The 115,343-nt window shown below is 39.7% G+C and carries 103 protein-coding genes, 1 pseudogene and 2 riboswitches (1 of these 106 running past the window's edge); of the genes and pseudogenes, 29 read left to right on the forward strand and 75 right to left on the reverse strand.

What is annotated here, in order from left to right; all coding sequences use genetic code 11:
• Window positions 1-438: 438 nt before the first annotated feature.
• From BTHG_RS13340 to BTHG_RS13355, 4 genes are all read right to left on the reverse strand, one after another.
• On the reverse strand, window positions 439-1,572 hold the full coding sequence (locus tag BTHG_RS13340; RefSeq protein WP_010677232.1) for an acyl-CoA dehydrogenase: 1,134 nt from the start codon (window positions 1,570-1,572) through the stop codon (window positions 439-441).
• A 69-nt stretch (window positions 1,573-1,641) separates the two neighbouring features.
• Complete coding sequence (locus tag BTHG_RS13345) at window positions 1,642-2,496, reverse strand: 3-hydroxybutyryl-CoA dehydrogenase (RefSeq protein WP_010677233.1); 855 nt, start codon at window positions 2,494-2,496, stop codon at window positions 1,642-1,644.
• Window positions 2,497-2,808: 312 nt separating this feature from the next.
• On the reverse strand, window positions 2,809-3,987 hold the full coding sequence (locus tag BTHG_RS13350; protein ID WP_010677234.1) for an acetyl-CoA C-acetyltransferase: 1,179 nt from the start codon (window positions 3,985-3,987) through the stop codon (window positions 2,809-2,811).
• 209 nt (window positions 3,988-4,196) lie between these two features.
• Complete coding sequence (locus BTHG_RS13355) at window positions 4,197-6,317, reverse strand: (Fe-S)-binding protein (RefSeq protein ID WP_010677235.1); 2,121 nt, start codon at window positions 6,315-6,317, stop codon at window positions 4,197-4,199.
• A 188-nt stretch (window positions 6,318-6,505) separates the two neighbouring features.
• Between BTHG_RS13355 and cls the strand changes: the two genes are divergently transcribed.
• Window positions 6,506-7,711, forward strand: a complete 1,206-nt coding sequence (gene cls, locus BTHG_RS13360; RefSeq protein ID WP_010677236.1) for a cardiolipin synthase — start codon at window positions 6,506-6,508, stop codon at window positions 7,709-7,711.
• A gap of 245 nt (window positions 7,712-7,956) precedes the next feature.
• On the opposite strand, the gene BTHG_RS13365 is transcribed toward cls, so the two are convergent.
• The 6 genes from BTHG_RS13365 to speE form a co-directional block, all read right to left on the reverse strand.
• Window positions 7,957-8,136 (reverse strand): XapX domain-containing protein, encoded by a 180-nt coding sequence (locus BTHG_RS13365; protein ID WP_010677237.1) that lies wholly within the window; start codon window positions 8,134-8,136, stop codon window positions 7,957-7,959.
• 75 nt (window positions 8,137-8,211) lie between these two features.
• Window positions 8,212-9,882, reverse strand: a complete 1,671-nt coding sequence (argS, locus tag BTHG_RS13370; RefSeq protein ID WP_010677238.1) for an arginine--tRNA ligase — start codon at window positions 9,880-9,882, stop codon at window positions 8,212-8,214.
• Window positions 9,883-10,314: a DUF1934 domain-containing protein gene (locus BTHG_RS13375; RefSeq protein WP_010677239.1), complete on the reverse strand. Its 432-nt coding sequence runs from the start codon at window positions 10,312-10,314 to the stop codon at window positions 9,883-9,885.
• A 145-nt stretch (window positions 10,315-10,459) separates the two neighbouring features.
• Window positions 10,460-10,837, reverse strand: coding sequence for a hypothetical protein (locus BTHG_RS13380; RefSeq protein ID WP_010677240.1), 378 nt, complete (start codon window positions 10,835-10,837; stop codon window positions 10,460-10,462).
• Window positions 10,838-11,724: 887 nt separating this feature from the next.
• Window positions 11,725-12,603 (reverse strand): agmatinase, encoded by an 879-nt coding sequence (gene speB / locus BTHG_RS13390; RefSeq protein WP_010677242.1) that lies wholly within the window; start codon window positions 12,601-12,603, stop codon window positions 11,725-11,727.
• 131 nt (window positions 12,604-12,734) lie between these two features.
• Window positions 12,735-13,559 (reverse strand): spermidine synthase, encoded by an 825-nt coding sequence (gene speE, locus BTHG_RS13395; protein WP_010677243.1) that lies wholly within the window; start codon window positions 13,557-13,559, stop codon window positions 12,735-12,737.
• 326 nt (window positions 13,560-13,885) lie between these two features.
• On the opposite strand from speE, the gene BTHG_RS13405 reads away from it, so the two are divergent.
• Window positions 13,886-15,955 (forward strand): transglycosylase domain-containing protein, encoded by a 2,070-nt coding sequence (locus BTHG_RS13405; RefSeq protein WP_010677244.1) that lies wholly within the window; start codon window positions 13,886-13,888, stop codon window positions 15,953-15,955.
• A gap of 278 nt (window positions 15,956-16,233) precedes the next feature.
• Here the strand turns inward: BTHG_RS13405 and BTHG_RS13410 are convergent, their stop codons facing one another.
• Window positions 16,234-16,746, reverse strand: a complete 513-nt coding sequence (locus BTHG_RS13410; RefSeq protein WP_026021814.1) for a YwhD family protein — start codon at window positions 16,744-16,746, stop codon at window positions 16,234-16,236.
• A 57-nt stretch (window positions 16,747-16,803) separates the two neighbouring features.
• On the reverse strand, window positions 16,804-17,484 hold the full coding sequence (locus BTHG_RS13415; RefSeq protein WP_010677246.1) for a site-2 protease family protein: 681 nt from the start codon (window positions 17,482-17,484) through the stop codon (window positions 16,804-16,806).
• Between the two features lie 363 nt (window positions 17,485-17,847).
• Here BTHG_RS13415 and BTHG_RS13420 point away from each other — a divergent pair, with 363 nt between their 5' ends.
• Both BTHG_RS13420 and BTHG_RS13425 read left to right on the forward strand, forming a co-directional pair.
• Window positions 17,848-18,036, forward strand: coding sequence for a 2-hydroxymuconate tautomerase (locus BTHG_RS13420; protein WP_010677247.1), 189 nt, complete (start codon window positions 17,848-17,850; stop codon window positions 18,034-18,036).
• 386 nt (window positions 18,037-18,422) lie between these two features.
• Window positions 18,423-19,724, forward strand: coding sequence for an NCS2 family permease (locus BTHG_RS13425; RefSeq protein ID WP_010677248.1), 1,302 nt, complete (start codon window positions 18,423-18,425; stop codon window positions 19,722-19,724).
• A gap of 38 nt (window positions 19,725-19,762) precedes the next feature.
• Here the strand turns inward: BTHG_RS13425 and BTHG_RS13430 are convergent, their stop codons facing one another.
• The 3 genes from BTHG_RS13430 to BTHG_RS13440 all read right to left on the reverse strand — a co-directional run bounded on the left by BTHG_RS13430 (window position 19,763) and on the right by BTHG_RS13440 (window position 22,032).
• Window positions 19,763-20,269 (reverse strand): YwgA family protein, encoded by a 507-nt coding sequence (locus BTHG_RS13430; protein ID WP_010677249.1) that lies wholly within the window; start codon window positions 20,267-20,269, stop codon window positions 19,763-19,765.
• 25 nt (window positions 20,270-20,294) lie between these two features.
• A complete protein-coding gene (locus BTHG_RS13435; RefSeq protein WP_010677250.1) occupies window positions 20,295-21,593 on the reverse strand; it encodes an HD domain-containing protein in 1,299 nt (432 codons plus the stop codon).
• Window positions 21,594-21,804: 211 nt separating this feature from the next.
• Window positions 21,805-22,032: a DUF1450 domain-containing protein gene (locus tag BTHG_RS13440; protein WP_010677251.1), complete on the reverse strand. Its 228-nt coding sequence runs from the start codon at window positions 22,030-22,032 to the stop codon at window positions 21,805-21,807.
• Between the two features lie 300 nt (window positions 22,033-22,332).
• On the opposite strand from BTHG_RS13440, the gene BTHG_RS13445 reads away from it, so the two are divergent.
• Window positions 22,333-23,025, forward strand: a complete 693-nt coding sequence (locus BTHG_RS13445) for an RsfA family transcriptional regulator (protein ID WP_010677252.1) — start codon at window positions 22,333-22,335, stop codon at window positions 23,023-23,025.
• Window positions 23,026-23,093: 68 nt separating this feature from the next.
• Here BTHG_RS13445 and BTHG_RS13450 read toward each other — a convergent pair whose 3' ends face one another.
• The 4 genes from BTHG_RS13450 to BTHG_RS13465 all read right to left on the reverse strand — a co-directional run bounded on the left by BTHG_RS13450 (window position 23,094) and on the right by BTHG_RS13465 (window position 27,508).
• Complete coding sequence (locus tag BTHG_RS13450; protein WP_010677253.1) at window positions 23,094-24,653, reverse strand: ABC transporter permease subunit; 1,560 nt, start codon at window positions 24,651-24,653, stop codon at window positions 23,094-23,096.
• A 15-nt stretch (window positions 24,654-24,668) separates the two neighbouring features.
• Window positions 24,669-25,688, reverse strand: a complete 1,020-nt coding sequence (locus tag BTHG_RS24990) for an ABC transporter permease subunit (RefSeq protein WP_010677254.1) — start codon at window positions 25,686-25,688, stop codon at window positions 24,669-24,671.
• A gap of 361 nt (window positions 25,689-26,049) precedes the next feature.
• Entirely contained in the window at window positions 26,050-26,883 is an 834-nt protein-coding gene (locus BTHG_RS13460; RefSeq protein ID WP_187370785.1) for a lipoate--protein ligase family protein, read from the reverse strand.
• A gap of 85 nt (window positions 26,884-26,968) precedes the next feature.
• Complete coding sequence (locus BTHG_RS13465; protein WP_010677256.1) at window positions 26,969-27,508, reverse strand: CarD family transcriptional regulator; 540 nt, start codon at window positions 27,506-27,508, stop codon at window positions 26,969-26,971.
• 140 nt (window positions 27,509-27,648) lie between these two features.
• On the opposite strand from BTHG_RS13465, the gene BTHG_RS13470 reads away from it, so the two are divergent.
• Window positions 27,649-28,077, forward strand: coding sequence for a MarR family winged helix-turn-helix transcriptional regulator (locus tag BTHG_RS13470; protein WP_010677257.1), 429 nt, complete (start codon window positions 27,649-27,651; stop codon window positions 28,075-28,077).
• A 135-nt stretch (window positions 28,078-28,212) separates the two neighbouring features.
• Here BTHG_RS13470 and pta read toward each other — a convergent pair whose 3' ends face one another.
• Window positions 28,213-29,184: a phosphate acetyltransferase gene (pta, locus tag BTHG_RS13475; RefSeq protein WP_010677258.1), complete on the reverse strand. Its 972-nt coding sequence runs from the start codon at window positions 29,182-29,184 to the stop codon at window positions 28,213-28,215.
• A gap of 299 nt (window positions 29,185-29,483) precedes the next feature.
• Here pta and hemQ point away from each other — a divergent pair, with 299 nt between their 5' ends.
• The 3 genes from hemQ to gerQ all read left to right on the forward strand — a co-directional run bounded on the left by hemQ (window position 29,484) and on the right by gerQ (window position 31,505).
• Window positions 29,484-30,236: a hydrogen peroxide-dependent heme synthase gene (gene hemQ / locus BTHG_RS13480; protein ID WP_010677259.1), complete on the forward strand. Its 753-nt coding sequence runs from the start codon at window positions 29,484-29,486 to the stop codon at window positions 30,234-30,236.
• Between the two features lie 308 nt (window positions 30,237-30,544).
• The gene (locus tag BTHG_RS13485) at window positions 30,545-30,967 is read left to right on the forward strand and encodes a cell wall hydrolase (RefSeq protein ID WP_010677260.1); all 423 of its coding nucleotides are present in this window, start codon (window positions 30,545-30,547) and stop codon (window positions 30,965-30,967) included.
• Between the two features lie 52 nt (window positions 30,968-31,019).
• Entirely contained in the window at window positions 31,020-31,505 is a 486-nt protein-coding gene (gerQ, locus tag BTHG_RS13490; RefSeq protein ID WP_010677261.1) for a spore coat protein GerQ, read from the forward strand.
• A gap of 39 nt (window positions 31,506-31,544) precedes the next feature.
• On the opposite strand, the gene BTHG_RS13495 is transcribed toward gerQ, so the two are convergent.
• On the reverse strand, window positions 31,545-31,916 hold the full coding sequence (locus BTHG_RS13495; protein ID WP_010677262.1) for a DUF423 domain-containing protein: 372 nt from the start codon (window positions 31,914-31,916) through the stop codon (window positions 31,545-31,547).
• 79 nt (window positions 31,917-31,995) lie between these two features.
• Here BTHG_RS13495 and pxpB point away from each other — a divergent pair, with 79 nt between their 5' ends.
• From pxpB to BTHG_RS13510, 3 genes are read left to right on the forward strand one after another with little or no spacing between them, the layout of a single operon-like run.
• Window positions 31,996-32,718: a 5-oxoprolinase subunit PxpB gene (gene pxpB, locus BTHG_RS13500; RefSeq protein ID WP_010677263.1), complete on the forward strand. Its 723-nt coding sequence runs from the start codon at window positions 31,996-31,998 to the stop codon at window positions 32,716-32,718.
• Complete coding sequence (locus tag BTHG_RS13505) at window positions 32,705-33,463, forward strand: 5-oxoprolinase subunit PxpA (protein ID WP_010677264.1); 759 nt, start codon at window positions 32,705-32,707, stop codon at window positions 33,461-33,463. Before pxpB ends, BTHG_RS13505 begins: the two co-directional genes overlap by 14 nt.
• A gap of 5 nt (window positions 33,464-33,468) precedes the next feature.
• Window positions 33,469-34,404 (forward strand): 5-oxoprolinase subunit C family protein, encoded by a 936-nt coding sequence (locus BTHG_RS13510; protein ID WP_010677265.1) that lies wholly within the window; start codon window positions 33,469-33,471, stop codon window positions 34,402-34,404.
• Between the two features lie 197 nt (window positions 34,405-34,601).
• On the opposite strand, the gene BTHG_RS13515 is transcribed toward BTHG_RS13510, so the two are convergent.
• Complete coding sequence (locus tag BTHG_RS13515) at window positions 34,602-34,895, reverse strand: YwdI family protein (RefSeq protein WP_010677266.1); 294 nt, start codon at window positions 34,893-34,895, stop codon at window positions 34,602-34,604.
• A 411-nt stretch (window positions 34,896-35,306) separates the two neighbouring features.
• Complete coding sequence (locus BTHG_RS13525) at window positions 35,307-35,585, reverse strand: HU family DNA-binding protein (RefSeq protein ID WP_010677267.1); 279 nt, start codon at window positions 35,583-35,585, stop codon at window positions 35,307-35,309.
• A gap of 266 nt (window positions 35,586-35,851) precedes the next feature.
• On the opposite strand from BTHG_RS13525, the gene BTHG_RS13530 reads away from it, so the two are divergent.
• Together BTHG_RS13530 and BTHG_RS26840 are read left to right on the forward strand one after the other, a co-directional pair.
• Window positions 35,852-36,127, forward strand: a complete 276-nt coding sequence (locus BTHG_RS13530; protein ID WP_010677268.1) for an alpha/beta-type small acid-soluble spore protein — start codon at window positions 35,852-35,854, stop codon at window positions 36,125-36,127.
• 17 nt (window positions 36,128-36,144) lie between these two features.
• Window positions 36,145-36,288, forward strand: coding sequence for a hypothetical protein (locus BTHG_RS26840; protein WP_157256210.1), 144 nt, complete (start codon window positions 36,145-36,147; stop codon window positions 36,286-36,288).
• A 49-nt stretch (window positions 36,289-36,337) separates the two neighbouring features.
• Here the strand turns inward: BTHG_RS26840 and BTHG_RS13540 are convergent, their stop codons facing one another.
• The 5 genes from BTHG_RS13540 to BTHG_RS13560 all read right to left on the reverse strand — a co-directional run bounded on the left by BTHG_RS13540 (window position 36,338) and on the right by BTHG_RS13560 (window position 42,471).
• Complete coding sequence (locus BTHG_RS13540; RefSeq protein WP_010677269.1) at window positions 36,338-37,999, reverse strand: glycoside hydrolase family 13 protein; 1,662 nt, start codon at window positions 37,997-37,999, stop codon at window positions 36,338-36,340.
• A 133-nt stretch (window positions 38,000-38,132) separates the two neighbouring features.
• Window positions 38,133-39,152: a LacI family DNA-binding transcriptional regulator gene (locus tag BTHG_RS13545; RefSeq protein ID WP_010677270.1), complete on the reverse strand. Its 1,020-nt coding sequence runs from the start codon at window positions 39,150-39,152 to the stop codon at window positions 38,133-38,135.
• Window positions 39,153-39,212: 60 nt separating this feature from the next.
• Window positions 39,213-40,034, reverse strand: a complete 822-nt coding sequence (locus BTHG_RS13550; protein WP_010677271.1) for a carbohydrate ABC transporter permease — start codon at window positions 40,032-40,034, stop codon at window positions 39,213-39,215.
• On the reverse strand, window positions 40,034-40,894 hold the full coding sequence (locus BTHG_RS13555; protein WP_010677272.1) for a carbohydrate ABC transporter permease: 861 nt from the start codon (window positions 40,892-40,894) through the stop codon (window positions 40,034-40,036). Before BTHG_RS13555 ends, BTHG_RS13550 begins: the two co-directional genes overlap by 1 nt.
• Window positions 40,895-41,169: 275 nt before the next feature.
• Window positions 41,170-42,471 (reverse strand): ABC transporter substrate-binding protein, encoded by a 1,302-nt coding sequence (locus BTHG_RS13560; RefSeq protein WP_010677273.1) that lies wholly within the window; start codon window positions 42,469-42,471, stop codon window positions 41,170-41,172.
• Between the two features lie 429 nt (window positions 42,472-42,900).
• Between BTHG_RS13560 and BTHG_RS13565 the strand changes: the two genes are divergently transcribed.
• Both BTHG_RS13565 and BTHG_RS13570 read left to right on the forward strand, forming a co-directional pair.
• Window positions 42,901-43,473, forward strand: coding sequence for a TetR/AcrR family transcriptional regulator (locus BTHG_RS13565; RefSeq protein ID WP_010677274.1), 573 nt, complete (start codon window positions 42,901-42,903; stop codon window positions 43,471-43,473).
• 95 nt (window positions 43,474-43,568) lie between these two features.
• Window positions 43,569-45,797 (forward strand): YhgE/Pip domain-containing protein, encoded by a 2,229-nt coding sequence (locus tag BTHG_RS13570; RefSeq protein WP_010677275.1) that lies wholly within the window; start codon window positions 43,569-43,571, stop codon window positions 45,795-45,797.
• A gap of 155 nt (window positions 45,798-45,952) precedes the next feature.
• On the opposite strand, the gene BTHG_RS13575 is transcribed toward BTHG_RS13570, so the two are convergent.
• Together BTHG_RS13575 and BTHG_RS13580 are read right to left on the reverse strand one after the other, a co-directional pair.
• Complete coding sequence (locus tag BTHG_RS13575; protein WP_010677276.1) at window positions 45,953-46,660, reverse strand: DNA alkylation repair protein; 708 nt, start codon at window positions 46,658-46,660, stop codon at window positions 45,953-45,955.
• A 106-nt stretch (window positions 46,661-46,766) separates the two neighbouring features.
• Window positions 46,767-47,537, reverse strand: coding sequence for a class I SAM-dependent methyltransferase (locus BTHG_RS13580; protein WP_010677277.1), 771 nt, complete (start codon window positions 47,535-47,537; stop codon window positions 46,767-46,769).
• 122 nt (window positions 47,538-47,659) lie between these two features.
• On the opposite strand from BTHG_RS13580, the gene BTHG_RS27095 reads away from it, so the two are divergent.
• A complete protein-coding gene (locus tag BTHG_RS27095; RefSeq protein WP_010677278.1) occupies window positions 47,660-47,806 on the forward strand; it encodes a hypothetical protein in 147 nt (48 codons plus the stop codon).
• A gap of 178 nt (window positions 47,807-47,984) precedes the next feature.
• Here BTHG_RS27095 and BTHG_RS13590 read toward each other — a convergent pair whose 3' ends face one another.
• A complete protein-coding gene (locus tag BTHG_RS13590; protein ID WP_010677279.1) occupies window positions 47,985-48,338 on the reverse strand; it encodes a cupin domain-containing protein in 354 nt (117 codons plus the stop codon).
• Window positions 48,339-48,591: 253 nt separating this feature from the next.
• Between BTHG_RS13590 and BTHG_RS13595 the strand changes: the two genes are divergently transcribed.
• Window positions 48,592-48,783, forward strand: a complete 192-nt coding sequence (locus BTHG_RS13595; RefSeq protein ID WP_010677280.1) for a hypothetical protein — start codon at window positions 48,592-48,594, stop codon at window positions 48,781-48,783.
• A gap of 53 nt (window positions 48,784-48,836) precedes the next feature.
• Here the strand turns inward: BTHG_RS13595 and BTHG_RS13600 are convergent, their stop codons facing one another.
• The 16 genes from BTHG_RS13600 to BTHG_RS24995 all read right to left on the reverse strand — a co-directional run bounded on the left by BTHG_RS13600 (window position 48,837) and on the right by BTHG_RS24995 (window position 67,890).
• On the reverse strand, window positions 48,837-49,796 hold the full coding sequence (locus BTHG_RS13600; RefSeq protein WP_010677281.1) for an L-threonine 3-dehydrogenase: 960 nt from the start codon (window positions 49,794-49,796) through the stop codon (window positions 48,837-48,839).
• Between the two features lie 25 nt (window positions 49,797-49,821).
• Window positions 49,822-51,009, reverse strand: a complete 1,188-nt coding sequence (locus tag BTHG_RS13605; RefSeq protein ID WP_010677282.1) for a glycine C-acetyltransferase — start codon at window positions 51,007-51,009, stop codon at window positions 49,822-49,824.
• A 291-nt stretch (window positions 51,010-51,300) separates the two neighbouring features.
• Window positions 51,301-52,137, reverse strand: coding sequence for a MurR/RpiR family transcriptional regulator (locus BTHG_RS13610; RefSeq protein ID WP_010677283.1), 837 nt, complete (start codon window positions 52,135-52,137; stop codon window positions 51,301-51,303).
• 61 nt (window positions 52,138-52,198) lie between these two features.
• Window positions 52,199-53,146 carry a GNAT family N-acetyltransferase gene (locus tag BTHG_RS13615; protein WP_010677284.1) on the reverse strand — a complete coding sequence of 316 codons (948 nt, stop codon included), beginning with the start codon at window positions 53,144-53,146 and terminating at the stop codon, window positions 52,199-52,201.
• A 17-nt stretch (window positions 53,147-53,163) separates the two neighbouring features.
• The gene (locus BTHG_RS13620) at window positions 53,164-54,315 is read right to left on the reverse strand and encodes an exo-beta-N-acetylmuramidase NamZ family protein (RefSeq protein WP_010677285.1); all 1,152 of its coding nucleotides are present in this window, start codon (window positions 54,313-54,315) and stop codon (window positions 53,164-53,166) included.
• A gap of 705 nt (window positions 54,316-55,020) precedes the next feature.
• Window positions 55,021-55,989 carry a carbohydrate ABC transporter permease gene (locus BTHG_RS13645; RefSeq protein ID WP_010677286.1) on the reverse strand — a complete coding sequence of 323 codons (969 nt, stop codon included), beginning with the start codon at window positions 55,987-55,989 and terminating at the stop codon, window positions 55,021-55,023.
• A 12-nt stretch (window positions 55,990-56,001) separates the two neighbouring features.
• On the reverse strand, window positions 56,002-56,922 hold the full coding sequence (locus BTHG_RS13650; protein WP_010677287.1) for a carbohydrate ABC transporter permease: 921 nt from the start codon (window positions 56,920-56,922) through the stop codon (window positions 56,002-56,004).
• A gap of 67 nt (window positions 56,923-56,989) precedes the next feature.
• Window positions 56,990-58,327 (reverse strand): ABC transporter substrate-binding protein, encoded by a 1,338-nt coding sequence (locus tag BTHG_RS13655; RefSeq protein WP_010677288.1) that lies wholly within the window; start codon window positions 58,325-58,327, stop codon window positions 56,990-56,992.
• A 104-nt stretch (window positions 58,328-58,431) separates the two neighbouring features.
• Window positions 58,432-59,595, reverse strand: a complete 1,164-nt coding sequence (locus BTHG_RS13660; protein WP_010677289.1) for an anhydro-N-acetylmuramic acid kinase — start codon at window positions 59,593-59,595, stop codon at window positions 58,432-58,434.
• Entirely contained in the window at window positions 59,592-61,187 is a 1,596-nt protein-coding gene (nagZ, locus tag BTHG_RS13665) for a beta-N-acetylhexosaminidase (RefSeq protein WP_010677290.1), read from the reverse strand. Before nagZ ends, BTHG_RS13660 begins: the two co-directional genes overlap by 4 nt.
• Before the next feature lie 17 nt (window positions 61,188-61,204).
• Window positions 61,205-61,921 carry a PIG-L deacetylase family protein gene (locus BTHG_RS13670; RefSeq protein ID WP_010677291.1) on the reverse strand — a complete coding sequence of 239 codons (717 nt, stop codon included), beginning with the start codon at window positions 61,919-61,921 and terminating at the stop codon, window positions 61,205-61,207.
• On the reverse strand, window positions 61,914-62,981 hold the full coding sequence (locus BTHG_RS13675; protein ID WP_010677292.1) for a serine hydrolase domain-containing protein: 1,068 nt from the start codon (window positions 62,979-62,981) through the stop codon (window positions 61,914-61,916). Before BTHG_RS13675 ends, BTHG_RS13670 begins: the two co-directional genes overlap by 8 nt.
• Before the next feature lie 5 nt (window positions 62,982-62,986).
• A complete protein-coding gene (murQ, locus tag BTHG_RS13680) occupies window positions 62,987-63,910 on the reverse strand; it encodes an N-acetylmuramic acid 6-phosphate etherase (protein WP_010677293.1) in 924 nt (307 codons plus the stop codon).
• Between the two features lie 44 nt (window positions 63,911-63,954).
• Complete coding sequence (locus BTHG_RS13685) at window positions 63,955-64,902, reverse strand: GNAT family N-acetyltransferase (protein WP_010677294.1); 948 nt, start codon at window positions 64,900-64,902, stop codon at window positions 63,955-63,957.
• Window positions 64,903-65,004: 102 nt separating this feature from the next.
• Window positions 65,005-65,979 (reverse strand): BadF/BadG/BcrA/BcrD ATPase family protein, encoded by a 975-nt coding sequence (locus BTHG_RS13690; protein ID WP_010677295.1) that lies wholly within the window; start codon window positions 65,977-65,979, stop codon window positions 65,005-65,007.
• Window positions 65,980-66,117: 138 nt separating this feature from the next.
• Window positions 66,118-67,890 carry a SpoIID/LytB domain-containing protein gene (locus BTHG_RS24995; RefSeq protein ID WP_010677296.1) on the reverse strand — a complete coding sequence of 591 codons (1,773 nt, stop codon included), beginning with the start codon at window positions 67,888-67,890 and terminating at the stop codon, window positions 66,118-66,120.
• Window positions 67,891-68,155: 265 nt separating this feature from the next.
• On the opposite strand from BTHG_RS24995, the gene BTHG_RS13700 reads away from it, so the two are divergent.
• Window positions 68,156-69,529 (forward strand): dipeptidase, encoded by a 1,374-nt coding sequence (locus BTHG_RS13700; RefSeq protein WP_010677297.1) that lies wholly within the window; start codon window positions 68,156-68,158, stop codon window positions 69,527-69,529.
• A 304-nt stretch (window positions 69,530-69,833) separates the two neighbouring features.
• Here BTHG_RS13700 and BTHG_RS13705 read toward each other — a convergent pair whose 3' ends face one another.
• The 4 genes from BTHG_RS13705 to BTHG_RS25000 form a co-directional block, all read right to left on the reverse strand.
• Window positions 69,834-70,781 (reverse strand): aminoimidazole riboside kinase, encoded by a 948-nt coding sequence (locus BTHG_RS13705; protein WP_010677298.1) that lies wholly within the window; start codon window positions 70,779-70,781, stop codon window positions 69,834-69,836.
• Window positions 70,782-70,792: 11 nt separating this feature from the next.
• Window positions 70,793-72,232 carry a glycoside hydrolase family 32 protein gene (locus tag BTHG_RS13710; RefSeq protein ID WP_010677299.1) on the reverse strand — a complete coding sequence of 480 codons (1,440 nt, stop codon included), beginning with the start codon at window positions 72,230-72,232 and terminating at the stop codon, window positions 70,793-70,795.
• Between the two features lie 170 nt (window positions 72,233-72,402).
• Window positions 72,403-73,797, reverse strand: a complete 1,395-nt coding sequence (locus BTHG_RS13715) for a sucrose-specific PTS transporter subunit IIBC (RefSeq protein ID WP_010677300.1) — start codon at window positions 73,795-73,797, stop codon at window positions 72,403-72,405.
• 156 nt (window positions 73,798-73,953) lie between these two features.
• Window positions 73,954-74,919 carry a LacI family DNA-binding transcriptional regulator gene (locus BTHG_RS25000; RefSeq protein ID WP_010677301.1) on the reverse strand — a complete coding sequence of 322 codons (966 nt, stop codon included), beginning with the start codon at window positions 74,917-74,919 and terminating at the stop codon, window positions 73,954-73,956.
• A 166-nt stretch (window positions 74,920-75,085) separates the two neighbouring features.
• Between BTHG_RS25000 and BTHG_RS25005 the strand changes: the two genes are divergently transcribed.
• On the forward strand, window positions 75,086-75,922 hold the full coding sequence (locus tag BTHG_RS25005; RefSeq protein ID WP_010677302.1) for a GNAT family N-acetyltransferase: 837 nt from the start codon (window positions 75,086-75,088) through the stop codon (window positions 75,920-75,922).
• A gap of 41 nt (window positions 75,923-75,963) precedes the next feature.
• Here the strand turns inward: BTHG_RS25005 and BTHG_RS13730 are convergent, their stop codons facing one another.
• The 4 genes from BTHG_RS13730 to BTHG_RS13745 form a co-directional block, all read right to left on the reverse strand.
• A complete protein-coding gene (locus BTHG_RS13730) occupies window positions 75,964-76,437 on the reverse strand; it encodes a GNAT family N-acetyltransferase (RefSeq protein ID WP_010677303.1) in 474 nt (157 codons plus the stop codon).
• A 17-nt stretch (window positions 76,438-76,454) separates the two neighbouring features.
• Window positions 76,455-77,276 (reverse strand): tryptophan 2,3-dioxygenase, encoded by an 822-nt coding sequence (gene kynA / locus BTHG_RS13735; protein ID WP_010677304.1) that lies wholly within the window; start codon window positions 77,274-77,276, stop codon window positions 76,455-76,457.
• A 278-nt stretch (window positions 77,277-77,554) separates the two neighbouring features.
• The gene (locus tag BTHG_RS13740; RefSeq protein ID WP_010677305.1) at window positions 77,555-77,983 is read right to left on the reverse strand and encodes a threonine/serine exporter family protein; all 429 of its coding nucleotides are present in this window, start codon (window positions 77,981-77,983) and stop codon (window positions 77,555-77,557) included.
• Between the two features lie 16 nt (window positions 77,984-77,999).
• Window positions 78,000-78,743, reverse strand: coding sequence for a threonine/serine exporter family protein (locus BTHG_RS13745; protein ID WP_010677306.1), 744 nt, complete (start codon window positions 78,741-78,743; stop codon window positions 78,000-78,002).
• A 208-nt stretch (window positions 78,744-78,951) separates the two neighbouring features.
• Between BTHG_RS13745 and BTHG_RS13750 the strand changes: the two genes are divergently transcribed.
• Entirely contained in the window at window positions 78,952-80,616 is a 1,665-nt protein-coding gene (locus tag BTHG_RS13750) for a glutamine--tRNA ligase/YqeY domain fusion protein (protein ID WP_408605275.1), read from the forward strand.
• Between the two features lie 36 nt (window positions 80,617-80,652).
• On the opposite strand, the gene BTHG_RS13755 is transcribed toward BTHG_RS13750, so the two are convergent.
• The 3 genes from BTHG_RS13755 to BTHG_RS13765 all read right to left on the reverse strand — a co-directional run bounded on the left by BTHG_RS13755 (window position 80,653) and on the right by BTHG_RS13765 (window position 84,430).
• Window positions 80,653-81,615: a SpoIID/LytB domain-containing protein gene (locus BTHG_RS13755; RefSeq protein WP_083849121.1), complete on the reverse strand. Its 963-nt coding sequence runs from the start codon at window positions 81,613-81,615 to the stop codon at window positions 80,653-80,655.
• On the reverse strand, window positions 81,534-82,226 hold the full coding sequence (locus tag BTHG_RS13760; protein ID WP_010677309.1) for an SPOR domain-containing protein: 693 nt from the start codon (window positions 82,224-82,226) through the stop codon (window positions 81,534-81,536). The genes BTHG_RS13755 and BTHG_RS13760 overlap by 82 nt, the downstream gene beginning before the upstream one ends.
• Window positions 82,227-82,711: 485 nt before the next feature.
• Entirely contained in the window at window positions 82,712-84,430 is a 1,719-nt protein-coding gene (locus BTHG_RS13765; protein ID WP_010677310.1) for an ABC transporter ATP-binding protein, read from the reverse strand.
• 218 nt (window positions 84,431-84,648) lie between these two features.
• On the opposite strand from BTHG_RS13765, the gene BTHG_RS13770 reads away from it, so the two are divergent.
• Window positions 84,649-86,754, forward strand: a complete 2,106-nt coding sequence (locus tag BTHG_RS13770) for a metallophosphoesterase family protein (protein WP_010677311.1) — start codon at window positions 84,649-84,651, stop codon at window positions 86,752-86,754.
• 17 nt (window positions 86,755-86,771) lie between these two features.
• Here BTHG_RS13770 and BTHG_RS13775 read toward each other — a convergent pair whose 3' ends face one another.
• Genes BTHG_RS13775 through BTHG_RS13785 form a run of 3 tightly spaced genes read right to left on the reverse strand, consistent with a single transcriptional unit; the run spans window position 86,772 to window position 90,328 of the window.
• Window positions 86,772-88,649 (reverse strand): PTS fructose transporter subunit IIABC, encoded by a 1,878-nt coding sequence (locus BTHG_RS13775; protein WP_010677312.1) that lies wholly within the window; start codon window positions 88,647-88,649, stop codon window positions 86,772-86,774.
• Window positions 88,650-88,664: 15 nt separating this feature from the next.
• Window positions 88,665-89,576 (reverse strand): 1-phosphofructokinase, encoded by a 912-nt coding sequence (gene pfkB, locus BTHG_RS13780; protein ID WP_010677313.1) that lies wholly within the window; start codon window positions 89,574-89,576, stop codon window positions 88,665-88,667.
• Window positions 89,573-90,328, reverse strand: a complete 756-nt coding sequence (locus BTHG_RS13785) for a DeoR/GlpR family DNA-binding transcription regulator (protein WP_010677314.1) — start codon at window positions 90,326-90,328, stop codon at window positions 89,573-89,575. Before BTHG_RS13785 ends, pfkB begins: the two co-directional genes overlap by 4 nt.
• Before the next feature lie 153 nt (window positions 90,329-90,481).
• A riboswitch (guanidine-I (ykkC/yxkD leader) is annotated at window positions 90,482-90,603 on the forward strand.
• 65 nt (window positions 90,604-90,668) lie between these two features.
• Between BTHG_RS13785 and BTHG_RS13790 the strand changes: the two genes are divergently transcribed.
• Both BTHG_RS13790 and BTHG_RS13795 read left to right on the forward strand, forming a co-directional pair.
• Window positions 90,669-91,010: a DMT family transporter gene (locus BTHG_RS13790; protein ID WP_026021818.1), complete on the forward strand. Its 342-nt coding sequence runs from the start codon at window positions 90,669-90,671 to the stop codon at window positions 91,008-91,010.
• The gene (locus tag BTHG_RS13795) at window positions 91,010-91,324 is read left to right on the forward strand and encodes a DMT family transporter (RefSeq protein ID WP_010677316.1); all 315 of its coding nucleotides are present in this window, start codon (window positions 91,010-91,012) and stop codon (window positions 91,322-91,324) included. The genes BTHG_RS13790 and BTHG_RS13795 overlap by 1 nt, the downstream gene beginning before the upstream one ends.
• Before the next feature lie 78 nt (window positions 91,325-91,402).
• On the opposite strand, the gene BTHG_RS13800 is transcribed toward BTHG_RS13795, so the two are convergent.
• Window positions 91,403-92,308: a LysR family transcriptional regulator gene (locus BTHG_RS13800; RefSeq protein ID WP_010677317.1), complete on the reverse strand. Its 906-nt coding sequence runs from the start codon at window positions 92,306-92,308 to the stop codon at window positions 91,403-91,405.
• 241 nt (window positions 92,309-92,549) lie between these two features.
• On the opposite strand from BTHG_RS13800, the gene gdhA reads away from it, so the two are divergent.
• Complete coding sequence (gene gdhA, locus BTHG_RS13805; RefSeq protein WP_408605279.1) at window positions 92,550-93,875, forward strand: NADP-specific glutamate dehydrogenase; 1,326 nt, start codon at window positions 92,550-92,552, stop codon at window positions 93,873-93,875.
• A 111-nt stretch (window positions 93,876-93,986) separates the two neighbouring features.
• Here the strand turns inward: gdhA and odhB are convergent, their stop codons facing one another.
• Window positions 93,987-95,240 carry a 2-oxoglutarate dehydrogenase complex dihydrolipoyllysine-residue succinyltransferase gene (odhB, locus tag BTHG_RS13810; RefSeq protein ID WP_010677319.1) on the reverse strand — a complete coding sequence of 418 codons (1,254 nt, stop codon included), beginning with the start codon at window positions 95,238-95,240 and terminating at the stop codon, window positions 93,987-93,989.
• The gene (locus BTHG_RS13815; RefSeq protein WP_010677320.1) at window positions 95,237-98,077 is read right to left on the reverse strand and encodes a 2-oxoglutarate dehydrogenase E1 component; all 2,841 of its coding nucleotides are present in this window, start codon (window positions 98,075-98,077) and stop codon (window positions 95,237-95,239) included. The genes odhB and BTHG_RS13815 overlap by 4 nt, the downstream gene beginning before the upstream one ends.
• Before the next feature lie 453 nt (window positions 98,078-98,530).
• Between BTHG_RS13815 and BTHG_RS13820 the strand changes: the two genes are divergently transcribed.
• Window positions 98,531-99,256 (forward strand): Crp/Fnr family transcriptional regulator, encoded by a 726-nt coding sequence (locus BTHG_RS13820; RefSeq protein ID WP_010677321.1) that lies wholly within the window; start codon window positions 98,531-98,533, stop codon window positions 99,254-99,256.
• A 178-nt stretch (window positions 99,257-99,434) separates the two neighbouring features.
• On the opposite strand, the gene BTHG_RS13825 is transcribed toward BTHG_RS13820, so the two are convergent.
• The 9 genes from BTHG_RS13825 to acsA form a co-directional block, all read right to left on the reverse strand.
• The gene (locus tag BTHG_RS13825) at window positions 99,435-100,748 is read right to left on the reverse strand and encodes a murein hydrolase activator EnvC family protein (protein WP_010677322.1); all 1,314 of its coding nucleotides are present in this window, start codon (window positions 100,746-100,748) and stop codon (window positions 99,435-99,437) included.
• A 284-nt stretch (window positions 100,749-101,032) separates the two neighbouring features.
• Entirely contained in the window at window positions 101,033-101,290 is a 258-nt protein-coding gene (locus BTHG_RS13830) for a hypothetical protein (protein WP_010677323.1), read from the reverse strand.
• Window positions 101,291-101,309: 19 nt separating this feature from the next.
• A complete protein-coding gene (gene cuyB / locus BTHG_RS13835) occupies window positions 101,310-102,017 on the reverse strand; it encodes a cysteate racemase (protein ID WP_010677324.1) in 708 nt (235 codons plus the stop codon).
• Window positions 102,018-102,041: 24 nt separating this feature from the next.
• Window positions 102,042-102,827, reverse strand: coding sequence for a C39 family peptidase (locus BTHG_RS25010; RefSeq protein WP_010677325.1), 786 nt, complete (start codon window positions 102,825-102,827; stop codon window positions 102,042-102,044).
• Window positions 102,828-102,982: 155 nt separating this feature from the next.
• A complete protein-coding gene (gene asnB / locus BTHG_RS13845; RefSeq protein WP_010677326.1) occupies window positions 102,983-104,830 on the reverse strand; it encodes an asparagine synthase (glutamine-hydrolyzing) in 1,848 nt (615 codons plus the stop codon).
• A gap of 104 nt (window positions 104,831-104,934) precedes the next feature.
• Entirely contained in the window at window positions 104,935-106,515 is a 1,581-nt protein-coding gene (locus tag BTHG_RS13850) for a Mur ligase family protein (RefSeq protein WP_010677327.1), read from the reverse strand.
• 43 nt (window positions 106,516-106,558) lie between these two features.
• Complete coding sequence (locus BTHG_RS13855) at window positions 106,559-107,731, reverse strand: carboxylate--amine ligase (RefSeq protein ID WP_010677328.1); 1,173 nt, start codon at window positions 107,729-107,731, stop codon at window positions 106,559-106,561.
• A gap of 404 nt (window positions 107,732-108,135) precedes the next feature.
• The gene (locus BTHG_RS13860) at window positions 108,136-108,891 is read right to left on the reverse strand and encodes an NRDE family protein (RefSeq protein ID WP_010677329.1); all 756 of its coding nucleotides are present in this window, start codon (window positions 108,889-108,891) and stop codon (window positions 108,136-108,138) included.
• Between the two features lie 105 nt (window positions 108,892-108,996).
• Window positions 108,997-110,703: an acetate--CoA ligase gene (gene acsA / locus BTHG_RS13865; RefSeq protein WP_010677330.1), complete on the reverse strand. Its 1,707-nt coding sequence runs from the start codon at window positions 110,701-110,703 to the stop codon at window positions 108,997-108,999.
• Between the two features lie 184 nt (window positions 110,704-110,887).
• Window positions 110,888-110,997, reverse strand: a riboswitch (SAM riboswitch).
• A gap of 351 nt (window positions 110,998-111,348) precedes the next feature.
• On the opposite strand from acsA, the gene BTHG_RS13870 reads away from it, so the two are divergent.
• Entirely contained in the window at window positions 111,349-111,855 is a 507-nt protein-coding gene (locus tag BTHG_RS13870; protein ID WP_010677331.1) for a DoxX family membrane protein, read from the forward strand.
• Window positions 111,856-111,900: 45 nt separating this feature from the next.
• Here the strand turns inward: BTHG_RS13870 and BTHG_RS27100 are convergent, their stop codons facing one another.
• A complete protein-coding gene (locus tag BTHG_RS27100) occupies window positions 111,901-112,047 on the reverse strand; it encodes a hypothetical protein (protein ID WP_187370786.1) in 147 nt (48 codons plus the stop codon).
• Window positions 112,048-112,149: 102 nt separating this feature from the next.
• Between BTHG_RS27100 and BTHG_RS13880 the strand changes: the two genes are divergently transcribed.
• Window positions 112,150-113,067: an aldo/keto reductase gene (locus BTHG_RS13880; protein ID WP_010677332.1), complete on the forward strand. Its 918-nt coding sequence runs from the start codon at window positions 112,150-112,152 to the stop codon at window positions 113,065-113,067.
• A gap of 294 nt (window positions 113,068-113,361) precedes the next feature.
• On the opposite strand, the pseudogene ftsZ reads toward BTHG_RS13880, so the two are convergent.
• A pseudogene (gene ftsZ / locus BTHG_RS25015) lies at window positions 113,362-114,312 on the reverse strand (cell division protein FtsZ); the annotation flags it as partial.
• A gap of 195 nt (window positions 114,313-114,507) precedes the next feature.
• Between ftsZ and BTHG_RS25020 the strand changes: the two are divergent.
• On the forward strand, window positions 114,508-115,343 hold the 5' portion of the coding sequence (locus BTHG_RS25020) for a LysM peptidoglycan-binding domain-containing protein (RefSeq protein WP_010677334.1). Its footprint extends 157 nt past the window's final position; 836 of the gene's 993 nt are visible here — the first part of the coding sequence; its start codon is at window positions 114,508-114,510; its stop codon lies off the right edge, out of view.

The following is a 115,343-nucleotide window of genomic DNA, read 5'->3' on the forward strand; positions in this document are numbered from 1 at the left end:
GCGTCGATATCCGCAGATTTGCGTCAACTCCCACCATTTTTGCGTCACACACCAAGGATTTGCGTCATTTTCCCGATTTTTGCGTCAATATCCGCAGTTTTGCGTCAACTCCCTGATTTTTGCGTCGCACACCAAGGTTTTGCGTCTCTTTCCCGATATTTGCGTCAATATCCGCGGATTTGCGTCAACTCCCACATTTTTGCGTCACACACCAAGGATTTGCGTCTCTTTCCCGATTTTTGCGTCGATATCCGCAGATTTGCGTCAACTCCCACCATTTTTGCGTCACACACCAAGGATTTGCGTCAACTCCCACATTTTTGCGTCACACACCAAGGATTTGCGTCAACTCCCACATTTTTGCGTCGCACACCAAGGATTTGCGTCAACTCCCACCATTTTCCCCTGGGACACGGAACCTGTCCCCATGTCCCACCTTTACAAGTGCTTGCTAACAACAATTCGCTGGATCTCGCTGGTGCCTTCATATATCTCGGTTATTTTTGCATCCCGGAAAAATCGTTCAACTGGATAGTCCTTTGTATAGCCATAGCCCCCATAAACTTGAATGGCTTCTGTTGCAACTTCCATTGCGGTTTTAGATGCAAACAGCTTTGCCATCGATGACTCCTTCACACAAGGCAAACCGTTCTCGCGTAAAAAAGCAGCTCGATAGACTAGTAGTCTTGCAGCTTCCACATTTGTCGCCATATCAGCTAGCTTAAAGCCAACACCTTGCAAGGAGGCAATTGGTTTGCCAAATTGATAGCGTCCCTTCGCATACTCCACCGCATGCTCAAGAGCAGCTTCTGCAATTCCTAGTGCCTGAGCAGCAATCCCAATGCGGCCAACAGTTAGATTGGCCATTGCAACCTTAAAGCCATCACCCTCGACACCCAGTATATTTTCAGCTGGCACCTTTACATCCTCGAGTGTGATTTGAAGGGTTCTTGATCCCAAAAGCCCCATTTTATGCTCATCTTTTCCGAACACAAAGCCCGGTGTATTTTTTTCAACAATAAATGCCGTGATTCCCTTACTACCAGCTTCGTTAGGATTCGTACGTGCAAAAACAATGTATACATCTGCTTCCCCACCATTTGTGACGAAAACCTTTGAACCATTTAATACATAATGGTCACCTTGCTTAACCGCTCTTGTTTTTAAACTTGCTGCATCTGAGCCAGCGCTCGGTTCCGTGAGACAAAAAGCCCCAAGGAATTCCCCACTTGCTAGTTTCGGAATATATTTTTGTTTTTGCTCCTCTGTTCCAAAATAAAGAATTGGATTCGTACCAACAGAGGTATGAACGGATAAAATAACCCCGATGGTTGCGCTCACCTTTGAGAGCTCATTGATTGCAATAATGTAGGACGTAAAATCCATTCCGGCTCCACCGTATTCTTCCGGAATCGTAATCCCCATTAATCCTAGTGAAGCCATCTTCGAAAGAATTTCTCTTGGAAATTCCCCATTCTCCATACGCTCGACAAATGGTGCGATTTCTTCTTTTGCAAAATCACGAACCATTTTCCGCATCATTTCTTGTTCTTCTGTAAAATGAAAATTCATGCTGTTTCCCTCCAGTGTGGGATCTTGGTGCTGTGGGTTATCTGTAAAAATTGTCAAGAAATCTCACCCCTATCCTTCGTACGTGTAGAAACCTCGACCCGATTTTTTTCCTAACCAACCAGCTTTTACGTATTTTCTGAGCAGTGGACATGGTCTGTACTTGTCATCACCAAATCCATCGTGCAGGGTTTCCATAATATAAAGACATGTATCAAGTCCGATAAAATCAGCCAGTGTCAGTGGTCCCATCGGATGATTCATTCCAAGCTTCATGACTTCATCGATTGCTTCTTTTGTGGCAACACCTTCATAAAGGGTATAAATTGCTTCGTTAATCATTGGCATTAAAATACGGTTTGACACAAATCCTGGGAAGTCATTCACTTCAACCGGAACTTTGTTTAACGTTTTGGTCATGTCTTCAATGACTTGATAGACTTCATCGGCTGTTGCTAAGCCCCGGATTATTTCAACTAATTTCATTACTGGTACTGGATTCATAAAGTGCATACCAATTACTTTTTCTGGGCGTTTCGTTGCCGCAGCAATTTCTGTAATTGGAAGAGAGGAAGTATTTGTCGCTAAAATAGCGTTCTGAGGTGCGATTTCATCTAGTTGAGAGAACAGCTTTGTTTTCACATCCATATTTTCAATGGCGGCTTCGATGACAAGGTCGACATCACTTGCATTTTGTAGATCAAGTGATGGAGTGAGCCTTTCTAAAGTAGCTGCCTTCTCTTCTTCACTCATCCGACCTTTAACTACTTGGCGAGTAAGGTTTTTCGTAATCGTTCCAAACCCACGGTCTAGATAATCCTGCTTCAAATCATGGAGCTTCACATCATACCCTGCCATTGCACAAACCTGTGCAATTCCAGAGCCCATCTGCCCCGCACCAATTACCATCACTTTTTGAACCTTCATCAAACATACCTCCTAATTTGAAATGTGCAGGCGCCCTTTAAGTGGAACATCGACTAACTACTGCCACGTCCTGTGGCAAACATCGGTGTCAGCACTTCCTCGAAAATGCCTTGCATTTTCTTCGTGCGATGATTATGCTCCCGAAGCCTTTCTTGTCCTGTGCAAGTCCGACAAGCACAAGACATGCCGGCTAGAAGGTTGCTCTTTGACCTTCATGACGGAATGAATTGTGACTTCGAGGGGCTGGGTGCCCATAGCTAGACACTGAAATCTACATACAGATTTAATTACGTTCTTACCTGTTACATAGTCTTAAACTTCCACCATGATTGCGTCGCCTTGGCCTCCACCACTACAGATGGCTGCAACACCAATGCCACCGCCACGGCGTTTTAATTCATGAATAAGTGTAATAATGATTCTTGCCCCACTTGCTCCAATTGGATGGCCAAGTGCTACCGCTCCACCGTTAACATTGACTTTTTCAGGGTCAAGATTTGCAATTTTTCCACTTGTTAACGCGACTGCTGCAAAAGCCTCATTGATCTCAAACAAATCAATTTCGTCGACTGTTTTACCTGTTTTCTTTAATAATTCGTTAATGACGAGTCCTGGCGTTTTCGGGAAATCCTTCGCTTCAACAGAAATGGCTGCATGGGCTACTATTGCCGCAAGAGGCTCTTTCCCTTCTTGCTTTGCTCTTTCCTCACTCATGAGAACTAAAGCTGCAGCTCCGTCATTGACACCAGGTGCATTTCCAGCCGTGATTGTACCGTTTGCACCAAACACAGACTTAAGCTGTGCTAGCTTTTCAATCGTTGTGTCTGCTCGAGGCGCTTCATCTTGATCCACAACTGTAACCGCGCCTTTTCGCCCTTTCACTTCTACAGCAACGATTTCCTCAGCAAACTTACCTGACTCAATTGCCGCAATCGCACGTCTATGACTGCGGAGAGCCCACTCGTCTTGTTCTTCCCGTGAAATATTGAGTTCTGTTGCTACCTCATTTCCATACGTGCCCATATGAACATCTTGGAAGCTACACGTTAGGCCATCGTGAACCATTAGGTCCTTTATACTTGCATCCCCCATACGTAACCCGAAGCGTGCTTTTGGTAAAAAGTAAGGGGCATTGCTCATTGATTCCATACCGCCCGCAACGATTACTTCTTCATCACCGGCACGTATGATTTGGTCGGCAAGTGTGACACTGCGAAGCCCTGATGCACATACTTTGTTGATGGTTTCTGTTTTTACTTTCCATGGAATTCCTGCGTTTCTTGCTGCCTGTCGGGAAGGAATTTGGCCTTGGCCACCTTGTAAAACCGTTCCAAAAATGACTTCATCCACCTTTTCCCCTTCAATGCCTGCGCGCTGTAATGCCTCTTTGATGGCAATGCCACCAAGCACAGATGCCGTTAATGAACTAAGACTCCCTCCTAATTTTCCAAATGGAGTACGAACACCACTAACAATAACTGTTTTCCCCATGCTCCAACCTCCTTGATTTTTAAAAAAATTCAACTCGTACAGTAACCGCTTACATTTATTTCTGACTGAACGCTCGCTCGGAACTTTCTGAAAGAAGGAGGCGTACAATGTACACCTCTCTTATCTGTTATTCTATTACAAGTAGATTGAATGTTTCCTATATTCCTATTTTACAACATAGTATATGGAAAATAAATTATAGATTACCATTAAGATGCAATTTGTTTTTGATCTCCAACTACGGATTTTTCAAGGATTTCGGCGATATCATATGTGCCGATTTGGTCTTCGACTTCCTTCGCCTTTGTTCCATCACTTAACATTGTTAAGCAATACGGACAACCAGAACCAATTGTGGTTGGGTTAACAGCAATCGCTTGTTCTGTTCTTGCCACATTAATACGAGTTCCTGTATCTTCTTCCATCCACATTAGACCGCCTCCAGCCCCACAGCACATTCCTTTTTCACGGTTACGTTCCATTTCAACGAGCTGCACCCCTGGAATTTGTTTTAAGATTTCACGAGGTGGATCATACACTTCATTGTAACGTCCTAAATAACAGGAATCATGCCATGTAATCACTTCATTTACTGCATGTTTAGGGACCAATTTACCTTGTTTTACAAGGTCATACAAAACTTCCGTATGGTGGAATACCTCAACACCTTCAAGGCCCATGTCCGGATATTCGTTTTTGAAAATATTGTATGCATGTGGGTCGATTGTGACAATCTTTTTCGCTTCCGCCTTTTCAAACTCTGCAATATTATTTGTCGCAAGCTCTTGGAATAAGAATTCATTTCCTAGTCGGCGTGGTGTGTCACCAGAGTTTTTCTCCTTGTTTCCTAAAATTGCGAATTTCACGCCTGCTTCGTTCATCAGTTTCGCAAATGAGAGGGCGATTTTTTGGCTTCGGTTATCAAACGCACCCATTGAACCAACCCAGAATAAGTATTCGAACTCTTCACCTGCTTTTTTCATTTCTTTTACAGTTGGCACATGAACATCTTCACGAACCTCACGCCAGTTTTCTTTTTCCTTACGGTTAAGTCCCCATGGATTTCCTTGACGTTCAATATTTGTCATCGCTCGCTGTGCATCGGCATCCATTTTTCCTTCTGTAAGGACGAGGTAACGTCGTAAATCAATAATTTTATCAACATGCTCATTCATAACTGGGCATTGATCCTCACAGTTACGGCAAGTTGTACATGCCCAAATTTCTTCTTCTGTGATAACATCCCCAATTAAGCTTGGGCTGTACGCTAACTCAGCAGTTGCTGCTGTTTCATTTGCACCCTGACTAGCTGATGCAAGTGCTAACTGATTACCTTTTGTATGATTAAAAGCAACAGCCGGAACCCAAGGCACACGTGAAGTTACTACTGCACCAGTTTCCGTTAAGTGGTCACGTAATTTTACGATCAAATCCATTGGCGACAACATTTTACCAGTGCCTGTTGCCGGACACATATTTGTACACCGTCCACATTCCACACATGCATAAAGGTCAATTAATTGTGTTTGTTTGAAGTCTTCAATTTTGCCAACTCCAAATGTTTCTTGTGTCTCATCTTCAAAATCAATTTTTTCAAGCTTTCCAGGGCTTGTTTGTCTGCTTAAATACACATTCGCTGGACCTGCAATTAAATGCGCGTGCTTTGATTGCGGCACATAGACTAAGAAGCTTAATAGGAAGAGCAAATGAATCCACCACGCGACATAAAAAATCGCAATCGCAGCAGTTTCATTAAGTCCATCTAACGCAAACGATATCAAGGATGCAATCGGCTCACTCCATGATGGGTCATGACCATGCCAAACAATCCCAGCTCCATTTCCAAGTAAAACGGAAAGCATCAACCCACCGATGAATAATAAAACAAGTCCTGATTTAAAACCTCTTTTAAGACGTACAAGCTTTTCAACATAGCGGCGGTGGAAAGCCCACACGACTGCTACTAAAATCATAAACGTGACAATTTCTTGGAAAAAGGTAAAGCCTGAATATAATGGCCCAAGTGGAAGATGGGAGCCTGGCTTCAAGCCCTTCCAAATAAAATCAATTGCACCGAATTGAACAAGAAGAAACCCATAGAAGAACATAACGTGGATGGCACCACTCTTTTTATCCTTTAAAAGCTTTTTCTGTCCAAATACATTGATCCAAATTCGCTCAAGACGTTCTTTTACTTTCCCATCAAATTCGACCTTTTTGCCAAGCTTGATATACGCAATTCTTGTCTTAATGAGATAAACAAAAAGATAAATTGCGTAAGCGGTTACAATTAAAAATGCAAGAAGGTTAACAAATAAAAGGATATTCATGGTTTAGCTCCTTTCTTACTAATTCCAGGCCTTATTGCCTGAATGAAGTTTATTTTCTGACTATATATCTCATACCTCCATTATATAATGAATGAGCATTCAGTCAACATATTTTATTATGAAATCTCAAATAAACATTCTTACTTTCGTGTAAACTAAGAAAACGCTTATCTATAGGAGGGGTAAATTTGTTCAGAACTATCTTCTGGATTGTCCTTATTATCATTATTCTATTACTGTTACTCCGCCTTGATTACAGCATGGGAAGAAAAAGTCACTTAAAAAAGCAAGTTGATGAGGCATTCCCATTACGAAACAGTAATATTTCACTTTATGCCACAGGGGATTCACTCTTCTCTGAGCTTTTTACAGACATTCAAAATGCAACCGAACACATCCATGTACAGTTTTATATTTTAAAGGACGATGACATCAGCAAGGACTTTGTTTCCCTTTTAAAGAAAAAAGCCGAGCAAGGTGTCAAAGTGCGTTTGCTTCTAGATTGGGTTGGCGCACACAATGTCACGAAGGAAATGGAAAAGGATTTAACCCGCTCAGGTGTTTCGTTTGCATATAGCAACAAACCAAACTTCCCATACTTCTTTTACAAACTCAATGAACGAAACCATCGGAAGATATCCGTAATCGATGGAAAAACGGGGTATATTGGTGGCTTTAATATTGGAAAAGAATATCTCGGCAAGGACCCGAAATTCGGATTCTGGCGTGATTACCATTTGAAATTAACCGGCGAAGGTGTGGCCGATTTACAAACCCAATTCTTAGAAGACTGGTATAACTCAACAAAGAAAGCCGTTGAAAACCGCAGTGCCTATTTCCCGCCGCTGCCAAAAGGAAAGTCACAAACAAGGTTCATCGCCACAAACGGCGCCTACCTTGAGGACGATTTTGTTAACATGATAAAGCAAGCTGAAAAAGAAATTATTATCGGCTCACCTTATTTTGTGCCGAGCGACCAAATGAAAGAAGAATTGATCAATGCTTCGAAACGGAATGTGAAGATACGTATCCTTTTACCGAAAAAACCGGATCATCCGCTTGTAAAAGAAGCAGCTATCCCCTATATGGACGAGCTCTCAAAGATTGGCATTCAATTTCATATGTATACAAGGGGTTTTTACCACGCAAAAGCGATTTGTATCGATGACAAGCTTTGCGATATCGGAACTGCCAATTTTGATAAAAGAAGTCTATATTCAAATTATGAAATTAATTGCTATATTCATGATAAAGATATGATTGAAGAAATTAAAAAAGTGGTCGAAGAGGATTTCAAGACATCAAATGAACTGACGCGTGAGCGAATTAACGAACTCAAGTCGGAGAAAAAGTTCAAAATCAAAATTGCGACGTGGCTTTCGCACTTTTTATAGGAAACTGGCTTGGAATACTATTTTTAGCAGAAAACAATAGGTGGCTTGGTGGCAGTTTACTATCACTAATTCGGAAATACTGTCTTATCTGAGATTTACTGTCACTATCTGGATTTTGCTGCCACTAATCATGATTTACTGTCACTAACAAAAATTGACGTCCGCCGGGGAGTAGATTACTGTCACTATTCGAAAAATACTGCCAGAAACATATGAGGCACCCACAGAGCATGGGTGCCTCTCTTTTATTTCGGTCCAAATTGAATAAGTGGCGCTATCCATTGGAATAATTTAAACCCTAAGTAAATCCCAATGATTCCAGTAACCCCTGCAAGCGCTGGAGGTGCCGGAATCGGCAGTTTTAATAAAGCAAATAAAAATCCAACTACTAAACCCGTTACAAGGGCCAAAATTACTTCTTTCATGTATGTACCCCCTTCGTATCTCATTATTCCCGAAAAAAGGCCCTCTACTCAACGTGAGGGCCTTAAACAAGAAGATTACATCTTTTCAGGTGCAGATACTCCGATTAGTTTTAATGAATTTTGCAGTGTGATTTGAACTGCTTTCATTAGCGCAAGACGCGCTTTCGTTTTTTCAAGATTATCTTGGTCAAGTACCTTCTCCGCATTATAAAAGCTGTGAAGAGCAGCTGCTAGCTCATTGATGTAATTTGTAATACGATGCGGAATACGTTTTTCCGCTGCTTCCGTTACAGCTGCAGGGAATTCACCTAACTTTTTCAAAAGATCAATTTCTTTTTCAGAGTTAATATGTTCAAGCGCATAGTTTCCGTCTAAGGCAATGTTCATCTCGCCGCCAGAACGTAGCATGCTGCAAATACGCGCATGTGCATATTGTGCATAATACACTGGATTTTCATTTGATTGTGACACAGCTAAATCAAGGTCAAAGTCAAGATGAGTATCTGAACTTCTCATTGCAAAGAAGTAGCGAACGGCATCTAACCCAACCTCTTCAATTAGGTCACGCATCGTTACAGCCTTCCCAGTACGCTTACTCATCTTCATTTTTTCACCATTTTTAAAGAGGTGAACAAGCTGAATAATCTCAACTTCTAATGTATCTTTCTCGTAGCCTAGCGCCTGAATGGCTGCTTTCATACGAGGAATGTATCCGTGATGGTCAGCACCCCACACATTAATTAGCTTTTCAAAACCGCGCTCAAGCTTGTCCTGATGGTACGCAATATCTGGAGTTAAATACGTATAAGACCCATCATTTTTAATTAAGACACGGTCTTTGTCATCGCCAAATGTTGTTGAACGGAACCAAGTTGCTCCGTCTTTTTCATAAATATGACCAGCGTCACGAAGCGCATTAAGAGCTCGGTCAATTTTTCCGTTATGATAAAGTGAAGTCTCAGAATACCACACATCAAAACGCACTCGATATTCTTCCAAGTCCTTTTGAAGCTTTTCCATTTCATATTTCAAACCATATTCACGGAAAAAGTCAAAGCGTTCCTTTTCATCCACATTTACATATTTATCGCCAAACTCTTCAGCTAATTGCTTTCCAATACCCACGATATCTTGGCCATGGTAGCCGTCCTCAGGCATTTCGGCATCCTTGCCAAGGGCTTGCATATAACGTGCTTCAACCGATTTCGCTAGGTTGTTAATTTGGTTTCCAGCATCATTGATATAATACTCACGAGACACATCATATCCCGCTTTGTCTAAAATATTACTTAAAGAATCACCAACCGCAGCGCCACGAGCATGTCCAAGATGTAGATCACCTGTTGGATTTGCAGAAACAAACTCCACCTGAACCTTTTGGTTGTTACCAACAGTTGTTTCTCCGTACGCCTCACCTGCTGATAAAATCGCTGGAATTAAATCCGTTAAATACGAATTGTTCATGTAAAAATTGATAAACCCTGGGCCCGCGATTTCAATTTTTTCAATGGACGCTTTTGACTTATCAAAATTAGCAACAATGTCTTCGGCAATCATACGTGGTGCTTTTTTTGCCACACGAGCTAGCTGCATCGCCATGTTTGTCGCATAGTCCCCGTGCGCCTTTTCCTTTGGCAACTCCAATACAACTTCAGGAATTTGCTCCTCTGTAGCTAGTCCAGCTTTTAACACCGCATCTTTAATTTCCGTTTTTAAACGTTCTTTTACTTGATCAACAACATTCATCTAGTTTCGCTCCTTAAATGTAATGGTAATCTTATGTAATCCTGACTTTTCACCTTGAAGGGAAAGCTCATATGCTAAAAACAACGTCCCTTTTCGAGAGTTTTTGTACCATTTGTATTCGATATTGTTCGTTTTTGTTGTGAGGTCAAAAGTACCAAGCTGATTTTGGAAGGAACCACTTATGGTTTCATTTTTTCGGTAAACTTGCCTCATTTTCACGATTCCCGAACGTAGAATAAGAACCTCTTTTTCAGATATTTTAATCACCGTTTTAACCTTACCTGCCTCTTGTTTTTCATCGAACTGCAAGTAGGTATTGTTACCCTTTATGTAGTATAGACCATTTGCGTCAAAAGCAACATTCTCTTTTCGTGGCCCATCTTTAATCTCGGTTACAAATTTGAGTGTAATAGGAGTTCCATCTTGACTCATTTTCACACATCCCTATAAATCGTTAACTTTACTAGTATACGGCATTCAGTCAAGGAATTTCAAATTAAAATGAAATTTTCGGGGACGTGTTACCATCAAAAAAACTCGGCCTGTTTGGCCGAGTTCTATAAAATGTAAAAGGGTATTATTGCTTAGTGGCTTTAACGTTCATGAAGATATTGATTGCAAAAAGGATAATGGCGAGGGTTGTAATCGTGCCACCGACTGCAATGGCTGGTTCGACCGCTGTATTGCCTAGTAATAACATCGTGAGTCCAATCATCATCACCGGCAAGCCAATGTTATGAAGCCAAAAATGTGTCTTTCCAAGCTTTGATTCTCCTGCTGCAGGGAATAAATAGTAAACAATTCCTGCAAGCCCCATAGATGCCCAGCCTAACAAGTTAATATGAACGTGGACACCAGTTAATGTGTACGAATGTGACATCGACATCCCCATCCCAATCAGTACACCAATCACAAAATAAAGTGCGGCCATTTTTAAAAAGCGAATCCCAACCATGGAACTCCTCCTTTTTTAGGTAAAAATCTAGTTCAAAGGTATTATATTCACCTAAACTAAAAGAAGTGTCATAGTTGCGAAAATATTTTAGGGTGACTCTTGAGATCAAGGACAAAAGTTTAAAGAAGTTGGTTAAAATTAATTTGGGAAACTCTTCAGATCGAGGAAAAAGATATAAAGAAGTTGGTCTCCGACGGTTTGGCTCAGAGAGAAAATGCAAGATTATGAATATCTAAATGGGTCTGATAGCTATGCTCAGAGACAAAAGCAGGATTATGAATATCGAATTGGCTCTGATAGCTTGGCTCAGAGACAAAAGTATGGTTTTGAATATCGGAAGTGGCTCTGACAACTTCTCTCAGAGACAAATAACATGGTTTTAAATATCGGAAGTGGCTCTGACAACTTCTCTCAGAGACAAATAACATGGTTTTAAATATCGGAATGTCTCTGATAGCTTGGCTCAGAGACAAAAATAAGGTTATGAATATCGATTATATCTCTGACAACCCGGCTCAGAGACACTTCGACTCTCTAATTCACTCAAATTGTCTTTGAGACCCTTCCTCACGGACAATTTGAAGCACGGAATCAATGTATTTGTCTTCGATAGCTTGCCTTAGAGACAAAAGTAAGGTTACAAAACCCAGAAGTGTCTCTGACAACTTGGCTCAGAGACATTATATCCCCTTTTCAACCCTCAATTGTCCATGACACTCGTCTCTTAGAGAATTCAACTAACGATTTTTCTAAATTGCCTTTGACAGTCTCCCTCAAAGTTGAATCTACTCTATTCCCCCCAACAATCAAAGACAGAACAATGCCTTCACTCCCCACGCCAAAACAAAAAGCCTGAACCCTAAGGCCCAGGCTTTCCACACGACTATTTATTTCTTCGGTATCCATCCTAAAATCATCTCACGAATCAGCTTACTTGCGGTATTCGCTGTTTGTTCAGAAGCATCATATATTGGTGCAACCTCAACCAAGTCTGATCCAACCACTTGCACGTCTGATTTCGCAATTTCGTGAATGGCACCTAATAATTCCTTCGATGTAATTCCGCCCGCATCAACTGTCCCTGTTCCAGGAGCATGAGCCGGATCCAATACATCAATATCAATTGTTACATATACAGGACGACCCGCTAACTTCGGAAGAACTTTTTTCAAAGGCTCAAGCACTTCAAATTTTGAAATGTGCATGCCGTTTTCCTTTGCCCATTGGAACTCTTCCTTCATTCCTGAACGAATTCCGAATGAAAACACATTCTCTGGTCCAAGCAATTCTGCGATTTTACGGATTGGGGTTGAGTGAGAAAGCGCCTCTCCCTCATAATTCTCACGCAAATCGGTATGAGCATCCATATGGATAATCGCAAGATCAGGGTACTTTTTATAAACGGCTTTCATTACCGGCCAAGATATAAGGTGCTCGCCACCCATGCCAAGTGGATATTTTCCAGCAGCCAATACCTGGTCTACAAAATCCTCAATCATATCAAGGCTGCGCTGTGGATTGCCAAATGGTAACGGAATGTCGCCCGCATCATAATACTTCACTTCTTCTAGCTCTTTATCAAGATATGGACTGTATTCTTCAAGGCCAATTGACACCTCACGAATTCGACTAGGGCCGAAACGTGAGCCTGGGCGATAGCTTACTGTCCAGTCCATTGGCATGCCATAAATGACGGCTTCGCTTTCCTCAAAATTAGGATGGCTTTTGATAAACACATTTCCTGAATAAGCTTCATCAAATCTCATCAAAAATCCCCCATTATTATAAAATCAAATACACCCTGGCGAATTTGAACCCAGATTTTTTCGAGCATGCTCGTTTCCCAAATCTGTGGCATCCGCCGAAGGCTTTTCATTTAATTCAGTAGGTTACTAAATTAAGTTAAATCGGCTACAAACTTCGGTAGCACAAACGCTGCCTTATGGATTTCTTTTGTATAATATTTTGTCTCAATTTCATGGAAGCGATCATCGCTTACTTCAAGTGGATCATACTTTTTCGAACCAATTGTGAACGTCCATAGACCACTTGGATATGTTGGGATGTTCGCAATATAAAGACGAGTGATTGGGAAAATTTCCTTCACATCACGCTGCACATTACGGATTAGGTCTGGTGTGAACCAAGGGTTGTCCGTTTGCGCGACAAATACGCCGTCTTCTTTTAAAGCCTTTGAAATACCCGCATAGAAGCCTTTTGTGAACAGATTTACCGCTGGTCCTACAGGCTCTGTGGAGTCAACTAAGATGACATCATATTCATTTTCACTTTCGGCAATATGCATAAATCCATCGCCAACCTTCACTTCCACACGTGGATCTTCAAGCTTGCCTGCAATTTCAGGTAAGTATTTCTTTGAATACTCAATTACTTTTCCGTCAATATCAACTAAAGTTGCTTTTTTCACGTATGGATGCTTTAACACTTCGCGGATTACCCCGCCGTCGCCGCCACCAACAACAAGTACGTTTTCAGGATTTGGGTGAGTAAATAATGGCACATGCGCTACCATCTCGTGATACACAAACTCGTCCACTTGGGTTGTCATAACCATACCATCAAGAACGAGCATGTTGCCGAATTCCTCAGTTTCTATCATATCGAGCTTTTGAAACTCTGTTTGTTCTGTATGTAAGGTTTGTTTAATTTTTGCCGTAATACCAAAGCTTTTTGTTTGTTTCTCCGTAAACCATAATTCCATGTTCATAACATCCTTTCGATTGAAAAATTCAGGGATACTCGCTATCCCTTTATCGTTCCCTATTCCTTCAAAAAAATTGATGTTTTTGCCTGAGTTTCCTTTTCAGGCAAGGTTGATTGGATTTGCCTTGGCGTGTGGTTCACTGCTTCCGGATTTCTCTCAACCTCAAAAAGTATAGATGAATCTAGTAAAAATGCAAGAAAATTTTTCATCTTTTAGCAAATAAATGTTTAAAACAAGCCAATTCTTTTCATACTGATTGATATATGCCTGCGATAAATAGCTCTATATGAGGCGTTTAAATAGAAAAAAGGGAGGTGAACTCTGTGGAGATAATTACAAATGATCGATTAAAGACTGCCATAAAAATCATGCGCGCCCTTTTATTCATTGGCTTAATTGGCTGTACCCTGGTAGCTGTCGGAATTCTAGGTGTGCTTGCTTATGCGAAAACACAGGGGGCACCTCCTCTTGCGGTCCCTTTGTCGACCTTGTTTTATGCAGAAGACGGCACTTTAATTGGGGAAGAACGCCATCAAGGAGAAACACGTTATTGGGTGTCCCTCGACGATATATCAGAGGACGTCATTGATGCCACTGTATCAATTGAAGACCGGGATTTTTTTGACCATCACGGGTTTGACTATAAGCGGATAGGCGGCGCAATTCTTGCGGACATAAAAGCCATGGCAAAGGTGCAAGGGGCGAGTACGATTACCCAGCAATACGCTCGGAATCTATTTTTAGAGCATGAAAAAACATGGAATCGAAAACTAACCGAAGCCCTGTATACCATTCGACTTGAACTTAATTATTCGAAAAAAGAGATTCTTGAAGGGTATTTAAACACAATCTATTACGGACATGGTGTATACGGAATTGAAGCTGCTGCGAATTACTATTTTGGAAAAAGCGCGAGTGACCTATCACTTGCAGAAGCCTCAATGCTTGCCGGCATTCCAAAAGGTCCAACACATTATTCACCATTCGTAAATGAGGAAAAAGCAAAACAGCGTCAATCTGTTGTTCTCCATTCCATGGTAGAGAATGGCGTCATCTCAAAAAAGATTGCTGAAAAAGCGCAAACTGAAGAACTCACTTTTACCGGAAACAAAATAGTTGGTCGAGAAGACTCCGCTCCATACTTTCAGGATGTTGTGAAAAAGGAACTCTACTCAAAACTAAAGCTTGATCAAAAAACAATTGAAACGGGCGGCTTACGGGTTTACACCACACTTGACCCAGAGCTTCAGAAAATTGCGGAGGAAAAAACGAATAACTTTATAAAGGAAGATTCCACCATTCAACTAGGCTTTGTCGCAATGGACCCGAAAAACGGGGAAGTTCGAGCACTAATTGGTGGACGAAATTATGAAGAAAGCCCCTATAATCGGGCAACCCAAGCAAAACGCCAACCAGGTTCAACTTTCAAACCATTTTTATATTATGCAGCGCTTGAAAAAGGCTACACGCCTTCGACACCTATTCGAAGTGAACTAACGACATTTTCGTATGACGACAATCGCTCAACATACACACCACGAAATTATAAAAATTACTATGCGAACGACTCGATTACGTTAGCTCAAGCAATTGCTTTGTCTGACAATGTGTACGCTGTAAAAACCCATCTTTTCCTAGGGGACGGTGAGCTTGTCGACACTGCGAAAAAAGTAGGTATTACGAGCAAACTAAAGGACGTTCCTTCCCTCGCATTAGGTACATCCGGTGTGAGTGTGCTAGAAATGGTCAACGCTTACGCCACGATTGATAATGGCGGAATGTATCACACGCCCATTTTTATCACGAGAGTTGAAAACTACAAGGGTGAGGTCATCTATGAAAATACCCCAAAGCCAAAAAAGGTACTTGATGAAGATCTTGCGTTTGTGACAACACAACTTATGACAGGTATGTTTGATGAAAAATTAAATGATTATACGTCTGTAACAGGAACAACAATAAGCAACAAGCTCACGCGTTTTTATGCCGGGAAGTCAGGTTCGACCGACACGGATAGCTGGATGATTGGATTTACTCCACAACTTGTCGCTGGGATTTGGACGGGTTATGACAAAAATGAACCAATAACAATTGTTGCGGAAAAACGAGTTGCAAAAAACATATGGGCCGAATTCATGGAAGAAGCACATCAGGATATTGCACCAACCCCTTTTAAACCAACTGAAGGAGTTGTTGGCGTTTATGTCAATCCTGACACAGGTTTGCTGCCAACCAAGGATTGCCCTGTTTCAAGGTTGACTTATTATAAAAAAGGAACAGAGCCAACTGAATATTGTTCAAAAAATACAGAAGACGTGAAGAAGGAAAAACCAAAGAAAGATGAAGAGAAAGAAAAGAAAGGTTTCTTTAAACGGATTTTTGACTGGTTTTAATATGAACTTACATGAAGAACGAGTGCCGTAAACCTTGATTGTGTAAATCTGCAACTATATGCATGCTTGATTTGACTTCGCATGCAAGTTGAGTTGATTTTTGTCGCGTTTGAGAAGATTACAATAAAAAAGCGAAACCCCCAGGCTGTGTAGGTCCTGGGGGTTTCTATGTCCTAGTTTCAATGTGTGTACATTGTAAATTTAGTGTACTTTATTTTATTAAAAAAGCTCAAGCTTTCCTTGCTTTGTTCACCAAAATGTCACAATTAGAACGTTTTTTACTCTACGTTTAATCCTCTTTTTAGCTCATCACTTGAATTATCCCAAATTTCCTTATTGTGATTGATTAAGAAATCGGCTAGTAGTTTTTTTGATTTGTCGTCCATAAAGTCGACCATAATATGACGCTTTAACGATTTGTCCATTTTGTTGACATGCTCTGGTAAGGATTTATAGCCACGGCGAATCGAGCGGTCAACCGTCATTTCACAAGCTGTCACACCCGCATAATAAGGTCCTTCTTCCCTGCGGTCAATCGTTACCCAAACAAGCCAATACGGTTTTCCGTTAGGTACATCCTCTTTATTCGGAAGAAATTTAATTCCTTTTTCAACGACACTTCTTGCGTGCATCGCACCGACATCAACGAACACATCTTCAGCTTCTATATCAACGAAAACAGGTGAAATGTTTTCAAGGCTGAGCGCCCCAATCCCATATCCCTTATGACCATCTGTTGGATCGTTTTTAATGATATTAAAGGCAACTTTTTTCTTATTTTGATCCACCATAAATCCACCTTTCCCTTTTCTACATTACTAATCATTTTACCACATCAATGGCCGATTTTATAATTGCAGGATTGGCCTAAAAATCGCAACCAACACTCCCGTAATCGAATAAACCCCATTATAAAGGAAAGGGTATAAAAACCGATCCCCGAGGGGTGTAATGACCAATACTAAAAAGAGCACAATTCCAAGTCCCTCATACTGGGTAAGTTTTGGTCGAACCCTTGCTGGTACAAGGTCTTCAATGATACGATACCCATCTAGCGGCGGAAACGGCAATAAGTTAAAAATGAAAAGCACAATGTTAAGCCGAACAAATAAGTTGAAGAACGTTTCAAAACCTTCACCCAAATTTCCTGGCATTGCAGCAAATACACCAACACGAATAAGGATGATATAAATGAGCAAAGCTAGTGCTGCTACAAGTAGGTTACTAAGTGGTCCTGCTACCGAAACAAGAATCCCGGCAAGCCTTGGCTTTTTAAAATGAAATCGATTCACAGGGACAGGGCGCGCCCATCCAAATCCTGCTAGGAAAATAAGAATCGTACCAAATGGATCTAAATGCGCGATTGGGTTTAACGTCAATCTTCCTTGTCGTTTCGCTGTATCATCACCAAACTTATATGCCACATAGGCATGCGCAAATTCGTGCACCGTAAACGCAACCAACAATGTGATAACCACATACGGTATTAAAGTTAAATCAAATGCTAAAAAACCACTTAATTGTTCCACCAAATTTCCCCTTTTTCTAGAAAAGTTATTATTTTCAGTATACAATACATTTAAACCATTGTTCAAAAAGAAGGTAGAAGAGGACCACGTCGACAAAACGCCAAGTCCTGTGGAATTGTCGACACTAGCTCGTCCTGTGCGTCGAAAGTTCAAGGCGGCGCAGTTTTGAGTTTGCGGAACGTATGAAGTTAATACGTGAGCACAAGCTAATGCTTCTAAGAATCGGCATCGCACGAAGGAAAAGTGTTTTCCTTTTCCGAGGAATGAAAAAGCAAGCCAACGAGAAATTCGATGTGTCATATTCACCCGAATTTTTGAACATCCTTTAAAGCTTAAGAAATTCATAGATTGGAGAGATTAATTGTGCCATACGTAACAGTAAAAATGCTAGAAGGACGCACTGAAGAACAAAAAAAGGCGCTCGTTGAAAAAGTAACAGCTGCTGTTTCCGAAACAACAGGTGCACCAGATGAGAAAATTGTAGTTTTCATTGAGGAAATGACAAAAAATCATTATGCAGTCGGTGGCAAACGTTTAAGCGACCAAGAGTAGAATGTGTGAAACCCGTGGTGAATATGCCACGGGTTTTACTATAGAAAAAACATTTCACTTTTTAGCTTTTTTCAGTTCATTCATTTGGGTGGTTCCCCAGCCCACCATTCTGAATCATAAGTTTTGCGCCTTTTAATGTCTCCTCCTAAAAATTTTATAATTTAGAATGAACGATTTAGGCTTTTCTAATACTAGTTTTGACCACATTTAAAATAACTCGTATGATACATTTTCGCATTGAATATAATACCCACAATTTTCCACCCCAATATACACCCAATTAAGGGGAAACTAACCGAAAATAAATTTAACTTGCAGCCGAAAACAAAAACGAATATTATAGAAAAGGATTTTTAAATCGTTCGCCTTTTGGAGGTACGCAAACTATGTTTAAATTATCAGAGCTTAATACGAATGTAAAAAAGGAAGTACTTGCAGGGATTACAACCTTTCTAACAATGGTGTATGTTGTCGTTGTGAACCCAGTTATTCTATCAGATGCGGGTGTTCCCTTTCAGCAAGTATTTTTAGCAACCATTATCGCAACGGTTGTTGGAACGCTTTGGATGGCGCTTTTTGCAAATTATCCAATTGCCATTGCTCCAGGAATGGGGTTAAATGCCTTTTTTGCCTATTCCGTTGTTGGTGCAAATGAAAACATCACATACGAGACTGCATTCGCCGCAGTATTTGTGGCTGGAATCATCTTTGTCATTTTATCGTTAACACCGTTTCGTGAAAAATTAATTGAGGCGATTCCACCAAACTTAAAGCATGGGATTACCGCTGGAATTGGTTTATTTATTGCATTTATTGGCTTGCGTCTTACGGGAATTATTACTGCACACCCAACAAATTTAGTGACACTTGGTAATCTCCATTCACCATCTGTACTTTTAGCACTTGTTGGGTTAGCAATCACTCTCATTCTCTTGGCACGTAATATTAATGGTGCGTTATTTTTCGGAATGATCATTACAGGCATTATCGCTTATCTCACAGGTCAACTTGAGTTTAAAGAGGGATTCGTTAATACGCCTTCTCTTCCTGAAGGTTTAATCATCGCGAATCCATTGACTGCAATAGGTGATGTGATTCAATACGGGCTGTACGCTGTTGTCTTCTCCTTTTTACTTGTTACGATATTTGATACTACCGGAACGATGATTGGGGTTGCTGAGCAAGCAGGGCTTATGAAAGGAAATGTCATGCCGCGTGCAAGACAAGCATTACTTGCTGACTCAATAGGTACAACGGTTGGAGCGATGTTTGGGACAAGTCCAACGAGTGCGTATATTGAGTCTTCAACAGGTGTTGCTGCTGGTGGCCGAACGGGTCTTACCTCAGTAACAGTATCCATTCTTTTTATTCTAGCCGCCTTTTTTGGACCATTAGTGAGTGCTGTATCTGGGATTGCAGCAATTACCGCACCAACATTAATTATTGTTGGATCCTTAATGATGGGAAGTATTAAGGATATTAGATGGAATGAAATTGATGAAGCCTTTCCTGCATTCTTAATCATCTTAAGCATGCCACTTACATCAAGTATTGCTACAGGTATTGCATTAGGTTTTATCTCATACCCGCTTATGAAGGTTGTCAGAGGGAAATGGAGAGAAGTTCATCCGCTCGTTTATCTGTTCGCAGTACTGTTTTTCTACCAACTTGCTTTTTTACCTCACTAAAAACAAAAAACTCGGCAGACAATCCTGCCGAGTTTCTTTTAATGCTTTACGAGATTGCGAAGTGAATCGATGTACTGATAAGCCTCTTCCACTTCTTCATCTGTGTAGCGTTGTTTTGCTTTTAAGGTAAATACCTTTTCTTTTACTTCTTCTTTTTCAAGTCCATCAAAGTATAAAACGGTGGACACAAGCTCTAAAAAGCGTGCACTTTGGCTATTCAAAGCTTGCATGCAATCATCTAGTGGAGGCATGTCCAACTGGTAATGACTTAAAAACTGCTCACCTTTTTCAGTAAGTGAGTAGCGATACTGGTAATATCCGCCCTTTTTCTCTTTTACCTCATCTAAAAACCCAAGATTACAAAGCTCCTCAATACGTAATGTAAGCTCCTCTGAGTATGGTCCGTAAAAATGGAAGTTGTACTTTTCGTAAAACGGATAGTCCACCTTTTTGGCGATATAAATCATTTTTTGCAGCTTTTTCCGGCCTGTAATTTCCCCTGCAGCAGCGAATGCCTTCATTACTTTTGCATGTTCTGTTAACAAAACCCCTTCATCTCCTCACCAAACTTTATATACCCAATACTTCTTTTATTTTCTGTTTCTCGTTATTTGCATCTGGTAGTTTTTCTATCATATCTTGTGGAAAATAAAGCTTATGGTCTGTTCGCCTTTTACCCGAAATCGCATCTACAATTTCAGACTGCCTGGATAACTCACGAATCTCTCCATTTGGCATTAATAGGTTAATTGGAAGTCGTTCCTCTTCTTCACCTGGCCGATAAAAATCATAAGGTAAATCAGATGATGAATCGACCACTAAATAATAATTTGGGTCAATCCCTGCTTCCTCAAAAAGCGTTCTAAGCTCCATCATTTTCATCATTTGCTCACTTGGGTCGAACTCGACATATTTAAACAAATTACGATTAAGGAAACGACGACAAAGGTCGCTTAAAATCGCATCGTCCTCGTCCTGCCAAACTTGAAAATAGAAGAAAATAATCGATTCATCAAGTTTCACATAGTCCTTCAATGTCAACTTATCTTCAAAAATGGAAACAAAATGGACAGGTTCCGTTTGAAACGAATAATTCTCCTTGTATAACTGTTTTGCGCGATGGAGGATTTTCGTTAAAATAACCTCTGAGCTCCGCGTAACAGGGTGGAAATATACCTGCCAATACATTTGGTAACGGCTCATGATATAGTCTTCAACCGCATGCATTCCACTGCTTTTAAAAACAACCTGGTCTTCCTGGGGCCTCATGACACGCAAAATCCGCTCCATGTCAAAATTTCCATAACTAACGCCTGTATAATACGCATCACGCAACAGATAGTCCATACGGTCGGCATCAATTTGACTGGAGATGAGACTGACAACTAATTTATTTTTATACGTTTTCGCAATCACTTCGGCTACCTTTTTCGGAAAGTCATTTCCGACTTGTTTTAGCACAGAATTTACTTCCGTGTCGCCGACAATAATTGCTTGTGTAAATTCTTCATGATCAAAATGGAATACTTTTTCAAATGAATGTGAAAATGGTCCGTGGCCTAGATCGTGTAGGAGTGCTGCACATAAGCACAATAAACGTTCGTCTTCATTTAAAAATGGTTTTTCCCGAAACACATCATCGATAATTCTTCGAACAATTTCATAGACGCCTAACGAATGATTAAAACGACTATGCTCCGCCCCGTGAAAGGTAATATAGGTTGTTCCTAATTGGCGGATTCGACGAAGTCTTTGAAATTCTGATGTAGCGACGAGTTCCCAAATCACTCGATCCTGGACATGTACATAACTATGTACAGGGTCTTTAAAAACCTTTTCTTCACTCAATTTCCCATTGGAATTTGTCATGTATTCAACCTCTTCCATACTGGCATGCTATTATTATATCTATTTATCTTTGACAAAAAAACCTAAAATTCTCCATAAATCTGTTTTAACTACGTCGTATCAACGGTTGGAAAATTTTTCGACATGAATGAAAGTTTCGAGGAATGATTTGGAAACTCCTGCTTGGAGACAATAAAAAATCACCTTTTCTCTTTTTGAGAGAAAGGCGATATTAGTCCTTTTTCAACTTCTTTTCAACCTTTTCAATTAATTCATCTTCTGTTGGAGCTGATACTGGACGATTGTTGACAAAAGCGAATGATTTTTTTCTTCCTGGGCCACAGTAAGATTGGCAGCCAATTTCAATTGTCGCCTCACCATCGACTTCTTTTAAGCGTGGCACTAAAGTTTTAATATTGGTTGCTTGGCAATCATCACAAATGCGAAACTCGTTTGCCATATTGCGTACAATCCCTTCTTGAAATAATCTATATCTTTTTTTATATAATTTTAAGTATATTACCGATTCCTATTAGTAAAAATCACTACAGGGTATTTTACCCCCTCCAGAATTGCTTTGCAAGGGAAAGGAATAATTTTCAAAAAATCTCCACAAGTACGAGTTTGCGATATTGAAATAGTTTTAACGTAAATAAATCTATTATCCTTTTATGATTTTGGTATAAAGTTTGAATCTATTGACCAATATATGTAATAACCTAACGCAAATTTAAACATGTATATTGGGAGATGAATAAATATGAAAGAAAGACAAGACGCTTGGACAGAGGAAAATGACCTCTTATTAGCTGAAACTGTATTAAAACACGTTAGAGAAGGAAGCACACAATTAAACGCATTTGAGGAAGTTGGTGACAGATTAAACCGCACGTCTGCTGCTTGTGGATTCCGTTGGAACGCAGTTGTTCGCCATGACTATGAAAAGGACTTACAACTCGCAAAAAAGCACCGCAAACAACGTCAGCGTGCACTCGGTAAAAATCAACCAGTGAAAAAGCAACTTTTGTATACACCACCAACTCCAAGTCTTGAAGAATTTGCAGAAGAGTTACCGCTCTTCCCATCTGAATCTACAACCGTTCGTCAAGAGGTTAGGATACCACAGTATTCTTCTGTTAGACCTACGATGACGATTGATTCTGTCATTTCTTTTCTTCAATCCATGAGCAATTCAAGTCTCGGAATTGAAACTTTGAAATCCGAGAATGAGAGATTGAAAAAAGAAAAGAATGAGATACTTCGCAAAAATGAAGAACTAGAAAAGAAAATTGCCCAGCTTGAACAAAGCTCACAAAACATCCAGGAAGACTACGAAACCTTAATGAAAATCATGAACCGTGCAAGAAAACTAGTCTTATTTGAAGAGGAAGAACGCCCAGCTACTTCTTTTAAAATGGACCGTAATGGTAATTTGGAGAAACTGGCTGAATAAAAGCCTCCTTATGAAAATAACCCCCAGTTGTCTGTTTTTCTAAAGACAATACGGGGGTTTTCGTTTTTTTACCTATGGCCTATTTCAATTCTTACTTCATCTATTTTATTTTCTAGTGTCTTTTGGAAGGTGAGCGCTATTTTCCCTATATCCATTGGTGCTACAACGGAATAACTTTCCTCCATGAGATTGCTAGAAAGATTATAGATATACCCACTGTCCGTTTGTTTTTCCTCGTTTACTGTGAAATCTACCGGCAAATGCTCCTGAAGTAATGCAAATGCCTCTTCAACTGAAGGTACAGGTTCCTTAAATGTGATTTTCGGTTGTTCACAGCGCTCCGCACCTATCGACCTGCAAAATAGTATGAGACTATCTGTTTCATATTCCCGGTCTGAGATTTTTGTCATGTGTTGCTCGAGAAATGAAAGCTCGTCATAATGGCCACCCTTATGTGTTGTCGCTACTGTTGTAGGCACAAACTTTCCATCGACACTTTCATACCTTCCATCTACAACAAAGTCAGGAAGTTCAATCTCCGGAACCTCATCCTCAACAGGATCTGCTACATCTGTTGCTTTCTTTTCAATGCCATTTATACTAACCACACCAACTATAACCACAAACACAACTAGTGTCATAGCTCCCACCTTTTTGCTAGCTATAAACACTTCTCCTACCCGTTCAACAATACTAAGCACACCCCTACTTTTCCCACTCGATATACGTCTTTCAAATAACTTCCTAAACCCTTCGCTTAACAATTGGAATGTTAGCAAAAGCAATGTAAGAGCAATCGCTGGGAACAACGGAATCCACACTGCTTTCATAACCTCAAAACGTGCAGCAGACAATAATCCAGGCCAGTCAAAAAGTCCAGTTTCTGAAAAATAGCCAGATTCGTCCTGGAAGACCCCTCCTCCAGGTATATAGTCAATCGCATGCTCAATAAAGTATTGAAACAAAGCAAGCTGCCCAAGAAGTAATGTTACACGGGCTAAATCATTAAAAAACTGCACAACTAAGCTTTGCGAAACCATGGGCAGATAGTGCATGACTGATAATTGAAACGGAGTACTTCCCACTGTCACACTCGCTTGCACAAACTCTTTTTGAGAAACCTCATACATTTCATGGGCAAAAATATAACTGACTCGCCCAACCTCAATGAGTGCAAGTAGAAGAACCTTCCAGTAAACTCCATTATCAATGTCCTCAACCGGGACTATTTCCAATAATAATATCGCGGCAATAATCGTTGGAATACTTCCAAACAAAGAGTACCAACCATTCGACACCAAATAGGCAATTCCTTTTTTCGTGGAAGCCAAAAATGCCATTGGTATTGCTATCAAATACCGAATCAAGGTGATTAACACAATGATTTTTAGCGTGTCCTTGGCACCGAGGATAAGCATACTTAAAATATCCCTAGCTTCGCGGTCAGTCCCGAGAGGATCCTTTTTAGAAGGTGGAAAAGGAGCTCTTCCGATTTCACCACCTTCGTAAAACCTCATTCTATGCTCGGGAGGAGTGTGCTCAATAAATGGTAAATGTGGTCCAACAAAACTGATAAATAACATCAATCCAAATAGAACGAGACCTGTCCATAGCGACCAATTTTTCATTAACACCCCTCCTCCCTAATGACCTGGCTTTAAGTACGAAATAATGAAAAGGACAAAGAACCAAATAATAAAATACTGAAAAATCACTTTGGTTATCTGTTTCCAAATATTGCGTTTCTCAACATCGTATTTATTTTGCAAAACCACAGATATGATTTGAGTAATGAATAGAAGCATGACAAAGCAGAATGAAATCTCTACAATTAACCCTATTTCCGGAAATTGCGCAAACGGCTGATTCTCAGGTTTTTTTAAATCTAGCCGTTTGATTGACACCATCATCCGCCAAGCCGCACCCTTATACTCCATCAACCATTCGACGATGAATAGATTTGAAACCACATACGTCATGACGACGCCAAGATGCTGGAAGATTGAGCGAAAGCATTTTTTTAAAATATGCTTATGAATGACAAACCTTCCGGGGAGCCCCTTCGCGCGTGCATACTGGATGTACATTTCTCCATCTTCCTTTGCTAAGGCTGTGAAGGTGATTCTAGCAAAATACATCATTGGGTAAAGTGACACGAGAAACCCAGGTAAAAGGAAATTAAACCATTTGTCATGGCCAAAGAAGTCAATAAATTGAAAATGGATGAGGATAATCCATTGCAACACTATAATCATAAAAAAGTCTGGTAGAGAATTAAGGAAAGAGGTTACTCCAGTTCCTAAAAAGTTCAAGTATGTAGAACGATTTCGATAATCAAAAATCCCCTTGATGATTCCTAACGTAACCGCTAACAAAAAGGAAGTTGCAATCGCTGATAAACTTCTTGGAAAATATTCAAGAACGAGCTCTTCATACGGCTCCTTGTTCCTCGTTTGACCAAGACTACCCTCCGCTTGTACATGACCAATAAATTGTTTTATTGTATCCAAACTGTCGGAAACAGGGAGCATTGTTTTTAATGTAGTAAAAAAGTTTGAAACATCCCCATCTCCTAAAAAATAGGCTATTCCCAGGACAACAAAGCCGAAGTAGAGAATAGAAACCACATCTCGCCCACTTAACACTTTTACTTTTTTAAGCAACCAAAGCCCCCCCTTGTCCGACTACTCTTTTGTAATAAAGAGGCAAACCAGAAATATCATGTCTTATTTGTAATTTTTGGAAAGCCCCGTAATATATGACGTATTGAACAATGCAAAGGTTTCAAAGATGAGGTAATAAGTGGTACTTTCGAAGTTGGATAGTAAGGTGCAATTTTTATGAGACAGAAGTGTCCACTAGTTCAATGTAAGTACAAATAATGAAGAAACAGTGCATTTCAGGTCCACCACAAAAGAAGGGCACCACCCGGGTTTGTGAAGAAAACTCGGATAGTGCCCCTATTTTTCTGACAATTGGAGCCAGGAGAACCGTCCCCGTGGTCCCCCCGTGGTCCCTGAATCCTTATAATGCCTTTTCATTTCGGTCATGCACACGTGCTAGGTTTTGTTCAAATAGTGGCATTTCTTCTTTGGTTAGTTGTGAAGCGAAGATATGGTCGCCTTTGTTTTTTAGTGTTTGAAGTAGTAGTAGCATGACGGTTTGTACGGTTAGGTTTGGGTCAATCAATTCTGCCAATGAAGCCATTGTTTCTGGTTTTACATCTGGATAAACGAATTTCGTTTCGGCACCTTGTAATCCCACTTCGTAAAATCGGCGAATAAGTTCTGCTCGCTCTGACCCGCTTCCAGTCACACCTAAATAGACTTGCACAGCGACACCTTTACGAAGTCGACGCTGGGAAATCCCCGCAAATTTTTTCCCGTTTATGCTTAAATCATAGCTTCCTGGACAATACGAGCCGACAACCTCTTGCGCCACGATGTCGACCTCATATCCCTCAAACATGTTTCGAATGAGCTCAAGCATTGTATCATAGCCGCGATTGATATCTATCCCTTTTTCCGTCTCGGGAAAAATAAGTGATAGGTTCAGTACTCCCTCATCGAGTACCACTGCTAGTCCACCTGAGTTTCTTACAATGACTCGATAGCCCATTGACTCAAGGTACTCAACGCCTTCATCTAGAAAGGGTAATTTTGTATCTTGAATGCCTAAGACTATCGTTTGATGATGGACCCACGTCCGTGCTGTAGCTGGTGATTCCCCTTTTCCCACAAACGCACAAAGCGTATCATCTATCGCAAACGACTGTAATGCATCAAATTGATAACCAAGACTCGACTGATCAATAATCCTCCAGCTTGGCTGATGTAAAAGACTTTCGGTCATAACCATGCTCCTATTGTATAAAAGTACGAAAAGATGTAAATTCCAAAAAAACCAGGCAATGCCTGGTTCCAATACCGTCCCTATTTTACCTTTAATTTACGTAATTTGCTACCTCATGACGTGAGGTTTTGTTCATTTTATAGGTAACCATTCGATTAATTTTTTTCGTAATAGCCTCAACCGTCGTATCCAAAGTGATGGCCAGCTCTTTAAACAATATTTTTTGAATGTAAAGAAGCAGTCTACGGTCATGTTCCGATAATTTTTTATCGTTCATTTCAAGTTCTTGTTTTTTACATAACAATGTATTAAGAACTTTTGATACTTCCTCCCTATCCCCAGATGAAACTATTGCAGAATAGGTTTTGTGACGTTCCGATCCATTGTCAATCCACTGAATTCCCGGTAACTTAAACGACTCTAAAATCTCCTCAGATTCCCTTTTACCAATGATTCCTTGCATCAAAATCCGATCATTATCTACTGGGTTTTGAATCGTTAACGTGCTATCCTCGATTGGGTGCATAATATAATAATTTCGTGTTACTCCAGAAAATGTTTTCTCACATATATCATCTATTTGGCAAATTCCCATATTTGAATAAATCACAAGATCCCCTTTGTTAAACATATACCATGCTCCTATTCAATGGATTGTCAACTTAGTTGACTATATTCATCATACACCAAATTTCACAAAACGTCAACTTAGTTGACAATAGAAGACGCATTTTGTATAGTTATTGCGATTACAAATCTGGAAGTGAAACTATGAACCAAAATCTAAAACATTTAGATTTACTAGACTCATTGAGTGAAAGACATAATCAACTACGAAGCTTGGCTGAAACGTTATGGAACGAAACAAGTACAATCCCCATTTCAAACTCTGAATGGTACATCATGTCACGCATCTATAAAAAGCAACCAACAATTGCGTATGTATCAAAGAACGTAGACATTTCAAGACAGGCTACTCATAAATTCATTAAAAACTTGAGAGCAAAAGGGCTAGTCAATGTAATGAATGCTGAACATAACAAAAAGGAAAAATGCATTGAACTTACCCCGCTAGGAGTCGAATGCTATGAGAAAAATGAGTCATTAAAAGTAACAATTGAGAAGCAAATCGCAGAAAAAATCGGAGAAGAACAAGTTGAGCTGCTTAAAAAAGTATTAAAAATGGATTGGGGAATATAATAATTGGGGTCTAGGCCCGAGGTTGAAGATTTACTGCCACTTTTTTTAGAAATACTGTCACTAATCCTAATTTACTGCCAATACCTTAAATACACTAAAAAATGGCCATGTTCCCGACATGGCCATTTCTCATGATTACAATGCTTGTGCTGCTGTAATTAAAGCAAGCTTATATACATCCTCTGCGTTACATCCGCGTGAGAGATCGTTTACTGGCTGATTTAAGCCTTGTAAAATAGGTCCAACTGCCTCAAAGTTTCCTAGGCGTTGTGCGATTTTATATCCGATATTACCCGCTTCAAGGCTAGGGAATACAAATACATTCGCGTCACCTTTGATGATGGAATCGGGAGCTTTTTTCTTTGCAACAGATGGAACAAATGCCGCATCAAATTGGAACTCTCCGTCCAACACTAAAGCTGGATTCATTTCTTTTGCAAGCTTAACCGCTTCTACTACCTTTTCTGTTTCAGGAGACTTTGCAGAACCCTTTGTTGAGAAGCTTAACATTGCCACTCTTGGCTCAATATCAAACATATCTGCAGTATTAGCACTCTCAATGGCAATCTCCGCTAAGTCCTGGCTGTCTGGTGCAATATTGATTGCGCAATCAGCAAAGACATACTTCTCATCTTCGCGAACCATAATGAACACACCAGAAGTCTTTTTTACACCTTGCTTTGTTTTAATAATTTGAAGTGCAGGGCGAACTGTATCTGCAGTTGAATGAGCTGCTCCGCTCACTAATCCATGTGCCTTGCCAGTATAAACAAGCATTGTTCCAAAATAGTTTTCATCTTTTAGAATCTTACGGGCATCCTCTTCAGTCGCTTTTCCTTTGCGTCGTTCTACAAAAGAAGCAACAAGCTGTTCAAATTCTGGGTATGAATCAGCATCATAGATTTCTACACCTTCTAGTGAAACACCTAGTTCATTTGCTTTACTTTCAACCGCTGACTTTTCTCCAATTACAACTGGTACAAGTACTTTTTCACTCGCTAAACGGCTGACCGCTGTTAAAATACGCTCATCTAATCCTTCTGGAAACACAATTTTCATGTCTTTTCCAGATACCTTTTCTTTTAATTGAGTAAATAAATCGCTCATGTAAAATCCTCCTTGCACATCAATAGAAATGCGTTTTATGTAAGATGGGCATCATTACCCCTGCAAAACTGCCAACCATAAGGATACGGCTTTTTTTACAAAATGAAAACCAAAATGCCTCAAAAATCCTGTGACAGTATTATGACACTATCTTCAATTTTCCCAACAACCTGACAAATTACTCATCCTCCCTTTTGTTCACAAAATTGCCTTGGGTTTAATCACTTGGCTGTAGGGAAAACTATGATATAGTAGTGGTTGAATATACATATTTATATGAAATACAAGGAGTGATAGCAATGGCTGAAGCAGCACAAACGCTTGATGGTTGGTATTGCCTTCATGATTTTCGCTCAATTGATTGGACATCTTGGAAAACTCTTTCAAGTGATGAGCGTCAAGCAGCAATTCATGAATTTCTTGGTCTAGTGGAAAAATGGAACAAGACACAAACAGAGCAGCAAGGAAGTCATGCATTATACACAATTGTTGGTCAAAAGGCTGATTTCATGATGATGATCCTTCGTCCAACTATGGAAGAATTGAACGAAATCGAAAACGAATTCAATAAAACGAAACTTGCTGAATACACAATCCCTACATATTCATATGTATCCGTTGTTGAATTAAGTAACTACGTGGCAGGGGAAAGCAAAGAGGATCCATATCAAAATCCTTACGTACGTGGACGCTTATATCCAACTCTACCAAAGAACAAATATGTGTGCTTCTATCCAATGGACAAGCGTCGTGAAGGCAATGACAACTGGTATATGCTTTCAATGGAAGAGCGAAAAGAACTTATGCGTAGCCATGGTATGATTGGCCGTCAATATGCAGGCATCGTCAAACAAATCATTACAGGCTCTGTTGGTTTTGATGATTACGAATGGGGCGTAACACTATTCTCTGACGATGTGCTTCAATTCAAAAAGCTTGTCTATGAAATGCGTTTTGATGAAGTGAGTGCTCGTTACGGCGAATTCGGAGCATTCTTCGTAGGAAACATTTTAACAGAAGAAAAAATCCCACAATTTTTACACATTAACTAAGAAAAGCGGAAGGCGCGCGGCCTTAGGCGACAAGCATAAGACAAGCGCTGACAGAAGATTGGCTAGACCAGAGAGCCGATAGCGCCTTGATCTAGACAACTAAGAAAAGAGAGGGCTCCCTCTCTTTTTTTTCATCCATATTCATAATCCTTTTTCCTCGCTCATACAATTCAATGATGAATCTCATAAAACGTCCTAGTCAACATTCCCATAAAATAATCGAAAAGTAGGAACCCATTTTTCACCTCTACAATAAGTTAGTAAAGAGGCTTTTACCATTTGTCTTCTTTAGTAAGTGAGGTGAGAAGATGGCAGTAGTTCCGCATACTGAGGCAGATGTAAAGTTGTTAGCAAGACTGTTGCGTGCTGAGGCTGAAGGCGAAGGTAAGCAAGGCATGCTATTAGTCGGTAATGTTGGGGTAAACCGCACGAGATCGCGTTGCTTGGACTTTAAAGATATTAACTCCATTCGAAAAATGGTCTTTCAAAGTCCCGGTGGCTTTGAAGCAACCCAAAAAGGCTATTTCTACCAGGCTGCTCGACCAACTGAGATTGCACTTGCACGAAGGGTACTAAAGGGGGAAAGATTCCACCCTGCTAGGTTTTCCTTATGGTTTTTTGAACCGTCAGGAAACTGTCCGGCACAATGGTTTAACCAGTGGAACGTAGGAAGGTTTAAAGCACACTGCTTCTACCAACCTACACGAGAGGATTGTCCTGACGTATTCTAAACATTCACCGTTTTAGAAAGAGATTAAAAACATAATCTGAGGAGGGCTTACATTGAGTAATGACAATCAACAAATGCAAAATCCCTATGCTGCTTACGGGTATAACCCACAGAGCTATGAACAGTTTGGAGGCTACTATGATCCACGCCAATTCGGATTTACCAATCCGTATCAGCAGCAACAAGCAGGCTTTCAGGTACCACAAACGCCTACTTTCGCTCAAACGGGTGGAATGACGCAAAATGTACCAGGTATGCTTCCACTTGAAGAATCTTATATCGAAAACATTCTTCGTTTGAACAAAGGAAAGCTAGCGACTGTATACATGGGCTTTGATAATACCAACCAACAAAAGGTATTCAAAGGTTTAATTGAAGCCGCAGGACGTGACCACCTTATTTTGAGTGATCCACAAACAGGCATGCGCTACTTACTGTTAATGGTTTACTTACAATATGTAACATTTGATGAAGAAATCGAATATCAATATCCATTGGGTGGCGGAGGCCAAGGCCTCGTATCTTATCCACCTAGATAAACAAGAAAGGAGTGTCCACGGGACGCTCCTTTTTGCATGCTATACATGTTTAATTGCAGCCACCATCAATAAGACCCAGCCAAGTAAAAAGGCTACACCACCAAGTGGTGTAATAGCACCCAGGATTTTAATTCCAGATACACTTAAAACGTACAAGCTTCCTGAGAATAAAATGATCCCAACGAACAAGCTCCAGCCGGCTATCGTAATGAGACTTACTTGTGAGAACTTGTCTGCTAAAAATGCCACAACAAACAAGCCAATTGCATGAAACATTTGATATTGAACCGCTGTGTTCCAGGTTTTTAAATATTTCTCCGTAATTTTACCTTCTAATCCATGCGCTCCAAACGCACCAAGCGCAACCGCCAAAAATGCGTTAATCGCACCCAATATTAAAAATAGTTTCATTTTCGTTCCCATCCTTTTTGAAAATTCCTATTTTATTTTACCATATTCATTATAAGATAGTAGTAAGAGGTGATATGTTATGGACTTTGATATTTTACCAGTTGGAGACATGGCCTTGCAGATTTTTTTCAAAGCGCCCATTTCTGAAACCTTGCAGAGCCAAATCCAACAAACCACAAAACAAATTGAAAAAAGGAAGATACAAGGGGTTATCGAACTTGTCCCGGCTTTTCAATCCATCACCGTTTACTATAATCCAAATCTTACTTCCTATAAAAATCTTTCGTTACATGTTTTTGAGATTTGCCAAAAAAGGCTGGCAGAAGGAACGTCCTCTTCAAAAAAGGTTATTTTCATTCCAACTTGTTATGATGGTGAGGATCTAGAAAATGTAGCGCGTAGGAATGGACTATCAACTGAAGAGGTCATTTCCATACATAGTAGTGTCGACTATCTCATTTATATGATTGGCTTTTTACCGGGCTTTCCATATTTAAAAGGATTGCCAAAAAAGCTTACAACACCACGTCTTTCAAATCCACGATTAAAAGTACCAAAGGGGTCGGTGGGCATCGGCGGTGACCAAACAGGGATATACCCTCTTGAGTCGCCGGGAGGCTGGAATCTTATCGGACGAACCCCGGTACCCTTGTTCACTCCAGCAAGTAGTGAACCTTTTTTACTTAAAGCAGGGGACTTCTTGCGATTTATGCCAGTCTCAACTGAAGAATATAGAGAAATTGAAAATCTAGTAAAAGATAATGTATATAAGGTCGAGGTGAAAGAAATTGAAAAGTATTGATTTAAACTGTGACTTAGGTGAAAGCTTTGGTGCTTACTCAATCGGGAATGACGAGCAGATTCTCTCCTTTATTTCAAGCGCAAATATTGCTTGCGGGTTTCACGCAGGGGACCCACGCGTCATGAATCAAACCGTCCAGCTTGCGAAAAAATACGGTGTTGCCATCGGCGCACACCCCGGCTTCCAGGACCTAATTGGGTTTGGCAGGAGGGCGATGGCTGTATCACCGTCCGAAATCTATGATCTCATTCTATACCAAATCGGCGCAATTTCTGCCTTTTGCCAGGCTCATGATGTGAAGCTCTCACACGTAAAGCCACATGGAGCCCTTTATAATATGGCTGCTGTCGACACAAGCCTTGGAGAGGCCATTGCAAGGGCAATCGCTCATTTTGACCCAACACTAGCATTATATGGACTTTCCGGTAGCAAGCTGATAGAAGCCGGAGAAATACATGGACTAAAAACTATTTCTGAAGTATTCGCCGACCGAACCTATCAATCTGACGGCACATTAACTCCGAGGACTCAACCAAACGCTATTATTCACAACAGTGGTGATGCTATTAAACAAGTCCTGCAAATGGTAAAAGAACAAACCGTCCAAACAACAACTAGCGAAATCATTCCAATCAAAGCTCAATCCATCTGCGTTCACGGCGACAATGAACATGCCCTCAAATTCGTACAAGAATTAAGACAGGCACTAAGCAATGAAGGCATTCAAATTAAGGCAATTAGGTGATGAAAATGGGACAACCACTTTTTACCGTACTTAAAAAAGGACTCTATACCACCTTTCAGGACTTAGGCCGGTATGGCTACCAACAATTTGGCGTTGTCACCAGTGGGGTAATGGACTCATTTTCGAGCCAGCTTGCGAATATTCTTGTCGGTAATCCGAGGGGAGAGGCTGTGCTCGAAATTACTATGCTAGGACCGAAAGTACGAGTAGAAGCAGATGAAATGACAATTGCTGTTTGTGGGGCCGACTTAAGCATGACCGTGAACGGAAACAAAGCACCATTATGGAAATCTTTTGTCGTGAAAAAAGGGGATTTGATTACGTTTGGGAAACCAGTGACCGGTACCCGCGCATATTTAGCGGTTGCTGGAAGTTTTCAGATTGAGACTATCCTTGGAAGTAAATCATTCTACGCAAAGGCAAACTTTGGAACGGAAGTCAAAGAAGGTGACACTATTTACGGCCACGTACGAACGAATCAGAAAAAAATCGGTCTTTCTCGTCATCTAATCCCACGTTTTGCAAAAGACGTAATCGTTCGGACCATTCCAGGTCCCCATGAAGATTACTTTACAGAAGAAGCAAACGAACAATTTTTCACAGATTGTTTTCAAGCCGTCCAAGGGGATCGAATGGGCTATCGATTAAGAGGAACAAAACCATTACAGCATAAAGAAAAAGCCGAGATTGCATCTGATGCCATCCCGCTTGGTGGAATCCAGGTACCAAGTAACGGCGAACCTATCATCCTGTTAGCGGACCGGCAGACAACCGGGGGCTATCCGCGAATCGCGACCGTCATTTCCGTCGATATGTATAAAATTGCCCAGCTGCCACCGGGTGGAACGATTCAATTTGAGCGCTGCACTATCGAAACTGCGCATCAACACTATAAAAAAAGAGAAATCCTTCTCCAGAACCTCAAACACCCCCAAGGCTAGGTGCCGTTGGGGGTGTTTTTAGCTTGGGCTCATTTTTCTCTTTGAAGATATAGGACATGATTCCGAATTTACGGGACACTACACTCTATATTTAGGACATTCACATGATTTTATGGGACATGAATGCAATGATATGGGACACAACTTTCAATATTTGGGACATAACCAGTAAAATACAAAAAAAGGAGACTCTCTAGTTAAAAATCAAATAAAGAGTCTCCATTAGCATCGTCTTCTTCTAATTTCGTTGTGTTTTGAATAGTTGTCGGTTGTTGTTGCATCTTTGGAATCGGCTGCACACTCTGTGGGAATGGCTGCACTGGCACAGACGCAACTCGTTTTACCTCAACCGGCGCTTCATCCAGGACGAGGTCACATAGAGTTCGAATTGCCATTAACCGCTCTCTAATCTTTTGTTCGCTACCTTCACTCTTTGCCGACTGCAATTCTTGCTGCATTTTATCTAAAATCTTGTTCAAAGATATATTCACTAAAGTCACTCCTATGCTCGAATATCTACGTTGTAGGAAGGCCGTTGTTGGTTTCTCATTTGTTTTTCCTCAAACTTCATACAATCCGTCCCCGAGGATTTAAACACCGTAATTGAAGGAATGGCTTGCGTTTTAAAATTAAAGGCACGACAGCCGCGAGGAAACTTCGGATCCCATGTGGTATAAAAGTGTTTGCATTTTAAACAATTGATTTTCTTTTGCATCCCTTCACTACCTTTTCAATCGATACTTCTATTTTCCCACGAGCAAAGGGGGTGCGTCAAACTCTCATTTTAACAATCTAGCACTACGTATAAGGGCCTTTTACAACCGGTTGCACACTTAGACCTCAAAGTACGAAAAAACCCCTCAGATCGTCTCTGAGGGGCATTTACGCAGAGTTTATGTAAATTACTTACCAGCAACTGCGTCTTTAAGAGCTTTACCTGGTTTGAATGCAGGTACTTTGCTAGCTGCGATTTCGATTTCTTCACCAGTTTGTGGGTTACGGCCTTTACGAGCTGCACGTTCACGAACTTCGAAGTTACCGAATCCGATTAATTGTACTTTATCTCCGCTACTTAATGCATTTTGAACAGCTTCAAATACTGCGTCAACAGCTTTTGTTGCATCCTTTTTAGATAGTTCTGCACTTTCAGCAACTGCACTGATTAGTTCTGTTTTGTTCATTGTTAAATTCTCCTCTCCAAATAAACACATATTCTTTTTACCACTTTTTTCATAGGTTCGCAAGATTTAAAGCTAAAATATCCTATTAAACTGGTGGTATAAGCTATTACATCACTAGATTAGCCAAAAAACAAGCATTTAAAACCAAAAACCTGATTTTCACGTGAAATTTTTTTAAAAAACATTGTTACTACCAAGTTTTACCGAAATTCTAGTTTTTATTCAAGGGAATACTATAAAAAATGAATATGAAAGGAGAGTTCCGAATGGCTCGAAGAAAACGTCGACCACTAATACCGGAAGCAAGAGAAGAACTTGATCAGCTAAAAGCAAACGTGATGCGGAAACAAGGTTATAAGACAGATCCAGCCAACCCTGACAATGTAAAATATGAAGTAGCAAAAGAATTAGGGATTCCGCTTACGAACGATTACAACGGAAACCTCACATCCAAGCAAGCAGGTAAAGTAGGCGGAAATATCGGTGGTAATATGGTCAAAGAAATGATTCGAATGGCACAGGAAAACTTAAACAAACGTTAGTAAGGGAGGGCTGCTAGATGTCTACTAAGAAAAACCTTGTCGGCCAATCAAATCATAGCCAATACAAGGTTGCTAAGGGCCCAAAGGCAAGAGAATCTGGCTATGAAGCAAGCTATGAGTACACATCTGGGAATGAAGTAGGGGAGTCAGAAAAGAAATAACGTTAATAACCCCTATGTCTCAACCAGACATAGGGGTCTCTACTCAAACTTACGCCAAGCGGTATACTCTCGCTTCATACGGGCGTAATTCAATTGTATCTGAAGCATCGTGGGCTTCAACTTGATAATTTGTCAGCATCAACGCATCATGCTTAAATTCTTGATTTGGTACATTGCAAGCCGCATTCGCACCAGACAAGTTCGTTACAACAATCACTTTTTCCTCACCAAGTGTTCGTGTATATACATAAAGTTGCGGATTTTCCTCTAGTAACAAATCATAAACACCATACGTGAATACCTTATGATTCTTTTTCAGAGCAATCATTTTTTTATAAAAATGGAGTACAGAATCCTCATCAGCCAATTGCTTCTCAACGTTGATTTCCACAAAGTTTGGATTTACTCCCATCCAAGGCTTGCCTGTTGTAAAACCAGCATTTTCTGCACTAGACCATTGCATTGGAGTACGGGAGTTATCACGACTTGTTGCCCAAATAGTCTCCATAATGGATTCGTGAGAGACTCCTTCACTGCGCTTTTCTCTATAAAGATTTTTCGTTGCAACGTCGTTATATTCATCAATTGTCTGGAACTCAACATTGGTCATCCCAAGCTCTTGACCTTGATAAATAAATGGAGTCCCTTGCATAAAGAAATACATCGTGCCAAGGGCTGTTGCACTTTCCTTCCAAAACTCTTTATCATTTCCCCACTTGGAAACAACGCGAGTCTGGTCATGATTTTCAATGAACAATGCATTCCAACCCATATTTTCTAAGCCCTTTTGCCATCTCGTAAGGACTTTTTTGAGTCCAATGACATCAAGTTCTTGTTTCGCTTCATCCCAAAGACCTAAATGTTCAAACTGGAATACCATATTAAACTTTCCATTTTCCTCGCTAACCCATTCATCGGCGTCATCTGCGCTGACACCATTTGCCTCGCCAACGGTCATTATATCGTATTTTGCAAACGTTTCTTCTTTTAATTCCCGTAAAAATTCTTGAATTCCTGGGCGATTCATATGACCATCAAAGGATGGAACATATTTTAAGCCATTTGGATTTGGCATATCAGGGAAGCCTGGAAGCTTTTTAATATGGCTGATGGCATCAACACGGAAACCGTCAATTCCTTTGTCTAACCACCAGTTGATCATTTGATACAATTCACTACGAACCTCTTTGTTTTCCCAATTCAAATCAGGCTGTTTTCTTGAGAATATATGCATATAGTATTGGCCCGTTTCCTCATCGAGTTCCCAAGCAGGACCACTAAAAATACTTTCCCAGTTATTTGGAGCTTTTCCGTCTTTTCCGTCACACCAAATATACCAATCACGCTTTGGATTATCTTTTGAAGAACGAGATTCGATAAACCAAGGATGCTCGTCACTTGTATGGTTGATAACCAAGTCAACTATCAGCTTCATTCCACGCTTATGTGTCTCCTCTAAAAGCGCATCAAAATCGGCCATCGTTCCAAAGTCAGCCATAATATCCTGATAATCACTGATATCATACCCATTATCATCATTTGGTGATTTGTAGACAGGGCAAATCCAAATGACATCAATCCCAAGGTCTCTTACATAGTCCAATTTCGAAATGATGCCTTGTAAATCACCAATTCCATCACCATTAGAATCCATAAAGCTTCTTGGATAAATCTGATAAGCGACGGCTTCCTTCCACCATACTTGTTTCATTTTTGTATCCTCTTTTCTTCTTTCGTTTCTACTCAAAAATTTACTATAAATAAGAAATTTTTCAACTAATATTCTAGTATACGCGCAAATCGTAGAGTGCTCCAGTAAAAGTAACTACCATTACCTACCATTCTTACTTAATCCGTACACACGACTTTCGTTCAATTAACTTAGCCGGTATCGTAATTCGTTTCGGTAGTACATTCGGATTTTTCACTTTTTCTAGTAAGCAGCTTGCACCTTCCATTCCAAGCTGAAATATATCAATATCCACTGAGGTGAGGGGAGGCTTTGAGTATTCGGCAAGGAGCACATTGTTGAAGCTAGCAATCGAAACATCCTCTGGGACTCGAATATTCATTTCTTCTAAATGACTCATTAGTTCAATCGCAATGAAGTCATCCGTACACACTAATGCAGAAGGAGGTTCAACCAATTTTATAAAAGACTCGATAGCTTCTTTTCCTACACTAAGCGTGCTTTTATGGATAATGTAGTCTTCATTAAAAGGAATGCCTGCTTCACGAAGCGCTTGTTTGTACCCCTCCATCCGGTCCAACATAAAGACAAAGTCACCGTCAAAACCGACAAACGCAATTTTGGTATGACCTAAATCAATTAAATGGTCTGTGACGACCTTTGTAATGTATATATTGTCATTGTCGACATGTGTGATGCGTTCTGCCCCAAGGGCGGGTCGACCGATTACGGTAAACGGAAAATCGATTTCTTGTAAATATTTAATCAGACGATCATCAGTCCGAGAATAGAGTAAAATCAAGCCATCGACACGTCGACCTTGAACCATCCCAACAACTTCCTGAAAGATTTCATCTTCAGTCCCAGCAGTTGATAGATAGATGCCGTACTTATGCTCCCGCGCTTGTACGCTGATCCCTCTAATCACTTCTGGGAAAAAGGGGTCTTGGAGCACATGGGATGCTGAGAAAGGTGTCACTATCCCAATTGTATTCGTACTTTTCACCGCTAAGCTACGAGCTGTAAAATTAGGGTGATACCCTAGTTTTTCCATCGCTTCTCGTACGCGTATTTTTGTTTCTTCACTAATTCGAGGGTTATTTGCAATGACCCTTGAGACAGTAGAAGGCGATACATTAGCCTCTTTAGCAACATCCTTAATCGTAATAGCCATACATACCCTCCAAAAACCGTGTTCTATTTAAAAGGGGCAAGACCCCTTGATTATCCATATTTATTTTACAGAGCCTTCTGCAATTCCCTTGATAATGTGTTTTTGCATGAAGAAGTACACAAGAATCACTGGAATAATTGCTAACGTTAAACCAGCAAGAGCCAAATGCCATTGTTTCGTATATTGACCAAAGAAGAAGAACATCTTCAGTGGAATCGTGTGCATTCCTTCTTGGTTAATAACAAGAGATGGTAATAGATAGTCATTCCAAATCCAAATAATATTTAAAATGGCTACTGTCACTGATATTGGCTTTAGCATTGGGAAAATAATGTGCCAAAAGATTTGCCATCTGTTTGCGCCATCAATTGTGGCTGCCTCATCTAATGATTTTGAAATTCCTTGTAAGGATCCATGATATAAGAAAATTGATAAACTACTACCAAAGCCAAGATACATAAAGATAATTCCAAATCGATTTAACAAGTCCATTTTACCAAATAATGATACCAAAGGAATCATAACTGATTGAAATGGAATTAACATAGCTGCGATAAAAAGGAAGAAAACCAGACCACTGACTTTTCCTTTGCGACGATTTAAAGCATATGCTGCCATTGAAGAAAATAGAATAATGACCGCCACTCCTAATACTGTAATTAGTACGGAATTAAAGAATGTACGGATAAAATCAAGCTCTTCAAATGCTTGAACATAGTTATCAAATGTAAAAACATCCGGTAACTTTAGAGTATCTGTAAAAATTTCACGTTTTGTTTTAAATGAGTTTACAATCATCAAATAGAAAGGGGAGAGCCAAATTAAGCCAAGTACAATGCCTAGTATTTCAAGCAAATATAATTTTCTTTTTTTACTTTTCATTACATCTCGACCTCCCGTTTCTTATTGATATAAACTTGTGTTAAAGAAATAGCCGCTACGATTAGGAAGAAAATAATCGCTTTTGCTTGTCCGTATGCATAATTGTTTTCTGAGAACGCTGTTTTAAAAATTTCCATTGCCACCATTTGTGTTGAATTATACGGGCCACCGCCTGTTAAACTTAGGTTTTGGTCATAAAGCTTAAATGTATTCGATAAAGTTAAAAACAAACTAACTGTAAAAGCTGGTGCGACAAGAGGGAAAGTGACATTTTTAAAACGCTGGAAGCTATTTGCTCCGTCAATTTCCGCAGCTTCAAGTAATTCCTGCGGAACACTTTCAAGGTAGGAAATGTAGATAATCATGATATATCCAGCCATTTGCCAGCTCATGAGAATGACCATTGCCCAGAAACCAGTTGTATCAGTTGATAACCAGCCTTTAAAAGCAGCAATTCCAGTTAAATCACCAATACTTGAAAATACTTTCATGAAAATAAATTGCCAGATGAAACCGAGGATAAGTCCTCCAATTAAGTTCGGCATAAAAAAGATGGTACGCAAAAGATTGTTTGTTTTAAGCTTTTGTGTAACAAGTAAAGCTAAAGAAAGTCCGAAAAAATTAATTAAGAAAATGGACACGACTGAGAATTTGACTGTAAACCAGAGGGAGTCCATGAATTCTTTATCATGAATTAACTTTTGATAATGTTCGAGGCCGACAAACTCGGTAATTTTGATTCCATTCCAGTCTGTAAAAGAGTAATAAGTTCCAAAAAGAAGTGGTACGATTACGACAACACCAAGTGCTAGTAACGTTGGGGCTAAAAATAACCAATACCATAGATTCCGGTTTCGCATAGTATAATTCCTCCAATTCTCGAAAGCCGCAAAACATCATATGAGTCAGAGCTAAGTTAAAAAGAAAACAAAGCAACGATTTGCTGCCTTGTTTTCGATTGTTAATAAGTGTTCAAAAAGGTGGATGAAAAGGACCAAGAGGTTTCAGGTGGCTGAGCTTTGAGCAACGGAACGTATGCCATTAATACGTGAGGAGCGGAAAAGCAAGCCAACAAAGAAATTCGATTTGTCATTTTCACCGTACTTTTTGAAAATCCTCTCAAAGGTTTTACCTATTATTTTCTTGAATCTTCCCAAGCCTTTTGAGATTCCTTCACAAGGTCATCCCAGCTCATTTCACCGCTGATGTATTTTTGAATGTTTACACCAAGCTGTTGCTCTCCCCAACCAGTTGGGTAGCCCATGAACACCCAAGGAATTGTTTTTCCTTCAGTTGCATATTCGTACACTGCTTTACCTAGTGGATCAGAAACTTTTGAAGCATCAAATCCTTCATAAGCAGGAATAAATTTAAAGTCTTCTAATACAACTGTTTTACCTTCTTCAGAAGTATATAACCAATCTAAGAAGTCTTTTGCAGCTTTTACTTCTGCATCATCTTTGTTGCTGTTTACAGCCCAGTACATTGGAATACCAACTGGGATTGAATCTTCTTTGTAGCCTTCAACCGGAATTGGTAGAATACCTACACCATTGGTTGCTAGTTCTTCATCAATACCTGCGATTGAACCATATACCCAGTTACCTTGTTGAATCATTGCTACACGACCAGTTGAGAATAACTCTTCAACTTGCATTGCATAATCTAAGCTAACAGTTGGTTGAACAGAATATTCATTTTGTAAATCTAGTACTTTCTTGAATGCGTCTCCATATTTAAAATCTACAGATTTAGAATCGAATGTTCCTAAAACATTTCCTTCAAACTCAGGAGATAAGAATGCGTTTGATAAGTGTAAGCCTGTCACCCATTTTTCTTTACCAGGTAGGGCAAATACACCTTCTAAACCTAACTCATCTTTCTTGCTGTCTAATGTTTTAACCGCTTCTTCTAAAGCAGCATAAGTTGTAATCTCTTCTGGATTAATTCCAGCTTTTTCAAATACAGCCGTATTGTAGATTAACCCGTATCCTTCTTGGTTAAAAGGAAGTCCTAATACTTTTCCATCTTTTGAAACACCTTCAAGAGTTCCTTCTAAAGCAGCACCAGCAGCAGCTGTGTCAGAAAGGTCCGCTAAACTATCAGTCCAGTCAGCAACATCTTGAGGTCCACCGATATTATAAATTGTTGGTTCTTCACCTGAAGCAAACTTTGAACGAAGGGCAGCACCGTAATCTTCTCCGCCACCAACAGTTGTAATATTGATTTTCACATCACCATGTGATTCCTCGTATTGCTTAGCAACTGCTTCAAATTGATCCTTAAATTCTACCTTGAATTGAAAGATATCTACCGTTGTTTTTGAACCGCTTTCATTTTCACTAGACTTTTCTCCATCTGAAGAACATCCTACAAGAGCAACACTTATAAGGAATAAGAGCGCCATTACTGCAGGAAAAAGTTTCTTTGCTTTCATGATAAAACCCCCATTTGTTCATTTTGATAGGAAGGAACCGTTGCACATGTTTAGGAAACCGATTGCATAAACTTGGATGTTTATGTCGAAAACAGGAAAAATATCGTCTTCTTTTTTAAACACTTTTCCTTTTCCAAAAAGTATATATTGTTGATATAATTGTGTTTTTTCATTGTTGCATTACATTGCGCACAGTTGCGCAAACGGTTGCATTCCTCTTACAAGATTTATCTTAGCATGGGCTAAAAAGAATTACAACAAAAAATTTAATCGTTTTCATTTTTCTTTTTCCTCCATTAATAACTTGTTAGGTAAAGCTAATCATTAGTAATACTTGCAATGGCGTTTATGATGTGATATATTACTTGTTGTGAATTAAATGACCAGATTTCTCAATTGGTCATATTACGTAAAATGGAGTGATTGAAGGTGGCAATTGATAGAAGACAACTCATCATTGAAGCTGCTACTAAATCTTTCTCTTTATTCGGGTACAAAGCGACTACAATGGATCAGGTTGCGAAACTTGCGAACGTTGGAAAAGGCACAATCTATACCTTCTTTAAAAACAAAGAGGAATTATTTGATGAAATCATCAGTACTCTCATTCGAGATATGAAGGTTGTAGCGGAAGAAGCAATGGATAAAAACAGCACTTTTTATGAAAATGCACATCGGGTGCTCTTTCAATTGCTCGAATTTCGTAAGTCCCATCAATTAACAATCAAGCTTTTTCAGGAAGAAAGAGATATCGGGACACAGGCTGTTGTCGAAGTTGTTCAACGCGTCGAACAGGCCATCATTAATTATATGAAGGGCATCATTCAAGAAGCTATCGACCGTGATGAGATAAAGCCTTGCAATCCTGAAATTACAGCTTTTGTCATGTTAAAGCTTTATGTTTCGTTAATTTTTGACTGGGAACGAAACCACGAACCATTAGAAAAAGAAGAAATCTCAGATTTATTTAAGCTTTATTTTTTCAATGGACTAGAAAAATAAACTTGCCTAGGGTCCTCGGTTTGAGTACCCATCTTATTTGGTTAAAAATGACCAAATGAATAAAATAGTCAATTATTAAATTAGGAGGTTTTATTATGAAGGGATCATCCTTTATAGCTGAATTAAAAAATATCCTTTCAAATCGAAAAGTCCTCATTCCAATCTTAGCGGTTGCTTTTGTACCAGTTCTTTATGCTGGAATGTTCCTTTGGGCATTTTGGGACCCATATGATCAAATGGGAAATTTACCAGTCGCTATTGTAAATGAGGATGCTGGAGCTGAATTTGAAGGGGATCAATTACAACTTGGAAAAGAACTCACCGATAAGCTCTCAGATAACGCTACTTTCGATTTTCATATTGTGTCAAAGGAAGATGGCTATTCTGGATTAAAAGACAGGGATTATTATTTATTAGTGGAGATTCCGAAAGACTTTTCAACAAATGCCACTACTTTATTAGATAGTCAACCGAAAAAATTAGAGCTAAAATATGTGCCAAATGAGAGCACAAACTTTTTATCCTCCCAAATTGGGGAAACAGCTATCGAAAAAATCAAAGCCGAAATCTCAAAAAATGTCACAGCTACCTATGCTGAGACCATGTTTGATAAGGTACAAGATTTAGCCGATGGGCTAACTCAGGCAAGTGACGGATCTGAGCAACTTGCAGAAGGTGTTGCGAAAGTAAATGACGGCTCAAAAACGTTAGAAGAAAATTTAGCGGTGTTGGCATCGAAATCCATTGAATTTACAGATGGTGTTAAACAAGCGTCATCAGGTTCAAGTTACCTTTCCGCAGGAACAGAGCAAGTACAAGCCGGACTAGGCGAAATAAACGAAAAACTTCCTTCATTAGTCGATGGTACGAATCAAGTTCAAGATGGCGTAGCTCTTATGAAGGAAGAACTTCCAAAACAAATTGCGCAAGGAGTTTCTGATCAACTTAATGAAAGTGTCGATAAAGTTGATGAGGGTATTGACGAACTTGAAACAAAACTTGGTAGTGAACTCTCTACTCAACTTACAAATGGAGTCGCAGCTACCCTTTCTGAAAAATTAGCAGATCAAATGATAGCAAGTCAAACACAACAAATGGGGCAACTAAAAGCAGCCTTAGTTAACAATCAAATCATGAATGAAGCAGACGCTACTGATTTTATTGCTCAAATGGCTCAAGGACAGCCAACAAAGGAGCAGCTACAACAACAGCTGCAACAACAATTGACTCAACAACTAGAACCTGGTATTTCAACAGGTGTTGCTAATGGGCTGAACCAAGGATTTACACAATTTAAAACAGGGCTTCATCAACAGTTTGGCTCTGCAACAGCTGGCTTAGAGGATCAATTAAAAACACAAACAAGTCCTTCCTTCAACCGATTATTAACTGGGCTTGAACAGGTGAACGAAGGTCAAATCAGCTTACAAAATGGCATTGGCCAATTATATAATGGGTCTGTTGCACTTACTGATGGTGCTCACGATTTAAATGCCGGAATGAATCAATTAACCAATGGAGCTGGTCAATTACAAGATGGAGCCGGTCAACTTGCTGATGGCTCAAAAGAATTAGAAGCCGGTACAGGTCAACTTGCCGAAGGTTCGAATGAACTTGCCGGAAAACTTGCTGAAGGTGCAGAACAAGCCAATTCTGTGGAAGCAACTGATGAAACCTACGATATGATGGGCGAACCGGTTACAGTAGAGAAACAAGAAATCAACAAAGTACCTAACTATGGAACAGGCTTTGCTCCATATTTTATCTCATTAGGTTTATTTGTAGGTGCATTGCTTATGACAATTGTATTTAAATTGAAAGAACCTGTTGTCCAACCAAAAAATGCTTTCCGTTGGTTCTTTAGCAAATTTGGTGTTCTAGCAGTAGTCGGTATCATTCAAGCAGCACTAGTAGACATTATTTTATTAGAAGGTTTAAAAATTGAAGTCGCAAGTATCCCATTATTCTTTGTAACATCATTAATCACAAGCTTTGTATTTTTAGCATTAATTCAAATGCTTGTAACAATGATGGGTGACCCTGGTCGTTTCATTGCAATCGTGATTTTAATTTTGCAATTAACAACAAGTGCTGGCACATTCCCACTTGAGTTAATTCCAAATGCATTACAGCCAATCAACGCATTATTGCCAATGACATATTCTGTTCAGGCATTTAAAGCAGTCATTTCAAGCGGAGACTACTCTTACATGTGGCATAACAACTTGATACTCATAAGCTATATGGTCGCCTTCATGGCAATTACAATCGGATATTTTGCAATTAAAATGAAGAAGCAAAAAGAGTTTGTTGAAGCGAATTAAGTCGTATGAAAAAGGCTAGGGATTTAGGTCCCTAGCTTTTTGGTATTAATTAATGTTGTCCAGCATCCATTTCCCGTTCACCATCACTTGTTCCACAAGTATCAAAAAATCCCTAGAACCAATCACTCTAAGGACATCATTCGATAAATAAGTAATTAGCATCTTACATATTTCCGTTTAAACCCAATTTTCCCTCGCTCTATTTCCTTTTGGATACTTTCATAAGGATTTAGGAGACTGCTTTTTTTCTTCTCTCGTTTAACTTCTACGATACCTACTTCTTGTGCCGTTTCGACTGCCTTTTCATGTAGAGGCAAATAAGAAAAGCCGACAGTGTATATAAAATTATTCATAGAAGCTTTCGCTCGTTCTGGCGAATCATGAATCGTATTTTTCACAAGATCAAGCATGTTGGATATCTTGCTTTCGGAAAACTCATGATCCTTACGATTCCCTAAAAGCCAACAGTAACAACTCCACCCCGCTGACATTCTCAGTTCACCGCCACTGGCAATCCATTTATCTGCCACTTCTTGTGCAATATTTGACTCTGATAGAGTTACAGCCACTACATAGTCAGAAAGCATATAAAAATATGCTGCATCCATCCAACGATCGTAATCTGCCTCAGTCATGCCTTTTGGATCTGCAATAATTCCCGCAAAGTACATAGCATCATAGTTACCTGTGGCATAAAGTTCTTCAGCTAATGGTTGATTTATTTTTATTTTCTTTGCAATTGGTTTCATGGCACCTGTAGCAACTCCAAAAAGGGGCTCATGCGCACCATTGGACATGTATATTTTTTTCGTACGTTCCTTTCCAAGAGCTTCTAACTCCTGTATCACTGTTTCGAAATCCATCGTCTTGTTCATCCTTTCTTTAAACATCAATATAATGATAACCAGCTCGTTACGTCTTAGCATTTTTTCAGTATTGGATTTCTACAGGTTTTTTACCTGATGGTGACTACTCCTTCTTTATCGCAAGTATTTGGATTCGTCGATAATCCGCTTCCCATATCCCATTTTTAAATAACTGGGATTGGGTCTTCGTTTTTATTTTCGCATAAATATCAACCTTTTCTTCATCAGAGAATTCAGGAAAGAAATCGTCTCCAAAGGTATCTAAAAATCGATATAATCCGTTATCCCCATCAGGTAGTTTGGTCGGTCGATTATAATGGTTTGCATATGTAACTTCAAATCCATGCTTTTCCAATAATGTACTATATTCACCGATACTAGGGAAATACCAAGGGTTTCTTGACTCTACATCTATTCCATAATCCTCGTGTAGCACCTCTGAAATTCCACGAATGACGGTTTGGATATTCCCTTTTCCACCAAATTCCGCTACCAAGCGTCCACCCGGATGTAGTGCACACTGTATGGATTCAACAACTTTCACAGCATCTTTCATCCAGTGAAGGGCAGCATTCGAAAAAACGGCATCGTATGTTTCCGTCGTTCTAAAGGTTTCCCCATTGCCAACTGTGAATGTAATCGAAGGATATTTCTCACGTGCTTTTGTAATCATTTCAGAAGATGCATCCATCCCCGTCACGAAAGCACCCAGTTGGGCGATTTCATAAGAAAGGTCTCCTGTTCCACAGCCCCAATCTAGGATTCTTTCTCCATTGCGTGGGTTGAGTAGATCAATGACACCTTTTCCATAATTCGAAACAAAATTAAACTTTTCATCGTACATATTGGGATTCCAAACATTTACTGAACTCATTTTCTACACCCCTTTATTTTGAAAAATCATAATGTATATAGATTTGCGGACACGGATGGAACGAATGTTGTAGGTTTTTTTGTTAATACTAAGTTTGGTAATTCATTTTGAGGAGGTTCAGTATGCCACAAAAACAACCTAAAAAGAACAATATGAATGCCGGAGTTTCCGGAACCAATCCCCAAAAAGTAAAACAAGAAATCCAACGAGATGTTAGCCAAGGACAAGGCGCCATGACGTCCCGAGAGGCAGGAGCAATGCGCGATTAGAAACCACTTTTAAGTGGTTTCAGCCTGTTGACAAACGCTCGCATACTGCGTTGCTTGCCTGACATGCGTTTTCAAGACAGTCTGGGACTTGAGTTGAAATTTAGATATTCCTAAAAATTCGTGTAGATAAAGTCAGCACTGACTTTGTCTACACACTGAAACCACTATTAAGTGTTTTTTATTTATCCGGCATAAACCGTTTCGGATTTAGTTCCTCGCTTTCAATAACAATCGCCATTAAACCTGTTTCGGTTTTCGTTTCGTGCCATTCATCTTTATCCCAAAAAACGGCGTCACCAGACTCCACTTTTATGTACCCTTCTTTGTCACTACGAACATGACCTTCACCACCTACAACTAAAAATAGCTGTGGCACTGTAGCCTGGTGGTAGCCTACGATTCCATTTTTGCCGAGGTGCATGCAACCAATATTGGCTGGTTTACTCGTTTGAAGGATACGAGACATTATGAAATCAGAGTCAAAATGTGATATTTGTTTACCACTACTTTTATCAAATTTATAAAATTCCATGCTATGACCTCCTATACCCGTTAGTATTCAGTACAACATATTGAATCCCCTTCTTTTTCATAAAAAAGGAAGATGAATTTCTAATCTAGTCCACGCTCCACAATTTCCTGCGTTTTTATTTGGTTTATTCCTATTATGGTAAGAATAATGAAGGAATTTTTAGAAGTTGTAGGCAGTTTGGATGATTCCCTTTCACAAATACTAGAAAAAGATTATACTTAACTAACTATTGTTCAAAAAGGAGGGATTTCCTATGACCGAGAACAATCAATCTGAAGCGCCAAAAAAGATTAGCCTACAGGAAGCGATGAAGCAGCAGCTTGCAAACAAAAAGGCACAGTCTTCCGCTACTAAAGGAAAAACGAATGCCGACCTTTCAACAAAAAAATTGAAGAGTCAGCAAACAAAAAAGCCAAGTAATACCCGTAGAAAAATGGGCGTCTAATCAATAGTCCACATTAAAAAAGGAGTATGAATCTATGATTCATACTCCCTTTTTTATCCTGCGTTTTTTACATGTTTCACACTCAATTTTTCGAGCATATCCTTCGTCATTGTTTCTAGATTGTACTCAGATTTAAAGCCCCATTCTTCCTTTGCAGCTGTGGCATCGATTGAATTTGGCCAGCTTTCCGCAATTGCTTGGCGGACAGGATCAACTTCATATTTCACCTTAAACTCTGGAATATGCTTTTTGATTTCTGCCGCAATTTCCTCTGGTGAAAAACTCATTGCGGTTACATTGAAAGCATTCCGATGCTTTAGTTTGCATTCCTCAGCTTCCATCAAATCGATAATGGCTTGTAAAGCATCTGGCATATACATCATATCCATATATGTTCCTTCTGCAATATAAGACGTATAGCTTTTATTTTTTAGAGCTTCATAATAAATTTCCACAGCATAATCAGTCGTACCGCCACCAGGTGGGGTCACATATGAAATAAGTCCTGGGAAACGTAATCCCCTCGTATCAATACCGAACTTATGGTTGTAATAATCACAGAGCAACTCACCAGAAACCTTATTTACACCATACATAGTAGTGGGGCGTTGAATCGTATCTTGCGGTGTATTGTCCTTCGGTGTAGATGGACCAAATGCCCCTATTGAGCTTGGTGTGAAAAATTGACAGCGTAGTTCGCGAGCTACTTCTAATGCATTCACGAGCCCACCCATATTTAAATTCCAAGCTAAAAGTGGCTTAGCCTCCGCGGTTGCAGAAAGCAATGCTGCTAAATGTATAATCGTATCGGCATCATATTTTCTTGTAATGTCATACATTGCCTTTCCGTCAGTTACATCTAAAATCTCAAACGGACCTGATTGTACAACCTGACAATCGGTTTTTCGAATGTCTGTGGCAACAACATTATCAGCGCCATAAACCTTGCGAAGCTTTGTGACAAGCTCTGAACCGATTTGGCCAAGTGCTCCGGTTACAACTATTTTCTCCATTACTCATTCCCCCAAGTTGGTTAACTTAGATAATGTTCATTTCCTTACCTACTTTTTCATAAATCGCAACAGCCTTGTCAAGCATTTCCTTCGTATGTGCCGCAGTTGGCATATTACGCACTCTTCCTGTTCCTTGAGGTACAGTTGGGAATACGATTGATTTTGCATAGACGCCTTCTTCAATTAGTCTCTTACTAAATTCTTGAGTCTTTACTTCTTCACCAACAATGACAGGTGTAATTGGAGTTTCACTATGACCGATATCGAAACCACGTTCCTTTAACTGTTGCTTGAAATAGTTAGCATTATCCCAAAGCTTGTCGTGAAGTTCTGTACTACTCATTAGGATTTCAATTGCTTTTGTAGCAGCAGTCGCATCTGCTGGTGTCACAGCTGTTGAAAATAAGAATGGTCTGCTACGAACCTTCAACCAGTCAATCAATGCCTTCTTACCCGCAACATACCCACCAACAACACCAATTGCTTTTGAGAGAGTTCCAATTTGGAAATCGACCTTGTCAGAAAGTCCAAAATGCTTAACCGTACCAGCACCTTTTCCTAATACACCTGAACCGTGGGCATCGTCTACATATGTAATGAGATCGAATTCCTCTGCAATTTTTACGATTTCAGGTAGTTTCGCAATGTCACCGTCCATGGAGAAAACACCGTCAGTAATTACCATGACTTTGTTATATAACCCAGATTCTGTTGCCTCTTTCGCTTTTGCACGCAAATCATCCATATCCGAGTGATTAAAACGAATGATTTTCGCCTTTGAAAGACGGCATCCATCAATAATCGAAGCATGATTGAGCTCATCAGAAAGGATCGCATCATTTTTATCCATTACTGCAGAAATGGCTGCCATATTACAGTTAAATCCAGATTGATAGGAAATTGCTGCTTCTGTATGCTTAAACTCCGCAAGCTTTTCCTCAAGCTTTAAATGAAGGTCAAGTGTCCCGTTGATTGTACGAACCGCACCTGCTCCAACTCCATACTTATCAATAGCTTTTTTTGCAACCTGTTTTAAACGTTCATCAGTAGCTAACCCTAAGTAGTTGTTAGAAGATAGATTAATCAACTCTTCCCCATTGATTTTAATGATAGGTCCGTTTGCACCTTGAAGAGGGTCGATTACGTTATAGAGACCTTTGTTTTTTAAATCCTCCAGATTTTCATGCAAAAATGAGTCCAACACCTTCGACATTAGAATCCTCCTTTGTATGTTTACAAAACACATGTGTATTTCCCAGAAATACAATTTGGTTTTCATAAATCCTTTTATATCAACATTTATACTATATACTTTACCACATTATTCTTCAAATGTTTATACCCCGTGGACATTTTTCTTACTATTATTATATTATTTGTTAGTTTTTATTTTGTGATTCAAAGCATGAGTTTTTTCGGTATGATTTTGGCCGTTTAAGGAATATCGTATATGTTTAAGAGGATTCCTCAAAAAAGCCGACAAAAAATGAGACCATTCCTGGTCTCATTTTATTGGTTCATGCAAGATACTAATCATTTCTCTTGTTTCATCAAGGTGTCTTACAGTTTGGTCGTACGCTTGAGAGGCCACACTCATGAAAAGAATGTCAATTACGTGGAGTTGTGCAATTCTCGATGAAGTTGCCCCGCTTCGGAATGTCGGCTCTCTAGTAGCAGAGGTATACAAACGAATATCGGCCTGCTCTGTTACAATCGATGAACCATATTTGGTTAAGCTAATTGTACGGGCTCCCTTTTTATTGGCAAGCTCTAGGATCTTCGCAACCTCAAACGTTTCTCCTGAAAATGAAATCCCGACAACCACATCATTTTCGTTTGCGTTTGCAACAAGGGTTGCTGCCATATGTAAATCTGGAAAAGCCGTCGCTTTTTTATTAATTCGTAAAAACTTTTGCTGCGCATCCTGGGCAATAATACTTGATGCACCTACACCAAAAAAGTGGATTGTGCCAGCATTTTTCAAGACTTCTACTGCTCTCTCAAGCTCTTCATTGTTTAACAGTTCAGCTGTTTCCCGTAAAGTTTGTACACTATTATTTGTCATTTTTTCAATAATGGACAAAGTGGTTTCATTTGGCTCAATATCACGGAAGCCTGTTACCTTCTTCTTTTGCAAATCTCCTGCAATGCGAAGCTTCAAATCTTGAAACCCTTTTAAATCAAGAGATTTACACAGTCGAATAACAGCAGCACTACTTGTTGTGCTTCTTTTTCCAAGCTCACTAGCAGTTAGTGTAATCGTCTCCTGCGGGTTTTCTAATATATATAAAGCAATTTTCTTTTCAGACGGTGGGAGGTTTTCGTGCATTTCTTGAAGCATCACGAGTCCCCCGGTCATAAAGGACATTGTCATCAACTCTCTTTATTCAATCTACTATATATTATAACGTTTTTTTCATCACATGGAACTTTCGGGTTATCTCAAATCCGGTTTTCTTATATAGATGGCCCGCTGAGCTTTTCTCTCCTGTCCAGAGAAACCAGGCACCATGCATTCCCTCTGCACGCATATTTTTCAAGCATTCATGTAATAAAATCTTACCAAGCCCCTTACCTTGTTGATCTGGGTCAACTCCGAATGGTCCAAAGCGATCTGGGATTCCTTCATAACCACCATAGATGCAAAAACCTACTAATTTCTCACCGTCTCTTGCGATTAAAATGCGTTGAAGTGGCAATCCTTGAAGGACTCCTTCCCGAATCGCACGTCCCCAATCAGGATTAAACACATTGTTTGCAAATTGAATGACCTCAAATAAATCTTTATCTTCGGCAGTCAAAAATGTGTACCCTTCCTGTTCTCGCTTCTCTTTAAGTTGAAGCACATCTGATGGTACGGTAAACCCTACTAAGTTTCGGTCCATCGCGACTGGTGAATATTGTTTTTCAAAATCTTGCTTCATCAAGAAGGAATAACCTTCTGGATAGGCTTCTTCATCGATTCCAGGTAAGATATAATTTGGAGCATACGAGGCAAAGTATACATTCTTCCGACCTTCAGTTGCAAGGAATTCCAAGCCATCTGTCATCAACTTTTCACCGACACCTGACCGCCAAAATTCTGGATGAATGAAAAAGAAAGGAATCCATCCAGTTTCCGGCTCTAATTCGGTTCCTGCCATTGGCAAGAGTCTTCGTATTGCATATACACAACCAATGATTTCTTCACCCTCAACTGCGACTCGTAATCCCTTTGGGTCAAAGTTCGCGTCTAACAGAACAAGATTGCGGAACCTGAGCTGTGTGATAGGATCCTTCAACAAGCATTTATTCCAGAGCGCTACAAGTCCTTTTTCATCACCTGATTGATAATAGCGAAATGAAACCACCTGGTCCATCTCCTTCCTTATTTGTATAAAAGATAAGGTTCTCTTTGCTTTTTAAAGGCATCTATTTGTGCCTCACATGATTCTAGGAAACTCTCAGACTTCCCTGCTACTACTAAATCCTTCAAACCCTTTGTCCCCGTTAAAAGATCAAACATATAGGTTTTCTTTTCACCAAATTGAAGGAGTTCAAAATCAGTAGGATACATCTCAGCGATTGTTTCTAGTAAAATTAATCCTGTTTTCAACGAATGGATTTTCCTGCGATTGGTAATGTGAAGCTGAACACCTTCACATACAGCACCCTTATGCTTTTGGTAGGTTGGCACGAAGGAAATCGGTCGAGCCAACACTCCAGGTAGCTTTTTCTCATTAAAGCGCTTAGCCAATTGGTAGCCTTCAATATAGGGGCTTCCCACATATTCAAAAGGTCGGGTCGTGCCTCTTCCCTCCGATAAATTTGTCCCTTCAACTAAGCAGGTTCCGGGATATAACGTACACATATCCATTCCAGTCGTATTCGGTGAAGGTGGAATCCAAAAAAGACCCGTTTCATCATAAAACATCTCCCGCCGCCAGCCCTCCATTGGAATCACTGTTAACTCACAATCGATTCCAAATTCATGCTTATACATGAGCGCAATTTCGCCGACGGTCATGCCGTGGCGATTTGGAATTGGATAGAGACCAACGAAGGAGCGAACATCCTCTTCGACAAGATTTCCTTCCATCACGTTTCCAGTAATGGGGTTTGGTCGATCAAGAACAACGAATTCTTTTCCGTACTCGGCACATGCCTCCATCACATACGCCATCGTGTAGATAAATGTATAATATCTTGCCCCAATATCCTGAAGATCGAAAAAAATCATATCTACGTTCTCAAGCATTTCTTTCGTAGGTTTTTTCGTTGCTCCGTAAAGACTATAGACCGGTAAATTTGTATAGGGGTCCACAAAGGTTTCAACCTTTTCCCCTTCCTTTGCACTTCCTCGAATTCCGTGCTCTGGACCATATAAAGCCGTAAGATGAATCTTTGGATGCTCATAAAACAAATCAATTGTTGGTGTTAAATCGCGGTCAACCCCCGTCATATTGGTAACCAATCCGACTCTTTTACCCTTACATATATCTACAGAGTTCTTTAAAAAACGATCCAACCCAATCTCCATGGCCTCTTTCCCTCCTCTTTAAAAAAGAGAGATTTCTCTCTCTTCGACCTTTATATAGTCGGGGTTACCCCCTCGAAAGGTTACATGTACAGCGTATTGAACGTAACCCTCTTCTTTAGCTATATGAAAGGGAAATGGAACCATAGTCTGATTTGTAATCCTCTTCATAAAACTCGTGAAAGGGAAAACTATTCAATATTTCATTCGTAATCCTCTTCATAAGCTCCGTGAAGGGGAAATCAAATCAAAATCTCATCCCTTTTCCTCTTCATTAGCCCCGCGAAGAGGAATTGCATCCAAAACCTCATTCCTTTTCCTCTTCATTAGCCTCGTGAAGAGGAATTGCATCCAAAACCTCATTCTTTTTCCTCTTCATAAGCTCCGTGAAGGGGAAACATAACCAAAATCTCACTCCTTTTCCTCTTCATAAGCTCCGTGAAGGGGAAACATAACCAAAATCTCATTCCTTTTCCTCTTCATTAGCCTCGTGAAGAGGAAACGTAATCAAAATCTCATTCCTTTTCCTCTTCATTAGCCCCGTGAAGAGGAATTGCATTCAAAATCTCATTCTTTTTCCTCTTCATTAGCCGCTTGGAAGGGAAAACATTCAAAATCTCAATCAAATCCCCTTAAGGCGGGAACTTCAACATCATCGCGCCCTCATCACGTTTCCAAAAAAGGCTGAATGCAAATACTCCTTCGGTGCTATTCCTTCACTCCACCAAGTGTCAGTCCTTTTACGAAATGGCGTTGGAACATCATGAATACAATGATCATCGGGATTGATGCAATGGCCGCTCCACTCATTAGAAGCTTGAAGCTTGCTAGGTTTGCGTCTTGTAGTGTTTTTAATCCAACTGGCAATGTATATAGATTTGCATCATTTAAAACGATAATTGGCCACAGGAAGGAATTCCAGACGTTCATAAATGTAAAGATTCCTAGCGCTGCTAGACCTGGTTTAGCAAGTGGTAGGATGATTTTCCAATACGTTTTCCACTCACTTGCACCATCGATTTTTGCGGCATCTATCAATTCATCTGGGATTGAATGCATAAATTGCCTCATCAAAAATACCCCAAAAACCATGGCTAAGTCTGGAAAAATGAGAGCCCAGTGAGTATCCATAATTCCAAAGTTTCGAACCATAATAAACAGCGGTACTAAAGTTACTTGGCCCGGTATCATCATCGTCGCAATAATCGACCAGAAAATGAGATTCCGTCCCGGGAACCGCTTTTTCGCGAGGACATACCCGGCCATCGAGTCGAAGAGGAGAATCCCAATGGTTACGACAACGGCTATATAAAAACTATTAAAAAACCAAACTCCAACATTATTTTTACTAAACAATGTCGTAAATCCTGAGAAGGTGTCCTCTATGATATAATCCATCACTTCACGGTGATAAGCTGCAGCCTCGGTGTCACCAGCCTTATCCGCATCACGGGCTTTCCCCCAATGCTCAAAGTACTCCGTAATCCCCATCGGGTACATTTTCGGTGGGTTTGAATCGACATAGGACACTTGACGATTTAGTTCTTCATCCTGGTAGCTGCTAAGTTGTAAGGACGTACTAAAAACCCAGTACAACGGCAAAAGGGAAACAATTGCAAAAATGGACAGTAGCACATATATGATAAGCTTGTTTACTTTTTGAATACCTGGTGTCATAACGCTTCCCCCCTAGTCATCGTACCGAAGCAATCGGAACTGGATAATTGAAAACAAAAGAATAATAAAGAACAATACAACAGATTGAGCTGCAGCAAAGCCAAACTCAAAATCTCTAAAGCCCGTCTTATAGATTAAGTGAACAAGAGTTTCTGTTGCCGTACCTGGTCCTCCACCTGTCATCATAATGATTTGGGTAAACACTTGAAATGAACCGATGGTACTAAGTAAAACTAAATATAAGGTAGAAGGTTTTAATAATGGCAATGTAATGTGAAACCATTTTTGAAAACTATTTGCGCCATCAATTGTAGCCGCTTCGTATAACGTATTTGAAATGGAACCCATCGAAGCAAGGTAGAGAATGATCCCGACTCCAAATGGAATTAAACATTGCATGATGATTAAAGCCCAAAGTGCCGAAGATGACTGCCCCAACCAGTTAAGTGGTTCCATTCCAAACCACCCTAACACATAGTTAAATAACCCAAAATCATAGTTATACATCCAGCGCCAGACCATCGCCACAATTACCATTGATGTAACGGTTGGTAAATAAAAGGCTCCCCGGAAGAAGCTTTGAGATAGTTTTCCAAGAGGATGGATGAGAGAAGCAATAATAAGTGCACTTATTACGTTAAAAGGTACCGTTACAACTGTGAAAAGGAATGTATTCCCGAGCGCGTCGTAAAAGGCATCACTTTTAAACACCTTGATGTAGTTGTCTAGACCTGCCCATTCACTCCCAAAAATTTTGTATTCCTGGAAGGAGATGATAAACGCCCACACCACCGGGATCGCAATAAATGCAATAAACAGGATAAGTTTTGGAAGCAAAAATAAGTATGCGGAATAGTTCTTTTTCATTTGTTGCCATATCGTCGATTTTTTTGTGAGTACTACTGCATCTGCAGTTTGATGAACGGGTTTCAATGCTATTCCCCCAATCTTTCATTTGGCAGCAGGTAACCCACTAAGAGCTACCTGCCTTATGCCATTCCTACTCGCCTAACAATTCATTTACCTTTTTCTCAGCAGCTTTCATTGCTTCTTCTGCTGTTTTCTCGCCATTGAATACTAATTGAAGCTCTGTTTGAATGGCTTCATCAATTTTCTTCCATTCAGGGTGACGTGGAAGCATTACAACTTGTGAAGACATTTCTTGTGCACGCTTCATTTGTGGATTGTCTTTATATGGATCCATGTCTGCAGCGCTCTTACGTGCTGGGAAAATACCATATTCAGTTGCCATTGTGAATTGCTCATCTGTTGTAGAGATAAACTTAATAAATTCGCCAACCATTTCTTTTTTGCCGTCATCTTCTTGGTGGAACATTGTCCAACCACCTACACCACCAATTGTGACTGGCTCACCTGACTTCCCTGTTGGGTAGTTCGCAACTGCAAAGTTTGTTGGATATTTTGTTTGTGCAGAGCTAATTGCCCATGTTGCCCACGGTTGCATTGCTACTGTTCGCTGCTCTTCGTTTGCCCAAGCTTGGAATGTACCACCAACATCCTGACCACCTAATGTTTCAGGAGCTACATTATGCTTTAATTTTAAGTCAGCAAGCTGTTGAATCGCTTCTACTGCTTCTGGTTCTGTAAATGTGAATTTTGACATATCCTCATTCAACGGACTTCCACCATTGATATAGAAGAATGGCCAAGCTTCATAATAGCCTGGAAGAATATAAGTTGAGAAACCATACACGTCTGTTTTACCATCGTTATCACGGTCAAATGTTAGCTTTTCTGCTGCTGCGAAGAATTCATCCCACGTCCATTCACCATTTGCCGGTGGCTCAACCCCACGCTCTTCAAATAGATCTAAGTTTAATAGCATTGCATGTACGGTTAAAGAGTTTGGAACTCCGTATAATTTTCCATCAAATGTATATGCATCAAGAGCATTTTCATAAAAGTCCTTAAGCTCATCCTCTGTAAATAAATCGTCAACTTGCTCAATTACACCTTGTTCAATATGGTCAATACTTACTGCACTACCACTTATGTCAACAGGTGCTACATCAGGCCATGATTGACCAGCAATCGAAACCCCTAATTTGTCTGGAAGCTCTGCCCATGGAACTTGAACTAATTCAACTTTTACCCCTTCATGTGCTGCTTCGAATTCTTTAATTTTACTTTCCATCCAGTGGAATTTATTATCTTTATCATCTGGCCAACGCGGTCCATCCCACACTGTGATTGTTCCTGTCCAATCTTTTCCACTGTCTCCGCCGCCATCTTTTGTTGTGTTCTCCTTTTTGCTACAAGCCGCTAACAATCCAATTACTAAAATACTTATAAGAAAAAGACTAAGCCATTTTTTCATTTCCCTTTTCCCCCTTACGTATCTTTCATCATTGTTTTTTTAAGTACCAACACAAACACTCCCCTACTTGTTCTTGCCCTCGCCTCCTTTCAATTATGTTGTTTTTATGCTAGAGCAATTTTCCCCATGATTACGGAGGTACTTGCTCCTGTTGCTGATGGAAGATTATTTGGTCGTTTGTTGATGCATTGATAGCCCAATAACGCAAAAACAATTGCTTCCTTGGCGTCAGCTGGAATACCTAGATCATCTGTGCTTCCTAGTTTTATTGAAGGAGGCAGATTATCTAGTAACCTCTTTCGAAGTGTTTGATTGTACCAGCCACCACCGCTTATAAAAATCTCTTGGATGTTATAGGAATCAATAAATCTCTTACAGTCATCTGCAATCGTTCGAGCTGTTAGCTCGGTAATGGTAGCTAGCTTATCCTCTGGTGGTAAATCAGCTTTTTCATTCCAAAGTTCTTTCGCATAATCGTACCCAAACAGTTCTCGGCCCGTACTTTTTGGTGGAGGTAAACGGTAGTAGTCATGCTTTAAAAGCTCCTCAAGCCATTTCTCATCTACCTTTCCCTTTGCTGCCAGCTCGCCATTTTTATCAAAGGTTTGCTTTCCATCTGTTGCCCATGTTGTAAAAGCATCCATTAGCATATTTCCTGGGCCAGTATCAAATGCGAGCACTTGCTCATTGCTCTTTGTAGGTGGCAAAACGGTTAGATTCGCAATTCCACCTATATTGGCTAGGATTCTACCATTTGATTCAGTCCTACATAATAAGTCGTCAGCATATGGAACTAATGGTGCGCCCTGACCGCCAACTGCCATATCTCGTGTCCGGAAGTCACCTACTGTCATAATACCGAGACGCTCTGCGATCACAGCTATATCTCCAATTTGTAAGGTTGATGCAAGATTGTAGCCCTCCGTCATTTTGCCTTCAGGCTGATGAAAAATCGTTTGACCGTGTGAACTAATCAAGTCCACATCACTCATCTTAAGGCCCGCTTCAGCTACTACCTTTTTAGCGGCTTCCGCAAACATCTCACCTAGTAGCATATTTGTAATAGATATATCTTCGAGCCTTGCTCTATTCGGGTCACAAAGGGCTAAAATTCGTTCTCTCATTGATTCAGAATAAGAAAGTGTTGAAAAATGTTTTAGTTTTACTTGGATTTTTTGATGCTCATCCTCAGAAATACTTACTAGCGCTGCATCAATTCCATCGAGTGATGTTCCAGACATTAAACCAACAACGACCTTGTCACTCAATTCAACCTCTCCCTTACCTGAGGAATGGTAACCGGCAATTCCCCTGTTACTTGTTCAAGTCCATAGATTGCGTTTGCTACCATTTTCAAGGCCGGGTAAGGAAATTCATATGTGCAAATATAGGCTTGAACTTCTGGTAAAAAAGCCACATCATACGGACTTCTCATCGCAATGACAACAATCGGTACCCCCGTGTGACCTAATGCTTCGACTAATTTTGTTTGTGAGTCCCCTTTTTTAACAGTTAAGGTTCCAACGATAACAGCATCAAATTGTTGAGCTTTCACTGCCACTTCCTGTATTTCTTTTTCTGTAGCTGGATTTGATAATTCAACGACCTCTGCCTTTTTATCAATCTCTTTGATGGATTCACCAAGAAACATGGATGAATAACGTCGATCCTCGGCCCCCATCGTAACTTTATTTTCCGAGTAAACAACTAAAACACGCTTATCTTTCAGCGGTAAAACTCCATTGTTCTTTACAATTGTAATTCCTTGCTTATAGATATCATTTGCAAGTTTTTGATGCTCTTCCCCACCAACAAATGATGGTACTTTAGCTGAACCAATTTCATTCCAGCTGCAATACTTTTCTTTTAATCTTGTAACCCTTGCAACTGCACCATCAATCTGGGCTTGATCGATATCTCCAGATTCCACTGCTGCCACGATTGCATCCATTGTTTGCGTTTGAAGATGATGGTGATGAGAAACCATCACAAGGTCAACCCCCGCCTTAATCGCTTCCACTCCACCTTTTGCTGTACCGATTGTATTGGCGATTGCATTCATTTCCATACAATCTGTTGTAACCACACCATCAAAACCAAGCTTTTCCCGAAGAAGGCCGGTCATTACTTTACGTGACAATGTCGCAGGAACCCCCGGGTTATCTTCGATTGCTGGAAAATAGACATGTGCTGACATCACTGTGTCTGCACCAGCTTTTATACTATCAACAAAAGGCTTTAACTCAATTTGTTCTAAACGTTCAAGTTCATGTGAAATAACTGGTAAGTCGAGATGGGAATCGACATTTGTATCGCCATGACCTGGAAAATGCTTTAATGTTGTGATTACACCTGATTCCTGCATTCCTTTCATTGCCATTCTTCCAAACTCGGAAACCTTTTCTGCCGATTCACCGAAAGATCTTACGCCGATGACTGGATTTTCAGGATTATTATTGACATCCATTACAGGTGCCAAATTCCAATTAATTCCGAGTGCTTTCAACTCTTTTCCTGTCGCAACACCAACTTGATAGGCATGGTTAGAATCACCTGTTGCGCCTAAAAGCATGGCTCCCGGGAAGATGGTTGTGCCTTCTCCTAGTCTACGAACAACCCCATTTTCTTGATCAATACAGATTAAGAGAGGATGCTCATGCCCAGCGTCCTTCGCAACCTGTTGAAGCTCTCGGGTTAACGAAAGAACGTCCTGTGGTGTCCCAATATTTCTTGCAAAAAGAATGATTCCACCAACATGATGCTCACGAATCAGTTCTTTAATTTCATCGGAGGCTACGATTCCGTTAAATCCTACGACCATTAGTTGGCCGACCTTTTTTCGCAATTCCTTTTGATTCATAAGGCTCTCCCCCATTCCTATAATTCAAAACCAGGTATACTTGAACCTTTTCGAACGTTCGCACCTACCGGGAACTTAAGGGTCTGCGCATACATTGTACGGTTTAAGCACCCTCTCATCGTGCCAAGCGCTTTATAATAGTCGTAATACCTGAAATCAGTAGAATTCATAATAAACCAGTATTGCGACAACGCCTCTAAATATGTTTCAAATTCATCTGTTACATCAACATAAACATCAGGGACATACCCTTCCATGTCCTCCCAATTTTCACTATGAAACATTCTACGAAGCGAGTGCGGTGGAAGCCCTTCCAATTCAAATCCTGGCAGTGCTCCCTTTAACCAAGCAGCTTGAACGAGGCGTGGACAAAGGGCATGGTCAGGATGCATGCTGTTTTCCCAATGTGTAATAACCAAGGTTGGTTTCAGTCTTCTAAAAATCGTCGCAAGTTCAGTAACGGTTTCTTCATCTTCTTTTAGCTCCGCATCCTTATAGGAAAGAGTGATGCTTTTTGCTCCCAGGATTTCTGCTGCATTCTGAGCTTCTTTCACTTTTTGAATCCGATACTCCTCTACGCTTAGGTGAGGTGGTGTGCCTTTTTCCCCCGCAGTTAGATGAAGAAAAGTGACCTCATGCCCTGCTTTTGCGTATTTATGGGCAATTGCACCCGCTTGAATTTCCCCGTCACCACAATGAGCGCCAATAATCATCAAATGGATTTTTTCAGACATCGAATGACCTCCTTGAAATCTGTGCGTGAATCAAATTATGTAACCTCGGTCGTAACCTAAGAATTGGATCCTTTCTTCCAAAATGAACTCGATTAGTAAGAAGAATGACATGTAACTGAATATCCGGATCAAACCAGATGCTCGTTCCCGTGAACCCGGTATGCCCATAGGAAAAAGTAGAAAATAGGTCACCACAACCTGAGAATGCTGGGCTTTTTAACATCCATCCTAACCCTCTATGTTCACTGCTAAAAGGGGTAAAATTTTCTCTTGATATTGCAATAGACCGCTCTGTTAGAATCCGACTACCTTGAAAAAGCCCATTATTTTCAATCATAGATGCAAAGTTTGCAAGATCAGAAATCGTTGAAAACAATCCCGCATGCCCGCTAACTCCGCCCATGCTTTCCGTGTTATCATCATGAACAATTCCATGCTTGTGATCCTGTAAAGCTTCACTGAATTCAGTTGCCGCAAATCTTTCACGCTCATAGTTTGGTTGAAAACTAGTTTCACTCATATGAAGTTTTTCAAATAACTCTCGTTTTAAAAAGGTCTGAAAGTCCTCTTCTATTACTTTTTCAATTATTTTATAGAGAAGGATGAATCCTAAGTCGCTATACATGACCTTTTCACCCGTGCTAGCAACTAATTTTTCATCAAAAATTCGTTCGATAATCTGCTCTGTATGTAAAGATTCTTTAAAATACTCTTGATGCGCCTTTAACCCCGACGAGTGTGTGAGTAAGTGCTTAATTGTTATATGCGATTTATCATGCCTTGCAAACTCTGGGAAAAAATAAGAAACTTTATCATCCAGGTGCAACTTCCCTGCCTCCATAAGTAATAAAATCGCGGGCAGGGTCGCTACCACCTTTGTCAGGGAAGCAAGATCAAATATCGTTTCAAGCTTCATTGGCTCCTTTTTCGGAAAAACAACTCGATGTCCAATTGCTTCTTGTAAGATTGTTTCTTTTTGATAGGAGATGTGAATGACAGCACCTGGTATGTGCTGCAGGTCAATTTCCCTTTGCAGGAAAGGTAACACCTTTTCTTTCATCCCCATCACTTCCCTTCGTTGGCTAGCTCAATTGCCTTTCTTGTAAAACCACTCGCCTTATCAATCACTTCATTGGCTTTCTCCAATGAAACACCCGCTAGTACCATTACAATTGCCGGCTTTACTTTTTGATTTGTTAGATTTAGTATGGTTTCGGCCTCTTGGTACGTAATTCCTGTCACATCCATCACAATTCTTCTAGCTCGTTCAATTAGTTTTAGATTACTCGCATGGAGATCGACCATTAAGTTACCATACACTTTGCCAAGCTTTATCATGGCGGTTGTTGAGAGCATATTTAAAATCATTTTTTGCGCGGTTGCCGATTTTAATCGTGTTGAGCCTGAGAGAATTTCCGGTCCTACAATTACCTCAATGCTATGGTGAGCATATTTACTTATTTCCGCATTCTCATTGCAGGCTAAGGAAACCGTGACAGCACCGAGGTCTTGAGCATATTGTAAGGCGCCAATCACATAAGGAGTACGACCGCTTGCAGCGATTCCTACTAAAATATCATGTTTCGTAAAGCCTCTTTGTTCTAAATCCTTCGCTCCACCTTCTAGATCATCCTCTGCTCCCTCTACAGCTGTAAACATCGCCGACTCTCCCCCTGCCATGATGGCCTGAACCATTTCTGGAGACGTACAGAATGTGGGTGGGCATTCCGCTGCATCTAAAACACCAAGTCTTCCACTCGTACCAGCGCCAATATAAAAAAGTCGTCCATTCTGTTTTAATGCTGTATAGATTGCTTCGATTGCATTATCTATTTGTGGAAGAGCCTTTCTAACGGCCTTAGAAACAGTGTCATCTTCCTCATTCATCAGCCCAATAATTTGGGTTGTTGTAAGCTGGTCAATATTTAATGACCGTTGATTTCGTTGTTCAGTTGTTAATGATGTTATATTAACCTTCAAATTCGCCACGCCTTTCCAACCTGTCTGGTTTCTTTTTCTTTCTTTAGAAAGGACTAAATCTGTTTACTATATTGCTGATATTGCTTCCAAACCTCGAAATCTATCTTTTGATAAAACTCTAGTAATCCTGTCCAATCAATTACAATGTTGGTTATTTGCCTTTCTCTTAGAAAAGACACCCCGGCCTTCACGATTGCTAGACCGTAGCCATTTTTTCTTTCAGCTGTATCAATTCCAAGCGGTCCAACACCGCCAAGGCCTTCAGTAAAAAGCGGCGCCCAATAAATATTCGGACCGATGATAGGTGACTTTTCATCATTGATTCGGCAAAATCCAATAATCTCATTTTCTTTTCGAAAAACAACAAATTCCCTTCCCGTACCTCCGTTATTAAAATAACGTTTTGCTTCGTACTCCCATCGTCCAGGGAAACAACGATGCATGAAAGAAAGAAATTCATCCTTGTTATTTAAAAGGCTAACCTCGATATCTTTAGGTTTTATAAAATCAAACTTTTCATCTGGTTTAAACATTCTAAATAGGTCTGAAGCAACTTCTGAGGCTTCATAGTTCCTTTTTTCAAACCACTTTTTTGTGTCTTCATATTCCAGAGGAACTCCAGGAAAATAATGAGCTGGGTCTCGACCAAGAAAAATAGTGTTACACCCCTGTTTTTGTAGTGCCTTTTCGGCCCCTTCCAACAAAGCGCTTCCAATCCCTTGATGACGGAACTGTGAATCAACAAGTAACGCCTGGATATAACCTACTTCCTGACTTAGAAGTGTTTCCTTTTTATCCTGCACACATTTGGCTACAACAAAACCGACAACCTGATCCTGGTTATTTAGTGCTACATAAGAACCTGATAGAAGTACGTTGGGATCTTGTATACTGTTTTGCTTAAACAATACTTCTCTCATTGGAAAATCGGCACCAAGCTCACGATTCCAGAGATTGACAATTTGTGATACCCATTGTTCATCCAACTCTAAATATTTCATTGCTCTTCCCCCGTAAGTCATAACAGACTATTTTTTCCATTCTAAAATGATTATAGCAAATCTTCGTAATATTTAAAATAAAAATTCAATTAATATATAAAATTATTGTACTATCATTTCACTTATATTTTTAATAAAATCTGCATCCAGTTTTCCGTCCGCATGAGCAATTGCTGCCGCAACCGCGCCACCAACTGGTTCTATCTCAGGCTTAACTAGTTTGGTTGGTAGTTGATTTTGTTTCAAAAAGGTTTCAATAATCGGAACAAACAAATCACTGCGTAAGAATAACCCACCTACAAGCACTATTGGAACTTCCCTTCTATTCGACGGGAAAAGCTGGTTGTATAAATGGTGGATGGAGCTTGCCACTTTACTTCCAGATTCTCGGATGAGCTCTTTGGCCACTTCATCATCTTGATCAACTGCCTCTGTCACGCACTTGCTTAGGGGTGCAATTACTTCTCTTGGATGTTTGGCTCCATAAACAATTGAAATTAAATCAGAAGGATTAGCAATTTGGAAATGACGTAAAATCATTTCTGATAGTACTGTTTTTGGGCCTCTATCGTCATAAGCCCTAAAAATTGCATGTAATGCTTCTCTACCAAGTTCATAGCTGCTCCCTTCGTCATCAATCAAATAACCCCAACCACCCACACGTTTTCGTTCGCCTTTGCCATTTACACCAAAGGTTATCGAACCAGTCCCACATATTTGAACAATCCCTGGTGCACCAAGGGTACCCGAATACAGAGCATTCACCCCATCATTGTCGATTATGACCGTAGTGTGTGTTGGAGCTAGCTTTACAAGAATATCCTTACTAATCTGCTTTGCCTGAGGTCGGTCTACACCTGACATCCCAGCAAAGATTGTATGAAGATTCATAAACGCTTCTTCGTTTTGGCTTCTTAAGGAGGAAAACAAGGTCTCGAATTCCTTTTTTACACGCTGTATGTCAACCCCATTTTGATTGGTAGCTCCAACCTGAGCCACAGCGTACACATTACCAAATTCATCCGCAATGACCCCTTTTGTTTTCGTTCCTCCTCCATCAATCCCTAAAACATACATTTTCTAGCCCCCAATTTTCAATTGGTTGTTACTTTTATTATACGTTCAGGAAATTAAATTTCAATAAATTTTATGTTTTAATAAAATAATATTTTAAAACCAAAAACTGCTGCCCGTATGGAACAGCAGTTTCACCTATTATTCTTTCGTTAATACAGTGATACTTTCAAGGGACATATTTGGATAATACGAAGTTAATATTCTATCAAATTCATATTCCAATGTCGTTCCTAGATAGTATGCTCCGTATTGACTCATCCCAACACCATGGCCATTTCCACCACCATAGAAGGTTACACCTTTCTCCTCATTCATCTCAAAACCAAAGAATGCCGATGGAAGGATTGTATAGTTGTTTAATGTGCCAGTGTAGTCTGAGCTTCCTGCAGTAGCACGATGGAGCACAACATTATCGCCTTTTGTAAACGCGTTAGATGGTCGAATTGTGAATCGGATATTGTATTCTTTTATAATTTTGTAAGTTCCTGTTGTTCCCTCAATCACAAGCTCCATAATATTTCCGCCGTCACCACGTTTTTCGACGTACATATCAAGAAGCTCTCCAATTCCTTCTGCTGGTATTGGCTGGCTTACAAACTCTCCAGCTTCATTTTTCGTTAGCACAAACTTAGGGTCAGCTGTTTGTCTACCTGCTAAATTCGCATTAATTGTATTTTCTAGCTCTTCCTTAGACATACTTACCTTCCATCTAAACCATGGAGAATTTCCGTCGTAACCTGTATGAGATAATGTCTTATAGAAATCAAGAATTTCTTCTTCACTTTGCGTATCAATTTCGTACATTTTACTAGAATCACTTGGATCAAACGTATGACTTTGTGCGATTAAGTACGGGATAACCTGGCTTGGGAACGTACCATCCTCATCAGCCCAAACCTGATGTTTGGATGCACCATAACCACCTGAAGTTGAATAATAGCGAGCGTCTACTAAACTACCATCTTGACCTAACATAATGATTCCAGAAGTTTCGTCTACAGCTTGGTTTGTTGCGGCATCTTCAGGGATATTGTTATACACCTGACTCATCACACTATCTAATACAAAGAATCCATCCTTCGCAAAACGGTCACTTAAATAGTCACCTAATGCATAGGTTCTCGCCGCTACTGCTTGTGCTTTTAGTGCATTTAAGCCAAAGTATGAAGGCATTTCACTCGGAACCACTTGATAAAGATATTGCTCAAAATCAACTTCATTAATTAAATTTAATTTGTCTCCTGTTTCGGATGTAGTGATTTCAAAGAATCCACGGTAAGACTCATCACTACTTGCTCTTGTAATACTTTCAACCTTAATTTTGCTACCCTCTTCGGTAAAAACATAAAGTCTGTTTGGTGTTGTGTATAAAACGTCACCTGAAGCATTTGTTACAGTGATTTCATTTGAAGAAGGTGAAAAAGTAACATTCTCCCCTGCTGGAATTTCAACGGTTTGTTCTGCAACTTTATCAACAATTTCAAGCCCTGCTTGTGAGTTTAATACAATCGTGTCGTGGTCGACAGTTTCAAATCCAGTCGTCATAATTCCAACCCTCATTGTTTTAATTGGAGTCGGTCCATCGATAAACACTTTCGTTATTTCATTCTTGTGGTTAACTCGAACGGTTACGTTTTCCGCCCCGACCCTCACATCAGCTAGTGATTTTTGGTACACTTTGTTTTCCCCTCTTAGGGTAACATTGTAATTTTTCGCAAGCTTTAAAGATCCTTGCAGTTCTAGCTCTAACGTTCCGTTGTCCTTGTCCTTCGCCATTATTTTTTCTGTGTATTCTACCCATGATCTGTTATCCTCAGCAGCAGATGCCTGTCCAACTTGAGAGAAAAGACCAGTAATAAGAACGATCATTACCAAAGCACTTACAAAATTACGTCCCCGATTTAGTAGCAAAATAGTTCCCCCACTCCCCTAAAAATTTGACAACCAGCAGGTTTTTCTTACGCGCGCCATTCGAAAAATCCGCCTAGTTTTATTTACATACAAATTTCTTCACATCTATGAAATTTACCTTCGTACTTTAGAATTATTTTTTAAAATAAAATTTTAGTCCTTTTGTTTTACTTTTCGAGACCCGAAACATTCCCTTGCTAATTTAATTGATGTAAAATAATGTATAGAGCTGTCTTTTACATTTGTCCAAAAGGAGGAAACAGCCTTGAATGAAAACGTCCAGAACTATCTAAAAGAAAACCGAGATTCACATGTAAAGGAACTTTTTGAGTTACTATCTATTCCAAGTATTAGTGCATTGCCAGATCACAAAGAAGATGTTACCACCACCGCAGAATGGGTTGCAGATGCATTACGAAAAATTGGCATGGAAAATGTCAGCATTCATCCTACAAAAGGACATCCTGTCGTTTATGGCGATTGGCTCCACGCTGAAGGCAAGCCAACAGTATTAATTTACGGGCATTATGATGTTCAACCAGTTGATCCACTACATTTATGGGATAGCCCGCCGTTCGAGCCAGAGATTCGTGATGACAAAATCTTTGCGCGAGGCGCTAGTGATGACAAGGGACAAACCTTCATGCATCTTAAAGCAATTGAAACCATCATGAAAACCGGTGGAACTTTACCACTTAATTTTAAATTCTGTATTGAAGGCGAAGAAGAAATCGGTAGCCCAAACCTTCCTGCATTTGTTAAGGAAAATAAAGAGCTACTTGCCGCTGACGTCATTGTTATCTCAGACACAAGTATGAACGAACGAGGAAAACCAACTATTTGCTACGGTGTACGGGGACTTGCAGGTCTTCAAATTGATGTGAAAGGCTCTAACAGCGACCTACACTCTGGACTATACGGTGGTGGCGTACATAATCCAATTAATGCCCTTGTTCAATTATTAGACTCCTTCCATAGCGAGGACGGAAAAGTAACCGTTGAAGGATTCTATGATGATGTACTTCCATTAACAGATGAAGAAAAGAAGGCATATGAGGCTTTGAATTTTGATGAGGAAAAACAACGTCAAGAGCTTGGGGTTCCTGCACTTTATGGTGAAAAAGGCTATAGCTATCTGGAACGAACTTGGGTCCGTCCAACTCTCGATATTAACGGTATTTATGGTGGCTTCCAAGGCGATGGAATTAAGACTGTTATTCCTTCAGAGGCTCATGCAAAAATCACCTGCCGTCTCGTTCCAAACCAGGATCCTGATGTGATTGTAGAACAATTGAAGCAACATATTGAAAAAAACAAACCAGTAGGCGTTGAAGTAAACTTGCAACTTTTTGATAAAGGTGCACCATATGTAACACCATTTGATCACCCTGCCATTCAAGCAGCAAGTCGTGCTTATGAAGAAGTGTACAAGGTACCGACTTCGTTCACACGCGGTGGTGGGTCATTACCAATTATTGCAACATTGGATGAAGTTCTTCATGCACCAATTGTGTTGATGGGCTTTGGACTTCCAACTGAAAACTTCCATGCACCAAACGAGCATTTCCACCTTGAGAATTTTGACAAAGGTTTGGAAACTCTTTGTACCTATTGGTTTGAATTAGAGAAGTCGTTATAAAAGGAAAGGTGGATTCCACGGTTGGAATCCACCTTTTTTATATGAGTTGGTTTTTATTACGAGACTTCGGGTGTTTTTGGGACTTCAGCTTGCTGATGAAGGATTTTTCGCGTGGGCTTCAGCTTCGTTCAAGACTTCATCACCCCGATGAAGGACTTTCCACTCGGGCTTCAGCTTCGTTCAAGACTTCATCACACCGATGAAGGACTTTCCACACGGACTTCAGCTTCGTTCAAGACTTCATCACCCCTATAAAAGACTTTCAGATCGTGCATCTGCTTCATTCGAGCCTTCATTCCACTTATTACTCACCCAAAAATGCTTGAACCTGCTCTATTGTTGGTAATGCAGTCATGGCCCCTTTTTGTGACACAGCAAGTGCACCAGACACACTTGCGAATGTTGCAATTTCTTTGATTTCATCAAGTGTATAGTCGGTTATCTTTTTATCTCGCCCACTGAATTGATAGAGCAAACCAGAGACGAATGCATCTCCTGCACCAGTTGTATCAACACTCTTTACATTTCTGGCTTCCACAAAAATTGACTCACCCTTGTAGAATGTGTGAACGCCATCCTTTCCAAGTGTGATGAATAATAAAGGAATATTATACTGTGCTAATTTTTCAACACCACGTTCAATATCCGTTTCACCAGTAATGAATTCCAGCTCAACTTCTGATAATTTAACAACATCCGCCTCACTAAGCATGGAAGTGATTTTTTGCTTTGCCGTACTTAAATCCTTCCAGAGCATGGGTCGTAAGTTTGGATCATAGGAAACAACTAATCCTTTTTCTTTCGCTAGTTGTAGTGCCTTTTTCGTTGCAGACTCCGCTGGGTCTTCAATAAGAGAAATCGAACCAAAATGGAACACATTATGCTCTTCGAAAAGAGATGCTGGAATCTCCTCTGTAGTTAAAAAACGGTCGGCACTTTTTTCAATATAAAATGAAAACTCCCGCTCACCATCTTCGCCAAGTGTCACAAACACAAGGCCTGTGCGTTCTTCCTTCGAAAGATACATTGCTCCTGTTTGAACGTTATAACTTTCTAATGTCTGTTTTAAAAAATTGCCAAGAACATCATCCCCAACCTTGCCCACAAATGAGGATTTTGTGCCAAGCCTAGCCGTTCCAACCGCAACATTTGCTGGCGCACCTCCAGGACTTTTTAGAAACTGCATATTGTCTTGGTCAAGAGGGATGAAATCTATTAACGCCTCACCTAAACAAATAACTCCTTGTTTCATTGTTTCACTTCCTAATCCAAATTCCATTTTTTCATATTAAATTGAAGCTTGCCTTCCGCTTTAAAAGAGACGGATTCATTTTCCACACTTGGGTAATAACGGGCTGTAAACACTTCCTCGCCATCATTTACAAATATCTCAATTGAGGAAGTATCCAAAAACACGTGCAGCTTTTTAATCCCATAGATCTGACAATGCCGGGATTCCACACGACCATCTTTAAAGTTCTTTCGATGGAGACTCATTTTATTTTCTTTTGTGGAATAAAAGAAGTTTACAGCTCCTCTGAATGTGACTTCAAATGAATCACTATGGTACGAAATGCCGTCAATGAGCATTTCCATCGATGTTCCTTGTACCTTATCAAGCGTTACAATCTCGGTATTCACTTGAACATTTTCATACGATACTTCATTTTTCCGCAACTGCTTTAGTTCTTCTACAGGCTGTTGAACAACTTTTTCACCTTTAAGTGAGAGAACACGTGGCAATGTCATCGCATGAATCCAGCCTTTTTCAATCGTCGGCTGATATTTTTCATTCTCATCGGTAATGCCCATCCATGCAAAAAGAAGTCTTCTTCCTTTTACATCCGTGGTTGTTTGTGGGGCATAGAAATCAAAGCCTCGATCTAATTCAGTAAAAGCACCATGTTGATAAGAAAACTCTTCAGCATTAAACTCACCCACAAAATAGCCCGCTTGGAATAAATTATGATACAAATCACCTTCTGGCTCAAGCCCTTGTGGTGAAACAAGGAGAACATCCTTACCGTCCAACTCAAAAAGATCAGGACACTCCCACATGTATCCGTAAGGTCCTAATCCGTTCATTTCCGAACCTGTAATAGCTCCGTGAAACTCCCAATCCGTTAAGTTTTGAGACGAATAAAGAACAACCTTCCCCTGCTCCGTTACATCCTGTGCACCTAACACCATGTACCATGTATCATCTTTTTTCCAAACCTTTGGGTCGCGAAAATGGGCAGTATAGCCTTTCGGGAGATGAATGACTGGTCCCTTTTTATCAAAAATCATGCCATCATTTGAGACCGCCATACATTGATAAGTTTCTCGTTCACCATTTTCATCTTTTACATTCCCCGTATAAAATAAGACCATTTTTCCTTCGTGCTCAATTGCGCTTCCGGAATAACAGCCATTTTTCTCATACCATTCACTTGGAGCCAATGCAACCGGCTGGTGCTCCCACTTCACAAGGTCCGTTGAAGTGTAATGTCCCCAGAACTTTGAACCATGAGCAGTTTCAAAGGGATTCCACTGGTAAAATAAATGGTATACACCCTTATACTGAATGAAGCCATTCGGATCATTTAATAAACCCACCGGCGGCATTAAGTGAAATCGCAAACGGTAATAGTCACTTTCAACGATCTGCCTTTTTCGCTCAATTTCTTGATTCGCTTTTTCGATTAATTCACGCTGATTCATGATGAACTCCTTACGTAAAGAAGGCAAGTGATTACTTGCCTTCTGTTTTTTCTAGCTCCAGGCACCATCGACTCTATCGTAAGCCAATCGCTTCGGAAGGTAAAATGCACCTTCTAAAAAGCGGCTGTCTTATGCTTGTCGTCGATTTTCGGGTGTGCTTACCACATTTCTTATTTTTCTTGCATTTTATCTGAATATCCGAACATCCAAGTAAGAACGAATGCAACTGCAATGGCTACTACGTTCACGAGGATATAGAGTAAAATTTGTCCGTTTAAATAAAGCAATGTTCCAGGTATTACTGTGATTGCCATACCTGTTGCCTTAAGACCAAGGATGGAAGCTAAGAAACCTCCGACTCCACCACCGATAAGTCCCATGATAAATGGTTTCACATAGCGAAGGTTAACCCCAAAAATCGCAGGCTCTGTTATTCCTAAAAATGCTGATAAGGTAGATGGTAAGGCTAAAGCTTTTAGTTTTACGGATTTTGTTTTTAATCCTACTGCTAAAGCTGCTCCACCTTGGGCTGCCGTCGCACATGTGACAATAGCGTTATAAGGGTTGAATCCAAATTTTTCAAGTAATTGAATTTCTAATAGGTTAAAGACATGGTGGACACCTGTAACGACAATAATCTGATTAAGGAATCCAATGATTAATCCCGCCAATCCAAATGGCCATTCAAGTACTGCCACTGTTGCATCTAAAATCAGATTTTCAACTGTGTGGAACACAGGTCCGATTGCAAAAAGAGCTAAGGCAATCATGATGAGTAAGGTTAAAAATGGTGTCACAATTAAATCAAGTGCTTCTGGCACACGTTTACGGATCCATTTTTCAAGCTTTGCACCAACAATACCAGTGATAAATGCTGGAATCACGGAGCCTTGATAACCGACTACAGGAATGAACCCAAAGAATTTAATTGGGTCAACATCACCACCTGCAACTCCCCAAGCATTTGGTAATGATGGACTAACAAGCATTAATCCTAGTACAAGTCCGATGGTTGGGTTTCCGCCAAAAACGCGGAAGGTTGACCATGCCACTAGAGCAGGTAAGAAAATAAAAGCCGTATCTGTTAAGATTTGTGTAAATAAAATAAAGTTTTGAGAGATATCCGCAGGTGTTAACCCGAATAATGCCAGGATTTGTTCCTGCATCACTAATCCACGAACACCCATGAAAAGACCTGTTGCAACTAGTGCTGGAATAATTGGAACGAACACATCTCCAAATGAACGAATCGCGCGTTGAATAGCATTTCCGCTTTTCGCTGCTTCTTTTGATTGGTCAGCTTTTGTTGTTGTTTCAATCCCAATCTTTTCAACCTCTTCATAAATCCGATTGACTGTTCCTGTACCAAGGATGACTTGGAATTGACCTGAGTTAAAGAATGCACCTTTAACCTTATCTACATTTTCAACCTTTTCTTGGTTAATTTTTTCTTTATCTTGCACCATAATTCGTAATCTTGTTGCACAATGTGCAGCAGATAGTATATTTTCTTTACCACCAACTGCTTCAATTATCTCTTCAGCAATTCGACGATTTTCTGACATTACTATCACCCCTAAAAATAGTGTTTATGTGTAATCGATTTCATATACATTTAAAAAATAGGTAATCGATTACATGTCACTCCAAAAAAAATTAACACTCAATGTGTAATCGATTACACAACCTTTATGAAACCGATTATATACTATCTCTAATTATTAGTCTATAGTCGATTTGTTTTTTTCAGAGGTAATCCCTTCCTGTAAGATCTGAAGTAAGGTCTTAGCTGCTTCTGCTCCCGTGTATTCACTTAGCAAATCTACAGTCGTCAATTTTGGAACGATATACTTTGATAAATCAGATGCCCCCATTCCTGTTAAAGCCACTTCCTTTGGAATCTCTATGTATTGTTCTTTCAGATATTCCATCGCTCCTATCGCCAGTCGGTCTGTAACTGCGACAATAGCAGTGGGTTTTTCTAAAGACGTTTCAAAAATCTTCTTTGTCATTTTATAACCAGAGTCAATTGAAAAATCTCCTTTTTGAATCCACTCGTCAACGACCGGTAATTGGCTGTTCTCTAACGCTGCTAAATAACCGGCTTTTCGCTTGTATCCAACCTCATAATCTGCTTCGTCTACACCGATAAACCCAATTTTGGTGTGACCTTTTTCGATTAAAAGATTTGTGATGTCCTTTGCAGCTTGGAAGTTCTTGTTGATGACAGAAGGTATTCCCTCCATTTCCTGCCCAGTCGCCACAAAGGGTATCCGTAACTTTTTGATTTCGTTAAGCAACTCTTCGCCTCGATTTGTCGCAAGAAGAATAATTCCGTCCACCTGCTTGCTTTTTAACAGTTTCAAATACTCAATTTCCTTCTTGGGATCAAGATTTGTATTGGTTAACAGGATTTGATAACCGTGTTTCGCCAGCTCTTCACCGATCCCACTGACAATTCTACTTGCTGTCTCTGTGCTTAGCTTCGGTAAAATGACACCAATGACATTTGATTGCTTTGTTCGCAATGCTTTTGCGTGCTCACTTGGAATATAGCCTGTTTCTTCAATGATTTTTAAAATCCGTTTGCGCACTTCATCACTCACATATCCTGAATTATTCAGCACGCGCGAAACAGTAGCGCTAGACACATTTGCCAACCTCGCAATTTCCTTCATCGTCACCATGACATTTCCTCCAGTACATTTCATTCCTCTTTATTTTACACAATTCTTTCATGGACAAAAGATATTTTATTATCTACGGAAAATATTTGTGTTAAGGGATACCAGAATCCATTATAATAGGTTCGGAAATAGAATGATATTGAATTGGAAAAAGGGCGTGGAGAAAATGATAAATACACTTGAGCATGGTAGCTTTAAAAAAATAAAACCACTGCTTCTCGGATTAGAAAATCATCCCGTTATTAATGGGGTCATCGATGAGAACAATCCAGGAGAGATTTTTGTGGACAATCTGATTCACCCCGAAACTGCCTTTATTTGGGCAAAAAATGAAATGTTTTATCTATGTGGAAAGGTTGATAATCAGGAGTTTAACTCGGAACTTGAGGAGTATATTGCTTCCGTGATTCGGGTTGAAGCACTTCCAGAGGAAGATACATTAAACCTAGAAATTCACCCAAATCATGAATGGGATAGGTCCATTGAATCCATTTTTACGAGAGTTGCTCTCCTTAAAGGTGAACGTGTACCGTTTCGTTTTCATAAAGATTGGTTTAATCGAACCCATACGAAAGAAGTCCCTGAAGGGTATGAGGTTAAACCAATTAGCCGGGAGCTAGTAGCGTGGGATGCAGGTCACATCATTAAAAATGAAATCATGAAATTTTGGGGAGAATCCCTGGAGTCATTTTTTCATAAAGGGTTGGGCTATGCAGTCGTCCACGGCCAGAATGTAATCGGAACATGTCTATCGGTCTTTGTTTCGAAAAATGACTATGAAATCGGAATTAATACATATGATCCGTGCCACCGCGGAAAAGGTCTTGCTACCGCAATGGCGAGAGCCTTTATCGAGGAATGCCTACGACGGGACGTAACACCACACTGGACAACAGAGTCGTTTCGTAAAGATTCCATTGTGATTGCGAAGAAAGTTGGCTTTGAACAATTAGATAATTACCCCGTTTATTATTTGCCTTTTGAGGAATTTGTGATTAAATAAGGAGTTTGCCTTTTGGTAAACTCCTTTCGTATCTATATATCTTAAATAATAAACTCCTGAATTGAACAGTTTCTTTCATCAAGTCGTTCCTCAAAGTTTCCCTTTGTACATTTTGAAATGATACTTCTCCAAAATGTCCGGGCTCGTTCATTCTTCTCTGACTGTCTCACTTGCCATCTTCCAGGAAACATTGCAAAAATTTGCTCGGCTACAAAGGACCCGATTCCTTTCCCTTCGTAGCCCCTCATGATAAAAAATTCTTCGATTGAGTTAGGTTCCTTCTCTGTTTGACTTTGCACTAACACAAAGCCCGCAAGTAAACTATCCACCCTTACAAAATAAGCATGATGGTTGTCATCCGTCCAATAGACATCGAGATTAAACCTACCAAAAAGGCCGCTATCATTTATTCTTATACTGTCCATATACTTAGTAAATTCATAGATATAAAATTGCATGAGATTATGTAAAACTTCTTCTTCCCTTTTTGAAATAGCTTGAATTTGAATATCCATCTTTACATTATGCTCCCTTATAATTTTGTTCGCATACTCCACAGTTCAGGAAAAAAACGATGGTTGATGACCTGTTTCAAATATTCGACTCCTGCCGATCCACCAGTGCCCCTCTTATTTCCAATTATTCTTTCAACCGTGATCATATGGTTATAGCGCCATTGCTGTTGCCTTGATTCAATATCAACTAATTTTTCCGCAAGCTCATAAAAGTCCCAATACTTTTCAACATTTTGATAGACTTCTAGCCAAGCTTGCTCGACACTCTCGTTTGCCTTATAGTCTTTCGTCCAATCCCGTTCAAGGCATGATTTGTCAATCGTAAATCCTCTCGTCGAAAGGGCCAGAATCGCAGCATCATAAATACTTTTCTCTTGTATGGCAGCCTCAACCTGTTTATAGATTTCAGGCTGATGCTTGTAAACTCCTAGCACATTCGGTTTCTTATGGCCAAACGCAAATTCGATTAACCGATTTTGATAGGATTGGAAGCCCGAGGACTTTCCGAGTTTCCCCCTAAATTCCATATATTCAGAGGGCGTTAACGTTGAAAGAACATCCCAGGATTGGATTAATTGTTGCTGAATCCTTGATACCCTTGATAGCATTTTAAATGCTGGTTCTAGATCATTTTTTAAAATAGACGCTTTCGCTGCATTCACTTCATGTAAGATTAGCTTCATCCAGAGCTCACTTGTTTGATGAATGATAATAAACAACATCTCATCATGATGGTCAGAAAGGCGATGCTGGCTTGAGAGCAATGTATCTAGCTTAAGATAGTCGCCATACGTCATATCCTTTGATAAATCATTGTAAATGCCGTCACTTTTACTCATACATGTCTCCTTTCGTCTTTAAAAATGCTGTTTATATGCCCAACTGATTATCTATACTCTTATTTCTATGAATATGCCAAAAACCCTACATTATTGAGGATTATTTTTAACCTGGGACTTGGTGCTATCGACTTTACTAACGTTCTATCGATTTTATTCTGATTCTATCGACTTTAATCCGATTCTATCAATTTTTTCAATTCTATCAATTTTAGCCTAAGCCAAAACAACCTCGCTTCCAAAATAAAAAACCTCCTGGAATCAAATTCCGGAAGCTTTTAGACTTTTCTTCTTCTAATTATTAATTGATTTAACACCTCTGATAAGACAAGGCCAAACGCAATTGCGCCTGATATCATGAAGGCCCTTGCCGCTAAATGTACAGCTGTTGAATAGTCATTTTCAACAAAGTTCCTCATCGCGTTATATGCAATTCCTCCTGGCACCAACGGGATGATTCCGACAATACTGTAGATAATCACAGGATTTTTATACATTTTCGCAAAGATATGGCTGATAATCGCGACTAAAAAGGAGGCCGCAAGTGTCGCATAAACCTCATCAACCCCACGCAAGAATAAAATAATATAGATCATCCACCCAATCATCCCGACTAGGCCACATTTTATTAGTGACTTTCTTGGGACATTGAAGATGATTCCAAAAGTACTTGAAGCAACTATACTTGTGATCAAATGGGAAAACATAGTAAACTCCTTTCCATTAGAAAATCGCGAGCACGACCGCTATCCCTGTTCCAATTGCTAAAGCAGTTAAAAAGGCTTCCGCACCTTTAGAAATTCCTGAAACAAGATGACCCGCAATCAAGTCTCTAATTGCATTTGTAATTAACAGACCAGGTACAAGTGGCATTACAGAACCTATAATGATTTTATCAAGTTCCTTACCAATTCCCGTCACGATAAAGAGATAGGCGACCATTCCAATCACAAACGACGCCATAATCTCCGCAAAAAATTTGATTCGGATTAACCCGTGAAGGTAGATAAAAAGAGCAAAGCCCACTCCTCCCGCTACACATGCTGGTAAAAAATCCGTCCAGGTCCCAAGGAACATGATTGTAAAACAGCCACTGGCAAGGGCTGCGGCAAAAATCTGAATCCAAACGGGATAGGAAAGATCCAGTTTCGAAAGTTTCTCTAGCTGTATTTTTGCTTCTTGAAGAGATAGATCTCCGCTACTTATTTTGCGCGAAATGCCATTTACAAGGGTTACCTTTTCTAAATCTGTTGACCGTTCATTAATTCTTATTAAATTAGAAGGTTCTGTTTCACTCGTCGAAAACATAATCGCGGTTGGTGTTACATAGCTATGAGACGTTACATTCCCAAATGCTGCAGCCATACGATTCATTGTGTCTTCTACTCTATACGTCTCTGCCCCGCTCTCAAGCATTATTTTTCCCGCCAGCAGACAGATCTCTACAATTTCACTCTTTTTTTCCATAAAACACCGCTCCGATGGTTAAAAATTTCGCATACAGTAAAGCTTATATGAAAGACAGCCTCATAATCAACTTAAACTTTGGTAACCATGACAATAATGGTAATTATTCTGGTTTTATGATATATTCATCCATTATAGAGGATGTTCAAAAAGGCTTTCACACAGTAGTGGTTTCTTGAACGTCCAGTAAAGGATAACGAAAGAGGTTATGGCCGTGGAAAATAATAACGTTTCAAATTTTATTAGAAATATCATAATCGACGATTTAGAAACAGGTAAACGTGATCATGTCGTTACCCGATTTCCTCCAGAACCAAATGGTTACTTACATATCGGGCACGCAAAATCAATCGTTCTGAATTTTGACCTTGCAGATGAATTCAAAGGTAAAACTAACTTACGCTTTGATGATACAAACCCTTTAAAAGAAGATATAGAGTTTGTAAACTCAATCAAGGAAGATGTAAAATGGCTTGGATATGATTGGGACGGTTTATTTTTCGCATCAGATTACTTCGAAGAAATGTATAATCGCGCCGTTTTACTAATCAAAAAAGGACTTGCATATGTAGACGATTTAAGTGCAGATGAAATCCGCGAATATCGTGGAACTCTTACAGAGCCTGGGAAAGAAAGTCCATACCGCGATCGTTCCATTGAAGAAAACCTGGAGTTGTTTGAAAATATGCGCGCCGGTAAGTATGGAAATGGTGAAAAAGTGTTACGTGCAAAAATTGATATGAAGTCTCCAAACATCAATTTACGTGACCCTGTTATTTACCGAATTTCACATACGACACATCATAACACAGGTGATAAATGGTGTATCTATCCATTGTATCCTTTTGCTCATCCGGTTGAGGATGCAATTGAAGGTGTAACCCACTCCATTTGTACAATTGAATTTGAAGATCAACGTCCTTTTTACAATTGGGTTGTAGAGCATTGTGAAATGGAAAGTAATCCTCAACAAATTGAATTCGGTCGCATTAATTTAACGAATACAGTGATGAGTAAGCGTAAGTTAAAGCAACTTGTTGAAGAAAACTATGTGGACGGATGGGATGACCCTCGCATGCCTACAATCTCAGGGCTTAGAAGAAAAGGGTATACACCTGAAGCGATTCGCACCTTCTGCCGTGAATTAGGTGTAGCGAAAAATAACGGAACGGTTGATACTCAAATGCTTGAACACTTTGTTCGTGAGGATTTGAAGCTTAAAGCGCCACGGACAATGGGTATCATCAATCCACTTAAAGTTGTAATTACCAACTATCCAGAAGGGCAAGTAGAAATGCTGGATGCGGAAATCAACCCAGAAAATCCAGAAATGGGTACAAGACAAATTCCATTTTCTCGTGAAATCTACATCGAACAAGAGGATTTCATGGAAAATCCACCGAAAAAATATTTCCGTCTCTTCCCTGGCAATGAAGTTCGTCTCAAGCACGCGTACTTCATTAAATGTGAAGAAGTCATCAAGGATGAAGAAGGAAAGGTTATCGAACTTCGTTGTACGTATGACCCTGAAACAAAGAGTGGTACTGGCTTTACCGGTCGTAAGGTAAAAGGAACGATTCACTGGGTTGAGGCGACACAAGCGGTTCCCGCTGAATTCCGTCTGTATGAGCCACTTATTTTAGATGCAGAAGAAAATGAGGAAGAAGAAGATAAAACATTCCTTGATTACGTCAATCCAAACTCACTTGAGATTTTAAATGGATTTGTTGAGCCGAACATGAAAGATGTGAAGCCACAAGACAAATTCCAATTCTTTAGACATGGATATTTCAATGTGGATCCGAAGCATACAACGGATGACCACCTCGTCTTTAACCGAATTGTTTCATTGAAAAGTTCATTTAAATTATAAAAAAAAAGACTCGTGCCCATGCACGAGTCTTCTTTTTTAATATCTGACTTCTAACTCAATTCCTTGGTAATAGTGCTTAAGGATTTCTTCAAAAGTCGCTCCTTTTTCAGCCATTCCGACTGCGCCTGTTTGTGACAAGCCAACACCATGGCCCCAGCCACCACCAAATACTTTAAAGCCAACTACTTCTTTTGTTTTATTGTTAGTAACCGGCTCAATGTGGAACAGCGTGCTTAACAGGGACGCTTGATTCCCACTCGCATTAATGTATTTTAACGTCGTACGAATTGCGTCTTTATATTGATAAAAGGTACCATTTTCCGTAACAAACTCAATTGTTAGTACACGTCCCGAGCTTGAGCGCTCAAGCACATTGATTTCGTAAACCTTCCCTACCTCCGTATTATATGACGTGCTTAATACATCGCTAATTTCTTCTGCCGTCCATTCAAAATTCCATCGATGGTATTTAGACCAATCCGCTTCAAAATCTCCCTCTTTCGCAGCACGTAATGACTTGGAGTTACTGTGATTCTTAAAGACATCTAGGGATGGAACATGTTCGAATGCCTTCCCTCTCTGGGCATCTGGCACTCCTCTTAAATATGGAACAGGATCTGAATTCCACACATCTTCATTATTAGCAGAAAAACCACCACTTGTTGAATTAAAGACAGCTGTAATTAATTTCCCTTCATATGTTGCAACAATTCCTCGTGTACCATCAACTGCACCATTTGAAATTGGGTGTTCGGCCTCATATCCACCATATACTTGATCAGATGTTGTCGGGAGGAGATCATAGCCATCCTTGCCTCTCTTCCCCATATTGGATAATGCATAGGTTCTAGCAGCAATTGCCTGTGATTTTTGTGCTTCTAATTCACCATATGGGACAGGTGGCAACTCACGTGGAACTACACCATACAGATACTCCTCAATGGGAAGCTCATTAATTCCCGCAAGCGCACCGGAGCTATTAAAACCGATTTCAGCGATTCCACGGTATTTTTTTCGTTAATTGTTACAATATCTTCTGAAATGACTTGGATAGGGTTAGTCGTTGTTTTCGATGTTTCCCCATTTGAAACCTTGATAATTGACTCTCCTTCAACAGTCGTAATGACTCTCCAATAGGCATCACTTCCACCTAAACCTTTGGCGACGATTTCATTTTTAAATGCATTCCTGACTGAAAATGAAGCATCTGCTGGAAACTCACCAATTAATAGTCTCCAACCATTATTGTATTCCTCAATATAAGTCGGATACCCGTTTGATTCTGCACGCTGCAACCAATCCGCTATATAAGCATTGCTTGTTGAAAAAGCAACCTGTAATCGATAGTTTGTTTTCACAACGGATGAACCCGCCAGTTCAACCAAGACCTCCTCGTTAGAACCTGTTAGAAGGATTTCACCTGTTTCTTTATCAATCACATCAAAGTCACCAACTCCTCCCACGGTTAGTGAATCCTCAGAAGGCACAACCCCAATGCGAATATCAGGTTCGTCTCCCTCACTCGCTTCTGCTGGGTTGCCCCAGATTCCTTGCAGCGATAAAATGCTGACAAGAGCAAACACAAAGAAAAGCTTTACAACTTTATTCACACACAATTCCCCCTACTTGTTTTTTTCACCATATACATAAGTTCGTTAGGGGAATAAAATTACCTTTCATACAAATTTACTATTTTTTAAAATATTATTTTAACTATGCGTTTTACCTGTTCCCTACCATCTGATTCAAACCGACAAAATTCACTTTTATTTTATCCTTTTTAAGGTCTATGGCCACCTGTTGGTTGAAATATACACCCGACTTTAGACCTATTCTCAGATCCTAAGGAATAAAAAAAGACCAGGATATCCTGGTCACAGACTGTTGACAAACGCTCGCATACTGCGTTGCTTGCCTCTCTCGTTGCGCTCATTCAGCAACTTCTATTCGCGTCTTCGCTCAGCTGTGCGCCTTGTCTGACAAGCGTCTTCAAGACAGTCTGAGACTTGAATTAAAATTTAAATTTCGTTAATAATTTGTGTAGACAAAGTCAGCGCTGACATTGTCTACACTCTTAGATGGGAAATCCTGGTATTTATGATTGATATTGTACTTGATGCAGATTCGCGAAGATCCCACCTTTTTCAAGCAGTTCATCATGTCCGCCTTGTTCCGCGATACCATCCTCAGTCACAACTACAATACGGTCTGCATTCCGGATTGTAGCCAGTCTGTGTGCGATGACAAGTGTAGTGCGGTTCTTGGATAGCTCTGTTAATGCTTTTTGAATGATTTGTTCAGTCTCTGTATCTAAAGCTGAAGTTGCTTCATCCAAGATGAGGATTGGCGGGTTCTTCAGGAACATTCGAGCAATCGCAATCCGTTGTTTTTGACCACCTGATAGCTTTAATCCCCTTTCACCAACCTGTGTTTCGTACCCATCCGGTAACCCAGCAATAAAGTCCTCTAAATGAGCTCTTTTTGCTGCTTCCTCTATTTGTTCATCCGTGGCTCCTAGCATCCCGTACGCAATATTTTCTTTTAATGTACCTGTAAAAAGGAACACATCCTGCTGAACAATTCCAATTTGTGAACGCAAGGACTGTTTTGTCATTTTTCGAATATCCATTCCGTCAATTGAAATTGAGCCATTATCAACATCGTAAAAACGTGGAATTAACGAACAAATTGTTGTTTTTCCCGCTCCCGATGGACCGACAAACGCCACGGTCTCACCAGCATGAACCTTTAGATTAATATCCTTTAAGACTGGTCCCTGCTTATCATCATAGCCAAAGGTAACATGATCAAACTCGATATCCCCACGCAAAGATGGTACAGCAACTGCATCTTTTGCATCTTGAACTTCTGGCTCCATATCAAGAAGCTCTGTAAACCGTTTGAAGCCTGCCATCCCCTTTGGATACAGCTCTAATAAGGCACTAATTTTATCAATCGGCTTAAAAAGAACATTGACATAAAGGACAAATCCGACAAGTTCCCCGTACGTTAGCTCTCCAGTAAAACTTAACCATGCACCTACTACCAGCACGATTAACACAAACAAGCGTGTCATAAGGTATATCCCTGCCGATGTAGAACCCATTACCTTATAGGCACTAAGCTTAGAACGACGGAACTTTCGATTGTCTACCTTAAACCTGGAAATCTCGAATTCTTCATTTGTAAAGGATTGGACAACACGTGCTCCCGCGACACTGTCCTCTACTCGTGCATTCACATCAGCAATATTGCTGTACATTGCTTTCCAAGCACGATTCATACGGACATTGGAAAAAGCAATGAGCCAGATTAGAAATGGCACAACAATAATAGCAATTAATGCAAGCTTCACGTTAATCGTAAGCATAATCCAAAATGCACCGACAAATGTCATAATGGCAATGAATAAATCTTCAGGGCCATGATGGGCAAGCTCTCCGATATCAAACAAGTCATTCGTTATCCGGCTCATGACATGACCTGTTTTTGTATTATCGAAAAAGCGGAATGATTGCCTTTGGACATGCTGGAACAATTGCTGCCTCATATCAGTTTCAATATTGATTCCCAGCTTGTGACCCCAATAACCGACAATAAATTGGAGCCCCGAACTGAGAAGATACAAAACTAATAAACCGATACTAACCCAAACAATTGCGGACCAATTGCTCGTTGGCAATAGTTTATCGATGAACCATTGCACCGCTAGCGGAAAGGCTAACTCTAAAATCGCCACAATCACTGCACAGCTGAAATCAATTAAAAACAGCGTACGATGCGGCTTATAATATGTAAAAAAACGTTGTATCATCCTGTTCTCTCCTTATAACTTCCTTCTACCTATATCGAATTATAAGATGTTTAACCTGAATTTGACAAATTATTTTGTTAGGCGAAATATGTTAGGTTGGGCACATATACCTCCACGCAAGTACTATGTCACTTTCTTTACATTACTGGAGCCACAAGAACCGTCCCCCTGGTCCATGAATAGATATATAGAAATAATAAAATGGGGTGGTGAACTAAGTGGATGTACCGACAATTTTATCGGGGCCAATCCTTCGTCGTGTTGAGCCTTCTCAAGTCTATATATGGATTGCATTACGCAAACGATTTAAGCTTGGAGCAAAGCTGTACCAAATTAAAAACATGGATGGTACAAATTTTACGTACCATGAAATAGATTGTCATTCTGAAACAACTACCTTTTGCGCAGGTAAACAACTTTATATCAGCCTAATCAAACTAACACCCTATCAAGCCCAATTTCCTGTGAATACACTCTTAGGCTATAATCTCCATTTTCAAAAGGACTCTGACGTCCTTGATTTACAAGATTTCGGACTTTTAGGAAGAGACCAACCAAACTCCATCACTTACGGAGACCTCCATTTCCCGAGCTTTTTTATCCCAGATTCGTCCCAACAACAAAGCAATCTCTTGTACGGATCATGCCGAAAGCTTCATGGAAAAGGCGAGGATGCGCTTAGTCAAGGAGATAAAACCCTCGAACAGAATTATCTAGACCTTGAAAAACGCCCGAGCACTTTATTTCTATTAGGTGACCAAATATACGCAGATGATGTGCCAGATCCAGTTTTTCCAATCATGGTGGAAGCCGGAAAAAAACTTATTGGAAAAGAAGGAGAACTTGCTGAAATTGAGCCTCGCCTTAAAGAGCAACCATTTAACAAATCAATCTATCAGACTCGTGGACGACAATTTATTATGGAGCGCTTTTGCAAGTTCACCTCCTCACACTCTCAGAACCACGCTATGACATTAGGCGAGTATGCTGCATTATATTTATTATCTTGGTCACCCGAACTTTGGGATGCTTATACAATCGAAGGTAACTTCCCCACTTTTGAGGAAAGCACCAAGTATAATCAAATTTATTTTATATACAAAAAAGAAAAGCGAAAAAAGGAGGAGAAAATATACGAAAAGGAATATAACGAACAAGTGGCAGATGTGAAGATTACCTATCAAACACTTTCAAAGGTAAGAAGACTACTAGCAAACATTCCAACCTATATGATTTTTGATGACCATGACATTACAGATGACTGGAATATTAGTCACGATTGGAAAAAAAATGTCCACCAATCAAATCTCGGAAGGCACGTCATTTCTAATGGATTAATGGCCTATTGGTTATTTCAAGGCTGGGGCAATGACCCAGAGCGATTTGACCAAGATTTCTTGTACAATATCTGGAAGTACCCTAAATCATATCAAATACCTTCACGTTCACACGACTTGTGGGAGGATGTCTTGTGGAATTTTGACCAATGGCACTTTGTTGCACCAACAAATCCAACATCCATCTTCCTTGATACACGTACACAGCGAAAATATGACCACACCCCACTTCCTGTATCCCTTGGTCGAAATTTTGAAGAAAAAGACCGTCCTCCTCAGTTGATAAGTGAAGAAGGCTGGAAAAAAACCACAGATTGTTTATATACAAGTGGCTGGAATCACGGAGAACCGCTCCTCGTTGTTTCCCCCACCCCCGTCTATGGAATTGGTTTAATCGAGTCTTTTCTCAATCAATATATCCATCCATTAAAAACAATTAGAATTCCTGTCACAACTGCATTTGACTTTGAATCATGGAAATATAACGGAGAGGGTTTTAGTGGATTCTTATACCAGATTAAGGAGTGGAACCCTAGTCATTGCTTTATTTTATCAGGTGATGTCCATTACGCATCGGCTGTTAAAACGAATGTAGAATTTCAAAACGGCGAAAATCTTTGCATCTACCAATTTACAAGCAGCCCGATGAACAATATGAGTTTTTCAGGTATCCAAGGTGGACTAATGAAGATGATTGTCACGCTAAATGCAGCGGCACGAAAAAACAAAGAAATCAATCGATATTGTAATGAAACGTATGATATCGTTAAGCAAAAGAGAAATGAACCCTGCCCGGCGGGTTTTACATGGAAGGAAAAGATCAAATACCTCTCTACAAATCAAGGCCCTATCATTGAAACGGATAATAATCTTGGACACCTTGTCCTCATTCCGTCCTTTATCCAAAACACATTGCTGCAAAGCAACAACATAATCACCTATGAACCAATTCCACTTTCAAATAAAAATAACCCCGTGCATAGCTAGGCACGGGGTATTCTCACTTATTTAATTGGCTTTTTTAAAAATCCGACAAGTAATGCTGTTACAACAGTACCGATAATAATCGCGAGTACATATAACACCCAGCTACCTGACACAAACGGAATAACAAAGATTCCACCGTGTGGAGCTGGCAACCCTATTCCAAACAACATTGTAAGAGCACCTGTTACCGCAGAACCAATGACAGCAGAAGGAATGACACGGCCTGGGTCAGCAGCTGCAAATGGTATTGCTCCTTCTGTAATAAACGACGCTCCCATGAAATATGCGGTTTTTCCAGCTTCACGTTCTTGCTTTGTGAACTTATTTTTAAACAGTGTTGTGGCTAAAGCTAGTCCAAGTGGAGGCGTCATTCCCCCCGCCATAATTGCGGCGTGTGGTGCGTAGTTTCCAGCATCAATCATCGCAATTCCAAAGGTAAATGCGGCTTTGTTAATTGGACCACCCATATCAATCGACATCATTCCACCTAAAATTAAGCCTAGTACCACTAAATTTCCTGTACCAAGTCCTTCTAACCATCCTGTTAATCCATCCATCACAGACTTTAACGGACCAACAAGCACATACATAATTATACCTGTAATCAAAATTCCAAAGAACGGATAAATCAAAACTGGCTTAAGTCCCTCAAATGAAGATGGTAAACCTGAAAAGATTTTCTTCACTAACAAAACAACATATCCTGCAAGGAATCCGGCGATTAAACCACCTAAAAACCCTGCTCCTCCTGTTGTTGCCATTAAGCCACCAATCATACCTGGTGCTAATCCTGGGCGATCAGCAATACTCATTGCAATAAACCCTGCTAATACAGGAATCATTAATTGAAATGCATTAGCGCTTCCGATTGTCATTAATGCGCCCGCAATCGGGTTATAGGAAGGATCGTTTGGGTCAGATGCATGAATGCCAAAAATAAAGGAAATAGCAATTAACAATCCACCCCCGACAACGAACGGAAGCATATTGGAGACACCATTCATCAAGTGCTTATAAAAGCCACTTCTTTCTCCACCTTCTGACTTTTGCTTTGTTGTTGCTTGCGCATGGTAGGTTGGAGCATCCTGGTTAATCGCTCTTGATAACAATTCTTCAGGGTTTCGAATTCCTTGTGCAACGGGAACTTGAATCACCTTTTTACCGTTAAAACGGGCCATCTCCACCTGCTTATCAGCCGCAACAATGATTGCAACTGCTTCATCAATTTCTGCTTGAGTAAGAGCATTTTTCACACCAGTTGAACCATTTGTTTCAACCTTAAAATCAATGTTCATTTCCTTCGCTTTTGCTTTTAATGAATCTGCTGCCATGTATGTGTGGGCAATTCCTGTTGGACATGCTGTTACCGCAAGAACCTTTTGCTGCCCTTCTTTTTTCTCAACTGGAGCTTCTTTTTCTTCTGATTCATTTTCCTCAGACTCATTCTCCTTTTCATTAATTACATCAATTAACTCGTCCGGAGTTTGAACCTGCATTAATTTTTCACGAAAACCTGTGTCCATAAGTAATGAAGACAAGCGTGATAATGTTTCAAGATGTGCATTATTCGCCCCTTCACTTGCAGCAATCATGAAAAACAAATGGCTTGGCTGCCCGTCTAATGATTCATAATCAATTCCGTTTGTTGAGCGCCCAAATGCGATTGCTGGTGTTTTCACTGCAGCTGTCTTCGCATGTGGAATCGCAATTCCTTCCCCAATACCGGTCGTACTTTGGCTTTCTCTTGTTAAAATTGCTTCCTTATATTGTTCTTTATCTTGCAGGCGTCCGGCTTCATCAAGTTTTGACACCAATTCATCGATGACTTCAAGCTTAGATGAAGAAGAAAGCTCTATGATAACCGTATCTTTCTTCAACAAATCCGTAATTCTCATGCTACATGTTCCTTTCTATACTTTTTTCACTTGTACCTGTGAAATCAATTCCTTAATTTTGTCTTCGGTTGCTAATCCTTCCGAATAAGCAGTAGCACTACCCGCAGCTGCCCCAAAGCGAAAGGCTTCAGTCGCATCTTGATTCTTTGAATAGGAAGCAATAAAACCCGCCACGACAGAATCTCCTGCCCCGACCGAGTTAATAAGCTTTCCTTCTGGAATACTTGCAAAATAGACATCGTCTCCAACAAACAGCAAACTACCCTTGTCCGCCATTGAAACAATGACATGTTCCGCTCCCATTTCAATCAGCTGTTTCCCATAAGGAACGGCTTCTTCTGCATTATTGATTTCAACACCAAATATTTCACCAAGTTCATGATGATTTGGTTTGATTAAAAACGGCTTATATGGAAGTACCTCGACTAATAAATCCTTTGTGGCATCAACAACCAGTCTTACCTCTTTATTTTTTAGCATTTCTGCAACTTGTTGATACAATGTGGATGGTAATGAAGAAGGGATACTACCCGCAAGCACCAACACATCCCCTTCTTCCAACTGCTTAAACTTACCTAATAGCTGTTCACGCTCATCAGATGTGATTTTTGGTCCGGCCCCGTTTATCTCAGTCTCGACATCAGCATGAAGCTTTACATTGATTCTTGTGTCGTCTCCAACAGTAACAAAATCTGTTTTGATACCTTTTTTCGTTAAGGCATCAATTAGAAATCGTCCCGTAAAACCACCAACAAACCCTAATGCGACGCTACCTATTCCGACATTTTTCAAGACTGTGGAAACATTGATTCCTTTCCCACCTGGGCTTTTTCGATCTTGTTTTATTCGATTCAGTTCACCAACCTTAAAATCATCCAGCTCGATAAAATAATCGATAGAGGGATTTAATGTAACTGTGTAAATCATGTTGTCACAACCTTTATGTTGATATGTTCTTGATATGATGCAAGTTCATTTTTTGCTAATTGATCATCTGTTATTAAAATGGCATCTTTTAAAGATGAGATTTTTGAAAAAGAAACCTCGTTGAATTTTGTGTGATCAGCTAAAATAAAACTTTCCTTTGCTAAGCCCATTGCCGTTTGTTTAATCAGTGCCTCTTCAGGATCAGGGGTGGTAAAGCCAAACTTCAAATCAATTCCATTCACCCCTAAAAAGCATTTATCAAATCGATAAAGATTCAAACTCGATAAGGCTCGACTCCCAATTAACGCCTTTGTTTGTGGTTTTACAACACCACCTATTAAATAGGTGGTAATTCCTTTTTCAAGCAAAGGTTCAATTAAATTGAAACCATTTGTTACAACCGTAAGTTCCTTTTGATCAAGAAATGGGATTAGTTCCTGCGTTGTCGTCCCGGCATCCATATATATAGAGTCTCCATCTTGAATAAGCTTTGATGCATATTTCGCAATCGCTCGTTTTTCTTTGATGTTTTTTGCAGTTTTTTCGATATAACTTGGTTCAAGGCGATTTCCATGAACGAGTGATGCCCCACCATGGACTCTTTTTAATTTATTTTCATTTTCAAGTTGTACCAAATCACGACGAATTGTGGATTCCGACGAATTCGTACTTTCAACCAACTCTTGAAGTTTCACAACACCATGTTCCTTTAATAAGGATAAAATAAGTTGATGTCTTTCCGGAGTTAACATCATGTCACTTCCTTAATGGATTGTACTCTCATTATATTGAAGCCATTTTCACAAATCAACCAAAAACAATCACTTTCATCCAATTTCATTCACGAGTAATTTTTCCCTCTTTCTTAAAAAAAGCTTCTGTTGTATAATGAAGTCAGTTTAATAACGAAGGTTTTCTAGGGTTCCGTAGCTTATTGGCTAGCCTGGTCCGAGAGAAAACTCATAGCAAAAGAGGATATTCAAAAGCCCGTTTTGCTATGCCACGGAGGGACAAAAGCCTGGGAGATTATACATTTGTTATAATCTCTTGGGCTTTTTCTTTTTATTAGGAAAAATAAAGGAGGAATTATAGATGAATATGGAATGGATGAAGGTTTTTTTAGCGGCGTTTTTTGAAGTGTTTTGGGTGATTGGTTTAAAACATGCGGATAGTTTTTGGACATGGACTGGAACGGCTATTGCGATCTATATCAGTTTCTATGCTTTAATTGCTGCGGGTAAAAAATTGCCCGTTGGGACAGTTTACGCTGTCTTTGTTGGTCTAGGTACTGCCGGAACTGTCATTTCAGAAATTCTATTTTTCAATGAACCTGTCAAACTCGTAAAGCTTCTATTAATAGGATTGCTATTAGTTGGAGTAATTGGACTTAAACTTGTTACAAAAGAGGGAGAAACGGAAGGAGCTGAAGGGTAATGGCGTGGTTATCACTCATTATTGCTGGAATCTTTGAAATGCTAGGAGTCGTAATGATTAACCAATTTCATAAAAAGAAAAACTGGAAATCCTTAGTCTTACTGCTTGCTACTTTCGGTGGAAGTTTCCTGTTTCTTAGCATCGCAATGAAAACATTGCCTATGGGCACTGCATATGCCGTTTGGACCGGAATTGGTGCATCGGGTGGGGCGATACTTGGAATGCTTCTATATGGTGAGCAAAAGGATTGGAAACGATTTGTATTCATTGCTTTAATTATTAGTTCTGCTGTTGGTTTAAAATTAGTTGGGTAATAGTAAAGTAGGGAGCCCTCCCCAAGGCCCCCTACAAATCGACAATTTTATCCCATTTCCGAGGAAATACCTCAAAGGTTAATATTGGAACTTGTCTAAAAATGAAAAATAATCTTTTAAAAAGTCATAAAACAATTGTTCAGTTGGGAGTAATTTTCGCTCTTTTGGAATAATAACACCTACAGAACGAGTTACCTCAGGCTGCACAACCGAAACTTTCACTGTGGAATGAGGTACATTTTCAATTAAGGTCACCTCAGGGATGATTGTTACGCCAAGCCCTGCTGATACAAGACCTTTAATCGCATCAATATCTTCCCCTTCAAAAGAAACAATTGGTTGAAACCCTAGCTGATTACATGCTTTCACAATGATATCTCGTAAAACAAAGCCAGTCGGAAATAGTACAAACTGTTCTTCTTTTAACTGACTAAGATTTATTGACTTATTTGCTGCTAATGGATGTGATCGATGTAAAAGTGCCACCATTCTATCCGTAAATAAAGTGGTTCCTGCTATTTTCTTTTCTTGGTTTGGTACGGGCCCAAGTAATGCCATATCTATCTCACCAGTTTTCACTCTCTCTACTAATGAATGGTAATTCCCTTGGGACAGTGAAAACTTAACTTGCGGATGTCGATCACGGAATGCAGATACAACTGTTGGGAGTGTATGTGCAGCTAAACTACTTGGAAATCCAATACGGATTGTTCCACGCTCAGGGTCTAAATATTCTTCAATCTCACGTTTTGCATTATCTAGCACATTTAATGCCTGCTCAACATGGTCTAAGAATATTCTTCCAATTGGTGTTAATTTCACATTTCGTCCATCTCGTATAAATAAATCTACGCCTAATTCAGCTTCAAGATTGAATAACTGCCGGCTAACAGCTGATTGAGCAATATGCATCGAATTTGCTGCTTCTGTAACATGTTCTCGCTTTGCAACTTCTATAAAATAGGTGAGTTGTCTGAGTTCCACAGTGCTTCCTCCTCGATTCATCTAATTTCGGCATCGTTTATATCTTTTATTTATATTGTTTAGATTAATTATTCATTATAAAATAACTAATATCAAGAATTTACAGATAAAAAAGTTTTTGTCCGTTCGTTTTCGTTGATTTTGACGTAAAAAATATATAGCAAAGAAAGGGTGAATGTACACGATGGCTATGATCGAAAAGTCTATTCCTGTACCAGAGTTAAAACAAGCAACCGATTATATGAACAGAGTATATGAGGAGGTTAAGAAAAGAAATCCTCATGAACCAGAGTTTCATCAGGCAGTGAAAGAAATTTTCCTTTCGCTTGTACCTGTATTTGCTAAAAATCCAAAATATATGAAGCAAGCAATTTTAGAAAGAATCGTTGAACCGGAAAGAATGATTACATTCCGTGTACCTTGGGTAGATGACCAAGGTCAAATTCATGTAAATCGTGGCTATCGTGTTCAGTTCAACAGCACACTTGGCCCATATAAAGGCGGATTGCGTTTCCACCCTTCCGTTAATGCAAGTATCATCAAATTCCTAGGTTTTGAGCAAATCCTAAAAAACTCCTTAACTGGTCTTCCAATTGGTGGAGGTAAAGGTGGATCTGACTTTGATCCGAAAGGAAAATCCGATAATGAAATCATGCGCTTTACACAAAGCTTTATGACAGAACTTAGTAGACATATTGGCCCTAACGTCGACGTTCCAGCTGGAGACATCGGTGTAGGTGCTAGAGAAATTGGCTACATGTTCGGTCAATACAAAAAGCTTCGTGGCTATGAAGCAGGTGTACTTACTGGAAAAGGCCTTGGATATGGCGGAAGCTTAGTTCGTACAGAAGCAACAGGCTATGGTACTGTATATTTCGTTGAAGAAATGCTAAAAGAGCAAGGTCTTTCATTCGAAGGTAGCACAGTTGTTGTTTCAGGTTCCGGTAATGTTTCTATCTATGCGATTGAAAAAGCTCAACAACTTGGTGCAAAAGTGGTTGCATGTAGTGATTCAAATGGCTATATCTACGATGAAAATGGCCTAGATTTAGAAACTATCAAACGTATCAAAGAAGTAGAACGTAAACGTATTAAGGAATATGTCTTAGAACATCCTCAAGCAGAGTACGTTGAAGGCTGCTCAGGTATCTGGTCTATCCCTTGTGATATCGCATTACCTTGTGCTACTCAAAACGAAATTGATAGCGAATCCGCACAAACTCTTATCTCTAATGGAGTAAAAGCAATTGGTGAGGGTGCAAACATGCCTTCTACGCTAGAAGCAATTGACTTATTCCTTGAAAGCAAAGTCCTATTCGGACCTGCAAAAGCGGTTAATGCTGGTGGAGTTGCCGTTTCTGCACTTGAAATGTCACAAAACAGCATGAGACTTTCTTGGACTTTTGAAGAAGTCGACAGCAAGCTACAAGATATTATGGCTTCTATTTACCGCAACAGCATGGATGCTGCTGAAGAATACGGACATCCAGGTAATCTAGTATATGGTGCAAACATCGCTGGCTTCTTAAAAGTAGCTGACGCAATGATTGCTCACGGTGTTATCTAATAAGACGAAGATGTAAAAAAAGCTGTTTCCTCCCTTGGAAGCAGCTTTTTTCTATATGTTAAAAGCAAAAGACACATGCTCCATCAATGGGAACATGTGCCTTATTTACTCTCAACCCTCTAATAATAAATCTTCTGGGTCTTCTAATAGTTCTTTAACTTTTACAAGGAATCCTACAGCATCTTTACCATCAATTATTCTATGGTCATAAGATAGTGCTACATACATCATTGGACGAACTTCAACAGTGTCATTATTATCTATAACAACAGGGCGTCTTTGGATCTTATGCATTCCCAAGATACCAACCTGTGGTGCGTTAATAATTGGTGTTGAATTTAGAGAACCGAATGTACCACCATTTGTGATTGTGAATGTTCCACCTTGTAGGTCACTTAAGCCTAATTGGTTGTTTCTTGCTTTTTCAGCTAGGCGTCCGATTTCACTTTCAATACCTGCAAAGCTTAATGTGTCAGCATTACGTACAACTGGTACAACTAACCCTTCTTCTGCAGAAACGGCAATACCGATGTCATAGAATTTCTTAAGTAGGATTTCGTTTCCTTGAATTTCAGCATTAACAAACGGATATGCCTTTAATGCACCGATAACTGCTTTCGTAAAGAATGACATGAAGCCAAGTTTAACTCCGTGTTTTTTAAGGAAGGCATCTTTACGACGTGCTCTTACATCCATAACAGCAGTCATGTCAACTTCGTTAAATGTAGTTAGCATGGCAGCAGTATGCTGTGCTTCAACAAGACGTTTTGCAATTGTTTGACGACGTCTAGACATTTTAATTCTTTCTACACGTGGGTCATCATTTACAACTGGTGCAGTTGCAGTTTGTTTTGCCGCTGGTGCTGGTGCAGATGGTGCTTGGTTATGAGCCTCAACATCCTCCACACGAACACGTCCTAGAGGATCTTTGTATGAAACTTCGTTTAAGTCAATTCCAAGCTCTCTAGCTCTTTTTCTAGCTGCTGGAGAAGCAATCACTTGCTTACCTTTTTCCTGCGCTACTTCTTTCGCAGCCGGCTCTTGTTTTGCTTCTGGTGCTGGTACCTCAGCTTTAGTCTCTTGGACTGGCGCTGCCTCAGGTGCAGGAGCTGCCGCATTTGATTCAGAACCATTTTCATCAAGCTTTGCAATCACTTGACCTACTTCAACATTATCACCAGGTTGGAATAAGAATTCCTTGATAATGCCTGTATGTTCACTGTTAATTTCAACGTTTACTTTATCAGTTTCAAGTTCAGCGATTGACTCGCCTTTGTTAACGAGTTCGCCTTCTTTTTTTAACCATTCAACAATTGTTCCTTCTGTAATGGATTCAGCTAGTTCTGGCACTTTAATTTCGATCATTGCTGATTCCCTCCTTTGTCTGTAAGCAATGCATCTTGCATAATCCAAGCTTGTTCTTGTTTGTGAATATCTGGATCGCCCGTAGCTGGACTTGAACGCTTCGGTCTACCAACATAATCTAGTTTCAATTCATCAGATAAAATATCCATTAATACCGGTTGTAATGCCGGCCATGCCCCCATGTTCTTAGGCTCTTCTTGGACCCATACAACCTCTTGTAAGTTAGGATACTGGCTAACTAACTCTTCTAATTCTTTCTTAGGGAATGGATATAATTGCTCCACTCTTGCAATATGCAAGCTTTGTGCTTGTTCAACAGGTAAATTCGCAGCTTCTGTTGCTAAATCAATGGCTACCTTACCACTGCAAAGTATTAAGCGTGTTACTTTTTCCTTTTCTGTTCCCATTCCTGGTTGCTCAAGTAATGGTTTGAAGCCTCCATTACTTAAATCAGCAAGTGATGAAGCTGTTTGTGGGTGGCGAAGTAGACTCTTTGGAGTCATTACAATCAAAGGTCTTGCTTCATCAGTAGAAGTAAGCAAGGATTGTCTTCTTAATAAATGGAAGTATTGTGACGCACTTGTTACGTTCGCAACAATCCAGTTATTTTCCCCAGCTGCATTTAGGAACCGCTCAACCCTACCACTAGAGTGCTCTGGACCTTGTCCTTCATATCCGTGTGGTAAAAGCATCACGAGACCCGATTTTTGTCCCCACTTCGCATGACCAGAAGAAATAAACTGGTCAATAATTGGCTGTGCCACGTTCACGAAGTCACCGAATTGCGCTTCCCAAAGGACAAGAGCATTTTCATCTTGAACACTATAACCATATTCAAAACCTAGAACAGCAGCTTCAGATAATGGGCTGTTATAGATAGAGAATGAAGCTTTTGCTTCAGGAATATTGTGTAATGGGATAAATTTTTCGTTTGTTTCATAGTCATTTAGTGCAACATGACGATGAGCAAATGTTCCTCTCTCACTGTCCTGACCCGTTAAGCGAACTGTTTTTCCTTCAGCAAGAACCGATCCGAAGGCTAAGGTTTCAGCCAATGCCCAATCCACTTTATTATCCTCATCTAACGCAGTTTCACGTCGTTTTAAGATACGTTCAAGCTTCGGATAAACAGTTAACGATTCTGGCCACTGTAATAATCCTTTATTTATGCTGCGTAAAAGATCAGAAGGAACTGTTGTATCGAATTCTGGAATAGAAGATAATGCTTTCGGCTTCTTAGGTTTCACACGCTCTTCATTTTCCGCAAAGTCATCAAAGATTGATTGAAGTTTTTGCATAAATTCTTCTCGTTTTTGTGTAAGCTCTTCAGCTGTCATAACGTTCTGAGCAACTAGCTCATTTCCGTACTTATCAGCAATTACCGGATGGTTTGAAATCTTCTTGTATAATAATGGCTGTGTTACGCTTGGGTCGTCCATTTCATTGTGACCAAAACGTCTATAACCAACTAAATCAATTAATATATCCTTTTCAAAACGCTTACGATACTCATATGCAAAATGAATCGCTGCAAGACAAGCTTCAGGGTCATCCGCATTGACACGTAAGATTGGAATCTCATAACCTTTTGCAAGGTCACTTGCAAATCGAGTTGAACGAGAATCTGTATTATTTGTTGTAAAACCAACCATATTATTAGCAATGATATGAACAGTTCCACCAGTCTCGTAGCCTTTTAATCTGCTCAAGTTCAAGGATTCAGCTACCACACCCTCACCAGGGAATGCTGCATCACCGTGAATGAGAACACTAATTGCACTTTGCTTATCCTGCACAGGGTAACCAGCTTTACTAGTATTGTCTTGAGCTGCACGAGTAAGCCCTAGTACAACAGGGTTTACGAACTCCAAGTGACTTGGATTATTTGCAAGATTAATATGAGTTATATGCTCCTTAGGACCTTTAAAAGTACGGTCAGCCCCTAAGTGATACTTTACATCTCCAGACCAACCATAGTTAATCCCTCTAGAACCTTCAGAAGGAATTAAATCTTTGTTTGGTGAATGATGGAATTCAGAGAAAATGAGTTCATATGGCTTATTTAGAACATGAGCTAACACATTTAAACGGCCGCGGTGAGCCATACCGATCATAATGTTATCGGTGCCATCACTACTGCCTTCCTGAATTAAACGCTCAAGCATTGGGACAAGCATATCTAATCCTTCGATAGAGAAACGCTTTTGACCAACAAATGTTTTGTGTAAAAATTTCTCAAACCCATCAACATTCATTAGACGCTCTGCAAGTTTTTTCTTTTCATCTGCAGAAAGGTTTAAGGTAATTCCATTGATTTCAACTTGCTGTCTTAACCAAGCTCTCTCATCTTCTGAATCAACATGTCCAAACTCATAAGATATGGATTGTGTATAAACTGATTTTAAATGCTCATAAGCATCCCATCCTGTTTGAACTGATGGAGGTGCTTCCTCCCAAATGTATGTTGCTGGGATATTCATTAAATCTTCTTTCGTTAGGTTATAATAACCTGGCTCTAAAAAGCTGGTATCTGGCTTCGGTCTAGTACGAAGCGGATAAATATCAGCCGCTAAATGCCCATATGCACGAATGCTTTTAATTAATTTTGCCCCAGATGTAATAGTCTTGATTGTTTTCGGTGAGATACCCCCACTTACTAGTTCTGCTGTTGCTGATTGCTCATCTGCTGGTGGTGGCCCAAGTTCTTCGAAAAGCGCTTTCACAGAAGGGTCTACTGAACTTGGATCATTCTTGTATTTCTCATACATGTCAAAAACATAACCCATGTTTGGGCCATAGAATGACTCCCACACATTTTTCCTTAGTTGGTTATCCATTTTGTATTAGCCTCCATATTACATTACATGTTGTAATAATGATATAGACAAATTAGTGTTTCATAGAAATATGACATCTACCCATACTATACCCCATTTCCAGTTAATTTCTAGTAAAATGCTTACATTGAAATTTTCCAGAAAAAAGCCAAAAAAAACAGGCAAAATAAGAGTCATTATATAGTCATAATTCTGATTAAATATGTTATTCTTATCTTATAGTTGAAAGCAGAAAGTTTCCTTGATATAAATCAATTTTTTTAAGGAATTTTGCTAAAGCAAATAATATGATTTGGAATAACATAAAGTGAAGTCTCTATTGTAGTACAACATTCCACTTGAAGTAAAGGAAACGTTAGATAAGTTGGTTATCCATTTACACTTTTTGAACCAAAAGTCCGTTTAGACTTAGGCAGGGTAGGTAATCTTACGTACAACAAGAGTCCGCATTTTATGGGCATTTTGAAAGGAGAAAAAGTGTTCTGTATGATTAGCAGTCCACATGATCCAAGCTATATTTGTCAGGTACCTATTTTTCAAGGTTTAAATGAGAAGGAAAAGAAACTTTTACAAAAAGTCATTCAAATTCGTGATTACCGTAAAGGGGAAGTGATTTTTAGCGAAGGTGACCCTTCTGACACCCTTTATATTATCAGTGAGGGCATTATCAAAATCACAAAAGTGGCGGAGGATGGAAAAGAACAAATCGTTCGACTCTTATTTCCTGATGACTTTTTCGGCCAATCTGCAATGCTTCAATCTGAAAATCACTATGCAAATGCGGTAGCAATTAATGATACTGTTATCTATACAATTCAGAAACAGGACTTTTTTAATACATTAGAGCGAAATCACAAAATGGCTCTTCGTTTCATGCGTGCATTAAATGAACGGATTTATCAAGCAGATGAATGGATGAGTCTGCTCAGCCTGATGGAGGTCGAACAACGATTAGCTAGTGTACTTCTCTTATTCAATAACCGGGGTCGAACTAAAGACGGGAGATTTACACTTCCAATCACAAAAAAAGTATTAGCATCTTTGATTGGAACGACACCAGAAACAATTAGCCGGAAGTTCGTCAAATTCATTTCCGAAAATTTGATTGAAGTAAATGGACAAAGAGATATTCACATCCTTGACCTTGAGGGCTTAAAAAAGAAGGCAAAAACATTGTAAACCCACAATATGAATGTGGGTTTTTTGTTTTGAAGTGGATAACCGGTATTAAAAAAGTTCTCATGCGGTCCTTTACCTGCATAACTGATATCTCCTTCTCCTTAAGTGATATCCCTGTCCCAGCCAAGCATGCAGTCAAAACAAAACGCCCAACCATCATCGGTTGGGCGCTTATTTATCAAAAGGATACATAATTAAGTGGGTTTACTGCGTTTGAATGTCCACCACTGTATTGAGTTGGACTATATGGGCCGTCATAAATTTCAAAATGGAGATGCGGGCCAGTTGAGTCGCCTGTATTTCCCATGTATCCAATTAAATCTCCTTGTTGTACACGGTCATACTGGCCAACAAAACGTTCCTGTAAATGCGCATAAACAGTTGTCATTTGACGCCCATTGATATAATGAGTAATCATAATGACATTTCCATAACTGCTTTCAAGGCGAGAGCGAGTAATGGTGCCATCTGCCGCTGCATAAATTGGAATATTTCCTGGGCGTCCACCTTTTCCAATATCAATTCCAAAGTGCATTTTTCCCCAACGCACTCCAAAGCCTGAAGTGAGTCGTCCTGTTGTAGGTTTTATAAACCCTCCATTATTTACAGCTGGTGGTGCTGTTGCTGCTGGTGGCGGTGTATTCCCTGCCGCTTCGGCTTTCTTACGTTCTTCTTCAGCTTTTTTGCGTTGTTCCTCAAGTTCTTTTTGCCTTTGATTCCACGCATTGATTTCCATTTGTATTGCTTTTTCCTGTGCTGCTAATAATTCGCCAACATCCTCTAAAGCATGAAGCTCATCATGCATTTTTTGCTCTTCTGCTTTGAGTTGTGACATGACTTTATTTTGTTCTTTAATTTGTTCTTGTAACTGTATTTCTAATCGGTCAAGCTCTTTTAACTGTTCTTCTTGTTGTGCAAGTAAACTCTTAACCTCTACTTTATTATCCTCTAATAGTTTAATATCAGCTTCATGCTCTTTCATAATATCACGGTCAGCTTGGACAAATGTAGATACTGCGCTAACCCGGTTAATGAAATCATTAAAACTTTTTGAGCCTAATAGCACATCCACATAACTGACCAATCCGCCACTTTCCTGAAGACTGCGCATACGCTCTTTAATAAGCTCGTCCCGCTTTTGAATCCGTTCCTCAAGAACTTTCATCTCTGCCTCAAGGCGTTCAATTTCTTCTTTCGTTTCTTGGATTTGTGCCTTTGCGCCGTCTATTTTGCTACGTGTCTCACCAACAGCAAGATCGAGCCGTTTAATTTCTTGTTCGACACTAACCTGTTGTTCTTTGATTTCGTCTAGAGCTCCCTCCTTTTGGGAGATTTCCGACTCAAGCTCTGATTTCTTTTGCTGAACTTCTTGCTTTTCACTTTCTAGTTCTTCATTTTTTTGAACCGCTAATGCAGTATTAGGCATAGATGTCAATAAACTTCCAAGTCCTATTGATATACCTATTCCAATCATGAGAAGTTTTCTTTTCACCCGCTCACATCCTCCTTCTACCAAACTAGCAATCTATAGATGAAAAATTTTACTTTCCAACCATATGTATCACATTTTGTTATATATTCTCACGATTTGTATTATAACATAAATAATTGTCTTAAAACGTCAAAGTATTATTACAATTATATTTCAGTAAGAGTTGAAAACACTGGATTTCACAAAGATTTTTCGACAATCTAATAGTAATCATTTTAACACGTTCAACGGGAAAATTCGACAATTAATTTCCATAAAAAAACCCGCCAATAGGCGAGCTTATTTCATGCTTCTACAGGTTCTTTTTTCATTTGCGGGCGTACTGTTTGTTCCGCAGTTATCGCTTTAGAACGAAGATGAATTTCATACCATGACTTTCCGTCTGAGGATTCCTTTACCTGAGATGTAACAATTTGAACATTCGGCAACAACTTCTTTACAATTTCCACTTCCTCTACCGACAACCTCAGCTCTCGATATAGTTTTCCGTCCTTAAATGAATCATGTAAAAATGCTTCAAACCTTGCATCCTGGTTTCTCATCCTGTCCTCACCCGCATTCTTATTTTAGGCGCTTGCCTGAACGTAAAATCGATCTTTCCACAAGTACGTTCATGGCGTCAATTGTATGACGTTCTGCCTCATCACTTAATTTTATGCAGGACAATTCCGTACATGCCAAAATCACAGTTTTACAATTCTCTTTTTCAACAAGGTGTTTTATGAGCTGCTCAAGCTCACTAGAATCAACATCGAGGTCACTTTTGACATTGTTATAAATTATGTCCATGACCTTTTCTTGTAAGCTATCATTGGGGACTAAAAGCTCTAGCTTATACTTCTTACATACGTCAGCGTAGATTCCACTACGAATCGTCCCGTTTGTTGCAAGAATTCCAATCTTCGTATCGTCCCCATACATATCATGGATTTCCTTTATTGTTTCTTCAACCATATTGATAATCGGAATTTTTGTCAGCTTCTGAAGCTCCTCGTAAAAATAATGAGATGTGTTACAAGGAATAGCAATATTCGATACACCTGCTGCTTCTAGGAGCTTGAAATCATTTTTAACAGCATCTAAAAATGTCTCGCCGGTATTAGTAAGGATTGCATTAGTTCGGTCCGGAAGAGTTGTATGATTAAGGATGACCATATTTAGATGGTCTTGGTCCTTATGGGCCTCAGTTTTGTTGACTATTTTATCAAAGAAAACAGATGTCGCTTTTGGTCCCATTCCACCGATGACGCCTAGTATTTTTTGTTCCATGTTCACACCTAGTTTCGCTCATTTTTACTTTACAGTCATTGCATGACTTCCTAAATCAACATAGCTTGCAAAGAATGTATCTGCATCATATGTGACTTGTCCTTGCAATGGATTCATGACATGCACTTTATCACCCACGTAGCCATTTAAGACCACAGCATGTAAGTTGATTGGCGCATTGAACTTCGTATTTGTGTTAGTAATGTTCCATGAATAATTGACTTTTTTCTTACTTAAGTCTAACGTTACCCAAATTACAACAGGATTACCCTCTTCAAGCTCCATGATGATTTCCTCACGAGAGCTTCCGCTTAGGTCAATTGGTTCAAGATCAGCGTCTACCTTTTCTATGTATGATTGAGCTGCTTGAACAATTGGAGGCGCATAGGAAAAAAAGCCACTCCATTCCCGTGGGTTTCCTGCATATGCCTTATTAGGATCAGGTCCATATAAGACATTGTTGATTTTTTTAAATGGCTCCTTTGGCAAATAATTGTCTGACATGTCCAACTTGGAAACATCATAGCCATAAAAGTTCAAAATAGAAGTTAATGATGTAATTTCACAGCCATTTGGCAATTCCGGCAATTGAAGGATCTTTTCAACCGGAATAAACACTTCTATCACACCGTTCGATACTTCTCGATAGGGATTCGTCTCCTGTGCATACACAGTTGTAAGCCCAGAAAACACACCTTCTGTCCCATCAATCATACTTCTAGTAATGCCTTTAACAGTCTGAAAGTTCAATAATAGAAAAATGACACATATGAAATTCAAAAATAATAGACCCGTTACTATTTTTTTCACTTCCATCTGCCCCTTTTCTAGATGTTCAAAAAGCAGGTGTAAAATGACACGACGTAGCGCTTTTGCGGACGCGTCTTCTTCAACCTCCTATTTGAACACCATTCTAAATCTGATAGACAATCACTAGAAATCATTTATATGTGAAAAAAACATTTTTATAACTCAATGAAGAATTTCTTATACCATACAAGGAATACATAGACTGTATAGATGTATCTTGCATAGTTGTGTCTTCCATGGAAGTGGTCGTCAAGGTATTTAACTAACTCATCTGTATGGAAGAACTCTTTTGCAATATCAGATTCGAACATGTCTTTAACGATATTGTAGTATTTCTCTTCACGAAGCCAGTGTCTCATTGGAACAGGGAACCCGACTTTTTCTCGTTTTGCCCATTCTTCTGGAAGTACCTTTTTCGATGCAGCACGAAGAGCGTATTTGGTATCAATGTCATTTACACGTAACTTACTTGGAATGTGTGATGCCATTGACATCACTTCTTTATCTAAAAATGGAACCCGTAATTCAATCGAATGAGCCATACTCATTTTGTCTGCTTTTAAGAGGATATCTCCTGGTAGCCAAAGTTTAAGGTCAAGGTACTGCATTTTCGTTAAATCATCTTTTCCTTTAACCTTATCATACACTTTTTTCGTAATACTTTGAATAGATGGGCCTGTTTGATATTCATCTTTTAAGACGTTACGAGCATCTTCTTCCTCAAATACCTTTGCTTGACCGATGAATTTTTCTTCTACTGGTTGTCCACCTTTAATAAGGAAGTTTGTGATCTTGTTTTTCGGAAGAGCACTACTAATCCCAGCAATCGCACGACGAATGCCAAATGGAATCTTTTCGTATTTTTCTAGCTTTCCAGACTTTTGGTACCAGACGTAACCTCCGAAGATTTCATCTGCCCCTTCACCAGAAAGTACGACTGTAACATGTTTACTTGCTAATTGTGATAAAAAGTACAATGGAACAGATGATAAGTTTGATTGCGGCTCATCCATGTGATATTGGATTGTTGGCAGCATTTCAAATGCTTGATCTGCATTCATCAGTTCTTTGTAATTCTCAATTTCAAGGATATCAGATAAATCTTTTGCTAAATTGGTTTCATTGAAGATTCCTTCATGGTCCTGGAATCCTACAGAAAATGTTTTATTTGGCATTAATAGGGCTGTAATGTAGCTAGAGTCAACCCCTCCTGATAAAAACGAACCAACTTTGACATCACTAATTTTATGATATTTTACAGATTCTTTTAAAGTGTTATTTATTTCTTCAATAAAATGGTCAAGACCTTTATTTTCTGCTTCAAAGTCAACATCCCAATAAGGCTTGATTTCAATATTGCCTTTTTTGTAGATCATATAATGACCAGGCTTTAATTTGTATACACCTTTGAAAAATGTCTCATCAAGCACTGAGTATTGGAAGGTTAAATAAGGTTTTAACGCGTCTTTGTTTAGCTCCTTTTTAAATGCTGGTTGCTTTAAAAATGCTTTTATTTCAGAGCCGAAGATAAGAGAATTATCGGTTGTGTTTTGGGTATAGTATAAAGGCTTAATTCCAAAGAAGTCACGTGCTAAAAACATGGATTCATTGTTTTTATCCCAAATTGCAAAAGCAAACATCCCGCGAACCTTTTGTAAAAGGTCTACTCCATATTCTTCATACGCATGAATTACGACTTCACTGTCAGAACCACTTTTAAAAATATGGCCCTTTTCAATAAGATCTTCACGAAGTTCTTGATAGTTGTAGATTTCACCATTGAAGACTAAGGCACAGCTTCTATCTTCATTCAACATTGGCTGACTTCCCTCTTCAGATAAATCAATAATGCTTAGGCGGCGAAAGCCTAATGTCGCATGGTTATCTGAAAAATAATTACCACTGTCAGGACCTCTATGGATTATTGTGTCCATCATATCATTAATTACTTTTACTTTATCTATTTCAAGCTTTGAGTCAGCAAAACCAACGAAGCCACACATAGTTTAATCACCTTTGTTATTAGATTTTTTGCATTAATTATTTCCGCCGGAGGCTCAAACCTTATTTAGTAGGGGATTAAATGTCCACTAAATAAAATTTGGGTTTATCCTTCACTGCGTCCTAACATTTGCCGTTGTTCTTTTGTTAGACCCGCTACACGGTGACGCAATGGGAAAAACAGTTTTTCACGCGAAATACCCGGTCTCATTTTTGCAATTTGCTGTAGAGCAACTCCTGCACCGTAGTCCATTCCCTGTGCTCCAGCAAGAATCACAACATCCCCTGTCTCTGCATGAGAAAGGGCTTGTGCAATGGCGTCATCTAGCTCATCATAAAGAGCCACATCAATTCCTGCCTTTTCCATAACCTCTAGGAACACAGCTGTTTCCTCGTCAGTTACATGGTCTTTGGACGTTACATGGGATACGCTTTTTGTCGCAATAATCTCATTAAAGCCGAGTGTTTTCGCCCATTTTACGATTGCTTCCGCGTTTTCACGGTTGACAGTTGGGCCACGTTCCCCACGAATCGCATAGACTAAATGAAGATCCTTGTATTCCATATACTTCAACGTTTGTAGTGTCACATCAATATTCCCTGCATTTGCAAAGTGGTCGTCAATGATTTTAAAACCATCCTCAAAAATAAATTCAAAACGGCGTTCCACTCCACCAAATTTTTTCAAACCTTGTTGAATGGAGGTTACAGGAACCCCACAAAGTAGACCAATTGTAACGGCCACCATCGCATTATAAACAGAGTGTAAACCAGGAACAGATAACTCAATCTCAAATTCTCCTGGCTCGACTTTATATTCATAACGAGAAAAAGGCTTTAAAATCTCAATTGTAAACTTGGCTCTACCAGTGGTCAAATCCAAATTTTTGCAAGCAATATGACCTTCTTTACTCTCCAATCCAAAGGTAATAACCTGTGCCTTTGTTTGATTAATTAAAGAAGTAGAATAAGAATCATCAAGGTTCAATATCGCATGGCTTTTTTCACTCGCATGGCGAATTAAACCTGACTTCACCTCAAAATATCGTTCAAATGAACCGTGCGAATCAATGTGCTCACGGCTAATATTATTTAACGTTACAATATCATAATCAACTGCTTCGACACGATGTGTTTCTAATGCATTTGAGGAAACCTCCATCGTCACATGAGAAACATCTCGTTCTACCATTTGGCCTAAGTAAAATTGCAAGTCGAGTGATTCAGGTGTTGTTAGCTCAGACGGAATAGCGAAGTCATCAATCTTAATTGAAACCGTACCAATTAGGCCTGTTCGATAGCCCTCTTCCTCTAAAATGGCATTGGTCATGAATGAAGTAGTTGTTTTCCCGTTCGTTGCCGTAATTCCAATCATATTCATCTTTTTTGACGGATTTTCATAAAACTTAGCGGCAAGTCTTGCAAGTGCAATTCGACTATTTTTCACAACGATTTGAGGAATCTCTAAACCTTCTTGCACATCCTCAACGACAGCCGCAACTGCTCCACTTGAAATCGCCTGTGAAAGGTATTTATGACCATCCGTTTTATATCCTTTAATACATACGAAGAGATGCCCTTCTTTTACTTTTCCAGAGTGGTAAGATAATCCACTAATTTCAATATCCTTTTCATCAATGGTTTCTTGAACCTCAATCGCTGACAAAAGTTCATGTAGTTGAACCATTTTGTTCCCTCTTTTCTATCGTTAGCGTTTCTTTTTGAATACCTTATTTACTAAACTTCTTCCCTGCAATCATTTTTGCAAATGAAATAAACGGTTTCGGATCGTTCCAGTCCCAAATTGCATGGGCTTTAGGCTTGAAGTAGGAACGAATCACCTGACCCATCGTAAGTTGACCAGTTTTTAAGTACCCTTTTACAGCATAAAAGTCCTCATAGGCATACCAAAAAACTTGACCTGTATCATGTTCAAGCCCTTTTGGCGGTAGTGGATTACCTGTAAGCTCACGATATGTGATGTATGGGAAATTAAAGCCCACTTTATTTAATAACGTATTAAAGTTTGTAATCCTTACATTCAATTCAATCAAGTAAAATTGACCTGTTTCAGCATCCTTTTTAAACTCAATTTCCACAAAGCCTTTAAAGCCAATCGCTTCTAAAAAGCGTGTACCTATTTCCTTAAGCTCAGGAACATAGCGTTGCCCTGTATAAACAGATGCCCCAAAATTGATTGGATATTGGCGGAACTTCTGAGCAGTCACCCAATGTGTAACCTTCGCATCTTGATTCAAATACGCATCAAAGGTATACATATGATCATCAAACCCAGGAATAATTCGTTGAACGATGACCTCTTGTTTCGCCTCTTTTGCCTTTTGTAGAGCTTCATCAAGCTCCTCTCGGTTGTTTACAATAAACAGCTTTTTGCGAAAAATTGAAACGAAGGTCGGTGAATCTGTTGGCTTTACGACACATGGATATTTAATCGTTTCTTCTATCTTTTCATAAAAATTGTCTTCATTTAAACGAACTGTTTCAGGAACAAGCATTCCATGTTCAGTTGCTAGTTGATGAAGGAGTTCCTTATCCATTGTCTTTGTGTAAAGACCTTGTTCTGTTTGAGGAATCAAGTAGTATTCCTTTAATTCATTCAAATACTGGTCAATGACCTCAACATAATTATCATGACAAGGAATTAGAACAGGCTTTGCTGTTTGTTTTCTTGCATATTCCTTTAAGAAGTCAATAAAACCTTCTGTATCTTTTCGATAATGCGGTGCAATAATATGCTCGGTACAGTATTTTGAATCTGCGCCGTACGTACCTTCGTATGAATAGTCTACGGCAACAGTATGTATGCCCTGTTTCCCCAAACACCGAATTGTGCTTAGACCTATATAGTAATTGCAACCTAAAATGACTGCTTTATTATTCATTTTATCGATCTCCCTAGTATCTATAACCTATAAAAACATTTTTCGACATTATTTCACATTCTCCATATTGACACAGAATAAGGGGTGTTTCAAGATGAAATCCATCTTATTCTCGCTTGTTACCAAGCTGTAATAATTGAAATGTCCAAGGCGCGCAACTTTAAGTGACAAGCATAAGACAAGGCTGACAGAAGGTTCATTTCATCTTCCAAAGCGATTGACTTAGACCAGAGAGCCGATAGCGCCTGAACTAGACAACACAAATGAAAAAACAAACATAAAAATAGAGTACAACATATATATTTTCGTACTCCATTCCCCTTTTTCGACCTATTTCCCCAATCTCTTTTGTAGTAGATTTATCATCTTTGTTCCATTATATACAATCGGTTTAGCTGCTCTCATTAAGACTGAATTGGAAAGCGAAACTCTTGATTGCTCTCTCCAGTACGTGAATAAGTTCGCTCTACATACTGAATTTCTGTATCCGACATTAATAATACGGTCGAACTTCTAGTCCCATACCCATTTGTTTGAATAAATAATGACGAAAGTATTCGTTCCCATTCGAGTGAGACACCCGTTTTTGGGAGGAAATGATCATTGGGCCTGTCTGTGTTCTGAAGTAACTCTACTAGATTCTCTACCAGGTTTTCTCCTTTTATGATTTGGGCCAGTCCCTCTTTTCCTTTTTCTACCTTCGGCCAGTTTGTATTTAGCAAATGATTGCTTAGCCCGTGAATGCCCGGCTTTACGTTTTCCAATCTCTTTCCCACATTTGAATAGTAATAAAGTTGATTCGGATCCCCAACCAAGAGATTGTAACCAGGAAATTGGGAGTTCGTCTTTTCAAGTTGTTTCATATATTCAGCAATCTCCCCATTATAGGTAAGAGCTTCTTTTACAAGCTTTCCTCTTGATTGTTTTCCTACTGAACTTTCATTAGGGTCCCGATAGTTTGTTAAAGCAGCAAAACGCCCAGCTTTCGTGACCCCCATCCAGGTTCCCATTTTCTCAAGATCTCTTCCAGCTAGAAGAGTGGGTTCATCCTCCCAAAAGTGGATCGGAGCTGTTGGTCGTTGATAAAATTCATCCCGATTTGCTGCAATAATTAATTGATAAACAGGATGTTTCTTATAGGCGAACAAAACTAAGCACATTCCACCCACCGCCCTTTTTCACAAATTATAACATTTATTTTCCATCCAGGTGTGCTTCTTAGGCATTTCCCCATAAAAAAACAAGGGCAACTCGCCCTTGTTTTTTTAACCTACTTCTTTTGCAATTTCACGTGCCTTTAGCTCTCTTCTTAGGATTTTTCCACTGATCTTTGTTTTAGGAAGTTCATCCAATACTTCAATTTCTCTTGGTGCAGCATGGGCGGCAAGATTTTGCTTTACGAACACACGAATATTCTCCAGTAAATCCGCTGAAGGGCTATAACCATTTTTTAGAACGATAAATGCTTTTACAATTTCTCCTCTGACAGGGTCAGGCTTTCCAATAACACCCGCTTCAGCAACGGCTTCGTGTTCAATTAGCTTGCTTTCGACCTCAAAAGGACCAATGCGCTCACCAGATGAATTAATCATGTCATCACTTCGACCTTGGAAAAACACATATCCATCTTCATCTAGAATGGCCAAATCACCTGATACATACCAACCATTTACAAAATAAGAGTTGTATTTCTCTTCATTTTTCCATACTTCTCTCATGATAGCAGGCCAGAAAGCCTTGATACCGAGGTGGCCAACTTGGCCATTTGGAAGTGGTTTTCCATCATCATCTATTACCGCTACCTCAATTCCAGGAAAAGGACGTCCCATTGAGCCAGGTTTAATGACCTCTGATGGAAGATTGACGATTAACTGCGCCCCTGTTTCTGTCATCCACCACGTATCATGGATTCGTTTTTCTAAAGTCTCGATTCCCCAGACAATGACTTCGGGATTTAACGGTTCACCTACACTTAAAATATGGCGTAATGTACTAAGATCGTATTTTTTTAGCACTTCATTTCCTTCTGCTTTCAGCATCCTGAATGCAGTGGGGGCACTATACCATACCGTCACCCCTGCTTTTTCAATTGTTGAATACCAAGAATCCGCATTAAATCTGCCCCCATTTACGACAACGGTTGCTCGATTAAGCCAGGGAGCAAAGATTCCATACACAGTTCCTGTCACCCAACCAGGGTGTGCTGTACACCAATAAACATCATTATCTTTGATATCAAGTACCCATTTACCCGTTTGGTACTGCTGAATCATTGCTCGGTGTGCATGTACAATCCCCTTTGGTTTCCCTGTCGAGCCACTCGTATAGTGAATATTAAGCCGATCCTCAAGATCTAACCACTCAATAATCGTATTCTGACTTGGAGTTTTAGCTAATTCCTCTACTAGAGAGATTTCATTTTCCCCACATTTTTCAGGTCCTTCCGTAATGAACACCGTTTCTAGTGATGGCAGCTGTTGTTTAGGAACTCTTTTCCCCAACTCTGAATCTGTAATTAGAAAACGACCTTCACAATCAGAAATACGGTCCCTAACGGCATCCTCCATAAATGCTTCAAAAAGTGGCCCCGCAACGGCCCCTAGCTTAATCGCTGCAATCATTGCAATATAGCAATCTGGATTTTTCGGTAAAAAGATAAAAACAATATCTCCCTTTTTAACTCCGTATTTTTTCAGGACTGTCGCTAAGTGGTCAGATTTATCTTTTATATCTTTAAATGTAAAAACTTGTTCCTCATCTTCATTAATATAGTGAAGGGCTACTTTGTCCCCATATCCTTCTGCAACATGTCGATCAATGCACTCATATGCCATGTTCACTTGCCCCGTTTGGTACCAACTAAATTCCTTTTTAACATCCTCCCAAGAAAAATCCTGTCGAACCTTTTCATAGTTTTGAAGATTATAGTTTCCTTCAAAAGGTTTTATAGCATCCAATTGTGTGGTTGTCATTTCAACTCTCCCCTTCCGTTAACTTTGGTAGTATTTCTATAATTTTCAATTTAATCCCGACAAATTTATACATATACCCCCATTATTTTTATGTGAAAACCCCGGATTGTACTAATGTGACTCTAAACTTTCATAACCTACCTATGAAAAAAGCCCTCTTCCATAAGAAGAGGGCTTTTTCCTCCTCTTATCTCTCAGGTATTTGTACCTGATGGAATTAGCACCTTTTCAAGATTAATCTTGAAGGTTGCCGGGTTTCGTAGGGCCAAGTCCCTCCACCGCTCTGAATAAGAGTTCTTTATTAAATTAATACGTTTCTATTTTAGTTCATAAAAGGATTATAGTATGGGAAAAACTGAAAGTCAAACACTTTTCCAAAAATTGTACCATATTTGAATATTACTTCACCTTCAAATTTCTCACCTTTTCCTCCGTAGGTAGAGTTCTAAAATAGACCAAAAAAACATTTGTGTCATATTTGTGAAGCCTATTGCTATTATTGAAAAACCGCTGTATATTAAGAGTGTAGAAAGTTAGTGAAAAACTTCACAAACTTTCTACGCAAAAGCTGGCAGCTAAAGAACTTATATTTTTTTACAATAACTTGTGAAGAATTTCACAAATTAAAAATAAGGGGAGATTAAGATGAGAGCATTCTTAAAAGGACCTAAAATGGCAGTAATTTGGACAGTATTACGTATATGGTTAGGTATTCAATGGATTGAAGCTGGTTTTCACAAATTAACAGCTGGTGGATTTGATGCTGGTGGATTTATCCAAGGAGCCATCGCAAACGCAGGCGGAGATCACCCAGCAGTTCAAGGTTGGTATGCGGCATTCCTAGAAGGTTTCGCTGTACCAAACATTGAGTTATTCAACGTACTTATTCCTTGGGGTGAATTATTGGTTGGACTTGGATTGATTGTAGGATTTGCAACAATTCCAGCATTACTTGCAGGTGCATTTATGAACCTTAACTTCTTACTTGCAGGTACAACAAGCACAAACCCAGTACTATACACAGTAGCAATCATTCTCTTATCCGCAGGCGCTGCAACTTACTACTATGGTTTAGACAGATTCGCAGTACCTTACCTTACTAAGCGAATCAATGACAAAAAAGGCACAAAAGCTGCAGCACATGCTGCGTAACTAAAAAGGAGTTCTTCCCAAAATGGGAAGAACTCCTTTTGTATTCTACTCATCATCTATTTCGCCGTCACCAATTTCATCTTCCTCTTCTATTTCTTCAATTTTTTCGCCTTCTTCAAGCTCATCATCCCCACAACCGAATAAGAAAAACATCGGTAATGATAATAATAACAGCATGAACAACCGTTTCATCAAAGACCTCCTTTTTTTCTCTAGACTTTCCAATCAGCATCGAAATATGTAGACTAGAAATAGGCAACAGTAATAACAGTTCCAAAATGGGAGGTAAGAACAATGCGAAAAATAAAACTAGGAACCAGTTCATTAGAGGTACCAGTTGTAGCAGTAGGTTGTATGAGAATCAATTCCTTGGAAAAGCCCGAGGCAGAAAAGTTTGTTCAAACAGCTTTAGAAGTCGGAGCCAATTTCTTTGATCATGCTGATATCTACGGGAGTGGAGCGTGCGAGGAAATTTTTGCAGATGCAATACATATGAACGATGATGTACGAGAAAAAATCATTCTTCAGTCCAAATGTGGCATTCGAAAAGGAATGTTTGATTTTTCAAAAGAACATATCATCGAATCTGTTGATGGAATCTTAAAACGACTAAAAACGGACTATCTTGATGTTCTTTTATTACATCGTCCCGACGCACTTGTTGAACCTGAAGAAGTGGCAGAAGCATTTGATCAGCTAGAATCCTCTGGTAAGGTTCGACATTTCGGGGTATCTAATCAAAAGCCTATGCAAATCGAATTATTAAAAAAATATGTGAAGCAGCCAATCGTTGCAAATCAACTACAACTTAGCATACCTAATGCTCATATGATAGCAAATGGTGTTGCGGTTAATATGCAAATTGATCAATCCATTAACCGTGATGGAGATGTACTTGATTTTTGCCGATTACATGACATTACGATTCAGCCATGGTCTCCATTCCAATATGGTTTTTTTGAAGGTCCTTTCCTAGGTAATGAAAAATGTCCTGAATTAAATCAAAAAATTGATGAAATCGCTAAAAAATATGGTGTTTCCAATACCACTATTGCAATTGCATGGCTTTTACGTCATCCTGCCAACATGCAGCCAATTATCGGAACCATGAATATTCAACGCTTAAAGGATTCCGTGAAAGCTAGTGAGGTTCAGTTATCCCGTGAAGATTGGTACAGCATATTTCTAGCTGCTGGTTATCTTCTTCCTTAAATTAAAACAATGCGCCCGTCAATCGGTGACAAGCACAGGTCAATGATATACCTCGGTATCGGTGTTTTCGGGATTTTCTGTGTATCAATTATCATTTTTCAGGTCTGTGATTTATCGATTACCCCGGTTTCAACATATCATTTATCGTTTTTCAGCTCTGTGATATATCGTTTACCCTGTCTTCGCGATATCGTTTAGAGTTTTATGCTTGACTTGTGACCTCAAGCCGGCGGCAATTGGAGCTAGACTAAGACAAAGAGGCACCTCTCATTGAGGTGCCTCTTTCCCTTAGTTTTCCGTAAATCCTGTAGCAATTACTGTTACAATAATTTCGTCTTTTAAATTGTCATTGATAACCGATCCGAAAATCATATTTAAGTCCTCATGTGTTGCAGAAGAAATGACATCAGCTGCTTCCTGTATTTCAAAGAGGCTTAAGTTTCTTCCACCTGTAATATTTAAAATCACACCACGTGCGCCACTAATGGATGTTTCGAGGAGAGGACTATTGATTGCCTTATTGGCTGCTTCAACAGCACGGCCATCGCCTTTTGCCATTCCAATTCCCATTAACGCTGTACCTCTGTGGGACATGACCGTCTTTACATCCGCAAAGTCTAAATTGATTAACCCTGGTACAGCAATTAAATCAGAAATCCCTTGTACCCCGCGAAGTAGGACATTATCTGCTTCTCGGAATGCTTCAATCATTGGAGTACGTTTATCTACAATCTCTAGTAATTTCTCATTTGGAATGATGATTAATGTGTCTACCGCTTCTTTCATCTCGTCAATACCGGCATCTGCATTGACAGCTCGTTTGCGACCTTCAAATCGAAATGGTCTAGTCACTACACCGATTGTTAAAGAACCGAGCTTCTTTGCGATTCTTGCAATTTCTGGTGCTGCTCCTGTCCCAGTACCACCACCCATGCCGGCCGTGACAAAGACCATATCGGCTCCTCTTAGAGCATCTTCAATCTCTTTTTCACTTTCTTCAACAGCTCTCATCCCAATTTGCGGATTAGCACCAGCACCAAGTCCCCGTGTTAAGGATGCGCCAATTTGAATGACTACCTCTGCTTTTGATTGATTAAGGGCTTGTCCATCTGTATTCACCGCAATGAATTCCACACCTTCTACCCCTGCTTCAATCATTCGATTGACGGCATTATTTCCACCGCCACCAACACCTACTACCTTTATTCTTGCAAACTGATCTATATATGGTTCATACTCAAACATGACTTTTTCCTCCTTACCGCCCATAGCCACTTCCTAAAGAAGTCGAATTTATACTATATACTTCGTAGTACTACTTCGCTTTTTGTCACGAATTTCCTCTAAAAAGTGAAAAGAACCTTCTTTCCTTCATAAAAAGCATAAATATTCGATTATTTCTACAAACTAATACTAACATTTTATGAAAGGAAATAAGATATGAAAAAAACAAATGCTTTCATAATCGGTCTTCTTTTCTTTACATTTTTGTCTACTCTACCTACTGATGTGCTTGCCAATAGCCATGACAATATTTATGTTATTCAAGCTGGAGATACCTTACCCGAGATTGCAAAAAAATTTGAAACCTCTTTAGATGAGCTAAAAATAAGCAATGGACTCCAGTCTGATTTATTGGTAGTTGGCCAAAAGCTTTGGGTTCCCATTACCTATGAGGTTGGTGCTGGAGACACCTTACAAGAAATTGCTTCCCGGTTTCATTCATCCCCCGAACAAATTAAAGCAACAAATAAACTTTCAACTGAACAGCTTGTTCCAGGGCAGATTCTTAAAATTGCTCCAAAAAGAATGAATATGCAAGGCGAACATATTTTAATGACAAAAGAAGAATTTAAGGAATGGCTTATCAACCAAAAAATCAAACGAAAAGTAACCCTCATCCAACAGCATCACACATGGGTGCCAGACTATAGTCGATTTAACGGATCCAATCACTTTGGACTTTTAACGGGAATGGAAAATTTCCATAGAAACACGATGGGCTGGAAGCATATAGCCCAAAACATTACGACCTTTCCAGATGGAATGGTTGCTGTTTCAAGACCACTATACATTGCCCCAGAAGGTACCATCGGCAGCAAAGCTAACTCTATCGGAATTGCAATTGAACACATTGGAAACTTTGACCTTGGTCAAGATGTTATGACCAAAGAACAAAGTGACACAATTATTTATGTTAATGCTATCCTGTGCCTCAAATTTGGACTAACCCCTTCGATTGATAGCATCACCTATCATCATTGGTGGGATTTACG

This window comes from Bacillus timonensis (assembly GCF_000285535.1).
Classification (GTDB): Bacteria; Bacillota; Bacilli; order Bacillales; family Bacillaceae_L; genus Ferdinandcohnia; species Ferdinandcohnia timonensis.

Bases quoted from the DNA above. Each gene is read 5' to 3' on its own strand.
- BTHG_RS13785 (WP_010677314.1), bottom strand. From the start codon at position 90,328: ATGTTAACTCCGGAAAGACATCAACTTATTTTATCCTTATTAAAGGAA.
- BTHG_RS13355 (WP_010677235.1), bottom strand. From the start codon at position 6,317: ATGAATATCCTTTTATTTGTTAACCTTCTTGCATTTTTAATTGTAACC.
- BTHG_RS13555 (WP_010677272.1), bottom strand. From the start codon at position 40,894: ATGCGAAACCGGAATCTATGGTATTGGTTATTTTTAGCCCCAACGTTA.
- acsA (WP_010677330.1), bottom strand. From the start codon at position 110,703: ATGACAACCACACAATTGGATGCTATAAAACCTTTTGAAGGAAACTAT.
- speE (WP_010677243.1), bottom strand. From the start codon at position 13,559: ATGGAATTATGGTTTACGGAGAAACAAACAAAAAGCTTTGGTATTACG.
- BTHG_RS25000 (WP_010677301.1), bottom strand. From the start codon at position 74,919: ATGGTGACGATGAAGGAAATTGCGAGGTTGGCAAATGTGTCTAGCGCT.
- BTHG_RS13580 (WP_010677277.1), bottom strand. From the start codon at position 47,537: ATGAGTTCAGTAAATGTTTGGAATCCCAATATGTACGATGAAAAGTTT.
- BTHG_RS13575 (WP_010677276.1), bottom strand. From the start codon at position 46,660: ATGGATTTCGAAACAGTGATACAGGAGTTAGAAGCTCTTGGAAAGGAA.
- BTHG_RS13340 (WP_010677232.1), bottom strand. From the start codon at position 1,572: ATGAATTTTCATTTTACAGAAGAACAAGAAATGATGCGGAAAATGGTT.
- BTHG_RS13345 (WP_010677233.1), bottom strand. From the start codon at position 2,496: ATGAAGGTTCAAAAAGTGATGGTAATTGGTGCGGGGCAGATGGGCTCT.
- BTHG_RS13685 (WP_010677294.1), bottom strand. From the start codon at position 64,902: ATGAAATATTTAGAGTTGGATGAACAATGGGTATCACAAATTGTCAAT.
- BTHG_RS13540 (WP_010677269.1), bottom strand. From the start codon at position 37,999: ATGAAACAAGTATGGTGGAAGGAAGCCGTCGCTTATCAGATTTATCCA.
- hemQ (WP_010677259.1), top strand. From the start codon at position 29,484: ATGGCTGAAGCAGCACAAACGCTTGATGGTTGGTATTGCCTTCATGAT.
- pxpB (WP_010677263.1), top strand. From the start codon at position 31,996: ATGGACTTTGATATTTTACCAGTTGGAGACATGGCCTTGCAGATTTTT.
- BTHG_RS13815 (WP_010677320.1), bottom strand. From the start codon at position 98,077: ATGGATAACCAACTAAGGAAAAATGTGTGGGAGTCATTCTATGGCCCA.
- BTHG_RS13730 (WP_010677303.1), bottom strand. From the start codon at position 76,437: ATGGATATTCAAATTCAAGCTATTTCAAAAAGGGAAGAAGAAGTTTTA.
- pfkB (WP_010677313.1), bottom strand. From the start codon at position 89,576: ATGATTTACACAGTTACATTAAATCCCTCTATCGATTATTTTATCGAG.
- BTHG_RS13525 (WP_010677267.1), bottom strand. From the start codon at position 35,585: ATGAACAAAACAGAACTAATCAGTGCAGTTGCTGAAAGTGCAGAACTA.
- BTHG_RS13790 (WP_026021818.1), top strand. From the start codon at position 90,669: ATGAATATGGAATGGATGAAGGTTTTTTTAGCGGCGTTTTTTGAAGTG.
- BTHG_RS13530 (WP_010677268.1), top strand. From the start codon at position 35,852: ATGGCTCGAAGAAAACGTCGACCACTAATACCGGAAGCAAGAGAAGAA.
- BTHG_RS13880 (WP_010677332.1), top strand. From the start codon at position 112,150: ATGCGAAAAATAAAACTAGGAACCAGTTCATTAGAGGTACCAGTTGTA.
- BTHG_RS13595 (WP_010677280.1), top strand. From the start codon at position 48,592: ATGACCGAGAACAATCAATCTGAAGCGCCAAAAAAGATTAGCCTACAG.
- BTHG_RS13610 (WP_010677283.1), bottom strand. From the start codon at position 52,137: ATGCTTCAAGAAATGCACGAAAACCTCCCACCGTCTGAAAAGAAAATT.
- speB (WP_010677242.1), bottom strand. From the start codon at position 12,603: ATGAGATTTGATGAAGCTTATTCAGGAAATGTGTTTATCAAAAGCCAT.
- asnB (WP_010677326.1), bottom strand. From the start codon at position 104,830: ATGTGTGGCTTCGTTGGTTTTGCTGACTCAAAGCTTGAAATAGATAAA.
- BTHG_RS13745 (WP_010677306.1), bottom strand. From the start codon at position 78,743: ATGGAAAAAAAGAGTGAAATTGTAGAGATCTGTCTGCTGGCGGGAAAA.
- gdhA (WP_408605279.1), top strand. From the start codon at position 92,550: ATGAACAGAGTATATGAGGAGGTTAAGAAAAGAAATCCTCATGAACCA.
- cuyB (WP_010677324.1), bottom strand. From the start codon at position 102,017: ATGGAACAAAAAATACTAGGCGTCATCGGTGGAATGGGACCAAAAGCG.
- BTHG_RS13870 (WP_010677331.1), top strand. From the start codon at position 111,349: ATGAGAGCATTCTTAAAAGGACCTAAAATGGCAGTAATTTGGACAGTA.
- argS (WP_010677238.1), bottom strand. From the start codon at position 9,882: ATGAATGTTGTTGATCAAGTAAAAGAACGTTTAAAAACGGAAATTAAA.
- BTHG_RS13600 (WP_010677281.1), bottom strand. From the start codon at position 49,796: ATGGAGAAAATAGTTGTAACCGGAGCACTTGGCCAAATCGGTTCAGAG.
- BTHG_RS13690 (WP_010677295.1), bottom strand. From the start codon at position 65,979: ATGTATGTTTTAGGGATTGATGGAGGAGGAACGAAAACAAAAGGGGTC.
- BTHG_RS13560 (WP_010677273.1), bottom strand. From the start codon at position 42,471: ATGAAAGCAAAGAAACTTTTTCCTGCAGTAATGGCGCTCTTATTCCTT.
- BTHG_RS13440 (WP_010677251.1), bottom strand. From the start codon at position 22,032: ATGGCAAACGAGTTTCGCATTTGTGATGATTGCCAAGCAACCAATATT.
- BTHG_RS13795 (WP_010677316.1), top strand. From the start codon at position 91,010: ATGGCGTGGTTATCACTCATTATTGCTGGAATCTTTGAAATGCTAGGA.
- nagZ (WP_010677290.1), bottom strand. From the start codon at position 61,187: ATGAATCAAAAGGAATTGCGAAAAAAGGTCGGCCAACTAATGGTCGTA.
- BTHG_RS13765 (WP_010677310.1), bottom strand. From the start codon at position 84,430: ATGATACAACGTTTTTTTACATATTATAAGCCGCATCGTACGCTGTTT.
- BTHG_RS13775 (WP_010677312.1), bottom strand. From the start codon at position 88,649: ATGAGAATTACGGATTTGTTGAAGAAAGATACGGTTATCATAGAGCTT.
- BTHG_RS26840 (WP_157256210.1), top strand. From the start codon at position 36,145: ATGTCTACTAAGAAAAACCTTGTCGGCCAATCAAATCATAGCCAATAC.
- odhB (WP_010677319.1), bottom strand. From the start codon at position 95,240: ATGATCGAAATTAAAGTGCCAGAACTAGCTGAATCCATTACAGAAGGA.
- BTHG_RS13460 (WP_187370785.1), bottom strand. From the start codon at position 26,883: ATGGTTATGACCGAAAGTCTTTTACATCAGCCAAGCTGGAGGATTATT.
- BTHG_RS13620 (WP_010677285.1), bottom strand. From the start codon at position 54,315: ATGGAGATTGGGTTGGATCGTTTTTTAAAGAACTCTGTAGATATATGT.
- BTHG_RS13485 (WP_010677260.1), top strand. From the start codon at position 30,545: ATGGCAGTAGTTCCGCATACTGAGGCAGATGTAAAGTTGTTAGCAAGA.
- BTHG_RS13510 (WP_010677265.1), top strand. From the start codon at position 33,469: ATGGGACAACCACTTTTTACCGTACTTAAAAAAGGACTCTATACCACC.
- BTHG_RS13670 (WP_010677291.1), bottom strand. From the start codon at position 61,921: ATGTCTGAAAAAATCCATTTGATGATTATTGGCGCTCATTGTGGTGAC.
- BTHG_RS13380 (WP_010677240.1), bottom strand. From the start codon at position 10,837: ATGGTTGGGATTCGCTTTTTAAAAATGGCCGCACTTTATTTTGTGATT.
- BTHG_RS13350 (WP_010677234.1), bottom strand. From the start codon at position 3,987: ATGGGGAAAACAGTTATTGTTAGTGGTGTTCGTACTCCATTTGGAAAA.
- BTHG_RS13855 (WP_010677328.1), bottom strand. From the start codon at position 107,731: ATGAATAATAAAGCAGTCATTTTAGGTTGCAATTACTATATAGGTCTA.
- BTHG_RS13850 (WP_010677327.1), bottom strand. From the start codon at position 106,515: ATGGTTCAACTACATGAACTTTTGTCAGCGATTGAGGTTCAAGAAACC.
- BTHG_RS13445 (WP_010677252.1), top strand. From the start codon at position 22,333: ATGAAAGAAAGACAAGACGCTTGGACAGAGGAAAATGACCTCTTATTA.
- BTHG_RS25005 (WP_010677302.1), top strand. From the start codon at position 75,086: ATGATAAATACACTTGAGCATGGTAGCTTTAAAAAAATAAAACCACTG.
- BTHG_RS13675 (WP_010677292.1), bottom strand. From the start codon at position 62,981: ATGAAAGAAAAGGTGTTACCTTTCCTGCAAAGGGAAATTGACCTGCAG.
- BTHG_RS13545 (WP_010677270.1), bottom strand. From the start codon at position 39,152: ATGGCTATTACGATTAAGGATGTTGCTAAAGAGGCTAATGTATCGCCT.
- BTHG_RS13570 (WP_010677275.1), top strand. From the start codon at position 43,569: ATGAAGGGATCATCCTTTATAGCTGAATTAAAAAATATCCTTTCAAAT.
- BTHG_RS13605 (WP_010677282.1), bottom strand. From the start codon at position 51,009: ATGTCGAAGGTGTTGGACTCATTTTTGCATGAAAATCTGGAGGATTTA.
- BTHG_RS13860 (WP_010677329.1), bottom strand. From the start codon at position 108,891: ATGTGCTTAGTTTTGTTCGCCTATAAGAAACATCCTGTTTATCAATTA.
- BTHG_RS13365 (WP_010677237.1), bottom strand. From the start codon at position 8,136: ATGAAAGAAGTAATTTTGGCCCTTGTAACGGGTTTAGTAGTTGGATTT.
- BTHG_RS13410 (WP_026021814.1), bottom strand. From the start codon at position 16,746: ATGGTGGATCAAAATAAGAAAAAAGTTGCCTTTAATATCATTAAAAAC.
- pta (WP_010677258.1), bottom strand. From the start codon at position 29,184: ATGAGCGATTTATTTACTCAATTAAAAGAAAAGGTATCTGGAAAAGAC.
- BTHG_RS13750 (WP_408605275.1), top strand. From the start codon at position 78,952: ATGGCCGTGGAAAATAATAACGTTTCAAATTTTATTAGAAATATCATA.
- BTHG_RS13465 (WP_010677256.1), bottom strand. From the start codon at position 27,508: ATGTTTAACAAAGGGGATCTTGTGATTTATTCAAATATGGGAATTTGC.
- BTHG_RS13710 (WP_010677299.1), bottom strand. From the start codon at position 72,232: ATGAATCAGCGTGAATTAATCGAAAAAGCGAATCAAGAAATTGAGCGA.
- BTHG_RS13715 (WP_010677300.1), bottom strand. From the start codon at position 73,797: ATGTCAGAAAATCGTCGAATTGCTGAAGAGATAATTGAAGCAGTTGGT.
- BTHG_RS13590 (WP_010677279.1), bottom strand. From the start codon at position 48,338: ATGGAATTTTATAAATTTGATAAAAGTAGTGGTAAACAAATATCACAT.
- BTHG_RS13830 (WP_010677323.1), bottom strand. From the start codon at position 101,290: ATGAGAAACCAGGATGCAAGGTTTGAAGCATTTTTACATGATTCATTT.
- BTHG_RS13645 (WP_010677286.1), bottom strand. From the start codon at position 55,989: ATGACACCAGGTATTCAAAAAGTAAACAAGCTTATCATATATGTGCTA.
- BTHG_RS13740 (WP_010677305.1), bottom strand. From the start codon at position 77,983: ATGTTTTCCCATTTGATCACAAGTATAGTTGCTTCAAGTACTTTTGGA.
- BTHG_RS13470 (WP_010677257.1), top strand. From the start codon at position 27,649: ATGAACCAAAATCTAAAACATTTAGATTTACTAGACTCATTGAGTGAA.
- BTHG_RS13425 (WP_010677248.1), top strand. From the start codon at position 18,423: ATGTTTAAATTATCAGAGCTTAATACGAATGTAAAAAAGGAAGTACTT.
- BTHG_RS13435 (WP_010677250.1), bottom strand. From the start codon at position 21,593: ATGACAAATTCCAATGGGAAATTGAGTGAAGAAAAGGTTTTTAAAGAC.
- BTHG_RS13450 (WP_010677253.1), bottom strand. From the start codon at position 24,653: ATGAAAAATTGGTCGCTATGGACAGGTCTCGTTCTATTTGGATTGATG.
- BTHG_RS13705 (WP_010677298.1), bottom strand. From the start codon at position 70,781: ATGAAACAAGGAGTTATTTGTTTAGGTGAGGCGTTAATAGATTTCATC.
- BTHG_RS13550 (WP_010677271.1), bottom strand. From the start codon at position 40,034: ATGAAAAGTAAAAAAAGAAAATTATATTTGCTTGAAATACTAGGCATT.
- BTHG_RS13820 (WP_010677321.1), top strand. From the start codon at position 98,531: ATGGGCATTTTGAAAGGAGAAAAAGTGTTCTGTATGATTAGCAGTCCA.
- BTHG_RS13655 (WP_010677288.1), bottom strand. From the start codon at position 58,327: ATGAAAAAATGGCTTAGTCTTTTTCTTATAAGTATTTTAGTAATTGGA.
- BTHG_RS13375 (WP_010677239.1), bottom strand. From the start codon at position 10,314: ATGAGTCAAGATGGAACTCCTATTACACTCAAATTTGTAACCGAGATT.
- kynA (WP_010677304.1), bottom strand. From the start codon at position 77,276: ATGAGTAAAAGTGACGGCATTTACAATGATTTATCAAAGGATATGACG.
- BTHG_RS27095 (WP_010677278.1), top strand. From the start codon at position 47,660: ATGCCACAAAAACAACCTAAAAAGAACAATATGAATGCCGGAGTTTCC.
- BTHG_RS13495 (WP_010677262.1), bottom strand. From the start codon at position 31,916: ATGAAACTATTTTTAATATTGGGTGCGATTAACGCATTTTTGGCGGTT.
- BTHG_RS27100 (WP_187370786.1), bottom strand. From the start codon at position 112,047: ATGAAACGGTTGTTCATGCTGTTATTATTATCATTACCGATGTTTTTC.